The organism is Psychrobacter sp. CX90, from assembly GCF_057396305.2.
In genome coordinates, this window is sequence record NZ_CM182008.1 from 2,306,859 (window position 1) to 2,422,201 (window position 115,343).

At 40.0% G+C, this 115,343-nt stretch carries 86 protein-coding genes, 3 tRNA genes, 3 rRNA genes, 1 other RNA gene and 1 pseudogene (2 of these 94 cut by a window edge); 33 read left to right on the plus strand and 61 right to left on the minus strand.

Annotated elements, in window-relative coordinates:
- The 4 genes from rlmD to AC2SLN_RS09165 all read left to right on the plus strand — a co-directional run.
- On the plus strand, positions 1-1,289 hold the 3' portion of the coding sequence (gene rlmD, locus AC2SLN_RS09150; protein WP_486548163.1) for a 23S rRNA (uracil(1939)-C(5))-methyltransferase RlmD. It extends 256 nt beyond the left edge of the window; the window shows 1,289 of its 1,545 coding nt (coding positions 257-1,545); its start codon lies beyond the left edge, outside the window; its stop codon occupies positions 1,287-1,289.
- 544 nt (positions 1,290-1,833) lie between these two features.
- Positions 1,834-4,482, plus strand: a complete 2,649-nt coding sequence (locus AC2SLN_RS09155; RefSeq protein ID WP_486548162.1) for a RelA/SpoT family protein — start codon at positions 1,834-1,836, stop codon at positions 4,480-4,482.
- A gap of 3 nt (positions 4,483-4,485) precedes the next feature.
- Positions 4,486-5,481 (plus strand): bifunctional DNA-formamidopyrimidine glycosylase/DNA-(apurinic or apyrimidinic site) lyase, encoded by a 996-nt coding sequence (gene mutM / locus AC2SLN_RS09160; protein ID WP_486548161.1) that lies wholly within the window; start codon positions 4,486-4,488, stop codon positions 5,479-5,481.
- Positions 5,482-5,624: 143 nt separating this feature from the next.
- The gene (locus tag AC2SLN_RS09165; protein WP_486548160.1) at positions 5,625-6,038 is read left to right on the plus strand and encodes a hypothetical protein; all 414 of its coding nucleotides are present in this window, start codon (positions 5,625-5,627) and stop codon (positions 6,036-6,038) included.
- A gap of 105 nt (positions 6,039-6,143) precedes the next feature.
- Here AC2SLN_RS09165 and mscL read toward each other — a convergent pair whose 3' ends face one another.
- From mscL to AC2SLN_RS09180, 3 genes are all read right to left on the minus strand, one after another.
- Positions 6,144-6,566 (minus strand): large conductance mechanosensitive channel protein MscL, encoded by a 423-nt coding sequence (gene mscL / locus AC2SLN_RS09170; RefSeq protein ID WP_486548159.1) that lies wholly within the window; start codon positions 6,564-6,566, stop codon positions 6,144-6,146.
- 267 nt (positions 6,567-6,833) lie between these two features.
- Positions 6,834-8,684 carry a translational GTPase TypA gene (gene typA, locus AC2SLN_RS09175; protein WP_486548158.1) on the minus strand — a complete coding sequence of 617 codons (1,851 nt, stop codon included), beginning with the start codon at positions 8,682-8,684 and terminating at the stop codon, positions 6,834-6,836.
- A gap of 290 nt (positions 8,685-8,974) precedes the next feature.
- A complete protein-coding gene (locus tag AC2SLN_RS09180) occupies positions 8,975-10,282 on the minus strand; it encodes an OmpA family protein (protein WP_486548157.1) in 1,308 nt (435 codons plus the stop codon).
- A 573-nt stretch (positions 10,283-10,855) separates the two neighbouring features.
- On the opposite strand from AC2SLN_RS09180, the gene AC2SLN_RS09185 reads away from it, so the two are divergent.
- Complete coding sequence (locus AC2SLN_RS09185; protein WP_486548156.1) at positions 10,856-11,446, plus strand: GspH/FimT family pseudopilin; 591 nt, start codon at positions 10,856-10,858, stop codon at positions 11,444-11,446.
- A 194-nt stretch (positions 11,447-11,640) separates the two neighbouring features.
- Here the strand turns inward: AC2SLN_RS09185 and pdxJ are convergent, their stop codons facing one another.
- The 19 genes and pseudogenes from pdxJ to nhaA form a co-directional block, all read right to left on the minus strand.
- Positions 11,641-12,405, minus strand: coding sequence for a pyridoxine 5'-phosphate synthase (gene pdxJ / locus AC2SLN_RS09190; protein ID WP_486548155.1), 765 nt, complete (start codon positions 12,403-12,405; stop codon positions 11,641-11,643).
- 77 nt (positions 12,406-12,482) lie between these two features.
- Positions 12,483-13,217, minus strand: coding sequence for a DNA repair protein RecO (gene recO, locus AC2SLN_RS09195; RefSeq protein ID WP_486548154.1), 735 nt, complete (start codon positions 13,215-13,217; stop codon positions 12,483-12,485).
- Between the two features lie 208 nt (positions 13,218-13,425).
- Positions 13,426-14,478 (minus strand): GTPase Era, encoded by a 1,053-nt coding sequence (era, locus tag AC2SLN_RS09200; protein ID WP_486548153.1) that lies wholly within the window; start codon positions 14,476-14,478, stop codon positions 13,426-13,428.
- Between the two features lie 188 nt (positions 14,479-14,666).
- The gene (rnc, locus tag AC2SLN_RS09205) at positions 14,667-15,473 is read right to left on the minus strand and encodes a ribonuclease III (RefSeq protein ID WP_486548152.1); all 807 of its coding nucleotides are present in this window, start codon (positions 15,471-15,473) and stop codon (positions 14,667-14,669) included.
- Complete coding sequence (locus AC2SLN_RS09210; RefSeq protein ID WP_486548151.1) at positions 15,460-15,882, minus strand: DUF4845 domain-containing protein; 423 nt, start codon at positions 15,880-15,882, stop codon at positions 15,460-15,462. Before AC2SLN_RS09210 ends, rnc begins: the two co-directional genes overlap by 14 nt.
- 344 nt (positions 15,883-16,226) lie before the next feature.
- Positions 16,227-17,054 (minus strand): signal peptidase I, encoded by an 828-nt coding sequence (lepB, locus tag AC2SLN_RS09215; RefSeq protein ID WP_486548323.1) that lies wholly within the window; start codon positions 17,052-17,054, stop codon positions 16,227-16,229.
- A 180-nt stretch (positions 17,055-17,234) separates the two neighbouring features.
- Positions 17,235-17,354: pseudogene (locus tag AC2SLN_RS09220) on the minus strand (signal peptidase I); the annotation flags it as partial.
- Between the two features lie 427 nt (positions 17,355-17,781).
- Positions 17,782-19,584 carry a translation elongation factor 4 gene (gene lepA / locus AC2SLN_RS09225; protein ID WP_486548150.1) on the minus strand — a complete coding sequence of 601 codons (1,803 nt, stop codon included), beginning with the start codon at positions 19,582-19,584 and terminating at the stop codon, positions 17,782-17,784.
- Between the two features lie 171 nt (positions 19,585-19,755).
- Complete coding sequence (locus AC2SLN_RS09230; RefSeq protein ID WP_486548149.1) at positions 19,756-20,958, minus strand: capsule polysaccharide biogenesis protein; 1,203 nt, start codon at positions 20,956-20,958, stop codon at positions 19,756-19,758.
- A 434-nt stretch (positions 20,959-21,392) separates the two neighbouring features.
- Positions 21,393-23,972 carry a capsule polysaccharide biogenesis protein gene (locus AC2SLN_RS09235; RefSeq protein WP_486548148.1) on the minus strand — a complete coding sequence of 860 codons (2,580 nt, stop codon included), beginning with the start codon at positions 23,970-23,972 and terminating at the stop codon, positions 21,393-21,395.
- 32 nt (positions 23,973-24,004) lie between these two features.
- Positions 24,005-25,762 (minus strand): polysaccharide biosynthesis/export family protein, encoded by a 1,758-nt coding sequence (locus AC2SLN_RS09240; protein ID WP_486548147.1) that lies wholly within the window; start codon positions 25,760-25,762, stop codon positions 24,005-24,007.
- 71 nt (positions 25,763-25,833) lie between these two features.
- The gene (locus tag AC2SLN_RS09245) at positions 25,834-26,940 is read right to left on the minus strand and encodes a KpsE/RkpR family capsule polysaccharide export protein (RefSeq protein ID WP_486548146.1); all 1,107 of its coding nucleotides are present in this window, start codon (positions 26,938-26,940) and stop codon (positions 25,834-25,836) included.
- On the minus strand, positions 26,918-27,589 hold the full coding sequence (locus AC2SLN_RS09250; RefSeq protein ID WP_486548145.1) for an ABC transporter ATP-binding protein: 672 nt from the start codon (positions 27,587-27,589) through the stop codon (positions 26,918-26,920). The genes AC2SLN_RS09245 and AC2SLN_RS09250 overlap by 23 nt, the downstream gene beginning before the upstream one ends.
- Before the next feature lie 28 nt (positions 27,590-27,617).
- The gene (locus tag AC2SLN_RS09255; protein WP_486548144.1) at positions 27,618-28,430 is read right to left on the minus strand and encodes an ABC transporter permease; all 813 of its coding nucleotides are present in this window, start codon (positions 28,428-28,430) and stop codon (positions 27,618-27,620) included.
- A 363-nt stretch (positions 28,431-28,793) separates the two neighbouring features.
- Positions 28,794-28,870 (minus strand) — tRNA-Met (locus AC2SLN_RS09260).
- 331 nt (positions 28,871-29,201) lie between these two features.
- An RNA gene (gene rnpB, locus AC2SLN_RS09265) (RNase P RNA component class A) lies at positions 29,202-29,556 on the minus strand.
- A 147-nt stretch (positions 29,557-29,703) separates the two neighbouring features.
- The gene (locus AC2SLN_RS09270; protein WP_486548143.1) at positions 29,704-30,177 is read right to left on the minus strand and encodes an MliC family protein; all 474 of its coding nucleotides are present in this window, start codon (positions 30,175-30,177) and stop codon (positions 29,704-29,706) included.
- Between the two features lie 242 nt (positions 30,178-30,419).
- Positions 30,420-30,809 (minus strand): MliC family protein, encoded by a 390-nt coding sequence (locus AC2SLN_RS09275; RefSeq protein WP_486548142.1) that lies wholly within the window; start codon positions 30,807-30,809, stop codon positions 30,420-30,422.
- Between the two features lie 606 nt (positions 30,810-31,415).
- Complete coding sequence (gene nhaA / locus AC2SLN_RS09280; protein ID WP_486548141.1) at positions 31,416-32,615, minus strand: Na+/H+ antiporter NhaA; 1,200 nt, start codon at positions 32,613-32,615, stop codon at positions 31,416-31,418.
- 684 nt (positions 32,616-33,299) lie between these two features.
- Between nhaA and AC2SLN_RS09285 the strand changes: the two genes are divergently transcribed.
- Positions 33,300-34,238: a LysR family transcriptional regulator gene (locus tag AC2SLN_RS09285; RefSeq protein ID WP_486548140.1), complete on the plus strand. Its 939-nt coding sequence runs from the start codon at positions 33,300-33,302 to the stop codon at positions 34,236-34,238.
- Positions 34,239-34,488: 250 nt separating this feature from the next.
- Here AC2SLN_RS09285 and AC2SLN_RS09290 read toward each other — a convergent pair whose 3' ends face one another.
- From AC2SLN_RS09290 to AC2SLN_RS09300, 3 genes are all read right to left on the minus strand, one after another.
- Positions 34,489-34,860: a CrcB family protein gene (locus tag AC2SLN_RS09290; protein WP_486548139.1), complete on the minus strand. Its 372-nt coding sequence runs from the start codon at positions 34,858-34,860 to the stop codon at positions 34,489-34,491.
- A gap of 58 nt (positions 34,861-34,918) precedes the next feature.
- Complete coding sequence (tsaD, locus tag AC2SLN_RS09295) at positions 34,919-35,959, minus strand: tRNA (adenosine(37)-N6)-threonylcarbamoyltransferase complex transferase subunit TsaD (RefSeq protein ID WP_486548138.1); 1,041 nt, start codon at positions 35,957-35,959, stop codon at positions 34,919-34,921.
- 142 nt (positions 35,960-36,101) lie between these two features.
- Positions 36,102-36,740: a c-type cytochrome gene (locus tag AC2SLN_RS09300; RefSeq protein WP_486548137.1), complete on the minus strand. Its 639-nt coding sequence runs from the start codon at positions 36,738-36,740 to the stop codon at positions 36,102-36,104.
- Between the two features lie 463 nt (positions 36,741-37,203).
- Between AC2SLN_RS09300 and rpsU the strand changes: the two genes are divergently transcribed.
- Together rpsU and AC2SLN_RS09310 are read left to right on the plus strand one after the other, a co-directional pair.
- Positions 37,204-37,419: a 30S ribosomal protein S21 gene (gene rpsU, locus AC2SLN_RS09305; RefSeq protein ID WP_486530956.1), complete on the plus strand. Its 216-nt coding sequence runs from the start codon at positions 37,204-37,206 to the stop codon at positions 37,417-37,419.
- A gap of 357 nt (positions 37,420-37,776) precedes the next feature.
- Positions 37,777-38,226: a GatB/YqeY domain-containing protein gene (locus tag AC2SLN_RS09310; protein WP_486548136.1), complete on the plus strand. Its 450-nt coding sequence runs from the start codon at positions 37,777-37,779 to the stop codon at positions 38,224-38,226.
- A gap of 101 nt (positions 38,227-38,327) precedes the next feature.
- Here AC2SLN_RS09310 and AC2SLN_RS09315 read toward each other — a convergent pair whose 3' ends face one another.
- Complete coding sequence (locus AC2SLN_RS09315) at positions 38,328-40,046, minus strand: M48 family metalloprotease (RefSeq protein ID WP_486548135.1); 1,719 nt, start codon at positions 40,044-40,046, stop codon at positions 38,328-38,330.
- A 560-nt stretch (positions 40,047-40,606) separates the two neighbouring features.
- Here AC2SLN_RS09315 and AC2SLN_RS09320 point away from each other — a divergent pair.
- From AC2SLN_RS09320 to AC2SLN_RS09330, 3 genes are all read left to right on the plus strand, one after another.
- Positions 40,607-40,996, plus strand: coding sequence for a sulfurtransferase TusA family protein (locus tag AC2SLN_RS09320; RefSeq protein ID WP_486548134.1), 390 nt, complete (start codon positions 40,607-40,609; stop codon positions 40,994-40,996).
- Between the two features lie 203 nt (positions 40,997-41,199).
- Entirely contained in the window at positions 41,200-42,066 is an 867-nt protein-coding gene (rpoH, locus tag AC2SLN_RS09325) for an RNA polymerase sigma factor RpoH (protein WP_486531103.1), read from the plus strand.
- 12 nt (positions 42,067-42,078) lie between these two features.
- Positions 42,079-42,444 carry a DUF423 domain-containing protein gene (locus tag AC2SLN_RS09330; protein WP_486530952.1) on the plus strand — a complete coding sequence of 122 codons (366 nt, stop codon included), beginning with the start codon at positions 42,079-42,081 and terminating at the stop codon, positions 42,442-42,444.
- A 122-nt stretch (positions 42,445-42,566) separates the two neighbouring features.
- Here the strand turns inward: AC2SLN_RS09330 and hpf are convergent, their stop codons facing one another.
- A complete protein-coding gene (hpf, locus tag AC2SLN_RS09335) occupies positions 42,567-42,947 on the minus strand; it encodes a ribosome hibernation-promoting factor, HPF/YfiA family (RefSeq protein ID WP_486548133.1) in 381 nt (126 codons plus the stop codon).
- 578 nt (positions 42,948-43,525) lie between these two features.
- Positions 43,526-45,430, minus strand: a complete 1,905-nt coding sequence (gene rpoN, locus AC2SLN_RS09340; RefSeq protein ID WP_486548132.1) for an RNA polymerase factor sigma-54 — start codon at positions 45,428-45,430, stop codon at positions 43,526-43,528.
- A 650-nt stretch (positions 45,431-46,080) separates the two neighbouring features.
- Between rpoN and AC2SLN_RS09345 the strand changes: the two genes are divergently transcribed.
- On the plus strand, positions 46,081-46,968 hold the full coding sequence (locus AC2SLN_RS09345) for a nitrilase-related carbon-nitrogen hydrolase (protein WP_486548131.1): 888 nt from the start codon (positions 46,081-46,083) through the stop codon (positions 46,966-46,968).
- 45 nt (positions 46,969-47,013) lie between these two features.
- Here AC2SLN_RS09345 and AC2SLN_RS09350 read toward each other — a convergent pair whose 3' ends face one another.
- The 4 genes from AC2SLN_RS09350 to lptM form a co-directional block, all read right to left on the minus strand.
- Entirely contained in the window at positions 47,014-47,982 is a 969-nt protein-coding gene (locus AC2SLN_RS09350; RefSeq protein ID WP_486548130.1) for a tyrosine recombinase XerC, read from the minus strand.
- Between the two features lie 84 nt (positions 47,983-48,066).
- Positions 48,067-48,948, minus strand: coding sequence for a diaminopimelate epimerase (gene dapF, locus AC2SLN_RS09355; RefSeq protein WP_486531744.1), 882 nt, complete (start codon positions 48,946-48,948; stop codon positions 48,067-48,069).
- 380 nt (positions 48,949-49,328) lie between these two features.
- Entirely contained in the window at positions 49,329-50,681 is a 1,353-nt protein-coding gene (gene lysA / locus AC2SLN_RS09360) for a diaminopimelate decarboxylase (protein WP_486548129.1), read from the minus strand.
- Positions 50,682-50,969: 288 nt separating this feature from the next.
- Positions 50,970-51,224, minus strand: coding sequence for an LPS translocon maturation chaperone LptM (lptM, locus tag AC2SLN_RS09365; protein ID WP_486548128.1), 255 nt, complete (start codon positions 51,222-51,224; stop codon positions 50,970-50,972).
- Positions 51,225-52,112: 888 nt separating this feature from the next.
- On the opposite strand from lptM, the gene AC2SLN_RS09370 reads away from it, so the two are divergent.
- From AC2SLN_RS09370 to AC2SLN_RS09390, 5 genes are all read left to right on the plus strand, one after another.
- On the plus strand, positions 52,113-53,318 hold the full coding sequence (locus AC2SLN_RS09370; RefSeq protein ID WP_486548127.1) for an acetate/propionate family kinase: 1,206 nt from the start codon (positions 52,113-52,115) through the stop codon (positions 53,316-53,318).
- A 319-nt stretch (positions 53,319-53,637) separates the two neighbouring features.
- Complete coding sequence (pta, locus tag AC2SLN_RS09375) at positions 53,638-55,863, plus strand: phosphate acetyltransferase (RefSeq protein WP_486548126.1); 2,226 nt, start codon at positions 53,638-53,640, stop codon at positions 55,861-55,863.
- Between the two features lie 508 nt (positions 55,864-56,371).
- A complete protein-coding gene (locus AC2SLN_RS09380) occupies positions 56,372-57,115 on the plus strand; it encodes a nicotinate-nicotinamide nucleotide adenylyltransferase (protein ID WP_486548125.1) in 744 nt (247 codons plus the stop codon).
- A gap of 161 nt (positions 57,116-57,276) precedes the next feature.
- Positions 57,277-57,651: a ribosome silencing factor gene (gene rsfS / locus AC2SLN_RS09385; protein WP_486531777.1), complete on the plus strand. Its 375-nt coding sequence runs from the start codon at positions 57,277-57,279 to the stop codon at positions 57,649-57,651.
- 446 nt (positions 57,652-58,097) lie between these two features.
- Positions 58,098-58,820: a pantothenate kinase gene (locus tag AC2SLN_RS09390; protein ID WP_486548124.1), complete on the plus strand. Its 723-nt coding sequence runs from the start codon at positions 58,098-58,100 to the stop codon at positions 58,818-58,820.
- Between the two features lie 314 nt (positions 58,821-59,134).
- Here the strand turns inward: AC2SLN_RS09390 and AC2SLN_RS09395 are convergent, their stop codons facing one another.
- Positions 59,135-60,238, minus strand: a complete 1,104-nt coding sequence (locus AC2SLN_RS09395) for an alkene reductase (protein ID WP_486548123.1) — start codon at positions 60,236-60,238, stop codon at positions 59,135-59,137.
- 369 nt (positions 60,239-60,607) lie between these two features.
- On the minus strand, positions 60,608-62,761 hold the full coding sequence (locus AC2SLN_RS09400; RefSeq protein WP_486548122.1) for a 2,4-dienoyl-CoA reductase FMN-binding domain-containing protein: 2,154 nt from the start codon (positions 62,759-62,761) through the stop codon (positions 60,608-60,610).
- Between the two features lie 423 nt (positions 62,762-63,184).
- Here AC2SLN_RS09400 and AC2SLN_RS09405 point away from each other — a divergent pair, with 423 nt between their 5' ends.
- The gene (locus AC2SLN_RS09405; protein WP_486548121.1) at positions 63,185-64,867 is read left to right on the plus strand and encodes an AMP-binding protein; all 1,683 of its coding nucleotides are present in this window, start codon (positions 63,185-63,187) and stop codon (positions 64,865-64,867) included.
- A gap of 189 nt (positions 64,868-65,056) precedes the next feature.
- Here AC2SLN_RS09405 and AC2SLN_RS09410 read toward each other — a convergent pair whose 3' ends face one another.
- Complete coding sequence (locus AC2SLN_RS09410; RefSeq protein ID WP_486548120.1) at positions 65,057-66,199, minus strand: aminotransferase class V-fold PLP-dependent enzyme; 1,143 nt, start codon at positions 66,197-66,199, stop codon at positions 65,057-65,059.
- A 424-nt stretch (positions 66,200-66,623) separates the two neighbouring features.
- Complete coding sequence (locus tag AC2SLN_RS09415; protein ID WP_486548119.1) at positions 66,624-67,265, minus strand: thiol:disulfide interchange protein DsbA/DsbL; 642 nt, start codon at positions 67,263-67,265, stop codon at positions 66,624-66,626.
- An 821-nt stretch (positions 67,266-68,086) separates the two neighbouring features.
- Here AC2SLN_RS09415 and ubiG point away from each other — a divergent pair.
- The 4 genes from ubiG (at position 68,087) to AC2SLN_RS09435 (ending at position 71,010) form a co-directional block, all read left to right on the plus strand.
- Positions 68,087-68,812 carry a bifunctional 2-polyprenyl-6-hydroxyphenol methylase/3-demethylubiquinol 3-O-methyltransferase UbiG gene (gene ubiG / locus AC2SLN_RS09420; protein WP_486548322.1) on the plus strand — a complete coding sequence of 242 codons (726 nt, stop codon included), beginning with the start codon at positions 68,087-68,089 and terminating at the stop codon, positions 68,810-68,812.
- Between the two features lie 132 nt (positions 68,813-68,944).
- On the plus strand, positions 68,945-69,652 hold the full coding sequence (locus AC2SLN_RS09425; protein ID WP_486548118.1) for an HAD family hydrolase: 708 nt from the start codon (positions 68,945-68,947) through the stop codon (positions 69,650-69,652).
- Positions 69,653-69,877: 225 nt separating this feature from the next.
- Positions 69,878-70,657, plus strand: a complete 780-nt coding sequence (locus AC2SLN_RS09430) for a YciK family oxidoreductase (protein WP_486548117.1) — start codon at positions 69,878-69,880, stop codon at positions 70,655-70,657.
- An 86-nt stretch (positions 70,658-70,743) separates the two neighbouring features.
- Positions 70,744-71,010 carry a DksA/TraR family C4-type zinc finger protein gene (locus tag AC2SLN_RS09435; RefSeq protein ID WP_486548116.1) on the plus strand — a complete coding sequence of 89 codons (267 nt, stop codon included), beginning with the start codon at positions 70,744-70,746 and terminating at the stop codon, positions 71,008-71,010.
- Between the two features lie 263 nt (positions 71,011-71,273).
- Here AC2SLN_RS09435 and ompR read toward each other — a convergent pair whose 3' ends face one another.
- Complete coding sequence (ompR, locus tag AC2SLN_RS09440) at positions 71,274-72,023, minus strand: osmolarity response regulator transcription factor OmpR (RefSeq protein ID WP_486531759.1); 750 nt, start codon at positions 72,021-72,023, stop codon at positions 71,274-71,276.
- Positions 72,024-72,542: 519 nt separating this feature from the next.
- On the opposite strand from ompR, the gene AC2SLN_RS09445 reads away from it, so the two are divergent.
- Positions 72,543-75,083, plus strand: coding sequence for a Tex family protein (locus tag AC2SLN_RS09445; protein WP_486548115.1), 2,541 nt, complete (start codon positions 72,543-72,545; stop codon positions 75,081-75,083).
- A 360-nt stretch (positions 75,084-75,443) separates the two neighbouring features.
- On the opposite strand, the gene AC2SLN_RS09450 is transcribed toward AC2SLN_RS09445, so the two are convergent.
- On the minus strand, positions 75,444-76,730 hold the full coding sequence (locus tag AC2SLN_RS09450) for a saccharopine dehydrogenase family protein (protein WP_486548114.1): 1,287 nt from the start codon (positions 76,728-76,730) through the stop codon (positions 75,444-75,446).
- Positions 76,731-77,448: 718 nt separating this feature from the next.
- On the opposite strand from AC2SLN_RS09450, the gene AC2SLN_RS09455 reads away from it, so the two are divergent.
- From AC2SLN_RS09455 to cutA, 5 genes are all read left to right on the plus strand, one after another.
- Positions 77,449-78,456 carry a hypothetical protein gene (locus AC2SLN_RS09455; RefSeq protein WP_486548113.1) on the plus strand — a complete coding sequence of 336 codons (1,008 nt, stop codon included), beginning with the start codon at positions 77,449-77,451 and terminating at the stop codon, positions 78,454-78,456.
- A 282-nt stretch (positions 78,457-78,738) separates the two neighbouring features.
- The gene (dapA, locus tag AC2SLN_RS09460; protein WP_486548112.1) at positions 78,739-79,647 is read left to right on the plus strand and encodes a 4-hydroxy-tetrahydrodipicolinate synthase; all 909 of its coding nucleotides are present in this window, start codon (positions 78,739-78,741) and stop codon (positions 79,645-79,647) included.
- Between the two features lie 150 nt (positions 79,648-79,797).
- Positions 79,798-80,136 carry a hypothetical protein gene (locus AC2SLN_RS09465; protein WP_486548111.1) on the plus strand — a complete coding sequence of 113 codons (339 nt, stop codon included), beginning with the start codon at positions 79,798-79,800 and terminating at the stop codon, positions 80,134-80,136.
- A 293-nt stretch (positions 80,137-80,429) separates the two neighbouring features.
- The gene (gene purC / locus AC2SLN_RS09470) at positions 80,430-81,143 is read left to right on the plus strand and encodes a phosphoribosylaminoimidazolesuccinocarboxamide synthase (RefSeq protein WP_486531779.1); all 714 of its coding nucleotides are present in this window, start codon (positions 80,430-80,432) and stop codon (positions 81,141-81,143) included.
- Positions 81,144-81,265: 122 nt separating this feature from the next.
- Positions 81,266-81,577, plus strand: coding sequence for a divalent cation tolerance protein CutA (gene cutA, locus AC2SLN_RS09475; protein ID WP_486548110.1), 312 nt, complete (start codon positions 81,266-81,268; stop codon positions 81,575-81,577).
- A 46-nt stretch (positions 81,578-81,623) separates the two neighbouring features.
- Here cutA and yjgA read toward each other — a convergent pair whose 3' ends face one another.
- From yjgA to AC2SLN_RS09555, 16 genes are all read right to left on the minus strand, one after another.
- Complete coding sequence (yjgA, locus tag AC2SLN_RS09480) at positions 81,624-82,133, minus strand: ribosome biogenesis factor YjgA (RefSeq protein WP_486548109.1); 510 nt, start codon at positions 82,131-82,133, stop codon at positions 81,624-81,626.
- A 169-nt stretch (positions 82,134-82,302) separates the two neighbouring features.
- Entirely contained in the window at positions 82,303-83,241 is a 939-nt protein-coding gene (gene rapZ / locus AC2SLN_RS09485) for an RNase adapter RapZ (RefSeq protein WP_486548108.1), read from the minus strand.
- Positions 83,242-83,384: 143 nt separating this feature from the next.
- Positions 83,385-84,290, minus strand: coding sequence for a pantoate--beta-alanine ligase (gene panC, locus AC2SLN_RS09490; protein ID WP_486548107.1), 906 nt, complete (start codon positions 84,288-84,290; stop codon positions 83,385-83,387).
- Positions 84,291-84,454: 164 nt separating this feature from the next.
- The gene (gene panB, locus AC2SLN_RS09495; RefSeq protein WP_486548106.1) at positions 84,455-85,267 is read right to left on the minus strand and encodes a 3-methyl-2-oxobutanoate hydroxymethyltransferase; all 813 of its coding nucleotides are present in this window, start codon (positions 85,265-85,267) and stop codon (positions 84,455-84,457) included.
- A 149-nt stretch (positions 85,268-85,416) separates the two neighbouring features.
- The gene (gene folK / locus AC2SLN_RS09500) at positions 85,417-85,908 is read right to left on the minus strand and encodes a 2-amino-4-hydroxy-6-hydroxymethyldihydropteridine diphosphokinase (protein ID WP_486548105.1); all 492 of its coding nucleotides are present in this window, start codon (positions 85,906-85,908) and stop codon (positions 85,417-85,419) included.
- 3 nt (positions 85,909-85,911) lie between these two features.
- Positions 85,912-88,092 (minus strand): polynucleotide adenylyltransferase PcnB, encoded by a 2,181-nt coding sequence (gene pcnB / locus AC2SLN_RS09505; RefSeq protein ID WP_486548104.1) that lies wholly within the window; start codon positions 88,090-88,092, stop codon positions 85,912-85,914.
- Between the two features lie 125 nt (positions 88,093-88,217).
- Positions 88,218-88,823: a rhomboid family intramembrane serine protease gene (locus AC2SLN_RS09510; protein ID WP_486548103.1), complete on the minus strand. Its 606-nt coding sequence runs from the start codon at positions 88,821-88,823 to the stop codon at positions 88,218-88,220.
- Positions 88,824-88,891: 68 nt separating this feature from the next.
- Positions 88,892-89,887 (minus strand): 5'-nucleotidase, encoded by a 996-nt coding sequence (locus tag AC2SLN_RS09515; RefSeq protein WP_486548102.1) that lies wholly within the window; start codon positions 89,885-89,887, stop codon positions 88,892-88,894.
- 209 nt (positions 89,888-90,096) lie between these two features.
- A complete protein-coding gene (locus AC2SLN_RS09520) occupies positions 90,097-91,386 on the minus strand; it encodes a TRAP transporter large permease (RefSeq protein ID WP_486548101.1) in 1,290 nt (429 codons plus the stop codon).
- Entirely contained in the window at positions 91,383-91,910 is a 528-nt protein-coding gene (locus tag AC2SLN_RS09525; protein WP_486548100.1) for a TRAP transporter small permease, read from the minus strand. Before AC2SLN_RS09525 ends, AC2SLN_RS09520 begins: the two co-directional genes overlap by 4 nt.
- 21 nt (positions 91,911-91,931) lie before the next feature.
- Positions 91,932-93,014 carry a TRAP transporter substrate-binding protein gene (locus AC2SLN_RS09530; RefSeq protein WP_486548099.1) on the minus strand — a complete coding sequence of 361 codons (1,083 nt, stop codon included), beginning with the start codon at positions 93,012-93,014 and terminating at the stop codon, positions 91,932-91,934.
- A gap of 299 nt (positions 93,015-93,313) precedes the next feature.
- Positions 93,314-93,428, minus strand: a 5S ribosomal RNA gene (gene rrf, locus AC2SLN_RS09535).
- 179 nt (positions 93,429-93,607) lie between these two features.
- Positions 93,608-96,460 (minus strand): 23S ribosomal RNA (locus AC2SLN_RS09540).
- A gap of 436 nt (positions 96,461-96,896) precedes the next feature.
- Positions 96,897-96,972, minus strand: a tRNA-Ala gene (locus AC2SLN_RS09545).
- 6 nt (positions 96,973-96,978) lie between these two features.
- Positions 96,979-97,055 (minus strand) — tRNA-Ile (locus AC2SLN_RS09550).
- Positions 97,056-97,225: 170 nt separating this feature from the next.
- Positions 97,226-98,762: ribosomal RNA gene (locus AC2SLN_RS09555) — 16S ribosomal RNA — on the minus strand.
- The 16S, 23S and 5S rRNA genes sit together here with 2 tRNA genes alongside, the layout of an rRNA operon.
- A gap of 750 nt (positions 98,763-99,512) precedes the next feature.
- Here AC2SLN_RS09555 and AC2SLN_RS09560 point away from each other — a divergent pair.
- Positions 99,513-100,979, plus strand: coding sequence for a DASS family sodium-coupled anion symporter (locus AC2SLN_RS09560; RefSeq protein WP_486550934.1), 1,467 nt, complete (start codon positions 99,513-99,515; stop codon positions 100,977-100,979).
- Positions 100,980-101,248: 269 nt separating this feature from the next.
- On the opposite strand, the gene AC2SLN_RS09565 is transcribed toward AC2SLN_RS09560, so the two are convergent.
- The gene (locus AC2SLN_RS09565) at positions 101,249-102,253 is read right to left on the minus strand and encodes an IS110 family RNA-guided transposase (protein ID WP_495057330.1); all 1,005 of its coding nucleotides are present in this window, start codon (positions 102,251-102,253) and stop codon (positions 101,249-101,251) included.
- A 373-nt stretch (positions 102,254-102,626) separates the two neighbouring features.
- On the opposite strand from AC2SLN_RS09565, the gene thrS reads away from it, so the two are divergent.
- The 3 genes from thrS to AC2SLN_RS09580 all read left to right on the plus strand — a co-directional run bounded on the left by thrS (position 102,627) and on the right by AC2SLN_RS09580 (position 107,018).
- A complete protein-coding gene (gene thrS, locus AC2SLN_RS09570; RefSeq protein WP_486550495.1) occupies positions 102,627-104,573 on the plus strand; it encodes a threonine--tRNA ligase in 1,947 nt (648 codons plus the stop codon).
- Between the two features lie 64 nt (positions 104,574-104,637).
- Positions 104,638-105,141 (plus strand): translation initiation factor IF-3, encoded by a 504-nt coding sequence (gene infC, locus AC2SLN_RS09575; RefSeq protein ID WP_486531914.1) that lies wholly within the window; start codon positions 104,638-104,640, stop codon positions 105,139-105,141.
- Positions 105,142-105,761: 620 nt separating this feature from the next.
- Positions 105,762-107,018 (plus strand): toxic anion resistance protein, encoded by a 1,257-nt coding sequence (locus tag AC2SLN_RS09580; RefSeq protein WP_486550494.1) that lies wholly within the window; start codon positions 105,762-105,764, stop codon positions 107,016-107,018.
- A gap of 165 nt (positions 107,019-107,183) precedes the next feature.
- Here AC2SLN_RS09580 and ahpC read toward each other — a convergent pair whose 3' ends face one another.
- A complete protein-coding gene (ahpC, locus tag AC2SLN_RS09585; RefSeq protein WP_486531916.1) occupies positions 107,184-107,750 on the minus strand; it encodes an alkyl hydroperoxide reductase subunit C in 567 nt (188 codons plus the stop codon).
- Positions 107,751-108,337: 587 nt separating this feature from the next.
- Here ahpC and AC2SLN_RS09590 point away from each other — a divergent pair.
- Complete coding sequence (locus tag AC2SLN_RS09590; RefSeq protein ID WP_486550492.1) at positions 108,338-109,246, plus strand: hydrogen peroxide-inducible genes activator; 909 nt, start codon at positions 108,338-108,340, stop codon at positions 109,244-109,246.
- Between the two features lie 61 nt (positions 109,247-109,307).
- Here the strand turns inward: AC2SLN_RS09590 and AC2SLN_RS09595 are convergent, their stop codons facing one another.
- The 5 genes from AC2SLN_RS09595 to AC2SLN_RS09615 all read right to left on the minus strand — a co-directional run.
- Positions 109,308-109,979: a M48 family metallopeptidase gene (locus tag AC2SLN_RS09595; protein ID WP_486550491.1), complete on the minus strand. Its 672-nt coding sequence runs from the start codon at positions 109,977-109,979 to the stop codon at positions 109,308-109,310.
- 170 nt (positions 109,980-110,149) lie between these two features.
- Complete coding sequence (locus tag AC2SLN_RS09600) at positions 110,150-111,562, minus strand: DUF1513 domain-containing protein (RefSeq protein ID WP_486550489.1); 1,413 nt, start codon at positions 111,560-111,562, stop codon at positions 110,150-110,152.
- Positions 111,562-112,716, minus strand: a complete 1,155-nt coding sequence (locus AC2SLN_RS09605) for an imelysin family protein (RefSeq protein WP_486550488.1) — start codon at positions 112,714-112,716, stop codon at positions 111,562-111,564. The genes AC2SLN_RS09600 and AC2SLN_RS09605 overlap by 1 nt, the downstream gene beginning before the upstream one ends.
- Before the next feature lie 87 nt (positions 112,717-112,803).
- On the minus strand, positions 112,804-114,375 hold the full coding sequence (locus AC2SLN_RS09610; RefSeq protein WP_486550487.1) for a di-heme oxidoreductase family protein: 1,572 nt from the start codon (positions 114,373-114,375) through the stop codon (positions 112,804-112,806).
- 298 nt (positions 114,376-114,673) lie between these two features.
- Positions 114,674-115,343 carry the end of an imelysin family protein gene (locus tag AC2SLN_RS09615; RefSeq protein WP_486550486.1) on the minus strand. It continues 761 nt past the right edge of the window, so only the last 670 of its 1,431 coding nucleotides appear in the window; its start codon lies off the right edge, out of view — the gene reads right to left on this strand; it ends in the stop codon at positions 114,674-114,676.

Below are 115,343 nucleotides of genomic sequence, written 5' to 3' on the forward strand. Positions count from 1 at the left end.
CCTTACCAAATGAAACGGTTAACGTTCGTTTGACCAATAGCCGTAAAAGTTTTGAAGAAGGAGATGCGATTGCGCTGATTGATAATGCTCATCCTGAACGTCAAACGCCGCCTTGCCCACATTTTGGTGTTTGTGGGGGTTGCAGCTTGCAGCATTGGCAGCCTGATGGGCAAATTGCTTTTAAACAGACTGTGCTTGCTGAATTATTAGAACATCAAGCAGGTGTACAGCCAGAAAATTGGCTAGAACCTTTAGTAGCTGATCGTTTAGCCTATCGCACTAAGGCTCGCATGGGCGTTCGTTATGTTGCCAAAAAAGAGACCGCACTGGTTGGTTTTAGAGAACGTAATAGCAATTTTTTAGCTGAATTAAATGAGTGTCATATTTTAGATAAGCGCATTGGTTTTGAGCTTGAAAACCTAAAGTCACTTATTAGTACACTCGATGCTAGAAGCAGTATTGCTCAAATAGAGTTGGCGATGGGAGAAGAAATCCCTGAGCTTGCTGATGGCAATCAGGCGGTTGCCCTTATCATACGAAACCTAGAACCGCTATCAACCCATGATATTAATAAACTAAAGGCATTTTTTTCGGTTCGCAATTGGCAATTATACATACAGCCAAAAGGGCCTGATAGCATTAAGCGTATTGCCCTACATGAGAGCGACGATATGAGTCAGCAGTTTGGCCGCTTATATTATCAGCTTCCTGAGTATGATTTAACTTACGAATTTATTCCTACAGATTTCACTCAAGTCAACCTATCTGTTAATCGCAAAATGACCAAGCTAGCTTGCGATTTACTCGACCTAAAAACAGGGGAGCGAGTGCTCGACTTATTCAGCGGTTTGGGAAATTTCAGCCTTCCTCTAGCTCGCTTGGTTGGCGGTACCAACGGCACTGAGGGTGTCGCCATTGGCGTCGAAGGTTCAGACGCTATGACTGCACGAGCATCAGACAATGCAAAACGTAATAGTATTACCAATACTGAATTCTATACGCAAGACTTGACCCAAGACTTTAGCGATCAGCCTTGGGCTCAGCAAGGCTTTGATGCTATTTTGATTGACCCGCCTCGCTCAGGTGCGTGGGAGGTTATGCACTATTTGCCTCGCTTTGATGCTTCTAGGATAGTTTATGTCTCATGCAACCCTGCAACACTAGCCCGAGACACTAAAGCACTTATTGAATATGGCTATCACCTGACACACGCAGGTGTAATGGATATGTTTAGCCATACAGGCCATGTTGAATCAATAGCTCGTTTTGAGAAAATTCAGTCAGTCTAAGGCCTGATATTTCATTTATTACCATTAGTTTCGCTAAAGAGTTATAAGTCTAAAAGACAAGACACAAGCCTGCACGATAGCGGAACTAATGATAATGACACCCTTCTTATTTGTTTAATAGGTTTAGATAATCCTGCTGCAACGTTTTATATCTGTCTGACAAATGCGTGTTTCCCAAACAAATTGGTATTACTAATTCATGGTATAACTAATTTATACGCTAAAATAGTATAACTGTCTATAATGTTTCTCCAGCTCACAACTGTTCACAAGTCTCGTCTTGAAATTATATTTGTAAATAAGATAATGCTATTAGCAAATAATGCCAAATAAACAATATCAACATAGGCAGGAAACAGATGACTCCAGAGCGTACGTTTTATAACATCCATGATTAAGCTGAAAGCGTTCTTAAGTTGAAAGCGTTCTTAAGTTGAAAGCGCTTATTAGTTTTCGGCTTTATACATCAGAATACATAAGACAGTTTGAAGACGCAGTTTGTTAAAATAATAACTGTATTGATAGATAGCTGAGGGAGGAAGTTGTGGTAAAAGTTCGTGAAGGATTGCCCCTAATTGACGGTCGTAAAACGACGGAAGACAGTGCTTCACTCGCTGCACAAATGGTAGCACAACATCAGCATGGCTATTATAATCCTGCCCGCCCAACTTTTGTGATGCTCAATGAAGACTTAAAAAAACACCTAGCCGCTTCAAAGCTGGCATCTGCAATGGAAGACTCGATTCATGCTAAAAGCAACTCAAGTGCAAACAAGCTAGGTCTAAATACATTAATCTACTCCCAGTATCCTACGCACACTAGCAGCGCCGATGACGAAAACTCGGAATATCATTCCTCTAATAAAAAGCACAGCGCGGTTTGGACTGCTCAATCAAACCAACTTCAATTTTCTGATGAATCTGGTAATAAGCTGGCTGACAACACCCTCATTGATTTACCAGCATGGCTTAAAACAGTTGCGAATCGGGTCAACCTTGATGAGCTTCCCAATCTAGCCAAAGCGTGTGAGCTGATCGGCACTCAGTCCGTATTAAGCGAGAACAATCGCTCTAGTGCCTACATGACCGGAATTGGTATGGCCGATATCTTAACGTATCTTTATCAAGATGAAGATGCGTTAACTGCTGCGATGTTATATCGTGCTGCACGTATTAAGCTGATTTCACTTGAACAAATTAAAGAGCATTTTGGGCAGAATGTCGCCAAACTAGTGATTGACACTCTGGCAATGGGACAGCTATCTGATACTATAGAAAGTAATAAGCGCCTAGAGGACCATCTGGCTAATAACCAGCGTGAGCAGCTGTCAAACATCTATAGTATGCTTATCTCAATGACTAATGATGTTCGCGTTGTGCTGATTAAGCTTGCTGAACGTACCTTTGCTATGCGTGAATTATCCTACGCTTCCGAAGAGCGTCAAAAGCGTGTTTCGCGTGAAGTCATGACCATCTATGCTCCTTTGGCACACCGTTTAGGCATCGCTCAAATAAAATGGGAACTTGAGGATTTAGCGTTCCGTTATCTTGCCCCCGATCGCTACAAAGAAATTGCCAAACTACTTTCAGAGAAGCGAAGTGAACGTGAAGAGTACATTGAACGAGTACAATTAAGGCTTGAGGAAGTTTTAGCAGAAGCGGGCATACAGGCTGAGGTCACTGGCCGCGTCAAGCATATTTACTCTATTTACCGCAAAATGAAGCTTAAAGGGCTCTCCTTTGATCAACTCTATGATATTCGTGCATTGCGTGTTTTAGTTAATACCCCCTCAGAGTGTTATCACACTCTTGGCCTAGTGCATGGCATTTGGCGACATATTCCTGACCAATTCGATGACTATATAACCAACCCAAAGTCCAACGGTTATCGCTCCTTACACACCGCTGTAATCGCAGAAAATAAGTCGCTGGAAATTCAAATCCGTACACACCAGATGCACTTTGAAGCCGAACTTGGCATGTGCGCACATGTTCAGTATAAAGAAGGGGGGAAAAACAAACAAGACTCTTATCTGCGTCAGAAAATAAGTTCAATACGCCAGATTTTGCTGGCTAGATCTGATAATAAAACGAGTTCTCCTAATCCAAACCTTTTTAACTTAGATGGACAAAATGACTTACCTTATGAGCTGGATGAAGAAGAACAGCTTGTAGATTATGAAGAGTTTGAGCGAATTTATGTTTTCAGCCGTGATGGAGATATTACCGAGTTACCAAAAGGGGCAACCGTACTTGATTTCGCCTATTACGTTCACACTCAGGTTGGTAACCGTGCTCAAGCGGCTAGAGTAAACCAGCGCTATGTTCCGCTAACTTATCAGTTAAAAACCGGCGAGCAGGTAGAGATCATTACTAAATCATCTCGCGAGCCTAACCGAGACTGGCTCGTTCCTTCTTTAGGCTATATCCATACCAGTCGCGCTCGCTCTAAACTACGCCAGTGGTTTAATAAGCAAGACCGTGAAAAGAACTTAGAAATTGGTAAGCAGATGCTGGCTAAAGAGCTTGGTCGTCTATCCTTACACCCAAATAGTATTGATTTAAAAGACTACGTAAAGCATTTCAATGCGAAAAGCCCAGACGATATTTTAGTCGGTTTAGTCACAGGTGAGATTGGTTTACATCAGCTAACAGGGCATATCTCACGTGAACTAGATCTAGCACCAGAAAAAGAACATCTAGACTATACTCCAAGCGTCCATCCACGAGCTACTGGAAAACTCGATGCTTATAAGATCAATATTGATGGACTTGATAATATAGAAACACGCTTTGCAAATTGCTGCAAACCTATTTACGGGGAACCCATTGCTGGCTTTATTACCCAAAGTAGCGGCGTATCAATCCATAATCGTGGATGTGCTGAATATGCTCGTCTCATTGAAAAAGAGCCTGAGCGCCAAATCTCAGCAGCTTGGGTATCACAACATACAAGCTATCAACCGGTTGAAATACTCATTGAAGCCTATGATAGACGGGGATTACTACGAGACTTAACTCAAGTTATTGATAAAGAAGATGTCAATATTCGTGGTGTTGGCACACAAACTGATAACGATAACGTGGCTCATCTTAAATTCAACATCGAGGTTACTGGTCTCTCCCAGTTGTCGAAACTACTGGCTAAACTAGAGCAGCAGCCAGGCATTTTACATGCCAGACGGGCGGTCTAAACCATGCCAGAATTACCTGAAGTAGAAACCACCAAAGCTAGCCTAAATCCATTATTGGGTAAGGTGGTTAATAAAGTCTCAGTTTATGAGAGAAGATTGCGTTGGCCGGTTCCAGAAAATATTAGTCGACTTGAAGGGTATGTGTTAACTCACGTTAATCGACGTGCAAAATATCTTATATTAACTTTTTTAAAGGTGTCAAATAACGACTTGACAAGTGAAACGCCTGCCAACTATCCTAAGACTGATACAGCGCATAGCCAATCAGTCATTATTCATCTAGGGATGTCTGGAAGTTTGCAACAGTTTCCAATTGGCACCGCTAAAAGAAAACACGATCATTTAATTTTAGCGTTTAATAACTCAGACAAATCAACTGGGGATATTACACAGCTGCATTATCATGATCCTAGACGCTTTGGTTCCGTACTTTGGTATGAGGATTATTCAGACAAACTATTCAACCATCTTGGCCCTGAGCCTCTTGATGAAGAGTTTACTGGCCTGTACCTGTATAACCGTATCCATAAAATTACTGGAAATATAGACACGCCAAACCCTGTGTCCAACATGAATAGAAAGTCCAAAGTATCCTCTATTGCTAGTATTGCCAAACCCATTAAGTCGCTTATAATGGATCAAGTTTTTGTAGTGGGAGTGGGTAATATTTATGCTACTGAGAGTTTATTTTTATCAGGTATCCACCCTAGCACGCCATCACACTACCTGAGTTTAGAGCAACTCGAAACGCTAGTAGAGCATATTAAAGCTATCTTAAAACGAGCTATTCAGCAAGGTGGTTCTACGTTGCGTGACTTTACGGTGGCCAGTGGGAAGACTGGGTACTTTCAGCAAACTTTATTGGTTTATGGAAAATATAAAGCCCCTTGCCCAACTTGTGGGACATTTATTGAAAAAGTCTCTATTACTGGACGGGCAAGCACATATTGCCCTAACTGTCAGCCATTAATTACGCGTTATCCAAACTCGCTTGATTAACTTTGCATATCTTGATTTAATGCAAGCAGTTAATGCTTAATAATTTACCCATGCTTGTAAATAGCTCTAACATTAAAAAGCTCTAACGTTTATTATAATATTAAACCTCAACCTATCCTCAACCTATAATGAAGGATTATAAAATGAGTTCTAAACTAATGCGTGTTGTCGTATCGTTAGGTTTATCTATCATGCTTGTAACGCCTAGTATGGCCGCTATTGAGATTGATGAAGACGATTTTGGTCCATCCTATGAAACTATGGTTGTAGATACTGTTGTGGGCAAACCATTTCAATTAGTCTCGGCTATTACTGGTACGGCTGCTTATCTTATTAGCCTTCCATTTTCAATTATTGGTGGGAACACGGCAGATGCACAGCAAAAGCTGGTAGTTGAACCTTGGCAAGCGTTAGGACGATGTTTAGGGTGTTCTGTCGCAGAAAATAACTTCTATAAGTCCCAAAGTATGACCAATAATCACGTTCGCATTATAGTCGATCAACCTTCAGAAATTTTGATTAATACAAATGATAATGTGGTTGTAATACCTCAATAATTATTGTTACCTTATACTTAATAATACATACAAAAAAGGCTAACCTTAGGTTAGCCTTTTACATATCACATGGATTGTTCATTGTAAAATATTGCTTAATAAAAGCTACTTACTTAACTTCTGACTAATTTCACGTAACAATACCACTTCTTCTGATGGCGCCTCTACCACTGCGTCATCATTGCGACGCATATTATTCATACCTTTTACCATCATAAAGATAATAAAAGCCAAAATAATGAAGTTAATAAGGACAGTAATGAAACTACCATAAGCAAGAATAGGAACTCCTGCTTCCTTTAAAGCTTCATAAGTCATAGCGACACCTTCTGGAACATCGCCTAAGACAAAGAACATATTTTTGAAATTTAGCTCGCCGCCAAAAATCATGGCAACGATAGGCATAATAATATCTTCAACTAAAGATGTTGTAATAGTAGCAAAGGCGCCACCAATAATAACACCCACTGCTAAATCCATTACATTGCCTTTTAAAGCAAACTCTTTAAATTCAGATACCATACTCATAAAAACTTCCTATTTTAAAAATATTTAAATATACAACATTAGGTTATTAACCATACTAGTATCCATCTAAATGAATAAAAATCTCATTTAAGCCGTCTACTTAAGTTTATGGGTTTCAGGAACACGTGATGATTGACATAAAAGATTAAACATAAAAAAGGATTAATATAGTAATTTATATCAATCCTAATTTAAAGTAATTATTTGTCAGCTGTTAATGACTAACTAATAATAGATTCAAGCTAAGAGGCCCTTCAAACACAAGGGTTAGCTATCTTTTTTGCTACGGCCGTGACGCTTACGTTCACTTTCTGTTAAAAACTTTTTGCGTAAACGAATAGACTTAGGCGTTACTTCAACTAGCTCGTCATCTTCGATGAACTCAAGTGCCTGTTCAAGTGTGAATTTGATAGCGGGTGTTAGTGTTAACGCTTCGTCAGTACCACTAGCACGAACGTTTGTTAACTGCTTCGCTGTTGTTGGATTGACTACCATATCATCGCTACGAGAGTTTAAGCCGACAATCATACCTTCATATACTTCAAGCTGCGGTTCAGCAAATAACTTTCCGCGCTTTTGTAGGTTAAATAAAGCGTATCCTAGGCAAACACCATTGGCCATAGAGACTAAAACACCATTAGTACGACCGCCCACTTCACCTATTTTTTGCGGACCATAGTGTGAAAAGCTAGAAGTCAAAATACCTGAACCTGAGGTAAGCGTCAAAAACTCTGAACGGAAGCCGATAAGGCCACGAGCAGGCATTACCGCTTCAATTCGCATACGACCTTTACCATCAAGTTGCATATCGGTCATTTCGCCTTTACGCAGTCCCACTTGCTCCATAATGGCACCTTGATGCACCTCTTCAACATCAAAAATAACATTTTCATAGGGTTCTTGGAGCTTACCATCAACTTCTTTAACAATAACCTCTGGTCGAGAAACACCCAACTCGAAACCTTCACGACGCATATTCTCAATTAATACCGATAAATGTAGCTCTCCACGACCAGAAACTTTGAATTTCTCAGGAGAGTCTGTATCTTCAACACGTAGTGCCACGTTATGAATTAACTCACGCTCTAAACGTTCACGAATATTACGTGATGTCACAAACTTACCCTCACGACCAGCAAACGGAGAGTTATTAACTTGGAATGTCATAGAAACGGTAGGTTCATCAACCGTTAAAGGAGGTAACGCTTCAACGTTATTGGGGTCACAAATTGTGTCAGAAATATGAAGCGCATCTATACCAGTAATACATACAATATCACCAGCTTGAGCATCATCTACTTCAATACGGTCTAAGCCATGATAGCCCATGATCTTTAAAATTCTGCCGTTGCGTGTGTTACCCTCTTTATCGATAACAGTGACTTGTGTATTCGTCTTAATTCTACCGCGCTCAATACGACCAATACCGATGACACCCACAAAACTATTGTAATCAAGGCTTGAAATTTGCATACGGAAAGGAGCATCAGGATCAACCTGCGGCGCTTCAACAACGTCAACAATAGTTTCAAAAAGCGGTGTCATATCCTCTGCAAGATCATCAGCGCTCATACCCGCAACACCATTTAGAGCTGAAGCGTAAACAATAGGAAAGTCCAGCTGCTCATCAGTAGCACCTAGATTATCAAATAAATCAAAAATCTGATCCATTACCCAATCAGGACGCGAGCCAGGACGATCGATTTTGTTGATTACCAAAATTGGCTTAAGTCCTTGTTCGAATGCTTTTTGAGTAACAAAACGGGTTTGAGGCATTGGGCCATCAACAGCATCTACCACAAGCAGAACACAATCTACCATAGACATAACCCGCTCCACTTCTCCGCCGAAGTCAGCGTGACCTGGTGTGTCCACAATATTGATTCGATATTCAATATCTTTCTTAGGGTGTTGCCATTTAATAGCGGTATTTTTAGCAAGAATAGTAATACCACGTTCTTGCTCAATGGCTCCAGAATCCATGGCGCGTTCTGCAACATTTGCCCGTTCATCAAACGTACCGGATTGATGCAATAACTTATCAACTAAAGTAGTTTTACCATGATCAACGTGGGCTATAATGGCGATATTGCGTAAATTTTGTATTTCGTTAGACATATTTTAAAGACTCAAAAATTTTAGATATAGTCGCAGCAATTTAACTCGGTATAAGGTAACCGTCTGCAACCCTTAGATTAAACAAGCTCATTGATTTGCAAATGCTTTAACTATAATTATTAACAGATATGGGTTAGCCAGTTTAAGGGCGTTAGTATAACATTTTAATATTACAAGTTATGCAGTTATTTGATAAATGCTATTACATAATTAGAGACAATTTAAAGGAAAATAAAAAAAGCTGCCAATTGGCAGCTTTTTTGTATAACTAAGTTTTATTTGAATGAGTATTATTGAACATTCATATCTTTAGTTTGTTCAACAGTCATAGATTTGTTACCAGTGATCACTGCATAAACACGACGGTTCATTGCACGACCTTCTTCTGTATCGTTAGGAGCGATAGGACGATCATAACCATAACCAACTGTACTTAAACGGTTAGGAGCAACACCAAACTCGCTAGTCAGCATGTTTTTAACTGCGATTGCACGAGCTTCAGATAAGCGTTGGTTATAACGTGCTGATGGACCAGTTTTTGAAGCATGACCTTCGATGCTTGCAGTTGAGTTAGGATATTCGCCCATTTTCTCTGCAACTTTAGCAATTTCTGGCTTGTATTGATCTTTGATGTTTGATTTATCGTTATCAAAGAATACACGCAACTCCATTTTAAGCTCATCATCAACAATAACTTCTTTCGCACAGCCATTTTCATCGACTACTACGTTAGGCTTAGTATTAGGACATTGATCAAGTTTATCAATTACGCCATCGCCGTCAGAATCTTGATCAGTTTCAACAAGAATAACAGGGGTAGGTTCTACATCAACAGGGGCTGGAGCAGCAACTGCTGGGCTTAAGTGACCACCTAAAACAACTTCTAAACCAGCAAGAGCCATGCCTTCCCACCAGTTGTTGTCAAAGTTATGGATAGCACGTGCTTCACCACGTAGGCTCAGTGCATCGTTAACACGATACATAGCACCCAAACCTAAGTTACCGATGGTATCGGTAGATTCTGCAACTTCCGTACCTGCTTTTACAACTTCACCTGCAGTAGTATTGTTTGAAGTTGACTCAGCTGTGTAAGATTCTTGGTTTTCAACTTTAATCTTAGATTGACCCGCACCAATTAAACCATATGGGCGTAGACGGCCATCTTGACTATTGAAGCGCTCAGAACCGATCAAGAAGTTACCCGTGATCATTTCTTGCTCAACATCAAAGCGATTTACGCCTGCTGTAGCAGAATCTTCTGAAGCTTCACCGTTTGCGTCTGCAACACCGTATTCAACTTGGAACTGTGCGTTTGGTGTTAATTCAATACCTAACGCAGCACCTGTGTACAAGCCAGATTCTTTAGCAACGCCACCATTTAGGTTGCCGCGACTGCCATCACCAATCACTTGACCGTCTTTATTTTTATAAAGATCTTTACCAGTGCGAAGAATTTCACGTTGCTTATCTGCAGTATCTTCGATATCTTCAGTAACATGGTAACCAAGTAAAAGTGGGCTGACAGTAACACCAGCGTTAGCGGCCATAGGAACAGCAGCTGCAGCAATCAATGCCAAAGTAATTTTGTTAAGTTTCATAAACTTCCTCCAAAGGACGGTTTGTGTGCAATTCAATAAATAACACGCTATTTTTCTATTATTAATGTCATGAGCAATAAAAAAAGCAAAGTTATGACACTAACTTATACTATCACACGTTAGCTTATCTATAATTAACAAAAGTTTCAACACTTTTTTATATACCTTAAGCTTAATAGTGGATAAGTATAAAACAGTACTAAGAAAAAATACCCCTAGTAAATATTTAGGGGTTTAAATTCATAGTATTAATTATTACCGCTTAACAACTATTTATTACCGCTCACGTACAATTAATTAATATCTATATATTAGTACATATTTAATGTTAATTCTATTTATAGAAACTTATATTCACTGAAAGTAACAAAATTTGACATTAGCAAATATATACTTTTAAATGAACTGTTCAAGATCACTTTAAATCAGTGTCTAACAGTATATGCTAGATATCAATTGAATGTAACTATTCCATTTAATATCTTTACCCATACTTGCTAGAACTGCTCTAATTATTTTTTATAACAGTTGATTTGATATTTATAGAAATAGTATCTAAAAAGGCTTTTATGTATGCCTCTCATGTCTGATCGGAAATATAAGACCCTAATTAAAAAGAATAGATACTGCCATTCTAAAAATGGTTTTACCCTTGTTGAACTTATTATAACCCTATGTATTATTACGATAATTTTACTTATTGCCACGCCCTCTTTTATCAATCAGTTAAAACATTGGGAGTCTCGACAAACTCGTAAAAATATCGAAAACACAGTCAGAATTGCAAAGGCTGAAAGTCTCATTCACCACCAGAATGTCATCATGTGTCCAGCCAACAAACAATTAATATGCCACAAAGAAGCTACGGATTTATTATTGGTATTTATTGATCAGGATAAAAACAACCTTTTTGATTCAGAAACTAATAAGTTGTTATTGCGGTTATCTTTAGACCTCGATTACGGTAAAATCCATTTGAGAGCATCACAGCGCAACCACTTTAAGTTTTTCGGCGATACAGGGTTACCTCGTGGTCATTTTGGACATATTAAATACTGCCCAACCGATAAAGAGGCAAAATTCACTTATTTAGTATCATTGAACAGTCAGGGAATTACTCGATTTAAACCTAAAGAGTCCTACCCTACCGACTGCCCTTCTTAACCGATGGACCTTTCTAATAGTTAGCCTAAATACCAGACTAACTGTAAACCAATAACCGTCATTATAAGTGCTGGACATCGAGTTATTAATAACTGTTAGCCATTAGGTTTTGCTATAAGGAATTACGACATACCTAATAATAAATTAAACCTCAATCACTCAACCTACATACAACCTAGCTAGATAACCGTGTATTAATAACCTTGCATTGCTTTTCTCATTGCTTTGACAGCAGCTTCTAATCCCATAAAAACACTATCTGCAATCAATGCATGACCAATATTTAGCTCATGTATCCCTTCAATACAGGCAATGGCATATACATTGTCTCGTGTTAAACCATGACCTGCATTCACAAGTAAACCTTCTTTAGCCTCCAATGTGTATTGAGTTGCCTGTTTAATTCTATCAAGCTCTTTTTGTATGCTATCAGAATCCTGCTGCAATGTGGCTTGAGCATATTGACCAGTATGAATTTCAATGGCATCTGCACCACTTAAAATAGCCGCATCAATTTGTTTGCGTTCAGGGTCTATAAATAAAGATACATTAATATCCATTTCCTTTAATGATGCGATGAATATAGCTAAACTATCAGTCTGACTGGCAACATCTAATCCGCCTTCCGTGGTTACTTCCTGACGCTTTTCGGGCACAAGGCATACCCATTCTGGCTTTACGTCTCGGGCTATAGACAACATCTCATCTGTTACAGCCATCTCTAAATTCATTCGAGTAGACAACCTTGGTTTCATACGATAAACATCGTCATCTAAAATATGACGCCTGTCTTCTCGCAAATGCAGGGTGATACCATCAGCGCCCGCCTTTTCACAAAGTATAGCCGCTTCTACAGGATCTGGATAAGCGACTCCTCGTGCTTGACGGAGAGTAGCAATATGATCAATATTTACTCCCAGTAAAGGTCTACTTATATTATCTTTGGTAATTTGAGTCATAAAAAGATGGCCTACAATATGCACTAATTATGTGGTTTTAATCTTATAGTTGGATTAGGTTGATATATTATCAATATTTATTGATATCGATGGTACTGTTGCCATAATATTCGACTTTGTAATGGCTGATACTCGAATAAATGATCAACGATTTCACGATGAATAATTGACCAGTTTTTTAAAGTTTGTAAATGAATGCCTGTGCGCATTTCAATAATATCATGACCTGTCATTGGCTCTAATTGCATAAAGTTACGTGCTTTGTTAACCGTTTTTGATGTTCTCATATCCTGATATGTATCTTCGTCATTTACTGGCATCCACCCACTATTTGCACTAAAGCGATACCCGAGATCTGGATCAATTGGGTTCTGCCCACTGTCTTGGTCTAAATCAACTGCAACGCCCAGCTCATTAAAAAGTGTATGTTCATAAAAACGCAAAGCCAATCTCAAGCTATTATTATCGAGCTTGTGCTGTAGCTGCGTTACTACCTCACTATAGTGCGCATAGATTGAAGGAACACTATCTTCAACTGGCAGTAGCTTTAGCGTAATTTCATTGATATATAACGCTGCATATTGTTGCTGTCCCAGTAAGCGCTCATAGGAATGGGCTATGTTTACTTGTTGAAATGTTTTAAGGGGTTTTTTGCCATTTGCAAATAAATTCAAAGGTACAAATTGCGGAATGCCTTTTTTCGCAATACCATGCACAATTCCATGCTCAAGGGTTAACAAATAATAAATCGCTTGTTTATCTTTAAAGGGACGTTGATGCAAACTATAAGCATTCAGCGCTTCATTACGCATTATTATCCTACACAGCTTATGAAATTAGTTGATAAGTTGGGGCGTATCTTCATTTAGATTATAAGAGTAAAAATGAGATAAATTTTTATTAAACACGCATGCCTATCTAAAATAATAGTGAACTATCAGCTAGAAATCAGACACAGGTTAGCAAAAATCTATCCGTTTTTACCCATAAAATTAATTTACTGGCCAATGAGGCGACGCCCTAGTAACCAAGACTACTCAAAGCTCTTGCATCGTCTGACCAGCCCTGTTTTACTTTGACCCATAGATTCAACATGATTTTACGCTCAAATAAAGCTTCCATATTTTCACGAGCTTCAATGCCCACTTGTTTAATTCGGCTTCCTCTCTCGCCAATAATAATTGCTTTTTGGCCATCCCGCTCAACATAAATAGTGGCATCAATAAAGGTTACCGCCTTACGCTTACGTCCAGTTTTTGGATCTTTGTGCGCAGGCTCATCTTTAAACTCATCAATTTGTACCGTTAAATCATAAGGAACTTCATCACCAACCTGACGCATAATTTTTTCGCGAATAATTTCACTTGCTAAAAAGCGCTCACTACGGTCTGTTATTTGTTCTGTATCATAAATCGGGGCACCTTGCGGTAAGTGAGAATAGATCACTGATTTAAGTGTATCCAAGTTCTGACTCTTTAACGCTGAGACAGGCACAATATCGGCAAATTTGAAGTTGTCATGATACTGTTCTATCAATGGCAGAATAGCCCCTTTATCTTCGAGGGTATCTGCTTTATTTATAACCAATACCACTGGCGTTTTTGTTTCGCCTATTTTTTCTAATGTCAGTAAGTCATCATCTCGCCATTGATCACTATCAACAACAAACAAAACCAAATCCACATCTACTAAAGCAGATATCGCTGCTCTATTCATACGTTCATTAATTAAACGCACTTCATTACTGTGAATGCCTGGTGTATCAACAAAAACAGCCTGCATATCATCATTTGATAATATACCATGAATACGATGACGTGTTGTTTGCGGCTTACGTGACGTAATCGATAACTTTTGACCTAAGATATGATTCATCAAAGTGGATTTACCCACATTTGGACGACCCACTATGGCAACATATCCCGCATGATAATTATCCGAGACTGTTGCGGCGCCATCAAAGAAGTCATCAACCAAATTATTCAATGAACCATTTAACGAGCTATTCACTAAATTCTCATTATTTTGATTGCTGTGTTTATTTTGATTGTTGTCTTTAGGGGTGTTTGTCATATTTATATTTATCCAGTTTTGGTATTTTAAAATTTTGGCGGTACATTAGCTATTTGGCTGACTATTAAAAAAACTGGTCAAAAAATCTGGCTATCTGAGTAACGCGTAACGCTAGGAATCTGTTTAAAAATAATGGAGATTAATGATGGCTTTACTTTTATAACCTGATTTCTATAACCTGACTTCAATTAGAGTAGTTTAATAGTTTTGTCACTAACAAGTTTGTTGAGTTGATTAATCATTTTTTCTGCCGTTTTCTGTTCAGCTATACGGCGACTCTCTCCTGACTCTATAATTGCACAGCTGTGAGGAACTTCTACTTGACAGCGTACGACAAATATTTGATTGGGTGCGTTACCCTGAGTCTCGAGCAAGTCGTATGAGGGTAAATCAAATTTATGACCCTGTAGCCACTCTTGTAGTCGGCTTTTAGCATCTTTTAGTACACGCTGGTCATTCACATTATTGATAAGTTCATCGAACCAATCAAGCACACATTCTTTTATCGTATCGATATTCTGACTGTCTAAATAGATCGCTCCAATCAAAGACTCTACCGTATCTGCAAGTATTGAAGCACGTTCTCTACCGCCACCCTTGCGCTCTCCGATACCTAAAATTAAATGGGATGATAGCCCAAGTTTTTGCGCAACCTCAACCAAAGATTCTTGGCGAACTAATGTCGCACGCATCCTTGTCAGTCGGCCTTCATCTTGGTTAGGGTATTGATAATATAGTGCCTCGCCAATAATCATGCCCAACAATGCATCGCCCAAAAACTCCAACCGTTCATAGTTGATTTTTCCATTATAAGAGCGGTGCGTTAAGGCAAGCTCAGCCAAACTGGTATCAACAAACTGATATCCAATACTACTTTGTAACCTGCTTAACCCTTGTTGAAAATTAGTATAGCGCTGCTTAGGAGGATACACGTCTTTTTTTTGCCTCTTTAGTTTAATGTCTTCTACTCTCTTTATTGTATTATTTGGCGGCATTTTCTGCTGTTATATTACCTTCAAAACGATTCACGATATCAATGTTACCAAACAAGTTATTAACCACATTATATTTTTTATAAACCTTCAGCCTGCCTGGAGAATTATCCGTAAATTCAATAACTTCTTCAGGGTTTATATCATAATAAGCATTGATAGACAGCTGATGATCTAAGCTTCTCATAAATTGTTGAGCCGAGTCTTGATTGGCATTAGCAATACTAAGTTCATGGGCAATTAACTTTGATAAGTGACGGTCGCTTATTTGAGCGGGAATAATAGCAATGCCAATTTTTATAAAAAAACCAATTACTAAAATAAAAAACATAACACCCGTGACACTAGCGCCATGTTGCGAATATGAAACGCTATGGGGTAACAACGGGCTCAACCTTGTCATTTTTGGCATGATAACCTTCCAGACATAATAACCTTAAATAATAACCTTAAATAATAACCGCCTAAGATGCACCAAAATCCATTAAAAGCTTAAACCACTCTAAATAATAGAAACAAAGCGTTTATCAAGTGAAAAGATAACCTTGAGGCATAAGTCCATTACCTCGAATACACCCGCCATCTCTAATCATAAGTTTCGCATCATTGGTAAGAATATCAGGGACAAAAATAAATTGGTATTGACTGGTTACTATTAGGGTCTGTTGAACATTCTGATATTAATACGACATTATAGAGTTTAAATATATATTATGCTTTTAGGGTAGATAGTTGCTACATCCACATCTGTACAGTTTAATCTATATTTCGATTGTATGAAAAAGTCGGCAAATTCTTAAGTCCCGGTTGTTTATGCATCCAAACGTAAAATGCTTTACCCGCTAGATATTCATCAGAGACAAAGCCCCAATAGCGACTGTCTTTACTACGATCCGTGTTATCACCCATGGCAAAATAAGCATCGTCAGGTACAGTCACACTCCAGTTATCCTCGCCTGACAGCTGTTTATCAAATAGCATTGAGTAGTCACTCATACGTAAGCTTGGGTTCAAATGACGGCGTAGGTAGGTGTGTTCACCCAACTGCTCTTCATAATATCTAGCACCACTTTCCTCATTACGGGCGGTAAGAGCGGCATCCTCAGGCGACAACCGCCATTCCCTATTTGGGTTAGGGTCTTTAACTGGGGTATACATATGTTCTGTCATCATCTCATCAGCAACAAAATTTGCTCGCTCCGTTGGCACTAACTGTCCATTAATGGACAATTTGCCGCTCTCATAGCTAACCGTGTCACCTGGCAGACCAATAATACGCTTAATGTAATAAATTTTTGGCTCAACTGGATATCGAAACACTGCCACATCCCCACGTTCAGGGCTTCCAGTGTCAATTACTTTATCATACGTCAATGGGAGTCTAATGCCGTAAGCGTACTTATTAACAGCGACAAAATCGCCTGTATATAAAGCAGGTACCATAGATGATGAGGGAATATTAAATGGTTCAATGATAAACGATCGCACAATTAAAACTACCGCTAGCACTGGAAAATAGTCATGTGCCCAGCGAATTAAAAAGTGTGCTTGCGAAGACTGTGGCTGATGTACGGTAGTTACTATATTAGCTTGACGTTTGGCTTCGCGATATTCACGTTCTGCCTGTTTGACAGGCATTGGCGCCTCATCCGTCTCAATCGACTCCAAATCCTCATTACTTGAGATATCGAACATATTGTGCTGAGACAGTGACTCAATATAAGCGATTTTTTTAGTCGCTAAATAATCTTGAGCAGCCTGTATTTCTTTAGAACTACCTGATTTAGCTCGCTTATATTGTTTCAGCCATAATTTATCAAGTAGCCATACCAATCCAAGTAATAACGTTACTGGTACTAAAATTATATTAAAATCAAAATCCATACAACTGCCCTAGTCATCTAAAATAGCACGTTATTCAATTTATTATTTATTCTGGTTAGCAGAATAATGAAGTATTTAACGTTTGAATATACCCTAACTTAACGTCATTCAACACCCATTGATTATAGAGGCGTAAATATAAGGTGCATAAATATGATATCCGTTAATGTAGGTCGAATAACTTGAGATTCAATAAAACACAACTTTCAGCTCAGATTAAACCCATATCATTCGCTAAATATATAGTCAAAGAAGTCTAAAATGGTTACAAGGCAACCGAGTGCAAGTACTACTGGAGTAGGCTTAACGAGGTTAACGCCGTAACCGTTTAGTAGTTCGCTGACTATACATCAAATCAATATACATTAAAAAAGGTATCTTGTATAAAAAGATACCTTCACAAGTGAGCGAGGTAAACATTAAAGAGTTACTGATTGTCTACTTTTAAAACTGCTAAAAATGCTTCTTGAGGTATTTCCACGCTACCTACTTGCTTCATACGTTTCTTACCTTCTTTTTGCTTAGATAATAGCTTTTTCTTACGCGATACATCGCCACCATAACATTTAGCAAGCACATCTTTACGCATCGCTTTAACGGTACTTCGAGCAATAATCTGACTACCAATTGCCGCTTGAATAGCGACATCAAACATTTGACGGGGTATAAGCTCCTTCATTTTTTCAACCAATTGCCCACCACGATATCGGGCTTGGTCTTGATGGCAGATCATTGCCAACGCATCTACTTTATCGCCATTAATTAGGACATCCACTTTTACAAGTTTATCAACTTCATAGCGATCAAACTCATAATCTAACGAGGCAAAGCCACGCGACACTGATTTTAAACGATCAAAGAAGTCCATTACCACTTCGCCTAATGGAATATCGAAAACAAGCTGCACCTGCTTTCCTAAGAAACGCATGTCAACCTGTGTTCCACGTCGTTCCATGCAAAGTGTCATTACGTTTCCTAGATAATCTTGTGGTACTAGAATATGACAACGCGCAATCGGTTCACGAAACTCTTCAACAAACCCTGGGTCAGGCAATTTAGAGGGGTTATCAACTAATGACACTTCACCATTTTTACGCTTAATTTCATAAATCACAGAGGGTGCAGTAGTAATCAAATCAAGATCGTACTCTCTCTCTAGGCGTTCTTGGATGATCTCCATATGTAACATGCCCAAGAAGCCGCAACGGAAACCAAAACCTAATGCATCAGAAGTATCTGGCTCAAAGAACAGGGCTGAATCATTAATCTGTAATTTTTGCAGTGCTTCTCGAAACTTTTCAAAATCACTCGAATCAACTGGAAATAAACCAGCATACACCTGAGGTGTAATTTGCTTAAACCCAGGAATTAAGTCGACATCTGGTGTCTTAGCATGGGTGATCGTATCACCTACTGGCGCCCCATGAATATCTTTAATACCCGCAATAATAAACCCAACTTCCCCTGCCTCAAGCTTACCCGTTTCCAATGGCTTGGGCGTAAACACACCAATAGAGGTTACTAGATGCGAGTCCATGGTTGATTTAAGTAGTATTTTATCGCCTATACTTAGACTGCCTTGGCGAACTCTTACCAAGGAAACTACGCCTAAATAGTTATCAAACCATGAGTCGATAATCAATGCCTGCAATGGTGCTTCCCTATCACCCGTGGGAGCGGGAATTTGTTCTACAAGGGCAACTAATAGTTCATCGACACCTAGACCCGATTTAGCAGAAACCCGAGGCGCATCCATGGCTTCTATACCAATAATATCTTCAATTTCTTGAATAACCCGCTCTGGCTCAACCTGTGGTAAGTCAATTTTATTTAGCACAGGCAATACTTCAAGACCTAAGTCGACTGCGGTATAGCAGTTAGCGACAGACTGTGCTTCAACCCCTTGTGCGGCATCTACTACCAGAAGCGCCCCTTCACAAGCAGCAAGAGAACGTGACACCTCGTAGGAGAAATCCACATGGCCTGGTGTATCAATAAAATTTAGCTGGTAGCGCTCTCCATTAGGATGATCATAATATAACGTTACAGACTGAGCTTTAATCGTAATCCCACGCTCACGTTCAATATCCATTGAGTCGAGCACCTGCGCCTGCATCTCACGATCTTGTAAGGCACCACACATTTGAATAAAGCGATCAGCCAAGGTTGATTTGCCATGATCAATGTGGGCGATGATTGAAAAGTTTCTAATATTTGCTAATGCAGTCACGTCTTGCGGCTACCTACGTTATTAAGAGTTATTGAGCTCGTTATTTTAAAAACCCATTATTTTAAAATAGAGTTCGTTAAGAAAGCGATAATTATAACCGAGTATTCTAACAGCTTTCTGCCAGCTTGTAAGTGGAAGATATAAATGCATAGCGATAGAGACAAAAAACAATTATCTAACATCTGATGGCAGATATTTCGACATCCAAGGCGAGCTCCCGTAAAAAGAGCCATTAAGCTGAGTCTGCTCAATAAGGTATTCACGAAATTTACCATAGAACTCATTATCAGGACATCTAGGACTCTGCCAAAACTCATTAAGCGGCTTAGGATCGGCAAGTTGCGGAATATTATAAATAGCCCTACCCATGACTTTGGTGGGTTTTTTATGATAAATAGACTGTAAACCAGTTGTGCTATTAATGGTTATCATCCCAATACTATGTTTGATCAAAGTAGGTAGATGCATATCACAGCCATAAAACACTCGACCCTCTACACCAAAATTTTCAGCCAATTGAGCAATCAAGATTTTATAGTCACGATGACCTCTATCTAAAGGATGATGCTTAAAAACCAAACGATGCTCAACATTAGCATGTGCCGAGAAGCTTGCAATAACCTCTTCAATAAATTGAATCACATCGGCATAGGAACTATGGTGAGTAATCTGTGAATCATTATGAACTTGCAAACTGACTAAAAAATATTGTTCATCATACTCATTAGCCAATTGATATTGCAGCCGTTTGTCAATGGAATAACTTTTATACTTACGCCATGGGGCTCTAAGCCATGCCGTCGCTTCTTGCCAAGCAGTCATCCCTCGGTAATGCTTATAATTTGGATACTTATGCCGTAACATTCGTGTCACAACGTAGTAAATAACAGCCGCAAAGCTTAAGCGATAGAAACGATTATGGGTATATTGGGGTTTATCATTCGCTTTTGGAAGGGATTGAATATTTTGAAGATCTAAACGCGAGTATCCATTAATTCCAAACTCTTGCAAGGTAATATAGTCTGGTCTCAAATAACCCTCTTCGAATACAAAGAATGAGATACCTAACTTTTGACATAATTTTGCGGCAATTTGATGGTGGGGTCGACAATCCCCAAAGCACACCACAGCATCAATTCGATTGCTATTTAGATAGTCTTTCAGCCAAGGTAAAAATTCACTCAAATTACCCGTATAATCGGTTGCATTGGTATGTTTATAAAAGAAATCATCACCAGCGGTAAAATTAACCTTATTGACCTGAATATTAAATGTCTTCAAAAAACCTGCAAAACGACTAAAAAAACTGCCCATTTTTCCTTGCAGTAACAATACACGTCTATGTGTCAATAAATGCTGCATTGATGCTGTCATAATGGAATACCTAATGGCTATAAATATGAATATCTAATGGCTATAAATATAAAGCGGACATAAATTCAAAAAATAGCCTTAACAGTGACTTCAGTCTGCTCACTAAGGCAACTTAACTGATTAATCCAGCAAATACTTAGACTACACTCGTCACTTGTTTTCTCAAAAAAATAATGATTGGCTATTTTAGCAGTTTAATAGGTTTTGTTTACCCAAAGCTTCGTCATAACCTACAGGCCGCGGCATAGTATAAAATATTTTGATTTATCAACCGGCTGAAGAAGTGTCGTCTGCATATCCGTACCTAATACCTAGCCTAACAGATATAATGTAAATAAAATAATCAAAAAATTAAATACTAAACCACTTAACTCAGACATTAAGAATAATAGCCGTAACTAGGGTAAGAAACTAAAGGCTTGATCCAAACGGACTCATTTCTTAGAAAACTTCTGTAATACATTATGGCGTATTTTCATGAATTTTGTTTTTGCCAGTCTAATCGTATTTTGATAACCCATTGCAACTGCATTCAGATCTGTAACTATTTCTCTAAAAGCATCAGGACGAATTATATTTATTTGACTTTCCTTTTTGTCAGAGTTTAGCTGAACGAATGGTTTTATATAGCCTGTTGGATTAGGTATGCCTTTAGCGTTACTGTATAAGTAATCAATGACCTGCTCAACTTGAGCCAACCCATAACCGCCCGGTAAACGATACATGGGGTAGCAGATTAGCGTGCAATAAATAAGCTGCTCTATTGATAGACCAAATTGCTCTCTGGGTAAACCGTCAACCTGAGTTTCTAAGAACTCATAGCGCTTTTGTTGACGCCGTTTTAAAAAATCTAATTTTGGTCGTAAGGAGGTATCCATATCGTTAGTGAGCCCCCAACCTGCATAAAATGGCAAGCCATAACAGGATACTTTCTTGTGGCGCAGTAGTGCTTCAAACCCAGTTAGCGAACTTATGGTATGCACTTCATCAACCACATCTAGACAATCTGGCATTGCAACATCACGAGCCACATCATCAACAAGCTCGAGTGTTTTGCTACTTACCATACCTGCTCTAAGCCCTGCTTCAACATCAGGATGTGGTTTGAAGATTAGATAGGCTTCAGGGTTATCACGACGAACACGTTCGATGAGTTCACTATTGGTTCTTATTAAAGAACCACAGTATTGCACTGATAAATCATCTTCAACCTGTCCTACAACTAGAATAATTGAAGAGGCATTACCTTGTACCTCTGTAGGAATCTTTATTTTGGCAGATTGCCCGACATGGTATTTACTGACACGCTCAACCAATAACTTTTCATGTAACGTACGTACTCGTTCTAGCTGCAGTTGATTTAACTCGGGGCATGTAGCAATTAGACATTCTAGATCCGATATTTGTGTTGCATCATAGTAAATACCCAAATCATCTATAACCACGGATAAAGGTTCTAATAAAGTAGCTCCAAGTCCATTTGAACGGATAAATCCATCTTCCATGCACCAAATATTTGGAAGATTTACAGTTGATTCGGGTAATTTTTGAATGTTGCGCTCTATTTTTTGCCTGGTTGCTAATCCCCAAACTAAAATATCATGAGTAAGATCAACTTTAATACGATTGGTTCGCTGAAAAAGTGGAAATCTGGGCTTGGGCTTTAGCTGAATACTTGCATTATCACGACTATTAATAAGGTGTAAAAAATGAGTAACAAAAGGGGTTTTCCAGCGACTAAATTGATAAACAGTCATTTTGGAAGGCAGTCTTAGATACCAATAACGGTTGGTACTTAGCCATTCAATCACTTGTTCTAATTGACATGGCTGACCACTTGCAGGATCAGCATAACGACTATAGTCAATGTAAGCGGCGTAAAAAACTGGTAATACGCTTGCTTCTACTATCGAAGATTTGTGATTAGATTTTTTATCATGTTTATTGCTTATTACAGAGCTACTTTGCTTAATCTCACTTGATTTAAACAGACATTCACGACGTTTTATGACTCTTTTAAGCAGCTTTTTAGGGGCATACTTATCATCAGTCAAGCCCCACCCTGAATACCATGATACTCCAAAACAGTGCACCGTTTTATTAAGCAGTAAGGCTTCAAAGCCCATATGCGAGCTAACCGTGTAGACATGGTCAACTTGTTTAATAAGGCTAATAGGGTTCACAGCAGATTGCAGAATATGAATACGTTTTTGATCAAATATGCTAAATTTTCTCAGAATTTTAGGGTCGTTTAAATAGCCCAACTTACTCGCTGGATGCGCCTTAATCCAGATATGTGACTTAGGATGGTTTTTAAGCGCCCTATTAAGCATTGCTTGAAACTGTGAGTTGCCCGCCCCTGCCCCTTTAATCGAGGCATCACCTTTAACTTGATCTACCACTAAAACATGATTAAAAGTGCATTTTCTTTGATAAGACTCTTTTAACAAATCTGACAAGTTAGGGCATTCTAGGACTGAGTTATACTTTGAAAGACGATAGTCAATAATCTGATTTATCGCTCGTTCAGCACGCTCCTGATGCCCCTTATTCCAGTCCAGAAGTCGGCTTACGATGTCATGTTCTAGCTTCGATGGTTCAAACGAATCAAAATATATCCCTACATCATCTATGACAATACTACAACCGTAACGACTTTTAATACCCGAAGTAATGGAGCGTAAAAAGCCATCTTCCACACTTAACACAGGACGATTTAACTTGTTTGCTATTTTTTTTGCTCGGCTAAAGCTTTTCTTTTTACCCCAGCCTGCAAACTCACTAGGCAGTTGTGGTAAATATGTGTCAGTCAAGACACTTTTACAGGGTATAAATTTGTTGTGCTTGGTTACCCTGTACCAAGGATACCAGCGCTTAACCGGTTTATTCAATAAGGCAGGCAACAATATATTATTACGCAGCATGCCATTACCGAGCACTGCAGTATAAGCCTTTTCTGTATCATCTACTGATGCTAACCGTTTAGAATTTAGACAGCTGCGATGTCGGTTCAAATGGATTTATCCTTCTCACTATTGTGCTCTACTTAAAGGTCTAGAATCACTTTTGCAGCAATAGCAAGCTGATAAACAATTTGGCTGATACCGCGAGTAATTTCAATACGTTTTGTCTTGACTTTAGGCAGTACCATAATCTCATCCCCTTGCTTTATACGATAGGCTGTATTCACAATCTCGTTCTCACCATTTTGGTGTACGACTAAGATCTCTTGGGTATCTGCATTATCGTGGAAACCACCAGATTTAGCGATATAATCTCCTACCGTTAAGTCTGGATTGAAAGTTAACGCCCCTTGAGCACGCACTTGACCGTTTACTGTAATAACTGAGGTATCTGCAGGAATTTCAATGATATCGCCTTGCTGCAATATAACATCCTGCCAAGAGTTCGGTACGACGACAATCTGTCCATTAGTTTCGATATTTCGTGCTTTTGCAATAAACTGTTTAATAAGATTAGCATCATCTTGTCGCAAAGCAGCTTCTTCACGTGTACTCGATTGAGAGGCTAATGTCATCTCTTCTAATCGATCAAGTGACGCATTAATCATTTTTTTCTGTTGCTCAGCTACGGACTCGCGATAGATGGTCAAGTGACTCAAATTCGCCAATTCATTAGGCTGTAGCTGTGCAACCACATCCTTCAGACGAGCACCATTAGGTAAGACAACCGCGCCATTACCTTTATGTGCACCCTTAACTTGTACCGCAATCGTACCAGCGTATCTGTCTGAAGTAACTACCAACTGATCACCATTATAAACAGGCACGTTTTGAGCATCGGCTAGAGTATAGTATTCCGCAGTTTGGGCACGCCCAGCACTACGAGTAATACTCACATTTGTGGCGTCAGCTTCGGGCTTAGACAAAAATAGAACATCGCCAACCGTTAGGTTTGAAGCGCCAAATTCAAAGGTATATTCATTACGTACTGCCCCACTAATACTAAATGTTTTATTCTGTGGCGATACTCTAATCACATCTCCATCTCTAAAAGCAAAGGGTTGCAGTTGACCAGCAAGCAAAAAGTCATACAGGTTAACCTGTTGTTGTAAGCGACCATTTCTTATAATCTGGATGTCAATATAGCTACCGCGCGCTGGGTCGACTCCGCCCGCTCTATCAAGATAGGATAATATAGAGTCAGCTGCTAGCCCCCCGTAATAACCAGGCTGATTAACAAAGCCAGTAACAAACACCTTGACAGGTTGCGCTTCTTCTAAAGACGCATAAACACCAACATTAGAGCGATAAATTTGACTGACTTTATTACGTACTACATTTTGTAAATCGCCATTTTTTACACCTGCCACGCTAAGTGGACCAATATTTGGCAAGAATATATTGCCTTGTGGGTCAACTGTCATAGTAGCGGCATATTGATAGGCACCCCACATTCTTACTTGAATATTGTCACCTGGGTTTATGGCATAACTGTCGTTAAAAGTTGATCCAGAAGTTGTTGAAAATGCCCCGCGAAATAGTTGGGCACCAAACATCTTGCTACTATCGTCAATATCTTGATATTGTCCAGTAGCTTTAATGACAGAACTAGAGGGCAAACTGGCAGCAGTAACTGCTTCTTGGGTAGTTGCTTCAGCTGGCACCTTTGAATTAAAAGCTTGCGATGCGCCATTAAACTGAGTACCGAACCCTTCGTTACTTAATTGTGACTTAGAGTCTGCATATGTAGCGGCTAATACTGTAGAGCTTAGACTAAGCCCACTGATTACAGCGCCTAAAGATACTGTAAGCAAACGTTTTTGAATTCTCATGATACTCATTCCTATCTCTTTATACTTGTATTATCTAATGGGCGCTTAACTATTACGCTGACTCATTTGTACCGTATTAACTAGCTTTTATGATCTTTAACAACAGCAAGGACTAACCGTACAAACCCATAAAAAATCATCAGTAAAATCAATGATGTCCAAATGATATAGTTGCGACGCGGATAAAGCGATTCTTCCGCTTCATAAGGCGTAGAAATCACGATGAGATTTTTCATCTTTTTGAATGCTTCTAATCGTGACTTTTCAAGCGAGGTTAAAGACAGCTTGTATAGTTCAGTGGCAAATTCCACATCCGCTTTTAAGGTTTCAAACTGCACAGCCTGACGGTTTAGTTTGGTGGTATTAGGCGATGTCAGTTTCTTCTGTTCATCTTTTATCTGACTTTCTACAGCCCTAATTTGACTACGCAAAGACACCACCTGAGGTGCGTCAGGATTTAAATAGCTCAGTAATTGCCGTTCTTCAGTACGTAATGACGACAATTGAGACTGCAGATTACCAATTAACTGATTAACGAGTTGCGCGTTTGTCTGCGGATCAAATATTTCATTTTTGTTTTGGTAATTGAGTAATGCCTCTTTTGATTGGTTAAGACGAGCTTCTGCTTCGTCAAGCTGCTTCTCAGCAAATACCAATTGATCTTGTGCTACTTCTTGGGAGATACGGTTTACAAAGGCTTCGGACTCACCCAAAATCGCTTTGTTCAGCTTCAAGGCATAGTCAGGTTCGAAGCCCTCTGTGGTTACGGTTAACACATGCGTTTTTTCATTTAAGTCAATATGAACACGATCCTTAAAGTACTTTTGCAGCTCCTCTTGTGTGGCATCAGCTGCGATTTCATAAATTGGATCTGAACCATCAACATAATATGCTTCACGAAACTTAAATTGTTGATCTAGTTTTTTGATCATATCATTTGACAAGATATATTCTGTCAAATAATTAGCATCTTCAATACTGGTATTGTTTACGCCAAGAAGTGCGCCCAAACCGCTTCCAGAACCAACTTCTGCTTGACTGACCTGCTTTACTACCACATCGGATTGTGAGATGTAGCGAGGATGCGCTAAGATCAAGACATATAACACAATCAAGATCCACGGAACAATAACCAGACCGACTAAAAGCGAATAATTAACAATTTTATTTTTTTGCTTTGTGGACATGTTCTTTATATACCTCGATTGCTTCTTTAGTATCATCAAACACATGAGCAGTTTGATCCATTAATACAATACCAATATCACAGTTACGTTCAATATCGCCCAAGTTGTGTGATACCACTAAAAACCCAGCTTGCTCGCGTCGTGCCGCTAGAATCTCCTCACTACGTTTACGAAAGGCAGCATCACCGACTGCCCCAGCCTCATCGAGCATGTAGTAATCAAAATCAAACGCCAAACTTAATCCAAATGTTAATCGTGCTTTCATCCCTGATGAGTAACTCTTAACTGGCATATCAAAGTAGTTGCCTATGTCAGCAAACTCCTCTACAAAACGAATTTTTTCATCTATATAAGCACCACTAGAATATAACCGACACACAAACCGAACATTTTGTCGACCAGTCAAGCTACCTTGAAACCCACCCGCAACGCCAACTGGCCATGAAATGGTTGAATTAGTAATGATCTCACCACTATCTGGTTCATCAAGACCACAGATTATACGTAATAATGTTGATTTTCCAGCACCATTTCTGCCAAGCAAGCCAACACTTTGTTTATCGTCAATCGTTAGATTAAGATCACGAAATAAATAGTGGCGACCTTTTTTTGTCATAAATGACTTAGTAATATTCTTAATTTCAATCATACGTTATTAGCTTATCTCCTACTTACACCTATCGTGATCGAATCATATCTCTTTCTGTGAACTTGTATAACAATAACCCTAAGAAATTAACCCCGACCATCCACTGTAAGAAGTAGGCCATATTAATATGATAATCGGGATAATTTGGCGCAAATGCATGTCTGATTAATTCGATATTATGTATGAACGGGTTGTACAATAAATAGCTGAAGTAAGGCTCTGGAATGATATGGATGGGATAAATAATACCAGATACAAAATACAAAATAGTAAATACAATTGAAATAACTTTACTAATCTCGCCACCATAAAAACCGATGACCATCATTATTAATGCTATTCCGAAACTAAATAAGAATAACGTAATCCAGCAAAATATAATTACATGTAAGTTTGATAGGCTAATATAAATATCAAAAAATGCGAGACCCACGAGTAAAACAATGGATGTAAAAAAATATATAATTAACTCCAATACTGAACGAGCAATAATCACGTCGAGATGACGAATTGAACGATACATCAGTAGTCCCTTATTTGCTTCTACAGCACTCAAAGCTCTGATTGCAATACGTTGAAACATACGAAAAGGCACCATACCGGCAATTAAGAACAGAGCATAGTCCATACCAGGTACAAGCCTCTCTCGAAATGTTGAAAAAATTACCAAATAGATCATAACTTGGAACAACACTTCTAAGGGCGCCCATAGATACCCCAAACGATACCCACCAAAACGAGTTTGCAACTCACGCATCAGTAATGCATGAAAAGCAGCACCCATAACTTTAAGACCACTACGGTGACGAACGGGACGATAAGGAGGTAACTTTACTGACATATCATGCTTATTATATTTCGATAAAATTTATCATTAGAAGTATGAATTGCGCTCCTAGCATAAGCAAACTATTGATTACAATTTTTTAACTTTAATGAGTTAATTTAAATTAAAAAGTATATGAAATTTATCATAGCCCTTTGAGTAGGCTATATAATAAGATGGCGATGGGTAACTTACAAGAAATAATGTTATTGAGTACAGAGTTGAATAATTATGGCAATATATCTGGAACAAATGGTCTATTCTAGATTAAATGATGAGTGCGGTGTAAATTTAAATCTAAAAAAGCCAGCTTCCTGCATCTTTATAGTGCAGTAACTGGCTTTTAAAGTCTGGCTTTTAAATTATAAGTACTGAATATGGTGGCGATGAAGAGACTTGAACTCTTGACCTCACGATTATGAGTCGTGCGCTCTAACCAGCTGAGCTACATCGCCATTTAAGGGCGGTATTATCCCCAAATTATAGGGGTTCGTCAACCCCTAACCTAAAATAATTTTAGAGTTTCGGAGCAAACGGCAACCTAATATTTGATATCTTAAAAATTTTATACTTTGAAACTTAGAACCTGTACACACAACCTATCATGGGCTATTCTCGCCTAAAACAATTCACTACCTGATTAAAATTAGGATTAAATAGCATAATGACTATTCAACCTGCGCTTTTAATTTGACGGTGCCTCGCCTCGTATTGACCTATTTTACTCTGAAAATTTGCTAACTTTAGCTTATAAATACAGGTTCTTAAATAAATTTGATACATTAAAAGTTTGGTAAACCGATAAGCCGGGTTCTGTCGTGGACGATCATTCATCTAGGCGCACCGTTGCCAGTACGCTCGAGCAACCTACCCGTGTCCCCTGCAGGCGACAAGTAATGGACACCTATTTGGTCTTGCTACGCGTGGAGTTTACCTTGCCATGAGTTGTTACCAACCATGCGGTGTGCTCTTACCACACCCTTTCACCCTTACCGATTAACCCTAAAGCTAAAAGGCGGTCTTCTCTCTGCTGCACTTGTCGTCGAGTTACCCCGCCCAGCCGTTAGCTGGCACGCTGCCTTATGTAGCCCGGACTTTCCTCCCTTATGCTATTCATAACGGCGATCGTCTGGTTTACCAAGCCGCGTATTATAACAGAGTATCTCAAAATTGATAGCCTATATATTTATTTGCGCATACAAAAAACAGCCGCTGAAACTAGTGACTGCTTTTAAAAGTTAATGCTAAATAAGATTACTAATAATCACTGTGCGTTAAACTACTTGAGTTACCGGACAGCTTCACAATTCACGCTATACGTTTTACCATTAACCCACGTTGAGCTTAATACGCCGATATCACCTTTAGTATGCCATTCATACACGACACTTTTATCATCGTTATTAATATAGCGTACACCAGAACCCGCTACATCTTGTGTAAGTATACGAGTTTCACTATTCCAGTTTGCTTTTGGCGCATTACCCTCAACAGTAGCCTGCTCGCCGTTATTAGAATACTTAACATGCACACTTGCACCATGTTCACACTGAAAATCCTCTGGAATATCTCCTGAATACATCTCATCCGCTTCAACGGCAACTTCTGCTTCTATCGTTGATTCACTTGATGCATCAACGACTTCTTCACTTGCTTCATTTAACATTGTCTCATTTGCTACTTCTGCTGATGTAACAGGAGTGTTAGTAGCACAAGCTGCCAGTACGAAGCTAAATGAAATTATAGTTAATAACTTATTCATAATACTTTCCTAGATTCGATGTTGATTAGTTTAAATATAAAGCCCATAGTTTACTAAAAGATTATAGATGAGTAAAAGAAATCCAAATGTAACCACTTGTTAATATGTTTACTAGATAACTGGATAGGAAAAGCTATGAATCAAAACTCTTACTGGATATATAACAAAACAGCCGCTAAAATTAGCGACTGTTTTAAGCTTAAAATCTTACGGTTAATATTAATTAGGCATCCTAACAAATCTTATGAAGCTCGTTCACAGTTTACACTATAGGAAGTTTTTCCATCTTTCCACATCATACTGAAAATGCCCATATTATCTTTAGAATGCCATTCATATTCGACATTGTCACTATCGCTGTTTACATAGCGACTACCTGAAGCAGCTACAGCTTCATCTAAGATAATTGTTTGATTATTCCATTTGGCCTTGGGTACATTAGCGTTAATCGTAGATTGTGAACCATCAATCGAGTACTTAACTTGCAAAGTTGCATTATCTTGACATACAAATTGTTCTGGCATCATTCTATCGTACGCTTTATCAGTAGTGTTCTGAACGGTTTCGACAGGACCAGTAGCACAGGCTGCAAGCATAAGGCTGAGAGGAAGAACAGATAGGAACTTTTTCATAAATTTATTCCAAATTATGTTGAAAGAAAATTGAAATTTTGAATTTTTCTCAAAATTGTGAAATACAAACCGTGGTATCTCCCTTATTTTTTACTGACATACGTAAGAGTATTCATTGACTTTTTATATTTATAAAATGTTAAGTCATTTGAGTAAAAATAAAGGTTATATTTAATGAAACACCAACAGTTTTATAAGTATATTTAACCTGTGAAATAGATGCTGTAATCACTTGTTATCTACATCATTCTTTTGTTTATCAAACTTATATAAGTGTAACTAAATAATTCAATAAAAAAGTAGATATCAGTACTTCCTTTTATTTTTTTAAGATAATTTACCTATATTGATGGATTATAGACAGGATTACTTGCTATCTAATTAAGATTTAAATTTATGATAGTGAGCATAGACGGAATTTATTGACGAGTGGGATCAACAATTGTCTATTTCGTCAGTATTATTTGGTTTTTCCTACATTTAAAAAATCGTCTTAAATAAGTTATGACAAAGCATGACCTATAACAGGCTATAAAAAAAGTAGCAAGGGAATTATTGTTCCATTGCTACCTTTCTAACTAAGACCACTCTGTAATCAAACTTTAATTAGGCCTTTGTTAAGTCAATAGTTATGTCATCATCTTCATCTTTTAGCACAGATTTTAATACTAAATAACCAGCTATGCCCGATATAATTGACCCCATGATAATACCAAGCCGCTCATCGAATCCTGCTGTCGCACCGCCAAATGCAAGACCCCCAATAAATAAACTCATGGTAAATCCGACACCGCAAAGGAGAGACACTCCATAAAGTTGTTTAAAACTAGTGCCCATTGGTAATTTAGCCATACCAGACTTTATAATAGCCCAGCACATCAGCATAATGCCAACCTGCTTACCAACAAATAAGCCTGCGGCAATACCAAGTGGTACTGAATGAAACAACTGATCTATACCTGCACCTTGCAAAGAGATGCCCGCGTTCGCAAAAGCAAACAGCGGTAAGATTGCGAAAGCAACCGTACCATGTAGATCGTGCTCGAGCTCTTCAAGTGGGGAATGTTCAGGGTCATCACGATCACTCATCGGGATAAACAAAGATAGCACTACACCAGCGAGCGTAGCATGCACTCCTGATTTAAGAACGGCTACCCACATAATAATGCCAAAAAACAGATACGCAGTAATAGAGCTAACATTACGGCGATTCAGCAAGAATAAGAATGGCAAACAGGCCCCCGCTACTAACAATGAGTTAAGGGATAAATCGCTGGTATAAAATAAAGCAATAATCAAAATTGCCCCAATATCATCAAAAATTGCGATTGATACTAGGAAAATTTTTAAAGAATTTGGTACGCGATTCCCTAGTAAACTTAAAATACCAATAGCAAAGGCAATATCGGTGGCGGCAGGGATAGCCCACCCTTTTAAGTAGTCTGAACTTTGATAGTTGAAAGCAACATACACTATGGCCGGTACAATCATACCGCCAACCGCCGCCGCCGCTGGTAAGATAATCTGCTTTATATTAGATAGTTCACCCACTAATACTTCACGCTTTAATTCTAAACCAACTAAAAAGAAAAATACTGCCATCAAACCGTCATTAATCCAGTGATGAGCATCTTTATTAATAACCAGATCGCCCACTTGCACTGCGACTGGCGCATGAATAAATGACTCATACCAATTATGCAATGGTGAATTTGCAATGACCATAGCTGCAAATGCAGCAAAAGCAAGAACAATACCACCTGCTGCCTCAGACGAGAAAAAATGTTTTATCTTTTGTATCCCCATTTATCCTTTCTCACTTTTTATTCAGTTAGCATGATGGCTAGCCAACGTGTTAACATTTATTGAGTATAAAATCTCTAAATATGGTAGCAGAAAAATGTTGTAAGGCGCTATAAATCGTTTGTTAATAACATTGTTTGCTTATAATAATGACTTAAGTTATCTGGCTTTATACAAATACAATATAAATATGTTTCGAGCGACGAACAATAAAATGCTCTATCAGTGCCTCAATTTTAATCAGTGTCTCAAACTTATTTGCATACTGCCTGAAAATGCTCAGTCCAAAATGGCTAAGTAACTCGTGCTATAATCATTGTTTATACAAAAAATTAAAAGATATTTGCTTAAATACTTTTGCTTAAATACTAAGGATATAAAGCCAATTTAAATTGATACATTCCCTAATAGAGGCTGAGCCTATCCACTTCAGGTTTTATACTATAATCAGTTCATTTTAGACTGGCATAGAATCCGAACTTATATATAAATAAGCCAAATCGCAGTAACTTATGCTGATTACGAACTATGATGTTAACTGCGCTAATGTTGATATTTTTTTCAACAGATACTGTGAAGGCTCTATTCGATAGCTATATCATGATTGAATAAACTGTACAACAACCAACGTCAGAATTTATAAACCAATAACGCCTACACGCTTCATGACATAAAACGACTTAAAATATGCTCGAACTTCGACATTTACAAACATTAACTTCGCTTCGCGCTCACGGCTCTCTGGCTGCTGCTGCAGATGAGTTACACGTTACTGCCTCTGCAGTGTCGCATCAACTTAAAGAGTTAGAGAATTATTATGGTGTGCGATTGGTCAATCGGAGAACTCGCCCATTAACCTTTACCCCAGCAGGTACATTAGTACTAAAGCTGGCTGATAATATTCTACCGCAAGTGATAAAAACCAAAAACAATCTAAAACGTTTGGCACATGGTCAAGCGGGACGTTTGCGCTTAGCTTCTGAATGCCACAGTTGCTTCGACTGGCTTATGCCAATACTCAATCAGTTCCGCCGAGAGTGGTCTGATGTAGAGCTTGACTTTGCCACAGGTTTTGAGCCTGAGCCCCATCATTTATTACTAGAAGGGGATATTGATTTATTAATAACCACGAGTAATTTAGATATTGAGGGCCTCAGTTATCAACTATTATTTAATTACGAAAGCCGTTTAGTACTTTCTCCAACACACCCGCTCGCCATCAAAGACGAAATTGTGCCAACAGATTTAGTCGACCAAACCCTCATCGCTTACCCGGTAGAAGCTGAAAGGCTGGATGTGATTCAAAAATTTATGACTCCTGCAAATGTCAGCTTTGCCAATATTCGAACCACTGAATTAACAGCAATGTTAATCCAGTTGGTTGCGAGTGAACGCGGTGTTGCTGCTCTTCCAGATTGGGTGGGAGCAGAATATGAGAAAAAAGGATGGGTAGTAACCAGACCTTTAATAGCGCCAAAAACGAAGTCTGAAAGAACGAGGCAACATGATGATAACAAAAGAGGCGGGGTCTATTGCCAACTTTTTGCGGCCACTCGTCAGGCTAGCCAAGAAGTTGCATTCATGCAGGGGTTTGCAGAACTTTTAGAAGGCTTAGTCAAACCTTAACTAGGCAGAGCAGTAAACAGATCAGGGCACTTATGACAATGCGAATGCCTCAAACTATCTAGTGAAGCACTTTTTTAAATGCCCACTTTCTAGACGGTCACTTTCTAGTCGGTCACTTTCTAGTCGGTCACTTTCTAGTCGGTCACTTTCTAGGCAGGCATCTTCTAGACAGGCGCTATTAAAAATAACCGCTGACTAAACAGCCGCTTTCTATCTTGTTTGCTATGAATGACTCATAGCTGTGACTCAACTAGAGTAGCAGGCGAATGCTATAATAGCCCACTGCCGTAGCAATCAGTGTTAACCCAACATGAAGCCCTATTAAGATTAGACCGGGTATTACTTTACCCTCAGTAAGTAAGCCAAACACTTCACTACTAAAGCTGCTAAATGTGGTCAGCCCGCCGAGAAAACCAGTGATTATAAAAAGTTTAATATTAGGGTGCCATGTTTCACCCATTTTAATAAACACAACCATCGCCATACCAATAAGCAGGCCACCCAAAACGTTTGCGCCAAGCGTACCAAAGGGTACCCAACCGTGTACTAAATTAAACTTTGCCAACCATGCTCGCAAACACGCCCCAATCGCTGCACCCAACCCAACTGCTATCCATTGCATCGACATTTCTCTTTGATAGTTAGACTGAGCGCTAAGTGCTCTGTCTCAACTAAGGTTTTTAGGTTAATGATGGCAATTCGCTGATATCCCATCTCGGCACACATTTTACCGTTAAATCATCTGATTGACCGGCTTTGAGGCGTTGATACCCTGCATAAGCAATCATTGCTCCGTTGTCTGTACATAATTCTAACGGGGCATAATGAACTGTTGCATTTATCTTAGCCAGCTCAGCTTCCAACGTTTCACGAAGATGCAGGTTAGCACTCACACCACCGGCAATAACCAACTGCTTCATACCTGTTTGCTTTAATGCTTTTATGCACTTTTTGACCAAGGTATCCACCACCGCATGCTGAAAACTGGCAGCAATATTGGCACGCACTGTTTCATCCGATTCAGATCCCTTGGTATCTTTGATTAAATTGTGAACAGCAGTTTTCATACCACTAAAAGAAAAATCTAATCCTTTATGTAGCATTGGTCTTGGCAAATCATATGCCATCTGATTACCTGATTCTGCAAGCTTAGCAACATTCGGCCCGCCAGGGTAAGGCAACCCTAACATTTTAGCCATTTTATCAAAACATTCACCGGCCGCATCATCAATACTTTCGCCTAATATCTCATATTCGCCAATCGCATGCGCTGATACAAGCAAGGTATGTCCGCCTGACACAAGTAACGACACAAAAGGAAATTTAGGGGGCTTAGGACCTAATAGAGGGGACAACAGATGACCTTCCATATGATGTATGCCAATTGCGGGGATATCCAAAGCATAAGCCAAGCTACGCCCAAATAAAGCACCCGTCATAAGAGCACCGATAAGCCCAGGACCTTTAGTGAAGGCAATAGCATCAATTTCATGCTTACTAATCTGACACTGCACCAATAGCTCATTAAAAAGTGGCACAAGTTTGCGAATATGATCACGACTGGCAAGCTCTGGCACCACACCCCCATAGGTAGCGTGCAGTTCGATTTGGGAATACAGTACCTGCCCCAGTAAGCCATTACCGTCATGGTTCACTCTCTCGCTGTCAAATATAGCCAGACCTGTTTCGTCACACGATGTCTCTAAACCTAAAACTTTCAAGCATCACCTTTGAATATAATAAAAAAATATCGCCATTAAAAAAACCATCAAAACAAGACTGTAATGATGGTAGTTTAGCAGAATAAGCCTACTATTTTTAGGTCAATAATCAGTCCATCACACCAACGTATGCGAAATGATATCAGCTAGATTGTTGAATCATATAATCTACAGCTGCGGCTACTTGTTCAACTGTAACGCCATTAACTGCTTGAGCTGGCATTTGATTAAACCCTTCAGCAGAGTGTTTTACTAAAGTTGCTTTATCATTAGCTGCTGTACGAGTCGCCCAAGCTTCTTTATCACCAAGTTTAGGTGCATTTAATAAGCCAGTTGCGTGGCAGGCTTTACAAGCCTTTTCATAAAGCTGTTTCCCTGCATCAGCAGATAATGTAGAGTCCGCTGCAGTTGCTGGTTGCGCATTTGTTGTATTACTATCTTCGGTCTGCTGGGCACCATCAGTTGACTCGCCCTCTCCATTACCCACTCCAGTATTGGTACCCTCAGTATCAGTAGCATCGGTATTATTAGGAGTATCACCACCCTCACTGCCAGCGTCAATATTGACGTTATCCAGCTCTAATTTGACTGGTTCTGGCGCATTCTTTTTGGCCATTTCAGCTGCTTCTTCAACTTTATCGACAGCGCTGGCTTCATGGTGTTCCTCCCCACTACTACAGGCTGTCAAAGCTAAACTGGTACTGAGCATTACTGATAATAATGTCAAGGTGCGACCAGAAGACTGACCAAGCTTTTTATTTAACTGAGCGATAACTGACATACCTATCTCCTAAAAGGCTAGCCTATCAGCGTTAACCCTATTAATTGCATTTCTACGGTGCAACCAATAAAACTCTTTCTATCCGTTAATCACTGACAAGCGGGCTAAAAACAATGGTTTTGTTAGTTTATTTTGTAGATTTATAATACCACATACCTATTTAAACACCTATAAAAATTAAGGGATTTTTTATAGGCTGTGTTTGGTCACAATGTCTTGATAATGAGGACGAGCCCATCAACCTAAAATTTTACCCATTGACCTTTATATTGCTTTTATAGTATAATCTCGCCCTTGCTAAAAAATTTATGAGTCTAGCACTTATTTTAGTTTTTGAAAGTTTGATTCTAGCAAGAGCTGATGCCACAACTTATTGAGACCATGTGGCTATATTTCAACTATTACAGCATTGCTAATGTAACCTGTCTCTAAAACCCAATTATGACTAATCCAAGGAGTCTGCATGCCTTCAGTTAAGGTTAAAGAAAACGAACCTGTTGATATCGCTATTCGTCGTTTCAAACGTGCTTGTGAAAAAGCAGGTGTTTTAGGCGATGTACGTAAGCGTGAATTTTATGAAAAACCAACGCAAGTGCGTAAGCGTAAGAAGGCAGCAGCCGTTAAGCGTTACGCTAAAAAGCTGCAACGTGAGTCCATTCGTACTACACGTATGTACTAATCAAATTTACTAATCAGTTTCGTCTGATTAGATGTTGATTACAAACCACCTTATTTTGTCGTTGCTGTCACTGAATATGTGATTATGACGTCATAATAAAGGTGGTTTTTTTATGCTAAAATTTTATCAACATGATCCATTTATTTTAAACACGACATAGCCGAATTAGTCTAAAATATCTATCAAGGAACTGAGTATTTATACTGAACTGATTGAGTGCTAATAGCTGATGAATTAAAGCAGGTAAGATTAACCCAATAACCGTTAATAATTACATTGACTATAACATCTATCTATACGGTACTGCCTTCTAGCGTTTCGATTACCATAAAAGTTAATGACAATAAAGGATTCACAATGAGCCAATTAAAAAATGAGATTACTGAGCAAGTTAAAACGTCTATGAAAGCTCGTGAGCTTGAAAAGGTCAAAGTACTTCGCAATGTTCAGTCCGTTATCAAACAAATTGAAATTGATCGAAAAATCGAACTGGATGATGCAGGTGTATTAGAAATTTTACAAAAGCAGCTTAAACAGCGTCAAGAATCATTAACTGTCTTTAAAGACAATGGGCGTGATGATTTGGCTCAAAAAGAACAGTTTGAAATTGATATTATTAATGAATTTATGCCGCAACAAATCACAGAAGAAGAGCTAAACGTTTTGGTGTCAGAAGAAATTGCGTCTCAAGGAGCCGCCTCTATGCAAGATATGGGCAAAGTCATGGGTGCGTTGAAAGCTAAAACTGCGGGCCGAGCGGATCCTGCCTTGATTTCTCAATTAGTTAAAAAAGCACTTATGAATTAACGAATACTGTCTTGTCGTTCTATCCAATAATTCTCTAACGTTTGCCTAATAGATAACTAACTAATAGATAACTAAGTAGTTAGATAACTGTCTAATAATGGTTAGGGCCGAAAATCTCTAGCCATTTTTACGGCTTCAATCTCACTATCAATATTTGCTAACAAGGGTAGTAAATTATAAGCGCCACTGTTACTCATGATTTTACTATCTGTACTCTTGTTTATACTACCCTCACTCAAAGTCTTTGCCTGTTTTAAAGACACTAAGGCATCATTATATTTTCCTTTCCATAACTCCCCTTGCGCTCGATAGCGCAAGGCATTAATAGTGGCAATTCTTGCCATCATTGTATCTGAGTTAGAGTTCTGTGCAGCCATCACTTCATACGCATGCTGCATTCTAGAGAGTATGGCCACATCAGGGGGCCGATTGTGCATCATAGGTTTCAAACTTGCTAACACTTCTCTAGGTTTTCCGAGTTGCAACCAAATATCAGCTAAGTATAAGCGCAGGTCTTGACGCTCAGGATATAATTGATAATAAGGTTTCAAAATCATTTCAGCCTGCTGCCACTCTCCTCGCATACCAGAAACTTGTGCCCTAGTGATAGCAAGTAGTATCTCAACACTTGATTGATGAATAGCTTTACTATCTAAGCTTGAGTTAGCCAAACTTTTCTTTAATTTATTAAGAATACGCTCACAATCTGAATAACGTCCCTGCGTGCCATACCAATAAGCCAAAGCAAGCTGCGCACCTTTACTTGATTGAGCAGCTGAAAACAGCTCTGCTTCGTTAGTTTGTTTGGTTAAAACTTTTATGCGCCATTTAAGCAACTCAAAATCATCTTGCCCATATAGCTTGCTAAAATGTGTTGTTTTATAGCGATTTGCTCGGCTCTGGGCCTCGCTTAAACGCTCAGAGCTCAGCGGATGGGTCATAATAAAACTCGGTAAGAACGCCTGCTTACTCATATTGAGATGCGATTTTTTATTCAATGTGGAAAAAAATCTAGGCATTGCTCTAGGGTCATATCCAGACTTTGCCATTAGTTGCATACCAATGCGGTCCGCTTCACGCTCATTACTGCGACTAAAAGACATTTGACTATCCATCGCTGCCGTTTGACTTCCCATCATAATAGCAGCGGCAGCATCGCCATCAGCCATTGAAGCAGCTATAGCAGCCAATAGTCCACCAACCTGTAACAACAGTGCTTTTCTATTAGCCTCATCTCGATGCTCATAATGACGCTGGCTCAAGTGAGCAACCTCATGAGCAATGACGCTAGCTACTTCATCAATGCTATTAGCAGCCAAAACTGTACCTGTATTAATCCCCATAACACCACCAGGAATGGCAAAGGCATTTATCGATGGATTGTTGACCACCACTAAAGCCAACGGTGCATGCTGTCGAGCTTGTGCATTAATTTGCCACGCTAAAGACTCAAGCATACTTTGCGACCAAGGATCGTCTAACATGCGCGCATTCGCATTTAGTTGTCGCAAAGACCATTCGCCCAACGCTTTGTGTCTATTTTGCTCAATAAATCGACCACCCTCGCTAAGCTCTGGTAACTCAAAGCTTGGTCCCTGTGGATTGCCATTAGCCTCCACTGAATAATCACTAAACGATATTGATTGAGTATAGGTTGTTTGCGGTTGCACGCCTGCATAACTGTTGCTGGCTAAAAACGGCAGTACAATCAGAAGCACAGCTTGAAGCTTATTAGAGTTCGTATATTTCAAGCACATATGATGGACTTCACTGTTAAGCGCTTCATTATTCACAGGTCCAAATTTATTAATATTTTTCATCATAGAGCCCTGTATTTGTATACGTTAAGGCGTATCAGATATTTTTTCATTGGTAAACTTTTATATATTTTATTATTTAATCACTCTAAAAAGTTACCGCTAGTTTATTGAAAACTTTGGAAATCATTGAAGCTAAAATAACTATCTGAACTCAGACGATCCGCTAAACTCAAACGAGGATCTAAACCTAAACAAAGACCCAACCTCAAACAGTCATCATAGCGATAAAACCTTATACAACCCTATCACGTATGTAACTTTATATGATTCCCTGCCTTTTAGGATTAAGTAATAGATCTCAGAAATACGACCTACTACTATAATGAACCGCAACGATCAGACTCACGCCAAAACCTAGTATCTCTCTTTTACCTAAAATTTAAAACCTTACTAATTTAGAATGTTCACACTTTAAAAGTTCACTTTAGGTCATAGTAATTTTTAAAACTAGCAGGCTGCTCAAAAATACGTCATTTTGTATATAATTTCACTTTTACATAAATCAACTGTTAAAATACTCATTGCTATACGTCTTGAGTAAACCATTAATGATTCCCCTTATGATACATATAGAACTATCCGAGACTAAGCAACACGCTCTTGTAAGCCGATGTATTGAGTCTCTTGAGCACTCTGATAAACTCACTCTTGATAGGCTGCAAAAACCCTGCTATATCACTGCATTAGTGGATGGCTTAGGGCTTGCCTGCCCCCTACCGTTACTTAAAACAAAAATCGCTTTACGATCTATGTCTGTAGGCGAAAGTGTATATGTTCTGGCTACTGACCCAAATTCTCAGCTTGATCTTGCTGCATTTTGTCATCAAACCGGGCTTGATATCCTATTGAGCACTCAATCAAGTATCGCCAGTGTAGATACCTTTGATAATAGATTGGAAAAACTCGATACAATCTTTCACGTCATCATTACCAAAACAGATGGTAACTAGGGGTAACTATCCTTTACAATAGACATTAATTAGGTTAATAGTCGCAAGGTCATTTCATGACAACTCATACAAAAAACAATGCAACGCAGTCAAATACTACAGCTAATACTGAAGCATCGCTGGCTGATGTGGTATCGGAAGATACTGAAAATAATTGGGTAAGTGAACATCCCAATACTAGCACTCGTGATCTTGTTCCTGCAATGCCTGTCAATTTAACCGCCCCAGGTGTTAACTTAGGTGCTTATATTAATACCGTTCACCAAATTCCAATTTTAACCACCGAACAAGAACAAGAGCTAGCACACCGCTATTATAATGAGGGCGATGTTGATGCTGCCCGAATTTTGGTTATGTCTCACTTGCGTTTCGTTATACACATTGCCAGAAGCTATTCGGGTTATGGCTTACCTCAGGCCGACCTGATTCAAGAGGGCAATCTTGGCCTTATGAAGGCAGTAAAACGATTCGATCCTAATAAAGGGGTACGATTGGTATCTTTTGCGGTACATTGGATTAAAGCTGAAATACATGAATTTGTGATTCGCAATTGGCGCATTGTAAAAGTAGCGACTACTAAAGCACATCGTAAGCTTTTCTTTAACCTAAGGAGTCTTAAAAAAACCAATAATCGCTTGACCCTTGAAGAAGCAGATGCCATTGCTAAAGACTTAAACGTTACTCGTAAACAGGTTTTAGAGATGGAGTCTAGGTTAACTTCTTATGATGCCTCATTCGAAGCCCAATCCAGTGATGAAGATGATGGACATTATGCACCGCAGTTGTTCTTAGAAGATGGTGTGGATCCTGCTGAGATGGTTGAAGATGCCGATTGGGAAGAAAATAATACCAATGCACTGATGAATGCAATGAATACTTTAGATGAGCGCTCACGTGATATTGTTGAGCAGCGATGGCTGTCTGAGCAAAAGTCCACACTGCATGAGCTAGCAGCGGTTTACGATATTTCAGCTGAGCGCGTGCGTCAGATTGAAAAAAATGCAATGGAAAAAATCAAAGAAGCAATGACTATTGACAGTGTCATTATGCCGAACGAAGATTTTGACTAATATGGTGGAGTTATGAATTGGGTTGGTATAGCCTCAGTCAATCTCGCTATTTCAGTAGCGCTTGGTGCTTTTGGTGCTCATGGTATTAAAAGTAGCGCTACTGCTGAGCAATTTGCTTGGTGGCAAACTGGCTCCCAATACTTTTTTTATCATGCGCTTGGTCTTTTAATCGTTGGGCTTCTTATAAAGCTTAATTACACTACTCAAGCTACTGCATGGCTGATACAAATTGGTATAATCATTTTTTCAGGCAGTCTATTTGTAATGGCCCTAGGCGCACCTAGATGGTTTGGAGCGATTACCCCTATTGGTGGTACGTTAATGATATTGGGCTGGGTTTGGCTTGCAGTAACCAGCTTTCGATTAAGTTCTATATAGTTAGACTTTCAAATCTCGGTTATTGATTGAAAAAAGACTTTAATCTAAACAATTAAAGTCTTTTTCTGATTATTAGCTTTTAGTATTTGGTACTATTAAGGTACCTATCAATTAACTTTAGATCAGGCAACTTCAGAATCAGAACCTGTGTCAGAGTCGGTAGAAGATTGCCCATACGCTAATTCTCTTTTAGATGAGCGGTTGCCCCTCTCCATTCTAGTCTTATACTTTCTTACTTGACGATCTAATTTGTCAGCCATAACATTGATGGCCTTGTACATATCATCTTCCTGCGCTTGCACAAACATTTCTTGACCTGAGACGCGCATTATTGCCTCTGCTTTGTGGTTATTTAAATCACTATTACTATTTTCTATAGATAAAATAACCTTAATGGTCTGAATTTGGTCAAAGTGGCGTTCAACTTTAGATAATTTATCCATTACCGCCTCTTTTAAGGCCTCAGTTACACTAATATGATGACCACTAACTGAAATATTCATACGCTTAAATCCTTATGTTGTTTGTAGAGGTTATAAATACCTCAAGCAACTTATTAACAGACAGTTTAATGAACAAAACCAAATAAATATAAAGACTCAAAATCAATGTAATTTTGGAGGTGTTCATTAATATACCGTCATATTAATTTCTTTATTGCTTCTAATACATGACGGTACGTTAGAAATCACTCAACTTAATATCCTTATTAAGCCAGCTTACCTATTTATATTATATTTATAGAACAATATTTATATCAGGTAAGCATCTTTAATTTGTCATGAATTTACAAAACAAACAAGCGTATTTAGTGTAAATATTTGTAAATATAACTGTTAATATTTCTATAAGTCGATATAATCGAAAAATTTTGTCTTTATGCTACGGCTTGGCAACCGTATATAGGTTTATTATTGTCCACATAATAGGAGACGACAATAGCTTGCACCCGCCGCTTGGCACTTTCAAGATATGGGCAAGGTATTCGAATCGATCAAAGCGATTAACTTAACTAATTAATGCGTATAATAGGTTAATATAGAGGGTTTTGAGTAACGAGAAGGCAATTGATAAAATGGATTTAGAATTTTATCTTACGCTGGGTTGATGAACCAATATTCATAGCCTCGCGATACTTAGATACCGTGCGCCGAGCAATGTCTATACCTTCGTTTTCGAGATGCTCTTGAATCGCCCTGTCTGAAAGAGGTTTCTTTGGATCTTCGCTATCGATTAAGTGTTGGATCATGGCACAAATTGCAGTAGAGGATACATCACCCTCACTACTGGATACGTGCGATGAGAAAAAGTATTTTAACGGAAATAAACCTTTTGGCGTTAATATACTTTTACTGGTTGTTAACCGTGAAACAGTAGACTCATGGAGGTCGACCGCCTCAGCTATGTCTTTTAAAATCAGAGGCTTCATGGCGGTAGGACCTTGGAGCAAAAAATCTTGCTGACGTTCAACAATCCGAGTGGCTACTTTCAGTAAGTTTTGGTTTCGCTCTTCAATACTACGAAGAAATAATCGTGCATCAGTCAGATTATCACGTAAATAAACATTGTCTGGACTGTCATCACCCCGCTTTACCAAATTAGCATACTCTTTATTTATTTTGAGCTTAGGTAAGGTATCAGGGTTTAGCTTAACCTGCCAAATAGGAGCACTATTATCATCTTGTTGAACCATACTAACCAACACATCAGGAACGTCATAGCCGGCAAGAATTGTGCCATAACTTGATTGGGTATTTAAAAACGCGGTACCTGGCGAAGGGTTCAGTTTGCGTATCAAAGCTAAGCAGTCACTTATTTCATTTCTTTTGACACCGGTCTCTTTAATTAAGGCCTTAATGTTATTACTGACTAGATACTCATACTTATCTAATAGATTAATGGCTAGATTTCGATAGGGTGTTTTTTCAGGAAGCTTTCTCAATTGAATCTGTAAGCATTCGGCTAGATTTCGAGCACCAACCCCTAGCGGCTCACAAGATTGAATGACATGGAACATCATCTCTATTTGTTCATAGTCTATCGTCTCATCCCATTGATAAAAGCTAGACATGGTATCAAAGTTTTGTTTAAGCTCATCAATTTCAATCCGAATAAAACCAGACTCATCCATTGCATCAATTAAGTAGTTAGCAATTAAAATATCGATATTTGACAAATGCTTAAAGTTTAGTTGCCAACGGATGTGATCTTGAAGATTAGCAGAGGTAGCACCTTGGTAATCATCTATGTCATCAAAGTCTCGACTGGCTAGGCCGGTTGGCGCATGCGTGTACACTTCGTCCCAGTTTGTATCAATTTCATACTCACCAAGCGTGTTTTCTGCCATATTTTCGCTAGTGTCTTTGACATCTTGCTGGTTACTCTCTTGCTTGTCATTATATTGCTTGTCATTATATTGAAAGTCACTTTCTAGATAATTACTTTCTAAAGAATCACTATCTTGATTAGATTGGACTTTATCGCTTGATGACTTTAGATCCGACAACTCCATTAGGGGGTCTGTATCAAAATTATAATCCGCGCTTAAATCTGTTAAATCACTATTTAGGGGCTCACTATTCTCTGAGCCATTAAGCTCTGTATTATGACCCTGAGCATCATCACGAGATAAAGCAGTGGATGACGCATAGATATCTATGTCAGCGTTAGTCTCAAATGGTTCATCATAAGCATGTTCGTACTTATCATTATCGTATTTATCATTGTAACTATCATCATGTACAAAATCTGAATCTGACTCCAAACGCGTTAACTCTTCAATGCTATCAAAGTCATCGGCATTTATAGTCTCCTCTTCCACACGCTCAAGTAGTGGATTACTATCCAGCTTCATTTGCACTTCTTGTTCCAGCTCAACACTTGACATCTGCAACAGCTTGATAGCTTGTTGCATCTGGGGGGTCAGCTTTTGAGAGGTTGATAGCGACGTGGTTAAATTGCTACCCAAACCAAATGAAATACTCATGATAGGTTTACTTGTTATTTAGAGTTGTTTTTAATATAGACGAAAGGATTACTTGATATGTTAAAGTAAAAGCTTTTATAAGCCACAAGTTAGTGATAAAACTCTATTTGTAAAATTGCCCTGCATATATCGTGTCATGCCTAGGTATCGTTTTTTGTTGCTTTTGTTTATTGCATAAGTATCGTTTATAGCTGTTGTAAATTAAATATAGCACGCTAGTATAGTAATATGACATGCTACAGATAGAGCATCAAAAAGCATAATCTGCTAACTTACAATGAACAAAAAAACCGATAAAACATAAGCTTTAAAGGCGTAAACGGTTACCAAAATTTTGTTGATTTTAAGGAACCAGTGTTAAAAATGACATAGACTAATTGAATACAATTTGTTAATTTATTTCGAAAATGGCTGTCAATTGGTTACCGTTTTCAGAGTTCAAATAATTTCAAAGACAATATCACCTAATTCTATGCTAGCCTAACTAGGCTAATAATAGTATCGCAGTTATGCAGCAGTGCTATTGCTCCGTCGAATTGCATACCACAACCCAAGTCTATTACTGACACCCAGTTAAAAGATAAGATTAACAAAAAACGGTCTATTAATTTTCATTTAGCTAGCTTACTTATAAAGAGTGATAATTTTCTATGAATCAACCCATAATCGGATGTGTTCAGCTTAATAGCCAAAAAGTGATTGATGATAATCTATCTATTATAAGCAATGCAACCAAAAAAGCTGAGCTTGAAAGTGTACACTTACTAGTTTTGCCTGAAAATGCTTGTAAGATGGGCGGACAAAAAGAACTTGGCGAAAGATTTGATGAAATATCAACATGGTATGCCAATCTGGCTGCTAAGCATCAAATGTTCATTTTGGCCGGTACGCTACCATGTCCCTACCGTCCTGATGGCACGCTTGTACCAAATGATAAACTAAGACAAGTAAGCCAGATGTTTGCACCTGACGGCAAACGCATCGCCCGTTATGATAAAATACATTTGTTCAAAGCCGAGGTAGCTGACAGTACGGGTAGCTATGACGAAGGTCGCACATTTGAAGCCGGTAATACAACGGTCGTTGCCACATGCGATATGGCCAATTTACTTGGCAGTACAAACACCACTATAAATACACGACAACTATCTGTAGGGATGATGGTCTGTTTTGATCTACGCTTTCCAGCATTAGCACAGCGGTTACATCAAGCAGGAGCAGATATTTTGACTGCGCCCTCTGCATTTACCTATCAGACGGGTAAGGCACATTGGGAGCTACTACTTAAGGCTCGAGCTTTAGATGCGCAGTGTATGTTAGTCGGTTCTGCTCAAGGGGGTACTCATTATGGTAATAACTCGAGCCGAGATACTTGGGGTCATAGTGCTATTGCCAACGCAAATGGCGAGCTGATTGCTAAGATTGATCAAACCAAACTATCGACAGAATATGCTTTAATTACCACACCCTTTGACAAGCAGGCACAGCAAATCTGGCGGCAAAATATGCCAATTCATCATTGTCATCGTTTGTGTTAAATGGTTACCGCTTATGGTAGGCAAGATAAGCTAGGCTCATTTAAATTATTGCTTACTACCATAAATGACCTTATTGTGTACGGCTCTAGGATGCGCTTTATCATATACCTGAGTTAGCTTAGCGAAGTCAACATGGGTATATATTTGCGTGGTACTAATATTGCTGTGTCCTAACATCTCTTGTACCGCTCGCAAATCGCCACTGCCAGAAAGCATATGCGATGCAAAACAATGGCGCAATAAATGTGGATACATATTTTGCGCAATGCCTGCTCTCGTTGCGACTACTTTTAAACGCTGCTGTACAGCACGAGTGGTAAGCCGTGTTCCTAACTTTTCACTAATAAATAAAGCGGTATCACCTTGCTCTTCCCACAAATACCGATGTGGCAAATAAGTGGTAATTGCCTGTAGTGCCTTTTGACCCACAGGCACTAAACGAGTTTTATTTCCTTTTCCGGTTACCCTTATCTGCCCTCGTTCGCCGCTTGCATCTACTCTCAAATCAGAAACATCTAAACTTACCAACTCGCCAACACGTAGGCCACTACTGTATAGAAGTTCAAACATGGCTTTATCACGTATCCACAACCTCGCTTGCTCAGGCGTATCGGGCATTGGTTGCTCTAATAGCTGAGTGATAAGGTCGCCATCAGCGATAGACGGTAGAGGTCTAGGCGAGCGTTTAAGCTTATAACCCGTCGTTGGATTGATACGTGCCAGCCCTTGCTCAATCATCCAACTATAAAAATGACGAATGGCAGACAGCTCTTGCTGTAAGCTGGATATGGCTAATGCATCTCTCTCCAACCGATTGCCAATATGCTTCGCTAATTGTCGTTTATCACAGCGTGTCCACGTCAGCCCTGCTTGCTCAACATAACATGCCAATTGGTATAAAGCAGCATAATAGGCATCAATGGTATGCGGAGATAAACTGCGTACAGACAGCTCGTTTAACCATCGTTCCACTGGCTCTAACAGTGCTACCATATGTGGCGACATATCACTCATAATATCGATATCCTCACTATTGATATCCACACTATCGATATTATGAGTGTCTTGCTATTGCTACTGTCGCTGGCCTCTTCTACCTTAATCATCTATCTTGACACCAGCCTGTGCCATCAGTCCATCGGGACTAAATACACCCTCATACACAAAGGCTGTCGGTCCCGTCATCATTACTGAATAACCAGGTGACCAACTGATAAGCAAACTGCCACCATATAACTGGGCGCGAACGTCTTCAGCTTCATCTAACCAACCTTCACGAATACCTATAGCAACAGCTGCACAAGCACCTGTACCACACGCTTGGGTCTCGCCAACCCCTCGCTCATACACACGCAGACGAATATGACGCTGATTCATAATCTGCATAAAACCCACATTAACCTTTTCAGGAAATGCTGGGTGCGATTCAATGGCTTTACCTAATTTTTCCACATCCGCCTCTAAAATATCATCGACTTTAATAACAGCATGTGGGTTTCCCATACTTGCCACATACAACTGTACAGGCGTACCCTCAACATTCAGATGATATGCATTTTGAATCTTTGTAATGGCTTTTGGTTTAAAAGGTATCTCTGATGGCTCAAACCTTGGCTTACCCATATCAACTTGTACCCATCCATAACTGTCGGTACTTAACGTTAAAATTCCTGACTTAGTCTCTACACGAATGCGCTGTTTAAACGAAAGTTTACGGGCTTGTACAAATCGCGCAAAACAGCGAGCACCATTGCCGCACTGTCCTACCTCAGTACCGTCTGCGTTATATATACGATAACGAAAATCAACATCTGGACGCATGGGTGGCTCAACCACTAACAACTGATCAAAGCCGATGCCGCGATGGCGATCGCCTAAAAGCTGTATCATTTGTGGGGTCAAATCTAAACGCTGCGTTACAAGGTCAATGACCATAAAATCGTTGCCCAGACCGTGCATTTTAGTAAATTCAATAAGCATAGTTTGTCCTTAACTTTGATATTTATTCTATCTTAACATGCAGATTATGACATTGATAATATTGAACTGTTGGAATTGGTTTAGCTTAATTAAGTGAACCTGTGTGTAGCTACATTCAATTAAATCTGACTAAATCGCAATGGTTAAGGTCTATCCACTATAGTCAAAGAACTTTAAAGTAGTCACAAGGCAACCGAGTGCAAGTACTACTGAAGTAGGCTTAACGAGGTTAACACCGTGACTCTTTATAAGTTCGCCGACTATAAAGGTCTATCCACTAAAAAACCCCGTATCAATTATGATACAGGGCCTAGGTAATCTGTTACCTTTTATTCAATATCTTAGGAACGCCTTAATTATAATCTAATAACAAATAAGCACTAATCGAATTGCCACTGGCTCTCGCCTACAAATAACTGCTCAATTGTCTCACGCTTACGCACCAACTGGTGCTGATTGCCCTCTACCATAACTTCAGCACAGCGAGGGCGAGAGTTATAATTACTGCTCATCACAAAGCCATACGCTCCAGCCCCTGTTACTGCTAAAACATCATTTACCGTTAAAGCTAACATACGGTTCTTAGCTAAAAAATCGCCTGTTTCACATACCGCACCGACAATATCCCAACTTCTTTCATCGTTAAGATTATTGAGTTTTGCGGGTATGATGGCCATCTCAGCTTGATATAGTGAAGGTCGAATTAAATCATTCATTGCTGCGTCAACAATAGCAAAATTCTTATGTGCTGTGGGTTTTAATACGTCAACCGATGTAAGTAGCACACCGGCATTGGCAACAATACTGCGACCTGGCTCAAAAAATACTTTTAACCCTAATTCCTGTAATTTTGGGAGTAATGCCTCAGCAAAAGTATTGACCTCAGCCACCACCTCATCAAGATAAGTAACCCCTAGCCCTCCGCCAAGGTCAATGTGAGTAAGCTCAATACCTACTTGTTTTAATGAATCAATAAGCTCACATAATTTATCAAGTGCTGCTACAAAGGGGGTAATCTCAGTGAGCTGCGAACCGATATGGCAGTCAATTCCCACAACATTTAGATGCTCAAGTTTATCAGCATATTGATAGGCTTCGATGGCAACGTCATGGCTAATTCCAAACTTATTATCTTTAAGTCCAGTGGAGATATAAGGATGCGTTTTTGCATCTACATCAGGATTTACTCGCAAGGAGATGGGGGCAACTACGCCAAGATTACCTGCAATTGTATTAATCGTATCAAGCTCACTTAAAGATTCAACGTTAAAACAGCCAATGCCTGCTGCTAATGCTGCTTTAATATCAGCATGGCTTTTCCCCACCCCAGAAAAAACAATTTTACTGGGGTCAGCGCCAACAGCCAGTACGCGCGCCAACTCTCCACCGGATACTAAATCAAAACCTGAGCCTGCTCTCGCCAAAATCCCTAAAACCGCTAAATTTGAATTGGCTTTTACTGCATAACAGACCTGATGGTCAATAGCTGCAAAGCTGGTAGTATAAGCTGTGTAGGCATCCAGTATGGCAGTTTTTGAATAAACGTATAATGGGGTTTCATATTTTTCTACTAGAGCGTCAACACTTATCCCCTCAATATGCAGCACGTTTTGCTTATAATCCAGTGCAGGTATTTTATCCACAAAAGCTTCTGGATGAATACGTAGGCCCATATCGTTTTTCTCAGTAGCAGGGTATGCATGGGTGTCTTGACAGGGGTCGTTTTTTATCATTTCCGAGGGTATCCATTTTGAATATATGTTATCAGTTTGAGAGTCAATCAAAATCATTATAAGAGGGGGCAATACGGTAAAAATCTAAATTATAGACGACCACATAAGCCAACAAACGAGCATGGTAAGCTAGGGCGACAACAAAAGCCAATCGTATCCTTTTATATAGACTCACGTCCTCACATTATCTTGGGTTTGCGCTTAGTCTGCAATGCAGTTTAGATAAAGGATTAGTAATTAATAGTGCTAATTTGCGAATATTTGATATGCCCAAATTATTATAAGTTATTAATAATCGTTTGGGTCATTAGTAATACTATCTATATCCACACTTCCCTCAGACTCATCTGAATTCAAACTTTTGATATCAGTTTTATCTTTATTGTTCTTATAAAGAATAAAGTTAGTATTACTATTGGCTTCCTCTGGCATATATAAGTCGCCCTTTTGGCCACATCCCGTTAACGATATCAAGATTGCGATAACGCTATAAGCACCTATAGCAAAAGGTTTGTTAGTATTTTTGACAGATTGTAAAGTCATATTATCAACCAAATTTTTGTATTGTTTGTTACAGCCAAAGCCCACATTTAGCCACTTATAATAAACTAAAAAGCATAACAAACTTAAATATAAAGCTTTTCATGGTAGCAAAAATTTCGATGCTTGCCTAAAACTATTATCTCTATTGACAACTTATAGAAAACATCTTAAAACCCTTATATTTTTATCATTGATCTTTATTACTCCTTTACAGACGTCCTTAAAATAGGTAATCTCAACGAGATAAATATAGTTATACTTATTTATATAGTATTATATCGCTAGGCATGATAACTCAAGTAAATATATGAGTCATATTTGCTGAATAATAAATACGCCTTCCTTTGATTAACCAACTGCTTAGTTAGCCTTTATAGGCATAATATCTTTATATACAGATAGTTAATATAGAGACACTTATTCTGTTTGTTAATGCCAAACACCTTGTATATTAGCGTCTTTATGATGCTGATGTTTTTTATGCCTAATTTTAACGACTCAGTTTTGATACCATAGTAACCCATTATTACAAGCTGACAATTTGAACATATAAATAATAATTATATGGATTTAATAGACACCTTGATCAACACTTTAAAGCCACCCTCTTTTATTTTATTCATTCGTTAATGCTCAAATGCCGAGAATGTTCCAAATTTTATATAAACCATGAGTTGTATCATGGAGTTTATTCCACTCACATAAAAGTAAATTAGATAAGAACATAGAGTAAATAATAAAATAAATAGTTACTCCGCTTAAAAATAAACCTATTATGCACCGTAACCAGTAGCCCTTTTTATCTTGCTGGGCCTGAATCTTAACCAATAGCTATTTTAGCAGTCAACACCCTGTTTTTTATGTCAAATATTCTTGCAAGGACACTTTATGAGCCATACCTCCATTACTAAACCTACCCTAGTTGTCAACTGTGGGTCATCATCTATCAAATACGCCTTAATTAGTCAGGATAATCAACACCGCATTACCGGCCTTGCGGAAAACTTGGGACTTGACCATGCTCGTATTGTTCATAAAGAATTAGATGGTACGAAAACTGAAATTCGTATTCCAGGTGCCAACCACAAAGCCGCCCTTGTAAAAATCATGGAGGTACTGGGCAATCAACAACCTATTGCGGTTGGTCATCGCGGCGTTCATGGTGGACGCGAATTTAGTAATGCTCAGGCAATAACGCCACACGTATTAAGTGAAATTAAACGTCTTAAAGAGTTAGCACCATTACACAATCCAGCCAACGCAGCTGGTATTGAAGCTGTTCAAGCCATTTACCCCGACCTTCCTCAAGTGGTGGTTTTTGATACCGCTTTTCACCAAACGATGCCACCTAAAGCATTTCGTTATGCCATTCCAAAAGATTTATACGAAAGTCATTATATCCGTCGATATGGCTTTCATGGCACGTCACACGCTTATGTATCAAATCGTGCTAGCCAAATTACCGAAACTGAAGGCCCTCATGGCTGGTTAGTAGCTCACTTGGGTAATGGTAGCTCAGCGTCTGCTGTTTATGACGGGAAAAGCCTAGACACCAGTATGGGCTTAACGCCTCTAGAAGGTTTAATGATGGGTACACGCAGTGGCGATGTCGATCCTGGCCTACATTTATACCTGAAACGCAAATTAAACTTAAACATTGAAGAGATTGATACGCTACTCAATAAAGAAAGTGGACTTTTGGGTGTTTCCGGTGTGTCAAATGATATGCGTACCATTGAAGAGATTGCCAATGATGACTCTCATCCTGGTCAAAAAGATGCCGCACTTGCCTATGAGATGTTCTGCTACCGAGTCGGAAAATACTTAGCCTCTATCTCATGCGCTTTACCTGAAATTACTGGCATCGCCTTTACGGGTGGAATTGGCGAAAATGCTGCTGGCATTCGAGCTCGCATTGTTGACGTTATGCGTCATTTTGGCTTAGCAGTAGATGCGGACAAAAATAAAGCATTATTTGGTGGTAAAGAAGGGAGTTTCCATTCTGAATCAAGCCGTTACGAGCTTTGGGTCATTCCGACGGATGAAGAGTACCAAATTGCGCAAGAAACCCGCGAAGTTCTGGGGCTTTTATAACATAAATAATGGATGATAACCTGATTAGCACATAATCATATTTGTGTATTAATAGTGGCTTATAATTATTTTTAATCGGGTTTGAAACATCTTATAACTAGCGACGTTGTCAATTGGGCTTTACAAAAGACTGTAAGTATTTTCTATTGTTAGACTTAGCATGAAGGTCAACACTTATCGCTATCACTCATGACTATGTATGGCTTAACAAAAATATAGCTAGGTAAAAATATAGCTCGGGAACATGAGGCAAAGCTTTCTAGCCCCTCTTTCAACAATAAAAATAATAGCCACGTTTAAAACAAATAAGGATTCGTTTATGCAAACAATATTACTTGTGCCCACCGGCCGAGGCATTGGCCTGACTTCTTCTGCATTAGGCCTAATTAGAACGCTACAACATGCAGGAATAAAAGCTGGCTTTATGAAGCCCTTCTCCCAAGATGACTCATTCGATACTCAGCATACTCTCGATAGCTCAAGTGAGCTCGCAAGACGCACTTTCGGTTTAAACCCTCCCTCATCAATCCCTCGTAATCGTGTAGAGCGTACCTTAAGTAACGGTACCTTAGACGATATAATGGAAGAAGTGGTTGTCAAACAGCAGCAGCTGGCTAAAGACTATGATGTCGCTATTTGTGAAGGCCTACAACCGACTGAAGAGGTAAACTACGCAACCGATGTTAACCATGCTCTATCAAATGCGCTAGATGCTAAAGTTATCTTAGTCAGTAAAGCGGATCTTAATAAGCCTGAGCTTCTTGCTGATAAGTTGGATGTTCATGCTAGAGAATATGGGGGTATCGCTGGTCTTCGTACTATAGGCTGCATTTTAATGCGCGCCAAAAATGTACCTGTATCTCCAAGTGCCGTCTCTTCAGGCCATGCTTCGACAGACGATGCTTCGACAAAAGGTGCTTCAACAAACTTAAGCGCTACAGACTCAGGCTCTGCCCCGCTGCCGGGTAGCGCTAAGCTAGATTTAGAAGATACGTTTGTGGCGGCAATGAAAGCCCATGCTCCTGCGTTCGCCACCGAGAAGTTTCATTTAATTGGCGTGGTACCTTTTAGCGATATTTTATCAGTGCCTCGCACTTGGGATATTGCCCAAAACTTAGGGGCTACTTGGTTAAATGAAGGTAACGCCAAATCCCGTCGGGTATTAAATACCAGCCTAACGGCACGAACTATTTCACGTATAGGGGAAGTATTTAAACCCGGCACACTGATCGTTACGCCTGGCGACCGTGAAGATCTACTATTAGCAACGGCAATGGCTGAAGTGAACAACATTCTCATGGCAGGTATCGTATTGACAGGCGATATTATCCCTAACAAAACAGTATTAGACCTTTGTAAGCCAGCACTCAGCGCCGGCCTACCTGTTATGAGTGTTAAAACAAACAGTTTAGAGACCGTTCACAACCTATCGAATATTACCAATGAAATTCCACAAGATGATGTAGAACGCGCTAAAAAAGTTACCGAATTTGTGGCCGCCCATTTAGATATCGACTGGATTAACGATTATTTTAAACGAGACTACAAAGTACGTATGTCTCCTTCTGCTTTCCGTCATCAAATTGTCAGTAAATCGCAAAAGGCAAAAATGCGAATTGTTTTGCCTGAAGGTTCTGAACCACGGACGGTTGAAGCGGCGGCCATTTGTCAAAGTCGTGGTATTGCAAACTGTGTGCTTATCGCTCGCCGTAAGGATGTTGAAAAGGTGGCAAATGAGCGTGGCGTGACGCTACCTAACGATATAGAAATTATTGATCCCGATACAATCGATATCAACAAATATATCGCTGCGTTTGTTGAGCGACGTAAAGGTAAAGCAACACCTGAGCAAGCAGCTGAACAACTAAAAGATACTGTGGTACTTGGCACCACTATGCTTCATTTAGATGAAGTTGACGGCTTAGTATCTGGTGCCATTCATACGACTGCCAATACAGTGCGCCCCGCATTCCAGCTTATTAAAACAGCGCCAGAATACTCTTTAGTGTCTTCAATCTTTTTTATGCTATTGCCTGAGCAAGTGGTTGTGTACGGCGATTGTGCCATCAATCCAGATCCTAACGCTCAAGAGCTTGCGGAGATTGCCATTCAATCTGCTGCTTCTGCGAAAGCGTTTGGTATCGAGCCAAAAGTGGCGATGATTAGTTATTCAACAGGGTCATCTGGAACCGGTGCAGATGTAGAAAAAGTCATTGAAGCCACTCGTATCGTTAAAGAACGTGCCCCAGACTTAGTCATTGACGGTCCGCTTCAATACGATGCAGCTTTTGTTAGCAGCGTTGGTAAATCTAAAGCACCAGATTCTCCGGTAGCAGGTCAGGCTAATGTATTTATCTTCCCAGATTTAAATACAGGTAACACCACTTACAAAGCCGTGCAACGTAGTGCAAATGTTGTGAGTGTTGGTCCAATGCTGCAAGGCTTAAACAAACCCGTTAATGATCTGTCTCGTGGTGCATTAGTCGATGATATCGTTTATACCATTGCCTTAACTGCTATCCAAGCCAGTAGTGATGAGGTTTAAAGCGATCAGTACAATTGAGTATTTTAACTGATCATTTACTCCATTAAGCTCGTCGGTTAATTGGTTTGGTAAATATTCGAAAGGTTTAAGTCTGACTTTTTTTGAAATTATTAACAAGGCCGGCGGGTATTCCAAGCCGGCCTTTAGATTATGCATGACGTCGTCTGGTAATCCGTAAAAATTCTAGTAACCCTTATACCATTCTGGTAATCCTTATACCATTCTGGTAATCCTTATAAAATTATTACTACTTAGACTTAAGTTTGCCAACTTTTATGCCCTATTAAATTGAGTAATAATATACGCAACTCATATTGACCACTGTCATATTAAATAACCGCAAATGGTTAAAGTAGTCTAAAATGCTGACAAGGCAATCAAGCTTAGAGGATAGCTGTTTATTTAACTCTGTACTGCAAGCAAAGTGCACACTTTAACCGCTTCAAATTAATTTGACTAAAAACTCATGCAAAAACACCTATGCTAAAAAACTCATGCTAAAACACCTATGCTAAAAAACTTACCTATCCATATCTATCTAGGCGGCTCTTTTGATCCCGTTCATAATAGTCATGTGGCAATGTTGACTCATGTCTATAGGACTTTATCTGCCACATCAAACATTCAGCTCCCTGATGAATGGCAAAGTATCCAAGCCAGTTTTTTACCTACCTCCCGCTCGCCTTTGAAAACAGCAAGTACAGATCCCCAACATCGCCTGAATATGCTTCGCTTAGTTTGCGACGCTTTACAAGCACAGGCTAAACCAGAAGCTACTTCATCTGTAGCAACGCTGGAAACTCAGTACCATGTTAGTGAGCATGAAATTTGGCAAACCCCGCCAACTTATACCATAGACACCTTAACTAAGCTTAGAAAAGAATACCCTCATGCCAGTATCATTTTTGTACTTGGCGCAGACAGTATTGCCAGTTTAGATAGGTGGAAAAAAGGAGCACAACTAACCCAGTATGCCCATCTCTGGGTTATACCCCGAGATAACCCACAGTCAAACAGCGATATTGTGGAATCTTTACCTATACACCTGCAACTTCAAGTTACGACCGATCATAATAGCTTGAAAACCAGCACTCATGGACGCATATATATTGATTCCCATAGCGTAGCACCGATTTCAAGTAGCCTGATAAGAGCAGCAATTGCTTATAATGATTTTAAAACCGCAAAATCTACTTTGCCAGCTGAAGTTTATTCGTATATTATGCAAAATAACTTATATCGTTCTGAATGAATTGATAGTTCAGATACTATTCATTTTTAAGAACTGGCTCTTTAATACTCTTAGATCACGTTTAAACCTGCTGTTTGGATATTTTAAAACGATCGTTATCAAGTACATACAGCAAAACCGATAGGAAAAATATGACAGTTACAATGAAACAAAATGCACCAATGAGCGATGAAAAGCTACAAGAATGCCTAACTATGGTCCAAAGTGCATTGGATGAGGTGAAAGCTCAAAATATTACCGTACTCAATGTGCGGGAACTAACTGATGTTATGGAATACATGGTTATTGCCGAAGGTACATCAAAACGTCATGTTAGTGCTTTAGCGGACAAAGTTGGCGAGATATCCAAGAAAAATGGTTTTATGCCACTTGGCCGTGAAGGCGAAAAAGACAGTGATTGGACATTGGTTGATTTAGGAGGTGTCGTCGTTCATATTATGACATCGCAAGCCCGAGGTTTTTATGATCTTGAAGGTCTATGGTCGTCTCCAGAAGAATTGCGCAAGTTAACCGCACGGGCTCTAGAAGATAGATAACGTTGTAACAGGCATAACCTTTATACTAGGCAACACCCGTCAACATTTTATTTGTCGTTGACGCTAAAATCGTATAATTAATAAAAAAAGGCGCTGTATAGCGCCTTTTTTTATAGCAGCTTTTTACAATACTTTTTTTAACGACCTATTTGAAAGAATTACCATATGATGAAATAATAACGGCCTGATTTAGAGCGTACCTCATTTATAGTTGAACTCAAATAATTTCGCTATCAGGCGATCAGCCCCTTGTAATACAGCTGATACATTCAGGGAGGTCAACACTGTAGTCAATTTTATTGAGACAGGCTATACAATAAACTAACCTTCTTTGTGTCAATAATCTAAATGAGAACACGCTCTCATACGGTTACGTTAAATTTATATAGAGTAAAAAAATATCATCAGTTTTACTGATTTTCACGCTAGCATTTTAAGGATGATTTATGGCGAAGCTGTGGCTAGATCTAGGCAACACAAGACTGAAATACTGGCTGACTGATGATATTGGTCAAGTGATTACTAGCAAAGCAAGACAGCATCTGCAAGCCCCCGCTGAACTACTTATTGGCTTAACAGACCGCTTTGCCAATTTTGCACCGGATTTTATTGGCATCTCTTCAGTACTCGGTCAACAAATCAACACTCAGGTTGCTAAATCCTTGGCCGTGCTAGACATTCCCTTTGAGTTTGTCCATGTTGACGCAAAACATCCACTCTTAATGAGTGATTACGACCCCACACTGTTGGGTGTTGACCGCTGGCTCCAAATCCTTGGCGCTGTAGACCGCAAAAAATGTCAGTGCATCATCGGCTGTGGTACTGCATTAACCATAGATCTAGTCGATCATGCCCATCACATCGGTGGTTATATTTTCCCCAGTATCTATTTACAGAGAGAGGCCTTATTTTCAGGCACCAAACAAATAACCATTGCGAATGGGATATTTGACAGTATTGACCCAGGCATAAATACCTCCGACGCTGTTCATCGAGGTATATTACTGTCAATTGTTGGCGCCGTTAATGAGGTATCAAATAGTCATATTAATTATGAATTAACAATTACTGGCGGTGATGCGCCTATTCTTGCTCAACACCTTAAGCATCCTGTACGTATTCGTGATGATTTATTATTAAATGGCTTAATGCGTTTTTTTGACGAGTGAAACGTAAATTTACTGTTGTAACAAACATAGCTAGCGCTTCTGCCAATGAAAAAGTCATGCAAATTTTGCATGACTTTTTAGGGTTATATCTTTTCCGTTTGTCCCCCTCTCTTTAGAACAAAATCCTGTTAGATAAAAACCATCTTAAAATAAAACTATATTATAAAAGTTATCACACTAAAATAAGAGAGACGATTTAAAAGAGTGAGGTGTTATCTTATGAATAAAATGTAAAAACAACCTGCGACAATGATCATTGATAAGAATACTACTTTGCCATCCATAATTACTTATCAATCACTACTTATCAATCACTACTTTTCATCCATAAAGGGATAATCAGTATATCCCTCTTCAGCACCGCCATAAAAAGTTTTAGGATCCTGCTCATTTAATTCAGCACCCGTCTTTATACGTTCAGCCAGGTCGGGATTAGCAATATAATCTCGCCCAAACGCAACCGCATCAATTAAACCAGCTTCAATAAGCATCACTGCTTTTTCTGGCGTATACCCACCCGCAGCGATTATCATGTTATCAAAGCTGTCACGAACTGCTTTGCGAAACTCATCTGTATATGGTATCCCCCCTGCCCAATCCGGTTCAGACAAATGTAGATACATAATCCCGCGTTTATTAATCTGCTCAATTAACCAAATGCTGTCTTCTTCATTATAACCCACATCAATGTTGTTAAAAGAACCCAGAGGCGAAATTCGGATACCAATATGATCAGCATCCCAAGCCTCAACACACGCATCGATTACTTCCAACATTAAGCGGGCTCGATTCTCTTTAATACCACCATACTCATCATCACGCTGGTTGGTTTGCTCTGCCCAAAATTGATGCAGTAAATAACCATGTGCACCGTGTATCTCTACCCCATCAAACCCTGCTTGTTTAGCACAGCGAGTGGCATGACCAAAGTCGCTAATGACTTGATGAATCTCATCCAAAGTTGCTGGGCGTGGCGGCGTAGCTTCAGCTCGAATGGAATTTCCATGACTATCTCGCAACGAGGTACGCACTCCAACATCAATATCAGATGCAGATATCGGCGGTTTACCGTCTGGCTGAACGCTCTTATGAGAAACCAAACCTGTGTGCCATAGCTGAACCACAATTTTGCCGCCTTTGGCATGAACCGCGTCGACGATTTTTCTCCACGCCTCTATTTGTGCATCAGTGTGTATGCCCGGTGCTCCAGAATAGCCTTTGGATTGAAAAGAGACTTGAGTCGCTTCACTAATGATTAATCCTGAACCTGCTCGCTGACTATAATAAGTCTGAGCAAGTGGCGTTGGAATATCACCTGGTTCAATTGCTCTTAAACGAGTAAGCGGTGCCATAAGCACTCTATTTTTAAGCGTTTGCGTGCCCATTTTCACAGGGTCAAATAATTTTTCGTAGCCCATCATCTGTCCTTACTGTTATTCGTTATAACGTTATCATACGCCATCATGCGACAATATTATACTTAGTGACTGATTATGCATCGTTATAATTGCCTTGTATATTTTGCTTAAAAATACCTATAATAAACACCTACTAAACCATATCATATATGGGTTTCACGCTTATAAATCTAAACTTAAATTAACGTTGTATCCTATACGCTATATAAATTTTTGAAGAGTTAACCCTCAGGGATATAAATATAAAAACTTCCCTTATAAAGTGAATTATTAGCTATTTGAGCAATTAGCTATTTACCCAATCCGCTAAACGATTTATCACTATTTAAAGGTTAGAGCGTGTGAACTCTTTAACTCTTTTCTCCAACTTCAAAGTCTAGCAGCAAGCTCTGCCCCATCACGGATGGCACGTTTGGCATCTAATTCGGCAGCAAGCTTTGCACCACCAATAATATGATATTGCGCCTTACTTTTTTTCATAGATATATTATGCGCATTTGTTGTAGCAGGCATCAAATCATTAACCGACTCTTGCCCAGCACAAACAATGATATTATCTACCCGCAGAAGCTGACTATGCCCCTGAGCAGTCGTAATCCAGATACCTTCATTAGTCACTTTTTCGTACTGAACGCCAGCCAATTGTTTAACACCATGCGCTTTAATATGAGCGCGATGTACCCAGCCTGTGGTTTTGTTAAGACTCTTGCCTAGGCGACCTTTACTCCTTTGCATGAGATATACTTGACGCATTGGCGCGATAGTCTCGGGATTTTTAAGCCCGCCCTCAGTTTGATAGTTTGCGTCATCGTTGACCCCCCATTCCTCTTTCCAATCTTCTACTGATTGTGGCTCTGGGCGATAGCTTGGGTCTTTTAACGTCTCAGGACCAAGCTCATGAAGTGGCTGACCATGACGAGCCGTCAAATACTCACTAACATCAAAACCAATACCGCCAGCACCAATCACGGCAACGGTATCGCCAACGGCTTTCTCACCGGCTAGAAGCTGCGCATAACTAATCACTTTAGGATGGTCTGCCCCGTCTAGCTTCCCAACCAAACTACGTGGAACTACGCCAGTTGCAATAATGACATGATCATAATCTTCCTTCTCTATCATTTCATGCGTTACTTTGGTGTTAAGCTGAACGGTAACACCTTGATGGTCTAACTCATTTATATAATAGCGAATGGTTTCAAAGAACTCTTCTTTACCCGGAATCACTTTAGCGTAATTAAACTGTCCGCCTAAAATATCTTTAGCTTCATATAAAGTGACCTTATGGCCCCGTTTGGCGGCAATGGTTGCGGCTGACATTCCTGCAACTCCACCACCAACGACGGCTATCTTTTTCGGCGATTTTGCGGGCTCATATTTAAGCTCAGTCTCATAACAAGCACGTGGATTAACTAAACACGTCGAGCGTTTATTTTCAAAAGTATGATCAAGACACGCCTGATTACAAGCAATGCAGGTATTGATAAGATCCGCTTGGCCCTTTTGAGCTTTGTTAACCCAGTCAGGATCTGCCAAGAATGGGCGTGCCATTTGAATGAGATCTGCTTGACCCTTTGTCAGTATTTGCTCAGCGGTATCTGGCATATTAATACGATTTGCCGCCATCACTGGGATAGTGACATGTTTTTTAAGCTCAGCGGTATAATCCACAAAGGTGGCTCGAGGTACACTGGTAACAATAGTAGGCACACGTGCTTCATGCCAGCCAATACCAGTATTAAATATGGTTACGCCTGCTGCTTCTAATGCCTTTGCCACGGTAATTACTTCATCCATCACATTGCCATCTGGCACCAAATCAATCATAGACAATCGGAAAATGATGATAAAATCATTATCAACGGCTTGACGCACTGCACGTACCACCTCAACAGCAAACTTCATGCGGCCATGAATATCTCCTCCATACTCATCAGTACGCTGATTGACATGACTCGATAGAAATTGATTGAGCAGATAACCCTCTGAACCCATAATCTCCACACCATCATAGCCCGCTTCTTTGGCTAATTTAGCAGCACGAGCATAGTCATCAACAGTATTCTGAATATTCTTAATACTCATCTGACGCGGTTTAAAAGGAGAAATTGGCGATTTAATGGGGCTTGCTGATACCACAAAAGGATGATAACCATAACGACCGCTGTGCAAGATTTGCATAATGATTTTACTGTCGTAACGATGCACGGCACGAGTCACTCGTTGATGATTAATGACATCAGCTTTATTATTCATGGTGCCACCTGCAGGCAATAGCCATCCCTCTCGGTTGGGAGAAATGCCACCCGTTATCATCATCGCTACCCCACCCTTGGCTCGCTCGGCAAAGTAGGCCGCTAATTTGCCATAGTTATAAAATCGATCCTCAAGCCCTGTGTGCATTGAACCCATAACTATACGGTTTTTAAGTGTGGTATAGCCTAAATCAAGAGGCTCAAATATGTGGGGGTACGGTATGGTATTAGATTGAATAGAGTCATTCAAGGTAGCGTTGGCTGCCATAGTATATCCTTATGCTTTTATAAGTACGGGGGAGATTGAGTGCATTACATACTAACGTAACTTTTTAATTAATAAAGAAAACATTCAACAAAATCTAAGTTAAACAACCCGTGGTTGTACAAAATTTTTTGAGTTAATACGCACGCACTGATATATTAAATGTCATGACTATGCTAGCACATGCTTATTTATATAGGTCATGATAAGTATGTCGTATCCGTCTAAAGTTTTATTTTTTATCATTGAGCCACTACACTATAAATCTACCGCCTACTATAATATTTATAAATATTCACAGGCAACCCCATAAATTTATCCACTAAACACACGAATTTGAATGCGTAATCATCACTATTTAAAGAAATAAAGTATATACCTCCTAACACATACCCTTAAACCTCACAGATAAAGGATTATCAGAATATGACCGACTACAGTACTGGGCTGACAAAAACACCAGCCAACCACCAACCTTTAACGCCTTTGCAATTTCTTTCGCGTACCGCCGCTGTCTACCCTGACAGCCCCTCTATTATTTATGACAATCTAGTAGATGACCCTATTGTTTATACTTGGTCAGAAACACAAAGGCGTTGTCGCCAGCTTGCTCATGCTTTAAAAAATCTGGGCGTTAGCAAAGACGATACCGTGGCGGTTATGATGCCAAACACGCCTGCTATGGTAGAAGTCGCCTATGGTGTGCCCATGTCACAAGGCGTTTTATGCACACTCAATACTCGCCTCGATATCAACGCCCTGACCTTTTGCTTACAACATTCAGAATCAAAAGTGCTTATTATAGATAGCGAATTTGCTCATTTCATTGAGCTTATCGAAGAAACCTTCCCCAATATTATTATTATCCATGCCACAGATGCAGCGCTACCAAATGTAGAGCCGTTTGGCACAATGACTTATGAGGAGCTAGTTGCATCAGGCGAGTTTGCAGATGAAAAGGCAATAGAAGCCTTTGATCAGATGATTTATCCCAGTGATGAGTGGGATGCCATCTCACTCAATTATACCTCTGGCACAACAGGAGTGCCAAAAGGCGTTGTATATCATCACCGAGGTGCGGCTTTGAATGCAGTATCTAATGTTCTAGATTGGGATATGCCAAAGCATGCCGTTTATTTATGGACACTGCCTATGTTCCATTGTAACGGCTGGTGCTTCCCTTGGACCATTGGCGAACGGGCAGGTGTTAATGTTTGTCTACGTCAAATTGATGCAGAGCTTATCTTAAAGCTAATCGCCAAATACAAGATCACACATTATAGCGCTGCACCCATTGTACATAATATGATTGCCGCTGGTAGCGAGTCGCTTAAACAGGCGATTGACCATGAAGTAAAAGGCTTTGTCGCAGGGGCACCACCGTCAGAGGCTATGTTAGAGAAGATGGAAGCAATGGGTTTCAATATTACTCATGTCTATGGCTTAACCGAAGTATATGGTCCCGTTACTATTTGTGCCGAACATCAATCTTGGGAGGCATTAACCGTTTCGGAACGTGCGGCAAAAAAATCTTGCCAAGGTGTTGCCTCCCATCTTATGACCGGTTTTGACGTATTTAAACAGGGTACCACAGAGCCTGTCTCCCCTAATGGAGAAGAAATGGGCGAGCTGGCGTTAAAAGGTAATATGGTCATGAAAGGCTACTTAAAAAGTGCGAAAGCAACTGCAAAGGCCTTTGAAGGAGGCTGGTTCCGCACTGGTGATTTAGGGGTAAAATACCCAGATGGCTATATCAAAATTATGGACAGATTAAAAGATATTATCATCTCTGGTGGCGAGAATATCTCAAGTATTGAGATTGAAAATGTGCTGTATAAGCTTCCAGAAGTCAGTAGCTGCGGCGTAGTGGCGGCATCTAATGAAAAATGGGGCGAAGTGCCCGTCGCCTTTATCGAAATTACCGAAGGTTCAACCTTAACCCGTGACCAAGTGATTGAGCATTGCCATCAAAATTTAGCTAAGTTTAAGGTACCTAAGCATATTATATTTGCCGAAATCCCTAAAACCAGTACTGGTAAAGTGCAAAAGTATGAGCTACGTAATGCGGCACGCTCTATGGCGCATGAAGAACCTAAAGTGGGGCATTAACATTCATAGACGGCTACAGTCGAAGTAATCTAAGATATTATCTGTATCAAATAACTTTAAAATCGATACAAGGCGAGTGTTTACAGTTATTGTGACTATCATTGACTAACGTTTGCCATAGCCTAAATAGCCAAACAAAAAACCAACTCAATGAGTTGGTTTTTGTTATCACCTTGAAATCTACCAAAGTTAAGCCGGTTTTACCTTATCCAGCACTGCCTTAAAGCGACTTACCGCCCCATCTACATCTTTTAGTTTATCAAGACCAAATAGACCTAAGCGGAATGTCTTAAAGTTCTCAGGCTCGCCTACTTTAAGTGGCACACCCGCAGCAATCTGCATACCGAGTTCAGCAAAGGCACTGCCTTTGTGCATGCCATCATCTTCGGTATAGCAAACCACAACACCTGGTGCTTGATAGCCTTCGGCAGCAACACTTTGAATACCGCGGTCTTCAAGCAAATCACGAATGCGATTGCCAAGCTCCCACTGAGCTTCTTTTAAGGTATCGAAACCGATGTCTTTAGCTTCTAGCATCACATCTCTAAATATTCGTAGCCCGTCTGTTGGCATCGTGGCATGATAAGCATGGCCACCATTTTCAAAGGCACGCATGATATTTAGCCACTGTTTTAAATCAATACTGAAGCTATCTGATTCAGTTGTCTCCACCTGAGCCACTGCTTTTTCACTAAGCATGACAAGGCCAGCACAAGGGGTACTACTCCAGCCTTTTTGCGGTGCAGAAATAATAACATCGATGCCAAGCGCTCTCATATCTAGCCAGATACATCCTGATGCGATACAGTCAATTACTAACAGGCCATTAACGCTATGCACCGCATCTGCTAATTGCTTAATGTAATCCTCTGACAAAATCATGCCTGATGCCGTTTCAACATGCGGCGCAAAGACGATGGCAGGTTTTTGCTCCTTAATCGCAGCAACAGCCTGATCAATAGCAATGGGAGCGAATGGATTTGGTGCGCCTTCAACACCTTCATCAACTTGAGTGGCTTTTAAAACGGTGGATGACTTAGCGATTTTGCCTTTTTCTAAAATTTGTGTCCAACGATAGCTAAACCAACCATTACGCACTACCAAACAGTCTTTATCATTTGCTAGTTGACGGGCCACTGCTTCCATCGCAAATGTACCCGAACCTGGTACGATAGCAACCGCATCAGCAGCATATACGTCCTTTAAATTGCTTGATAAGTCTCTCATCACTTGCTGGAACACCTGCGACATATGGTTTAAAGCTCGATCAGTGTAAACCACTGAGTACTCTAATAAACCATCTGGATCTACATCTTGGCGTAATGCTGGCATAACGGCTCCTATTGTTTCAATTATTGTTTGGGTAAAGGGTCAATGTTTTACCTTACCTATCTTTCTCTATCTTTCTCTATCTTTCTCTATCTTTCTCTATCTTTCTCTATCTTTCTCTAAGTATAGCCATAACCACTTAAAGAGTAAAACCGCAAAAAAGCCAGCTTAATGATTAAGCTGGCTTTTTATTTACCGCGTTTTATCAGAGGCCTTTTTATTAAAGACCGATTAACGATAATATCAGCATCTTCATGACATATATCGAATGATAAATGATATATAACAATAAAAAATACCGCACGACTTTCAGACAGAGTTAAAGCAAAACTAAAAGCAGGTTATTTATAAAAACTGACTTATCAAAAGCTAACTTGTAAAAGCTAACCTATAAATAAGGATAATAATAAGAGGTTATAATAAACAGCTACTTACCTGCTTTTAAGTCCATGCGTACTTTATTGACCAGATAATCAACTACCTTTGGTACTTCAGCAGGATCGCCTTGAACCACATATTTGCCCTGTACCACAACAGCGGGCACACCTGTTAATTGGTAGCGCTTAGCACCAGCTTTAGAACGAGCAATCTTGGTACTTACCGCAAATGAATTATAAAGGCTATTAAATTTTTTCTGATCAACGCCTTGACTAGCGTACCATTTTGCCAGCGAGTTTTGATCAAACAACGTTTTATTCTGTTTATGAATGGCATCAAATAGCTTGTTATGCGTCTTGCTTTGATACCCCATGAGCTGAGCGGCATAAAAACCTCGAGCATTAGCTTCCCATTTAGGGTTCAGCGCAGCGGGTGTTTCAAAGAAAATCACATCATCTGCTTTGGTTTTTTCCCATTTTTGCATATGTGGATTCAAAGTGTAGCAATGCGGGCAACCATACCAAAAAAACTCTCGAACAATAATATTATCGCCACTAATTTTTTCAGGATTATTGAGGACTTTAAAATCTTTACCTGCGCTATATTCTGCTGCAGATGCTGGCAATGATGCTAAACCGACAGCAGCTGCTAGGGTGGCTATAGCAAAGCCACGTTTGGTATCAAATTTCATTATTAATCCTTAAAAAACTTTTTGAAAAATTAGTATAAAGTAGTAAAGCTATATATAAATAAAACATTTTGCGCACGTACTCATTAATAACACATACTCATTAATAAATAGGCTCAGTTTAAAATGATCAGTAAGTTAACTGTTTTATAAATATAACGTCTAGTAGAATGACGACTTTAAATAAAACTGCTTCTAAAAACACTGATTATCTATATTGATCAGACATTTAAATTGATAATTAACTCACTGAAGATATTTAATTAACTTATAAATTAAATTATAACTGGCAAATAATCATAATTAACTATTATAGAATATGATAACGTATTTACTACTACCATGTGAACCAGATACACCCGAATAATCTTAATGAAAGGTTAATTAAACGTTGTGACATTGTTAGCCATATTTCACGTTAGTTATATTTTACGATTTGTTCAACGGCTTATTCTCGTGCAGAGTATGTGGGTAAAATGATGTGGATAAAATAAGATAGATTTTAGCGCTAAAAACATTTAAACAAACTGTTTTACAACCATTTATAATCCCGCTTTCATTTCTCATGCACGCTAATAATGATAATATAGGGTAACAACTAAAATACGTTATCATACCTTCTATTGTATAATCTCAATCATAATAATGCTCTAAACTCATATTCTAAATCAGGATAGCTCATGACACAATCTAATACGAGTGCCCCCTCATCCACTTCTGAAACAGAAACTATTGTAGCAGCAACTGGCACAGCAGAAAGTACCACAACACCTCAATATAAAACCTTTGAGGAACGTTATGACAATCAGGAGAGCTCTCTAGATATGGGTAATAATGTTGATTTGAGTGAGGTGGGTAAATTTACTCAACTGGCTGACGAGTGGTGGGATAAACATGGCGCTTTTTCTACCCTACACGATATTAACCCACTACGTTTAAACTGGATTGAGCAAAATGTTACTCAGTATATGGGAGAAGGCCTAGCTGGCAAAAATGTTTTAGATGTTGGCTGTGGCGGTGGCATTTTGACTGAAGCTATGGCGCGCCGTGGAGCAGATGCTACTGGTGTTGATTTAGGTATTGAAAATCTAAAAGCTGCCACTGTTCATGCTAAGAAGAGCTGCTTAAATGAGCGTTTGCGTTATCAGCATATTGCTATCGAAAAGTTAGCTCAGCAGCAGCCCGAAAGCTATGATGTTGTGACTTGTATGGAGATGCTAGAGCATGTGCCAGATCCCAAACAAATCGTGCAAGCTTGTTATGATTTATTAAAACCCGGCGGCGTTTGTGTCCTATCTACAATTAACCGCAATCCTAAATCTTATCTATTCGCCATTATCGGTGCCGAATATGTATTGGGTTTATTGGACCGCGGCACCCACGATTACGCAAAATTCATTACTCCAGCAGAGTTGGATAAAATGGCCATTCACTCAGGGTTTCATCGTCAAGATCTTATTGGCCTACATTACAACCCTATTACTAAGCGTTACTGGTTAGCACAAAACGTTGATGTTAATTATATGATGGCGGTGGTTAAACCAGATTAAGTAGACTTAGTTTGGTAACTTATCAGGTTTTGTGACTTATGATTCGAGCCTTTATCCTATTAAAGCGATTAAACCTTATCAAACTCATACTTATTTATTATTACTCACTTAAATTAAGATTATATGCCCTTTATGTCAACTCACTATATTAAAGCTGTTTTATTCGATTTAGACGGTACTCTAATCGATACCGCAACCGACTTTATACGTATCATTACACGCATGTCTGAACAAAATAATTGGCAAGCTCCACCAAGTACTGCCATACGCGAACAAGTTTCAGCCGGTGCTGCCGCTATGGTAAAGTTAATGCTGACTTACAATAATCAGCCTATCTCAGATGAGAGAGTACAGCAATTTCGTCAACAGTTTTTGGATGAATACGAAGCAGCCATTTGTGTTGAGAGTCGTATATTTCCAGGACTCGAGCAAATCTTACGTCATCTAGAAAACATAGATACGCCTTGGGGCATCGTTACTAATAAGCCTCGTGGTCTTGCCAGCAAATTGCTTGAGACACTTAAACTTGAAGAACGGTGCGAAGTCTTGGTTTGCCCTGAGGATGTGCGAAAAACAAAACCCGACCCTGAACCTATGTATTTAGCATTAGAGAAACTTGGTCTACCGCGCGGTGTTGCTAATAGTGTGATATATGTCGGCGATCATATTAGAGATATTCATGCTGGTAACAATGCTGGCATGATAACTGTGCTTGCTGCTTACGGATACATTCCCCCTGAAGATCAAGATGATTTAGAGGCGTGGGGAGCAGACTATATTAGCCAAACACCAGAAGCATTAGTCGAACTGCTTAAGTCCAAAAAATTTGATTATCTGTAAACCAGCTTTTTTATGGTTAACCCCTATTTGCTAATTTCCATTATATATAATGTTTAAACGACCCTATACCTAGCGCAAAAGTCGCCTAACTGATTATATGCTGATTTAACTAGTAGTATGATTAGACAAGCAATCCTAACGCTACAACCTTTAGGATCTAGCTCGGTTTGAAAAGCCTAGACCGTTTCCGAAAGGTATTATATTTGACTAATAATAAGTGACCTTATGACAACTAATCTAATATCGCACGAGCAAATTCGCAATTTCAACCCGGCGCCGCAGTGCTTAGCCGATAAAACTATTTTAGTCACTGGGGCAGGGGATGGCATCGGCAGAGTGGCTGCCCTAACCTATGCAAAATACGGTGCTACCGTATTACTACTGGGCAAAACAGCCAGTAAACTAGAAGCCGTTTATGATGAAATCGAAGCAGAGGGCGGTAAGCAACCCGCTATGATGCCTTTAGATTTAGAAATGGCAAATTATAGCGAGATGCAGCAATTGGCAAATTTAATTCAAACTGAAATTGGCACACTTGATGGCGTGTTACACAATGCTGGCGTATTGGGTGCCTTAACCCCACTTGAGATGTATGATGTGATGACGTTTGAGAAGGTAATGCGCATTAACTTGACGGCAACCTTTATGCTCAACCAAGTCTTTATGCCACTGCTTAAAGAGTCTGACAATGGCTCTATCGTCTTTACTACCAGCTCAGTAGGCAGCAAACCTCGTGCTTTTTGGGGGGCCTATGCTCTATCAAAACAAGCTATTGAAGGGATGTGTGATATCCTGACCCAAGAAACTCAAAACACAACCTCTTTAAGATTTAATTGTATCAACCCAGGCGCTACGCGTACCAACATGCGTGCTCATGCCTATCCTGGCGAAAACCCTATGTCGCTTAAAACACCTGAAGCATTAATGCCAGCTTACGTATTTCTGATGAGTGATGATAGCATTGGTGTTCGGGGTCAAGTCATTAACTTGCAGCCAAAAGATTGAGTCTCAGCGGTTTTGTATGATGAAAATCATTCTAAATGATTGCCGTGTGAATGAGGAGCTCATATACCTTTAGGAGGTAATCCATAATGGCAGGAGGATGGGCAAAAGACGGTGCAGAACATGAACAAATGGATGCAACCGTTAATGATGCCTTAGCAAGGGCAAGAGCTTCTTTACCAAAGGGTATCAGTCTTGAGTTTTGTGACGAATGCGGTCAGCCAATTCCTGAAGCAAGAAGACTGGCTCTATCTGGTGTTGAGCATTGTGTCACGTGTCAAAGCGAGATTGAAGCTCACATTAAAACACGCGAATTATTTAATCGCCGAGGCAGTAAAGATAGCCAACTGCGTTAAGCTTATTAAATCTTAGCACCCTATAATTATTCGCAGAGCTATCTCTCAAAACGCTGCTGACAATCAAGAAGGCTGTCGACTGTTATAGCAATCGACAACCCTTTACTTTCTAGCATTAGCTCTTAACTAAAGTCTGTTAAACATGCAAAATTTCACGACATATTGACTAAAAAATAGTTACGGTCAGCTACATCTGCTACATGTCTTAAGGATCAAAGAGGCCCTAATAATTTTATGACTTATAAATAAATCATAGAATAGGTCTAATGGCTTTCTTCTTCGTCTGGCACAAACACATAACCAACACCCCATACCGTTTGAATATAACGGGCTTGAGACGGGTTGTCTTCAATTAAACGACGCAGACGTGAGACTTGCACATCGATTGAACGCTCCATCGCTCCCCACTCGCGACCTCGGGCTAAGTTCATTAATTTATCACGGGTTAAGGGCTCACGTGGATGCTGTACTAAAGCTTTTAATACAGAAAACTCGCCAGTCGTTAGGGTTACTACGTTGCCATCACGTTTAAGCGTGCGGGTTGATAAATCAAGCGCCCAAGGGCCAAACTGAACCACTTCTACTTGCTGAGAAGGTGCACCTGGTAACTCACGGCTGTGGCGACGAAGAACTGCTTTAATACGTGCCAAGAGCTCTTTGGGATTGAATGGCTTCGGCAAATAATCATCGGCACCTGCTTCTAAACCAGCAATTCTATCACTATCAGAACCCTTGGCGGTTAGCATAATAATCGGTACATCGGCATTTTCTTCGCGCAAGCGCTTACAGATACTGATGCCGTCTTCACCTGGCAACATTAAATCCAGTACGATAAGCGAAAACAATTCACGCTGCATTAACTTATCCATCTGACCACCATCGTGGGCAGTACGCACGACAAAACCATCATCTTCTAAAAAACGCTGTAATAGCGAGCGCAATCTGGCATCGTCATCCACCACTAAAATACGATGGGTTAACGTATCAGAGTTATTAACGTTGCTGTCTGTCATGATTCCTTCCTTTACTGTTACTTATTAATTTTAAAGTATGGATTTGTACTTATGTCTATTAAAAACAGGCGTAGAATAATTCAGTTAAGGTTTTTATAGGTGTACATTCCTTTTTATAAAGCTAACCTTTCTGGAAACCTAATAACGGATAATGATTTGATCTTAATTTAGTGTATAAGATTCTCAGCAGAATTACACGTCTATTAAACAATAAAGCTGTATCGATTTGGTTTTCTCAGTTAACAAGTGTATACCATATCAAATTAAGGTCAACTAAAGCTAAACATAACCGAACTTTTATCTTTAAATACCTCTTAATGATCTAGTGACTGGTCAAAAAACCCTTAATATCTATTTGATACTAATGGGATGCCTGACTAATAACTATATAAAATAAGGGGTTTTATCGGATAATTAGGGGTTAACACCCTGTTTAATAAACATTAATGGGCAAAATCGTTTCTATTCAGTCAGCATTTGTTATAATGCCTGTCACATTTATCAACTTTGATGCTGGCTATGATCCAAACCAATACCCAAAACACGAGCTTAAATAATAACTCAAGCCAAAATACATCGACGCTATCGACTGATGTTATGACCCATATTCATAATAAACTTGCAAAAGAGCTTGGTATTAGACCTGCTCAAGTTAATGCCTTTGTAGCGCTATATGATGACGGTGCTACCATACCGTTTATCGCCCGCTATCGTAAAGAAAAAACGCAGGGGTTAGACGATAGCCAATTACGAGCGCTTGAAAAAGGTCTTAATTACGAGCGCGATATGGCAACCCGCCGTGCTAAGATTCTTGATTTACTGCAAAACCAAGGAAACCTAACTGAGGACTTGCGAAAACGTATCGAAAATGCGACCTCTAAGCTTGAGCTTGAGGATATCTACCTACCCTACCGCCCCCGTCGACGCTCTTTAGCTGCCAAAGCACGTGCTGCTGGTTTAGAGACTATTGCCGAGCAAGTATTAAATCAGGAAGTTATCCCTGTTGAAGCGCTTGAAGGCTACACTCAACCCACAACTATCACAGATGATAGCGGTAATGAGGTTGACGTCGATTTTTCAGATACCGAGAAACAGCTCGCGGGTATCGAAGCCATCATTATTGACAACTGGACCCAAGATCTTGAACTGCTCGACACGTTACGTAATGGCTTTGCTAAAACTGCGACTATCAATTCTGTACTAGCGAATGAAGAAAAACGTGACGTTGGTGAGAAGTTTAGTGACTATTTTGAGCATAGCGAAAGTTTAGCTCGACTGCCCAATCATCGTTTACTTGCTATGTTGCGTGGTCGTCAAGAAAATGTATTGGTCCTAAAGGTCGATGGCGAAGATACCCCATTTATCGAGAAGATACTTAATAAATTTGAACTAGACGCTAAACAGCCTGAAGCCCGTCGCCAATTCTTACAGCAAGCAGCAAACAGCTTGTGGCAAGACAAATGGCGTCCACATATTGAGCATCGTTTATTAACCGAAAAACGTTTGGCTGCTGAGGCCGATGCAATTAATGTATTTGCCGGTAACCTGCAACACTTGTTAATGGCAGCACCAGCAGGCAATAAAGTTATACTTGGTGTAGACCCTGGCATACGACATGGTGTCAAAATGGCAGTTATTGATGCTCAAGGTCATGTTGCACATGACGCTGAAGGTAACCTTGCTATTGCCACTGTCTATCCGTTTGCACCAGATAATAAAATGGACGAGGCAAAAGCCACTATATCCGAGCTTTTAAAATCCAATAATGTGGAATTGGTAGCGATTGGCAATGGTACAGCTAGCCGCGAAACCGATGCCATGATTAAACAAGTCATTGATGCAGATAGTGATATTACAGCAACCGCTGTTGTAGTCAATGAGTCTGGTGCTTCTGTTTATTCCGCCAGTGAACTTGCCAGTGATGAGCTTGCGGATTTAGATGTTTCAATCCGTGGCGCGGTGTCTATAGCTCGTCGCCTACAAGATCCGTTATCAGAGCTGGTTAAAGTTGAACCAAAGGCGATTGGTGTCGGCCAATATCAACATGATGTCAACCAAACTCAGCTGTCTGATAGTTTGGATAAAGTCACACAGGATTGTGTGAATGCGGTTGGTGTTGATGTTAATACCGCCAGTCCAGCTATCTTGGCTCATATCGCAGGTTTAAACCGTAATGTTGCTCAGCAAATTGTTAACTACCGTAAAGAGCATGGTGCTTTTCAAAACCGTGAACAATTAAAAGATGTACCAAGACTTGGGGTTAAAACATTTGAACAAGCGGCTGGCTTCTTGCGTATTCGTAATGGCGAAAACCCTTTAGATGCAACAGGTGTGCATCCTGAAAGCTATACCTTAGTGTCCCAAATGTTAGAAAAATCTGGTAAATCTATATCAGAGATATTGGGTAACGAGAGTATTATTAATACATTAGATGTTGACGGCTTAGAAGCTGCAAATGATGACAATATTAGTATCGCTTCTATTAAGCAAGAGCTTGCCAAGCCAGCACATGATCCACGTCCTGAGTTTAAAACGGCTCAATTTAGAGAAGACGTCAATAGTATTAGTGACTTAGAAGAAGGTATGCAACTTGAAGGGGTTGTCACTAACGTAACAGGCTTTGGCTGCTTTGTGGATGTGGGTGTACACCAAGACGGTTTGGTTCATATATCACAAATGGCCAATGACTTTGTTGAAGACCCTATCAATTTGGTCAAACCGGGTGATATCGTCAACGTTCGGGTCTTATCTGTTGATGAGAAACGTAATCGCATAGGCTTTAGTATGAAATCTGAAGCCTCTGGTAATACTGGTACTGCTAAACGTTCTGATACTGAAAAACGCAGTCTAGAAGCTAAAACAGATAGAGCCGATACTACGGATAAGGGCAAGCCCATAAAATCGAAACGCCGCACAGCTAATCGATCAGCCAAAGATCGTACTACAACGGGCAAAAATGAACGTTCAAATCGGGGTCAACCTAGCAAACCAAGCCCGAAAGCCCCTGAAAAGATCGGTTCTCTGGGTGCGTTATTAAAACAAGCTGGACTTAAGAAATGACGTTCAGAGTATGTGCAGTTCCAGAGCTGGTAAATCAACTGGCATAGTCAAAGAACCTTAAATGGATACTAGGTAAACGAGTGAAAGTGCGACAATTATAGGCTACGCTAGCTTAACACCTTAGTGATTTATAATTTAGCCGACTACATTGAATTATAGTCAAAGAAGTCTAAAATGGTTACAAGGCAACCGAGTGCAAGTAGCTAGTAATACGGGAGCAGTCTTAACGAGGTTAACGCCGTAACCGTTTAGTAGTTCGCTGACTATAAATGTACCCATCAAGCTTATAAAAGAGAGGGCAACCACATAGGTTGCCCTCTCTTTATTCATATCATAAAATAAACACTGGATTGAAGTAGGTTAAGGGGTAGCCACTTCTTCAAATGTTATACCCGCATATTTTTGAAGTCGTTCAATAAGCTTATCCCCCATTGCAGAAGCTGGAGTCCAAAACCCTCCCTTGATATTGCTCTTCGGTACGTCCTGTAATAAGCAAATTGCACTTTGAGCCAACATTCGACAAGTACTGCCATAACCTGGATCTCTTTTACCAGTGACTTTAGTGCGTATCTGATGATGCTCCGTTGTAAATCCAATAAAGCGAATGTCAAAATACCCCTTCTCACGTTCTGTTTTAGAAGGCCCCGATCCAGATTTCGGCAGCACATACTCGTTCAATAACTCTCTGCTTGGTTTAAACGCCATACTACCTGCAAATCCCGCTAGGCCAGCAGTCATCCCATAGCTCATTATTCGGCCTTTCATACCTGAGGGCATCCACATGGCCTCATCATATTTAAAGTCACGCCCATATTCATATCCAAGTAGTTGGTTACTACGATGTACAATACGTGTATTAATAGACGCCATAACAAAGGGGGCTAACCAACGCTCATTTTGAAAATCCCACTTTGGCCTTTTTATATCAGTTTGCTGAATTTTGGGCGGATTAGCATCATCATTTAGCAGGTATGGGTTCGCCAACTGCTTACGACGTGACTTGTCCTTTCCTACCTCTTCAAAGATTGTCGCCATAGACGCAATCGTGCCACCTGATAACCCACCTTTAGCCGCCTTGACACGCATATTAATTGTATCGCACCTATCACCCCAATTTATAAAAGCACAGTCTTGAGTAAATAAGACACCTAAATCGGATGGTATAGAATCAAACCCGCACGAATTTACAATACGCGCTCCGCTCTTTTTTGCTGTTTCTTGATACTTATCCATCATGTCTTTAATAAAAAGGGTCTCACCAGTTAAATCAACGTAATCGGTTCCATTATTCACACAGTATTTAATTAAAGACTCTCCAAATTTAAGATAAGGCCCAACTGTTGATATAATTACCTTTGTCTTAGAAGTCATGGCATCAAGGCTATCACTATCTGTGCTATCAGCGATGATGATAGGCAAACTTTCATTGCCTATTTCTTTTTTTAATTCATCTAATTTGTTAGAATTTCGACCGGCTATTGCCCATCTTATTTTAGCACCGCCTTCAGAGCAGTTAATTTCTGACACAAACTCATTAATATACAGAGCTGTGAGTTTGCCTACGAAGCTAGTAGCGCCATAAACGACAATATCAAGCTCACGCTTATTTTCATTAATATGCGGTGCTTCACTACTCATATTAGGCATGTGTTTTATCCTTATTGTATATGTCACTTTTTATATGTTGTGTTTATAAGTTATCTTTTTAATATCAGCAACTCAAAACTAAATAATAAATAAAGCCTAAAAGAGAGTGATGTTAGCAAGGTTCATAAGGTACGTTTTCTGATAGCATTTCTTTTTAATTTTTTAATAGAGGTATTTAATTAAAATGGCTTCAAAAACATTACTGTGGAAATATCACGTTAACAGCACTCTAGTTTAAATTAATACATTTAGCTTATTAGTATACCAACTTTATATACCAACGCATAAACGTCTTAACTTGTTTATCGGGATTGACTTATTTAGATAGTTATAATTTTAGATAGTTATAATTTGAACCCAAGATAGGATAGTCAGAAACGATACATCATATTGTAAGGTAACGTTAAACTGTTGTAATGCTGTGTATAGGTCGTATAATGTGTGTTTAGATTTTAGTATGGCAGTTTTTTTCTAGATGATGCTCTAATCTAACGTTTGTGGAGTAGAAGTATCCTCTAACATTGTAAACCGTTTACATTAGGTATGATGTCATGCAATCTAAAAAATGCTCCTAACCTCTGACAATGCAACCTTTAAGAGTACCGCTTTATTGCTAAGTTTAGCTAACACAGCCTCATTGAGTAATGGATTAATGATACCTACTATAATAACGACAATAAGCATTGTCGTTATTATAGGTGTCATTCTATGGTCTCTAATGCAAGCCTATAATCATAATCCTCCTGCACATTTTGTAAGGGTTTGGGGTCAATTGGTTTTATATTATCTTGCACCTACGATGCCATGGTGGGCATTATTAGTGGTTATGTTGACTATCAACAATGTTCTATCTATTTTTATTAGTGCTACATTATTGGCCATTATTGTTCTATATTTCTACAGCGCTTATTATATCCCTCGACAAATGACCGTTCACTATGCTTCCTACCACAATTCTCCAGCTACAAATGAGACGTCACAACCTCTAAATATTGCCGTCATTGCAAATCTAAGGCTAGGTTTATTTAGTCATCCCAACCAATTTGTAAAATTGGTGGATAGGTTAAATCAATTAAACGTCGAAGCTGTCATTATTGTAGGAGAGTGGCTATACAATCCTCCAGCTGACTTGGTGGGTAACTTGATGCTACTTAAAGGCATCAATAAACCTATTTATGCGATTCAAGGTGAACACGATCATCGTTATTACCCTGAAAATGCTGACCAATTTTTGCACGAAGATGACCTAAACCACGTCTTTGAATCTTTGGGTATTACGGAGGTCATTGGCACGACTCCCACAAACTTTGGTGTTTCCTTAATCGCTAAAATAATACGAGATCAATCGGGTTTTGATCAAGCAATAGCAAATCAAGCAATAGAAAGCCAACCCCATATCCTTTTAACTAATACAGTAAATGGTATTAAGCCCTATCTCTCTATCCAAGATACTTCTAGTCAAGTAGAGGCAAGTGATGCCAGTAATAACAATAAAGTAGAAGCAGACCTAAACTTATCAACATTAAAATCGTCTTTATTACTTTTAATAGCACCAGATGAGTCTGTTGTATCTAAGGCGTATTACAAAGCCTACAAAACAACCCAAAACAAGTTAACGGCTAAATGGGTTAAAGTGATACAAATTATTCCCTCATTTGGGCAGCGAGGTGCTCCCTTTCGCTTATCTAAACCAAGTATCACTGTCATTAATATAAACGATAAATAGCTTGATGATTGGTTAAGGTTGAATGTGCTAAACTTAAATGCCAATATAATAATGATTAGCCGAAAGGGCGATTCAAAGATCTATGCAATAAGCTATGCAAAATAACGGTATGACAATACGCTCGTCTATTAAGCTTGATTATGAACTCTTTTATCTATATAACGTATAAGTATTACCCCACTATTTAAGCATTCTATATTGAGTTGAGTTAATGCTCTATCAGGATTAAAAACTTACACAAGCGTATAAACACGAAAATTAGTAAGACAATAAGGCAAAAATATGAGTAACCTATATTCTGACATTCAAAACCAACTGCAAGGCTCCATGGTTGCCTTAATTACCCCAATGCTTGAAAATGGCGAAGTTGATTATGCTCGCTTAGCGTCATTGATCGACTGGCAAATTGAGCAAGGTACTCATTGTTTAGTTGCCGTTGGTACAACTGGCGAATCAGCCACTTTATCTATGCAAGAGCATAGTGAGGTTATCCGCTATTTTGTCAAACATGTGAATGGACGAGTTCCTGTTATCGCTGGTACAGGTGCTAATAATACTAAAGAGGCGGTTCATTTGACGTCTGAGGCAAAAAAAGCAGGCGCTGACTGTGCTTTATTGGTGGCGCCTTATTACAATAAACCAACCCAAGAAGGTCTTTATCAGCATTATAAAATGATTGCAGAAGCTGTTGATATGCCGCAAATGCTTTATAATGTACCTGGTCGAACTGTGGTCGATATTGCTCAAGAAACCGTTGAACGATTGGCCGACTTTGATAACATTGTCGCTATTAAAGATGCCACAGGTTCGGTTGAGCGCGGTAAGCTTCTCATTGACACACTGGGCGATCGTATGTCAGTGCTATCAGGTGATGATGGCACCGCGTTGGCGTTAATGGGACATGGTGGCAAAGGTAATATTTCCGTTACTGCCAATATTGTGCCAGGGGCTATGAGTAAAATATTCACAGCGGCATTAAACGGCGATTTTGCAGCAGCCAAACAGATTCATGATAGTATCGAGCCATTACACGCCCTTATGTTTGTTGAGTCTAGCCCTATCCCAGCAAAATATGCACTGCATAAAATGGGGAAAATTGAGCAGGGTATTCGCCTACCATTAACATGGCTTGACCCTAAGTTTCATGATCAGGTAGATCAAGGACTACGTAATGCTGGACTAATTGACTAAAATTGACTTAATAATCATATACTTAATGCTGTTATGGCATAACGATTGATTATACTTTATATTTTGCCTTTATTTACTTGCCTCACATTATTTATTTTTTCCTCATACTTTTAACACTGGCAAATCTCTGCGACTTATTAAGGTTGACCAATGCACTTATTAAAAAACATCTATTCCTTAAAAAACAGCCTATTCCGTACTATTTTGAAAACATCGCTTTTAATAGTTACTAGTTTGAGTGTTATAGCTGGATGTCAAACCAGTAGAGGTTTATTTAACAAGATAGATGATGGTAGTTTAGAATATCAGCAGGCAGAGCAATTGCCACCCCTTAAGCTACCTGCTGAACAAAAGACAGCACCATTTATACCTCTATACCCCACCCCAGATGTCGGTGTGAATACTTTAGAATTAGCAAACGAAAGTGGTAAACGTTATAAATTACCTAAGCCCTACCGCCAAGTACCAACAACATCAGCTAATCAATAGCGGATGATTACTTTTCGACTACAACAACAAATAACCACTTGGTAGGTAATACCAAAACCAAAAAGCTAATTAGCAAGCAACAGAATCTCCAACTTTACCAGCAGTAGGCGTGGCAAATTTGGTACTGTTGATTGGTTTTTGGGACAGGTATAAATTTTTCATTCATCAAATAGCTTTTTTTCGTTACGTATTCTATAGAAGCGTCCCAAATACAATCGTGTCGTTCATACGCTTTAATATTTATTCACTTTAATATAATGCTTAGCAACCTGTATAGGACAGTCATCATGCAAATCCAAAAACAAGAACTACTGTATAAAGGCAAAGCCAAATCTGTTTATGAAACAGACAATCCAGACTTTCTGATTCTGCATTTTCGTGATGATACCTCTGCGTTTAATGGTGAACGAGTTGAGCAGTTGGGTCGTAAAGGACAGGTAAATAACCGATTCAATGCATTTATCATGCAAAAGCTCGCTGAAGCAGGTATTGAAACGCACTTTGAGAAGCAACTATCCCATGATGAGGTACTAGTCAAACGTTTGCATATGATTCCTGTTGAATGCGTCATTCGTAACTTCGCAGCAGGGAGCTTAGTGCGTCGTCTAGGTCTAGAGGAAGGTCAACCGCTAACCCCGCCTACCTACGAATTATTTTTTAAAGATGATGCATTAGGCGATCCTATGGTTAATGAATCTTTGTCAGTATCTTTGGGATGGGCTACACCTGAACAGTTAACAGAAATGAAAGCGCTTACTTATAAAGTTAACGATGTATTAAAAGAGTTGTTTGATGATGGTGGATTAATGCTAGTGGATTTTAAACTAGAATTTGGGGTCTTCCATGACCGAGTTGTATTAGGTGACGAATTCTCGCCTGATGGATGCCGTATTTGGGACAAGAAAACCAAAAAGAAACTTGATAAAGATCGTTTTCGTCAAAGCTTAGGGGACGTTATTGAGTCTTATGAAGAGGTTGCAGAACGTATCGGTGTGCCTCTGCCTTGATTACACAGATTGTATAAAATCCCCACAACAGCTGAATGTGATTGTTATCATATTCAGCTTTTTAACTTAACATTTTATGATCATCTCTTTCCTAAGATTCTAGTAGAAAACAGGTTTGCGGCATGTATAAATTAACTGTATTTATCCCATCCAAAGCTCTAGAGAAGGTCAAGAACGCTTTGTTTGAGGCTGGTGCGGGTCATATTGGTAATTATTCACATTGCTGTTGGCAAGTACAAGGGACGGGGCAGTTTAAACCACTTGCAGGCAGTACCCCGCATATTGGAGAACAAGACAATATTGAGCAGGTGGAAGAGTGGCGTGTTGAAATGGTAATTGACGATGATCACATCCATCAGGTCATTAGAGCATTGAAACAGGCGCATCCATATGAAACGCCGGCGTATGATGTGATACGGATATTAAACCTTTAAATTAAGCAGGTATGGAATAGTGCTTATACCTCTTATTAGTGCCAGATCACATTAGCTGTGTCAGAATAGCAACTTCTTTAATATAGCTAACTAAATCTGCCTGTGATTCAGAAAGTAGCTCATCATCATCCATATGCTTAGCATACTCAATCCATAGTAGAAGCTGATAAACACTATTACGCTCGGCAGCTTTAAATTGAGTACAAAATTGCTTAAGTGTACCTTCATCATTAATGTTCAACCGCGTATACCAGCCTTCCACTTTAGCTGCTTGCTCTGGGCTAAAGCGAGTTTGGAATAGAGCGTTGACCACAGCATGGCGATCCTCTTCACTAATGAGCTTACCTACCCGCTTGATCTGACGATTACGGGCATTTGCACTAGTGATATCAGCTAATGCCGTTAATTCAGCCAAAAAATAATCACTGGCTGGTAATTTTTTCATCTGCTTTTTGGATAATTCAGCCAATGGTGCAGCTAATGCTTGTAAACGCTCATGCGCTTTTTTAAGCTCGGTACGAGAAACTCGCATGTCATGTTCTGACCAATCAATCATAAAACTCTCAAATAGTTGTTAATATCATATAAAAATGTTCGGTTTATTAATTTAATACCCATAAGGTTTTATACCCACCTAAAAGCACATTCGATAAGATAATGACAAATGCTAAGAGTATTGGATCTAGAGTTAATAAACGCGCGGTACCATCAAAAGCAAAAGGACTTTATACGCCCCAATTTAGTTTTTCTCGGTGTTTAGCGACTACCTTTAACTCTGCAGGCAGGCTGTTTGAAAGCTTAGTGCATACTCCTTCAGTGATAAACACTGAGCGATGTTTCCCACCTGTACAGCCAATGGCCACCGTTACGGTGTGGCGATTGTTGTGCAAAAAATCAGGAAGCCAACGATTCAAAAATTCAAATATATCTTCTTTCATCTCGTCTACTTCTGGGTACTCGGAAAAAAACTGTTTAACCTCATCGTCTTTGCCCGTTTTTGAACGTAACTCAGGTTTCCAATGGGGATTAGGTAGAATTCGAACGTCAAAGACGAAATCGGCATCGATAGGGATACCATGTTTAAACCCAAAGGATAGCAAATTTACTGTCACTTTATTATCCACGCCAATATGTTCACGTACCCGTTCTTTCAATTGATGAATGTTTAATTGGCTGGTGTCAATTTTAATATCCGCTCGACTTGAAATCGGCTTTAATATATCGATTTCCTTCCGAATAGCATTTGGTAGATTAAAGACAGGGCCGTCCTGTGTAACCATTAGCGGATGTACACGACGGGTTGCATCAAAGCGGGCAACCAATACAGGCTCTTGCGCTGTAACATATATAATTTTTACATTATTTTTTCCGTAACGACTAACCAGACTATCTTGAATATTTTGGAAGTTACTTAAGTCGGCTTTAGGGGTACGTACATCGACACCCAATGCTACCTTTCTAATTGAGCCATCTTCTATCAGTTTAGTTGCGGCATCTGGCACCAAAGATAATGGCATATTATCAATAGCATAATAACCAAAGTCTTCTAAAATCTGCAATACAGAGGATTTCCCAGAACCCGAACGTCCAGAAACAATAAGCACAAGCACATCATCTTTATTCTGTACTAACACTTGCTTAACATCACTATTCGCAACATCCATGATAATTTACTCATTTTAGGTGTGTTTATTGATATCACTCATGCCTACTTACTGATATTTATAGTTATTATATAAGATAACGAATAACTGGTTGGATATTAAGCTGAATTCAGCTTAGAAATTACTCTTTTTCAGGAATTAACTTATCGTATATTGTGGTCATTGACTACTACCTCTTGATTATCAAGTAAGCGCGCTTTACCTAACCAAGCTGCCGTTACAATAACAAGATGTCGGTCTTGAATGACATCATAAATATCCGTCAAGTCCTGATTCAAAACCTCTAAATAGTCAATTTCGAAACCTGCTTTTTCGATGCGTTCCATACTTTCATTTATTAAACGATTTAACTCTATTAAACTATTTGGTTGCATAGGATTAATATGTCGAGCCTCGGTCAGCATCGCCGCTAACCGAGTGATCTCTTGATTGAGCATAGGCGCAATCTTTCGCTCAGACTCAGTCAAATATTGATTACGTGAAGATAATGCTAGGCCATCTGGTGCCCTTATTATAGGAGAGCCAATCACGTCTATGTCGTAACTTAAATCTCTTACTAACTGCCTTATAATCGCAAGTTGCTGATAGTCTTTTTGACCAAATACTGCAACGTTAGGTTTCACAATATTGAACAACTTAGCAACCACCAGCCCGACGCCATCAAAATGAGTGGGACGTGATACACCACATAGTTTTTGACTAATACCCCCACCTAAAACACGAGTTGGTGGCGGCATGACAGGATACATATCAGCTACCGTTGGTGTAAAAATATAATCAGCGCCTATATCCGTTAATTTTTGAGTATCTGCTTCAATAGTGCGTGGGTAACTGTCTAAATCTTCACCAACCCCAAACTGAGTTGGATTAACAAAAATACTGACGATAACCAAATCTGCATGCTTTTGAGCAAGCTCCACCAATGATATATGACCTGCATGCAAACTACCCATTGTGGGAACAAGAGCAATTTTGGCAGGATTTTGCTGATTGCGTAATGGTTCAAGTGCATTACGCATAGATTCAATGGAAGTTAGGGTTATTGTCATGCGATGCATCCATAAGCAAAAAATACTGAATCCACAAATCTTGTGACTATCCTTAAGTAAGCATTCTTAAGTAAGCATTGTCAAATAAGTGTTGAGACAACTATATCATTAACAATTAAGGTAATATAAATAGGCTAAAGTCTTCTTAGAAAACTATCCAATCCCTAATTAAACTGATGCTCAATTTTAGGATAACTTCCTTCGATGACGGACTGATGAAATAAGGCAAAAGCACCTTCAACACTGCCTTTGTTGTGACCATTTTGATTACGCTCATCTGTCAAAAAGTCATGGACAAATCTAGCGACCCTGCCATGTGTCACACCCAACATATCATGCATAACCAAGACTTGACCGTCCGTATCGGCGCCTGCCCCTATTCCTATGACAGGAACGTCTACAGAGTCTGTTACTTTTTTAGCAAGTAGTGCAGGTACACATTCCAATAACAACAAAGCAGCACCAGCTTCCACCACTGCTTTTGCATCATCTAATAGCTGAATGGCACTGTCTTCTGATTTGCCCTGCACTTTGTATCCCCCAAACACATTTACGGATTGGGGGGTTAGTCCAAGATGCACACATGTCGGCGTACCAGCATTCGCTAGTATTGTCACTATATCGCATAGCTCAGAGCCACCTTCCACTTTAATCACATGTGCACCCGCTTGCATAACTTGCCTAGCATTGGTAATGGCATCTTCATGCGTTGCATAGCTCATAAACGGCAGGTCTGCCATAATTAGTGCATGCTTGTTTGCCCTTGCCACATTAGCAGTATGATAAGCAATATCATCAACCGTTACTGGTAAGGTAGAATCGTGCCCTTGCACCACCATACCCAAGCTATCACCAATTAATATCGTATCGACTTGTGCAGCTTCCATCATTTTGCCAAATAATGCGTCATAACAAGTCAAACAACTAAATTTCCGACCTTCTTTTTTGAATTCTCTAAGTGTAGATAAGGTAATCATAAGGGTAACTCGTTAAGATAACATGGCATAAAAAATCGTAACAAACGCTACGAAAAATATTATTTACAGTTAAAGTTCAGTTAAAGTAGATAGAGACTTAATATTAATTTATAACTATTTGAGGTCACTTCTGATTCACACAGTAAGGATTAACATAATTTTTTCAAACCCGTCCAATCTTGACTCATTGGTAGATCGCTAACTAATTTGCCATTCATTCTTAATGAAGGATTAAGCTCCAATAAGGGCACCAGAACGAAATTGCGTGAAGAAATACCTTGATGCGGTATGGTCAGAGTCTTTGATGTTACCTGTTCGTCGCCATACAGTAAAATATCAACATCTAAACTACGTTCGCCCCAGTGGCGCTTACGCACTCGTTGTGCATCCTGTTCCAACTTTTGACATAAAGCCAATAACTGATAGGGTAATAAATCCGTATCGATCTCAGCCACAGCATTAATAAAATCAGGCTGGTCCTGCGGGCCCATAGGTTGCGAAGCGTACAGTGATGACAACCTTACATTATCCACATTTATATGAGAGGACAAGCTATCAACAGCTTTATAAATATGCTCGCTTGGGGTACCTAATTCATTCGTTAAGTTTCCACCCAGACCAAGATAACAACGATACTTCATCGATTACGAACTCAACCGCTCTTTTACTGTTTGCGTTGAGCTAGGTTGACGTCTACGCCGTGTTTGAGGCACTCGCTCATTTTTAGGTATCATGTCTTTACTTATAAGTTGTTCTTTATTCATCGAGTCAACCGATTTTGCGACAACTACCTCACTCTGCTGACTAGGATACGTTTGATTACTGCCCTTTAAGGTAGCTTTTGAGGATGACTTAGATGTTGAAGTAGCACGAACTACTTTAGCTTTAGAATCAACTTGGGCTTCAGCCGTTGCTTTGGGCTTATTCGTAGGGCTACTCTTAACGACTCTTTCAGTGACGCTCTTAGTCGTTTTATCGACCGCATTGTTAGTAGCTGTTTCCGTGCTTCCATCGGTATTATCTGCCCTCAAACGTGCCCTCTCAATTTGGGTTAAAGTTTGGCTAGGTAGTCGACGACGGCGCTTACTCGGTACGCTACCATTTTTATAACGCTGAGCATTTTCAGCCTCTAAATGAGAGTCAGCCAGCTCTTTGGTAGGGTTGTTATCTTTATCGGTTGCATTCTTTTGTAAACGTCCATGAGACTGCTGTGCCGGCTTAGAGCTTGCACTCTTTATTGCTGACTGTGCATCCACCTCTAGCTGCTTCGGCACTTGCTTCGCTAATTTATCGGCATTGATAGTAAATAGAGGACTAGGCTGATGACTAAGCTGAGCTTGCTCACCTGCCACCTTACCCAAAGATAGTTTTTGTAGCTGTGCTCGCTCTTGAGAATATAGTTTATCTCGAGTTGTATCATGCGATGTTTTGCTATGCTTCTTTGTAGTTCGCTTATTGCGTGGCTGCTTATTATCTATAGCATCGTTTTGATATGGCTCGGTTAATGACATATCATCATTAGAGAGTTGTTGCTCAACATCTCTATTTTGGTTGCGCGCTCGGCTACGATTACGACTTGACTTGTTACTACCGCGTCGGGTATCGCTAGCAAAATCATCCATCGCTTTCTGTTTTTGCTTTTCAGAAAGAGTCTGATAGGTTTGCCACCATTCTCCCATACCATTAGTTGATTCTGACAACGGATTTGCCTCATCATTACATTGTTCACGTAATAATAAAAAGTCAAAAGCCGCACGAAAGCGAGAATGCTCAGCAAGCTGGGCAATTTGTTTTACGCGAGGATTAGCCAGTTTTGGTTGCATTAACCAAATATCACGAATGAACTGTTCAGCAAACTTGGGGATTGCTGTTTTGATACGCTGACGGTCAATTACCTTACTTGCCGCTTGCATTTGTGCATCATGAAACGGCATATTCTTTTTCTTAAACTTTGTCAGCTGATATAAATAGTTATCCCATAATAGAGCGGCATAAAAAAATGCAGGGTTAATACTTTTACCCATTGCAATGCGTTTATCCGTGTTAATGGCAACCTGATTTACCAATGCTGTCGGCTGTTTAGGTGGATATATGATTAGATGTTCTATGGCCCCGTATTCAAATAATAATGGCAATAACGGAACAAGATAACCGCCAGTAAACATTTTTTGTGATTCGTCATACAGCCTATGTGGAGAAACTTGATCCAATAATGCCCAGTTCTCATCTTTAAATTGCTCTGCCAAGGCTGAATCAAACTCAAAGCCCAACTTAGCTTTAAATCGAAGTGCTCGTAAAAGCCTAACTGGATCCTCCTCAATGCGAGTAGGTGCATGACCTAGCAGTCTCAAAGTCTTGCTTTGTATATCATCATATGCATTACAATAATCATATACCACCCCTTTTAGAGGCTCATAGTACATTGCATTAATTGAAAAATCGCGACGTTCAAAGTCTTGGTGTATATCACCCCATACATTATCTCTGACAATCATTCCATCACTGGTCGTATTCTCACTGCCAGTAGGTGGAGCGCGAAACGTGGCTACCTCGATCATGTCACGACCAGAATAAACATGGGCCAACTGAAAGCGACGTCCAATGATACGACATCTCTTACCAAATAAATCTTTGATTTCATGGGGCTTGGCATCAGTCACCGCATCAAAATCTTTCGGATTTAACCCTAAAAGCGTATCTCGGACGCCACCCCCCACAATAAATGCTTCAAAACCACTCTTGGTAAGAGTTGCAATGACTTCTATAATGGAATTTGGCAAATCTGCCTTACTTAACCCTAACTGCTTGGCTGAACGCTCTGCCATGCATCTACTCCCTACAAACTGACAAAAGCCTAGCATCACTCAAATGACTCTCTCATTAGCAATGCTAGGTATATATATGCGCTAGTTTAACAAATTTTAAACTCTGTTGCCCGATATACTCAAAGTTAACGGTCTAAATAAGCAGTATTTTGCCTATATTGTGAATTTGACCCAATTAATAACCCAATACAGAGACCGCCAAAATGCGCTGCAAACGAAATACCCAACTGCGGCACCAACCCTTGCTTCAAAACAAACCAATAGCTCGTTCCCATTATCATACAAGCAACAAGATACCCCCATCGTCTTGCAAAAATCGCCCCACCAATCATATAACCTAGCATAGCAAAGATTAGCCCTGATGCGCCAATGTGCAATGAAAAAGGAGACCCTAGGCCCCAAGTCATTAAGCCGGAGCCAATAATCAGCTTAACAACTGTGCTATAAGCATCACGCTCAAATAATCCAAACAAAAAAAGTATTTGAACTAGGGTTAACGTATTTCCCATTAAATGAGAAAAACTACCGTGCATGGTCCATGACGCCACAATACCCACTATACTAGTAACCTCTAAGGTACGAGGAACAATACCAAAAGCATTCCAAATATTAAAAAGTACTGTACGATTCAAAAAGTACATAACCCACATGGGTATCAGGATGAATACGTACAAACCGATAACCTGAGTTCCTCGATGCTTTATGACTGTGAAAATTTTTTGCCAGTTCATAATATCGCTTATTAATGTATGGTTGTATTGCAAACTCACGTTAGGAAGCTCTCATGCAGCTAATCTTTCTATTCTGACGCATCTGCTAAGTGCCAAGTTTGCGTATTAAGCTCTGATGTAGAATGATAGGGTACTAACCCTGTTGGAACAAACTGCTTTACCGCATCAATATGCTTGATCGAATCATCAAAGAAAATATGCGGTGCAAAAGTCTTTAATACCGACGTTTTTTCGAGTCCTCCTAAAAAAAATGCCATATCAACATTAACACCCCACTGGCGTAACGTTTTAATAGCACGTAAATCTGCCGGCGCATTACGAGCAGTGACTAATGCAATTTGAATAGGCTGCTTTTCTTGATCTAATTGCAAACTTTTTTGCAAATGTGACAGTTTGATCAATAACTCAGCGTAAGGACCCTTGTCGATAGGTAAGTCTGTCATTTCTGCTTCTCTAGCATGAAAAGCTTGCAGACCCTGTTTTTTATAAAGTAGCTCACCTGAATCATCAAATAATACCGCATCTCCATCAAAAGCAATTCTCAATTGATGTGTATCGAGTGTATAGGTATTCACAGGGGTAGCATCGAGTATAGCGCATGCACATATCTGTCTATCAGCCACACTTTGCGCATCATCCCTGTTAGTCGTTAAAAACAAATCCACTTTAAAGTCTTCAATATAGTCTGCCACCTGAGCTCCAGAGATAAATGCTGAACGAGTAATTGACATACCGCGCTTACGAATCGCATTTAAAACTCTAATACCCGTTTCAGGGCAGCTTTTTGAGACAATAACAACTTCTACCAATGGGGTTTCATTTTCGTAACTGTTAGTATGGTTTATACACGTATTTAAGTTTAAAATGGCTTGAATAAGTGGGAATCCTGCGCCAATATTTAAAGGCTCATTTTCTCGCTTTTGCATATACTCACGAAACTGCCAAACTGCATCATGTGGGTTGTTCTTTAATAACTCTTCTCTATAGGCTTCGGACTCAGATAAGTCAAAAAGTGCGGTAGCAGAAATTGCCACAATAAGTGTATTAGATAAATCAACAGCCATAAGTACTCACTATCGTCCTATAGTTTATCGCAATATTATTCGTATAGTATCATTTCGCATTCTAAAAGGCTGACCTTTTGGAAGCCTAATACTGATAACTGTATAACCTAATAATCTTATCCCTATAATAACACTGTATTTACCCTATAAAAAAGCCACCCTGTTAACTTAACAGAGTGGCTTTTGATTATAAAATATTTAGGCTTACTTTAGTTCAAGAGAATCAGTGATATAGCAGGGAATGAAACTAAAATAATCAGTCTTAAAACATCCGAAACAATGAATGGAGTTACCCCTTTAAACATATCACCAAGTTTTATGTGGGGTGCCATAGCTTTAATCACAAAGATGTTCATACCCATTGGCGGTGTAATTAAACCAAGTTCAACGGTTAAAACGGCAATAATACCGAACCATACAGGATCAAATCCTAATGCAAGAATAATAGGATAAACAACTGGGATGGTAATGACTAACATAGCCAGTGCATCCATAAACAACCCAAGCAAAAAGTACATGATTAAAATACAAATCATTACCGTCATTGGACTAACCGCTAAACCGCCAATCCAAGTAGCTAACGAATAAGACAATCTAGATACTGAAATGAAATAACCTAACGCTTCTGCACCTAATAACATAAAGAAAACAACTGCAGAAAGCGCAAGTGTTTCAATCAAAGACTGCTTTAAGCCCTTAATGCGCATACCTTTGAACACAGCATAAAGCCATGATGCAAAGGCACCTACGGCTGCTCCTTCGGTTGGGGTAAATAAACCAAAGAAAATACCAAAGATAATGACCACAAATATAAATCCAAACGGTATAAGACCCGTTAAAGACAGAAATTTCTCTTTCCAACTTGTTGGTTCACCACGCTTTGCAAGATGCGGCTTCCAACGCACCATAATCATTACGGTAATCGAGTACATGACCATGCCCAAAATACCTGGTAGGAAGCCAGCTATAAACATGTCGCCAACAGATTGCTCAGTTAGAATCGCATAGACAAGCAAAGCAATACTCGGTGGTATCATAATACCAAGAGTACCACCTGCGGCTAAAATACCGCATGCAAAGCCAGGCTGATATCCGTATTTCTCCATTTCTGGTAGAGCGACGCGCGTCATTGTAGATGCTGTCGCTAGAGACGAACCAGAAATAGAAGCAAAAATACCAGACGAGCCTATACCTGCAATACCTAAACTACCTCTTACACCACCAAATATAGTTCTAGTAGCATCAAAGAGTTTACCCGCCATTCCTGAGTGAGCTGCAAACACACCCATTAAAATAAACAAAGGAATGGCGCTAAAATCATACTTAGCCAAAACATCTGTTGGAATATCACGAAGCATTTGTAAAGCACTATCAGGACTGGTCACTGCGCCAAAGCCAACCAAGCCAACACCTAACATAGCTAAAGCAACAGGTACTCTCAAACATACCAATAAAATCATGCACACTAAACCAATCGCACCAATAATTTCTGGACTCATGAGCCTGTCTCCTCGGCGTCATAAAACTCGCCCGTTCTAAAAATATTGATAGATTCAATCAGTGCTCTAACCGCTAGGATGACACTTATAAAAGCGCTAAAACCATAAATAGGTGTCATTGAAATTCTAAGATCTTGTGTTACCTTGCCGAACTCTGCTGCATCAAGAGCACTTTCATATAGGCCCCACACGAAAATAACACCTAGGGCAAAAAAACCAATCATGAAAACACCCATAAAATAACCTTTGACGTTTTGTGGCATTTTTTGAGTGAAAACATCCACGACTACTTGTGATCGTTCGACATATCCCGCAAAAGCAGCCAGTAAGGCAAATAGCATCATATAAGATACAATTTCAACTGTACCTTTTATGGTAAAACCAAAGCCCCCTGCAGTGAGCTTAAATATATATCGAGTGATTACATCTGTTATAGTTACTAGAACAATAATAACTAAACTTATGCCTCCAATAGCCTCACATATTTTTTTCAAAAAATTACTAATACTAGCCAAAACTGGCATAATTCATTCCACCTTATTCAATTATACTTTACAGGCAGCACTAGCAGCTTTGGCTTTTTCATAAACACCCTGTGCATCAAGACCAAGCTTTTCTACATCACTTAGGTATTTATTGGTACCTTTTTCTAGTGGACCTTTCCATGCCGGATCATTCAAAGGATCTGGAATTTCAACAACTTCGTGACCTAAATCTTTAGCATTTTGCAGCGCTGTCTTGTCATGCTTGTCAAATACCTCACCAACTTTTTTAGCGAGAGCCATACCTGAGTTATCATCTATTACTATTTTCAAATCATCCGGTAACTTTTCATAGGTATCCTTGTTCATTGCTACCATTAGGCCTGAGCTGTAGAATGGGATATTAGTGTGATACTTAGTGACTTCGTCAATTTTAAAAGTAGTAACGGCCTCCCAAGGGAAGCTTAAACCATCAACAACACCACGTTGTAGAGAGGTATACATATCATTTGCCGGTAGCCCAACTGGAGAGGCACCCATACTTTCGATAATATCACCAGCTACGGCTGAAGGACGACGAATACGCATACCTTTCATATCTTCTGGGGTTTTGATTAATTTATTGGTTGTGTGCAAAGCACCTGGACCAGCACCGTACATGAATAAAATATGTGAATCTTCATATTCGCTTGCTATGGTGCCATCTTCATACAATGTTTGTAAAATACAGCCCATTTGAGTTGCCGAGCTAGACAAACCAGGAAGCTCAGCAATTTGTGTCAGTGGGAATCGACCATTGGTGTATCCATGCGCCTGTGAACCGATATCAACTGTACCTTTCACAGCAGCTTCATAGGTAACCTGTGGTTTGCTTAACGTGGCAGATGGGTACAATTCCACTTTTAAACGCCCATCAGATTCGGCTTCAATTTTTTTAGCCCATGGTTCTAACACCTCTTTACTAAATGAAGAGGTAGCTGGCCAAAAATGAGAGAGACGTAGGGTAGTTGATTCGCTTGAGGCGGCGGTAGTGGTAGCAGAAGTGTTAGCTTTTTCTTCAGGTGTTTCTGTAGTAGCTTCTTTAGAGCAACCAGATATGCTAAGTGTGATTAACGCAGCTAGCGATAGTGAAGTGCGTAATTTCATTACCAATTCCTTTTGATAATTGAGGTTAATGCTTGCTAAGATTAACAAACATATTGTTGCATATTTTATTTAGAGCTAACAAGCATATTAGACAAAAAACTTTAGTAACAATTTGCACTAAACATTAATATCGAATACTCTTAACTCCTTTTAAGAATATTTACCAAAATTAACAGCTAAAACGATATATGTCAAATCATTTTGTCACTAAAATCATAATGATACTTAGTATTAATGAAGGAAACTAACGCAAAGGAAAAAGCCCCCCTTCGAATGAAGGGGGGCTTTTAGGTATAGGGAGCTGACGATGACCTACTCTCACATGGGCGGACCCACACTACCATTGGCGCTACGATGTTTCACTTCTGAGTTCGAGAAGGGATCAGGTGGTTCCATCGTGCTATTGTCGTCAGCAAAGGGGGTATAGATATGAGTTGGTTAAGTTGTTGACTTAACTTTGATTTGACTATGTATTTATCAAGAACCTGAATCAAGGTTGCTATTAATAAGCAATCATCAGGATGATATCGAAATAATTAGCTTGCTCTACTCTTTATTATAAAAAGAGAGCTACAAAACCACTTGGGTGTTGTATGGTCAAGCCAAACGAGCAATTAGTACAGGTTAGCTACACGCATCACTGCGCTTCCACACCCTGCCTATCAACGTTGTAGTCTTCAACGGCTCTTAAGGGAAATCTAATCTTGAGGTGGGCTTCCCGCTTAGATGCTTTCAGCGGTTATCCCATCCGAACGTAGCTACCGGGCAATGCCATTGGCATGACAACCCGAACACCAGCGGTTCGTCCACTCTGGTCCTCTCGTACTAGGAGCAGATCCTCTCAAATTTCCAACGCCCACGGTAGATAGGGACCGAACTGTCTCACGACGTTCTAAACCCAGCTCGCGTACCTCTTTAAATGGCGAACAGCCATACCCTTAGGACCTGCTTCAGCCCTAGGATGAGATGAGCCGACATCGAGGTGCCAAACACCGCCGTCGATATGAACTCTTGGGCGGTATCAGCCTGTTATCCCCAGAGTACCTTTTATCCGTTGAGCGATGGCCCTTCCATACAGAACCACCGGATCACTAAGACCTACTTTCGTACCTGCTCGACTTGTGGGTCTCGCAGTTAAGCGCGCTTTTGCCTTTATACTCTATGAACGATTTCCGACCGTTCTGAGCGCACCTTCGTACTCCTCCGTTACTCTTTAGGAGGAGACCGCCCCAGTCAAACTACCCACCATACATTGTCCTCGGTATTGTTATACCTGAGTTAGAACCCCAACATGACCAGGGTGGTATTTCAAGGTTGGCTCCACAAATACTGGCGTATCTGCTTCAAAGCCTCCCACCTATCCTGCACAAGTCAGGTCAAAGTTCAATGTAAAGCTGTAGTAAAGGTTCACGGGGTCTTTCCGTCTAGCCGCGGGTACACAGCATCTTCACTGCGATTTCGATTTCACTGAGTCTCTGCTGGAGACAGCGCTGCCATCATTATGCCATTCGTGCAGGTCGGAACTTACCCGACAAGGAATTTCGCTACCTTAGGACCGTTATAGTTACGGCCGCCGTTTACTGGGGCTTCGATCAAGACCTTCGCTTACGCTAAGCCCATCAATTAACCTTCCAGCACCGGGCAGGCATCACACCCTATACGTCCACTTTCGTGTTTGCAGAGTGCTGTGTTTTTAATAAACAGTTGCAGCAGCCTGGTATCTGCGACTGCTAGTAGCTTACGGAGCAAGTCCTTCACCACCAGCAGCGTACCTTCTCCCGAAGTTACGGTACCATTTTGCCTAGTTCCTTCAGCAGAGTTCTCTCAAGCGCCTTGGTATTCTCTACCTGATCACCTGTGTCGGTTTAGGGTACGATTCGTTTATGACTATCGCTTAGAAGCTTTTCCTGGAAGCATGGTATTTGCCACTTCGCTGTACAAGTACAGCTTGCTATCAGATCTCGGTATTAACAGCCCGGATTTACCTAAGCCATCTACCTACATCCTTCCACCTGGACAACCATCGCCAGGCTGGCATAACCTTCTCCGTCCCTCCATCGCATCATAAACAAGTATTGGAATATTAACCAATTTCCCATCGACTACGCCTTTCGGCCTCGCCTTAGGGGTCGACTCACCCAGCCCCGATTAACGTTGGACTGGAACCCTTGATCTTCCGGCGTGCGAGCTTTTCACTCGCATTATCGTTACTCACGTCAGCATTCGCTCTTGTGATACCTCCAGCATGCCTTACAGCACACCTTCACAGGCTTACACAACGCTCCCCTACCACTTGAAACAATTTTCAAATCCGCAGCTTCGGCTCCTAGTTTGAGCCCCGTTACATCTTCCGCGCGGGCCGACTCGACTAGTGAGCTATTACGCTTTCTTTAAAGGATGGCTGCTTCTAAGCCAACCTCCTAGCTGTCTATGCCTTCCCACTTCGTTTCCCACTTAACTAGGAATTTGGGGCCTTAGCTGGCGGTCTGGGTTGTTTCCCTCTCCACGACGGACGTTAGCACCCGCCGTGTGTCTCCCGGATATCACTCATCGGTATTCGGAGTTTGCATCGGTTTGGTAAGTCGGTATGACCCCCTAGCCGAAACAGTGCTCTACCCCCAATGGTGTTCGTCCGAGGCGCTACCTAAATAGCTTTCGGGGAGAACCAGCTATCACCGAGTTTGATTAGCCTTTCACCCCTATCCACAAGTCATCCCCTGGCTTTTCAACGACAGTGGGTTCGGTCCTCCGGTGCCTGTTACGGCACTTTCAACCTGCTCATGGATAGATCACTCGGTTTCGGGTCTATACCCTGCAACTATACGCCCTATTAAGACTCGGTTTCCCTACGGCTCCCCTAATGGTTAACCTTGCTACAGAATATAAGTCGCTGACCCATTATACAAAAGGTACGCGGTCACGGATCAAGTCCGCTCCCACTGCTTGTACGCACACGGTTTCAGGTTCTATTTCACTCCCCTCACAGGGGTTCTTTTCGCCTTTCCCTCACGGTACTGGTTCACTATCGGTCAGTCAGGAGTATTTAGCCTTGGAGGATGGTCCCCCCATCTTCATACAGAATTTCTCGTGTTCCGCACTACTTAATATGCTTCATTATATGTTTCGAATACGGGGCTATCACCCACTATGGCCAGATTTCCCACTCTGTTCTTCTACATATAAATCCGTCGGCTCCTCCCCGTTCGCTCGCCGCTACTAGGGGAATCTCTTTTGATGTCTTTTCCTAAGGGTACTGAGATGTTTCACTTCCCCTCGTTCGCTTCCTAATAAATTAGAATATCTAGCTTACACTAGATGGGTTTCCCCATTCAGAAATCTCCGGATCACAGGATATTGCCGCCTCCCCGAAGCTTATCGCAGGCTGTCACGTCTTTCATCGCCTCTGACTGCCAAGGCATCCACCATGTGCGCTTAATTACTTGACCATACAACCCCAAAGGGTCTTAATATTCGCATTTAATAGATTCAGTTTTATTATTGGCTAAAGACAACCTCGAAGTAATCCGAGGTGTTTTAACCAATTCATAATTCTGATTCTTGCAAATATGGTTAGTAATTATAACGATATCACCTTGATAATTTACGCTTGATTCAGTTCTCTTATTACCTTCGATAACTAACCTCTTGGGATAACAACTGATGTCGTTAAAAGGTTAGTCATCTGGTTAATATCCTACTCAGTGATGGGTAGGGTATTAACCGTATTACAACTCATATCTATGTTTTTAAATAGTAATAACGCTGTCATCCAGTCGTCATATTGTCTCTGTATAAAACAGAAGTAAGTAATTGCTTATGTACCTTATCGTTAAGTTACTAATCACTTAATTCTATTTTATTAGCTCTGGGTCTATTTATATATGGTGGAGCCAAGGAGAGTCGAACTCCTGACCTCCTGCGTGCAAGGCAGGCGCTCTACCAGCTGAGCTATGGCCCCATATAATGGTGGGTCTAGGTGGACTTGAACCACCGACCCCCGCGTTATCAACACGGTGCTCTAACCAGCTGAGCTATAGACCCTGAGAAGCGTTAAAAAATTGCATTGCAATTTTAGCTTCGCAAGGAAAATCCTTTAAATAGGATTTTCAAAAAGCTATGCTATTGCACAATCTTCTAAAGCTTTTTAAAGCTTTTATCTACTAAAATCAAAGAACAACTTGTTGTGAATTCTTGCTGACCGAATGCGTCAATAAGGAGGTGATCCAGCCGCAGGTTCCCCTACGGCTACCTTGTTACGACTTCACCCCAGTCATCGACCACACCGTGGTGAGCGCCTCCCCGAAGGTTAGGCTACCCACTTCTGGTGCAATCAACTCCCATGGTGTGACGGGCGGTGTGTACAAGGCCCGGGAACGTATTCACCGCGGCATTCTGATCCGCGATTACTAGCGATTCCGACTTCATGGAGTCGAGTTGCAGACTCCAATCTGGACTACGATAGGCTTTTTGAGATTCGCATCACATCGCTGTGTAGCTGCCCTCTGTACCTACCATTGTAGCACGTGTGTAGCCCTGGTCGTAAGGGCCATGATGACTTGACGTCGTCCCCGCCTTCCTCCAGTTTGTCACTGGCAGTATCCTTAGAGTCCCCGGCATAACCCGCTGGTAACTAAGGAAAAGGGTTGCGCTCGTTGCGGGACTTAACCCAACATCTCACGACACGAGCTGACGACAGCCATGCAGCACCTGTATTCTAATTCCCGAAGGCACTCTCGTATCTCTACAAGATTCTAGATATGTCAAGACCAGGTAAGGTTCTTCGCGTTGCATCGAATTAAACCACATGCTCCACCGCTTGTGCGGGCCCCCGTCAATTCATTTGAGTTTTAACCTTGCGGCCGTACTCCCCAGGCGGTCTACTTATTGCGTTAGCTGCGTCACTAAGAGATCAAGTCTCCCAACGACTAGTAGACATCGTTTACGGCGTGGACTACCAGGGTATCTAATCCTGTTTGCTACCCACGCTTTCGAACCTCAGTGTCAGTATGATGCCAGGAGGCTGCCTTCGCCATCGGTATTCCTTCAGATCTCTACGCATTTCACCGCTACACCTGAAATTCTACCTCCCTCTCACCTACTCTAGCTTAACAGTTTTAGATGCAGTTCCCAGGTTAAGCCCGGGGATTTCACATCTAACTTATTAAGCCACCTACGCTCGCTTTACGCCCAGTAATTCCGATTAACGCTTGCACCCTCTGTATTACCGCGGCTGCTGGCACAGAGTTAGCCGGTGCTTATTCTGCAGCTAATGTCATCGCATACGGGTATTAACCGTATGGTCTTCTTCACTGCTTAAAGTGCTTTACAACCAAAAGGCCTTCTTCACACACGCGGCATGGCTGGATCAGGGTTGCCCCCATTGTCCAATATTCCCCACTGCTGCCTCCCGTAGGAGTCCGGACCGTGTCTCAGTTCCGGTGTGGCTGATCATCCTCTCAGACCAGCTACAGATCGTCGCCTTGGTAGGCCTTTACCCCACCAACTAGCTAATCCGACTTAGGCTCATCCAATAGCGAGAGCGCAAGCGCCCCCTTTTCCCCGTAGGGTGTATGCGGTATTAATACGAGTTTCCCCGTGCTATCCCCCACTACTGGGCAGATTCCTAAGTATTACTCACCCGTCCGCCGCTCGACGCCTGATAGCAAGCTATCATCGTTTCCGCTCGACTTGCATGTGTTAAGCCTGCCGCCAGCGTTCAATCTGAGCCATGATCAAACTCTTCAGTTTAATCTTGCTATGTAACCCTTTAAAGAGGTTACTAAAACTTGGCTCATTCTTTCTGGCGTTCTTTCTTTCCGTTCTTTCATAAATGAATTAACTTCGAGTTTTCTTGCTGTTAAGAATGATAATTTTTATAGTTAGTCACTATCCCGATAAGAGATAATCCCAACTTTAATTTTTCAGCATTCTATGTCAACAAAAATCCACACAAGTTGTTCTTTGATTCTAGTTTTTAAATAGTTGACTTATCTCGTCGTCCGAGGTAAGTTATTCACTAATAATGTAATAATAAGCTATCTGCCGTTCTTACTTAGTGAGCCGTCTAGTATATGGTCTAACTATATATCTGTCAAGCTTTTATTTATTCTTCATTTAGGCTTCTAAAGCTCTAAACCCTCTCTCTCAAGTCAGGTTGTTTACTTCGTTTCCCTTAATGAGGTGCGTATTATAGACGCTTTTTTTACTAAGTCAAGAAGTTTTTTTAATCGGTTTAAGTGCTTCCTGCCTTCTGACAATTAACACCTAACCCTACTACTTCGCTTCCCTTTTCAACTGCCCTGATCCCTTCTCTTCAAAGTGATCAATACTGCTTGCTAGGTTCGCTTTCTTCTCAACAGGTGGCGTAGTATATACTCTTTTTTAATGCGGTCAAGCGGTTTTTATATCTCAATTAGTTTTTATATTAATTATCAAATTGTAGGTAATTTGACATCTTTAAAAGGTAGAATAATCCCACAACTTTAAAAAGGGTAGTAAATGAAATCTGATCACGTTAAATATACTAACCAAGTAAGCTGGCTACCTTTAATAATTATTATTGCACTCGCACTTTGTGTCTGGTTTCTTGTACCTCCGTTTCAAGGGCTGGCACTACCTGCATGGCAAACCTTAATTATATTTGTGTCTTGTATTGCCGCTATCGTTATGAACGTCTTGCCAATTGGTGCTATAGGTATGATTGCCATTACCGTGTACGCGGTTAGCCCTGCAACAGGCGCTGATTCGGCTGTAGGAGCAATGAAGGTGGCAATGAGTGAGCTAAATAGCACCTTAATATGGCTAATAGTTTGTGCGTTTATCATCGCACGTGGCTTTAGTAAGACAGGATTTGGCAAACGTATCGCGTATATGATGATTCGTTTATTTGGCAAACGCTCATTGGGTCTAGCTTACGGATTATCTATCGCAGATTTAATTTTGGCACCTGCTATGCCCAGTAACACAGCACGTTGCGGTGGAATCATTTACCCTATAGCAAACTCATTAGCTCACGCCTACGACTCGCACCCAAATGATCCTTCTAGCAAGCGCCTAGGCTCTTACTTAGTAACCAGTATTGGCAATGTTAACGATATTACTTCCGCTGTATTTTTGACAGCGTTTACGGGTAATTTACTGGTCGTATCCCTCGCTAAACAAATGGGAGTGGATATCACTTGGACATCTTGGTTTATAGCCGCTATCGCACCTTGCGCAGTGGCCTTTATATTAGTACCGCTGTTGGTTTATTTTATCAACCCCCCAGAGGTTAAGCACACACCTGAAGCGCCCGAGATGGCAAAAAAAGAATTGTTGGCAATGGGAAAGATGAGCTATGGCGAATGGATGATGCTGGCTACCGTCATATTACTACTGGTACTTTGGGTATTTGGTAAAGCGCTGGGTATTCACTCGACTGCTGCGGCTTTAATAGGTCTCTGTTTTTTAATTTTGTCCAATGTAATTACTTGGGAGGATGTTAAAGGTGAGAAAGGTGCTTGGGATACGTTGATTTGGTTTGCTGCACTATTAATGCTGGCTACCCAATTAAAAACCTTAGGATTTACCGATTGGTTTGGACTGACAATATCTGAACAATTAGCACCTTCTGTTCAAGGCATACATTGGATTTTTGTGTTATTGATTTTAAATGTTATATATCTTTATACCCATTATTTCTTTGCAAGTGGTAATGCACAAATAGCAGCACTATATACAGTCTTTGTTGGCGTCGCTTCCAGCTTAGGGGTTCCGCTACTCATTGCAGTATTTATGCTCGCATTTACCAGCAATTTGTACTCATCACTGACTCAATACACTCATGCCAGAGGTCCTATTTTATTTGGTTCAGGATATGTCACAACCAAAACTTGGTGGAAAACTGGGTTTATTGTTACCCTCCTCACTCAAACTATCTTTTTCAGTGTAGGATTATTTTGGTGGAAGATGATTGGTCTGTATTAAGACTAACCGGTTTCACTTTATAACTGTTAATGACTATAGATAACTCAAACTAAATAAGCAGAGTCCGTTTAGGCAAGTCGGTTATAAAAGTGCGATGTCTACAATAGCCCCGATTGTAGCGGATATACTGTGCGGTTGAGTGAGGTGTGAGGGCTTGGTTTGGCAAGGCTACGCGAAGCAAGAGACTTGCTAAACCTTAGCCATCGCCTCATTCAAACGGACAGATGGCAGCGCAAAGATACCATCTTATATGTCAACTCAAATTACTATTAAATAGCAACTTGAGGTTTGTATTTGCTTTGATGCTTTATCACACCATAGCAAATCTGTAATAACTTTCTCATACCTGCTATCAAAGCCACTTTTTTGCATTTTCCTCTCTTCAGCAGTCGCTCATATAGTTGCTTAACATCAGGATTGCAACTAATTGCAGATAAAGCACACATAAACAACTTCGATCGTAGGTTGCCATCCCCTTTTTTACTAATACGGCTTCTTCCTTTAAAGATTCCTGACTGTATATGTATAGGGGTTAATCCAACAAATGAGGCACATTGTGAAGCATCCTTAAAGTCTTTAGATAGGAGTAACGACAATACATTCGGTGCGACTGTCTTACCTATGCTTGGAATGCTAACTAGGTTGTCATAGCCTGACTTTAAGTCAGGATGATTATCTATGTGTTTATCTATTTTGGCTTGGATGATCTCTATTTGTTCGTTATAAGTGTCTATCACTTGTTGTATAGATTGGGCGATATCGTTGTCATAGCTTTTTCTAGATTCAACTTTTTCTAAACGGTTGCTTTCTCGCTTTTTATCCGCCTTGAGCGTGTCTAAACGGTCTAGCAGATACTTGAGCTTCCTGACGTGCTCAGGTTCTGGCTCCCATGCTTTAGGGTGCCTTGTATAGGCGTATTGCACGAGTACGTACGCGTCTTGTTTGTCGGTTTTATGATGACTGCCGATGGCACCTGCAAATTGTTTGGCATATGCCGGATTAATAACGGCTACTGTGTAGCCTTTACTATGTAAATCATAGGCTAGGTTCTCATAGTATATGCCTGTGGCTTCCATGACGATAAGACACTCATCCGGTTTCTTGTTTGTGCTTTGCTTTGCTAGCCATTTGGTAAAGATTGCAAAGCCTTTTTCGTCATTAGTAAAGGTTTTGCTGTGGGCTTTGTTTTTAACTTTTTTACCGTCTCTGTTTAGCCATGTTGCGTCAAATTTAGCTTTGGATATGTCAATTCCAACGTATACTTGATAGGTCATTTCTTTGCATTTCCCTTGTGAATACAGTGTCTCTTAGTTTCAATTTCTAAGGCACTTTGATACCATTCAATTTAAAGAAATACAGGTAGAGGGCTTTATCTTTGCGTCGAGCTCTTTGGCTATAGCGGGATCACTAGCTCACTCTACCTGCTACCATAGCTATGGTTAACTCTTATCTATGGTTTTTTTAACATACAAGCGGGTTTGGCTACTGCCATAAATATCATGACAAATGCAGATTAGTGACTAAAAATCGTTTATAATAGAAGTAATGATTTAATAATAACTGGCTTTGATGTCAGTTTTTCTGTTTTTATTGTTCTTCTACTTTTATATTAAGAATATAATTTAATACTATTTTGGATTTCAAATTATGGTTGCAATTACTTTGCCTGATGGCAGTGTCAAAGAGTTTGATGGGGCGACTTCGGTTATGCAAGTGGCTGAAAGTATTGGTCCTGGTCTGGCTAAAGCGACTATTGCTGGGCGTGTGGACGGTAAACTTGTTGATGCAAGCGATCCTATTACCTATGATGCTAAAGTTGAAATTGTGACCTCTAGAGATGCTGATGGTGTTGAAATTATTCGACATTCTTGCGCTCATTTATTAGGCCATGCCGTTAAGCAGTTATATCCTAATGTTAAGATGGTCATCGGTCCGGTGATTGAGGAAGGCTTTTATTACGATATCTTTAGCGAAACGCCTTTTACGCCTGATGATATGTCTGCCATTGAAAAACGTATGGCTGAGCTGATTAAGCAAAATTATGATGTGATTAAGAAAATGACACCTCGTGATGAGGCAATAAAGATTTTTGAAGAGCGTGGCGAAGATTATAAGTTAAAGCTTATTAATGATATGCCCGAAGAAAAAGAGTTTGGCTTATATTTCCATCAAGAATATGTGGATATGTGTCGTGGGCCTCATGTGCCTAATACCCGTTTTTTAAAGGTGTTTAAGCTCACTAAGATGAGTGGCGCTTATTGGCGCGGTGATGCCAAGAACGAACAGCTTCAACGTATTTACGGAACTGCTTGGGCGGATAAAAAAGATCTGAAAGCTTACATTGAACGTATTGAAGAGGCTGAAAAGCGGGATCACCGTAAGATTGGTAAGGCTTTGGACTTATTCCATATGCAAGAGCAGTCTCCTGGTATGGTGTTTTGGCATCCAAATGGTTGGACGATTTATCAAGTGCTTGAGCAATATATGCGTAAAGTACAACAGGATAACGGCTACCAAGAGATTAAAACCCCACAGATTGTTGATCGAAGTTTGTGGGAGAAGTCAGGACATTGGGGCAATTATGCGACAAATATGTTCACGACTTCCAGCGAAAACCGTGATTATGCGGTAAAGCCAATGAACTGCCCTTGCCATGTTCAAGTGTTTAATCAGGGTTTAAAGTCGTATCGTGATTTGCCTTTGCGTTTGGCCGAGTTTGGCTCTTGTCATCGTAATGAGCCATCTGGTTCGTTACATGGCTTGATGCGGGTTCGAGGTTTTACTCAAGATGATGCTCATATCTTCTGTACTCAGGCGCAAATCCAAGAAGAAGTGGCTAATTTCATTAAGCTGACATTGGACGTTTATAAAGACTTTGGCTTTGATAATATTGAAATGAAACTGTCTACCCGCCCTGAAAAGCGTGTGGGCAGTGATGAGTCTTGGGATATTGCTGAAAAAGCGTTAGCAGATGCGTTAGACAGCTCTGGGCTTGAATGGGAATATCTGCCTGGTGAAGGTGCTTTCTATGGCCCTAAAATTGAGTTTAGTTTAAAAGACAGCTTAGGTCGTGTTTGGCAGTGCGGGACCATTCAGGTTGATCCGAATATGCCGGAGCGCTTAGACGCTGATTTTGTGAATGAAAATAATGAACGTGAAACGCCAATTATGCTTCATCGAGCTATCTTAGGATCCTTTGAACGCTTCTTGGGTATGCTAATTGAGCACTATGCGGGTTGGATGCCAGTCTGGCTGTCACCGAAACAAGTAGTCGTTATGAACATTACTGACAAACAAGCAGAAGCCTGCGATAATGTGGTAAAAGAACTACAAAATGCAGGTCTGCGGGCTATTAGCGACTTGCGTAATGAAAAAATTGGATTTAAGATACGAGAAAGAACACTAGAACGTATCCCCTATATGCTAGTATTAGGCGATAAAGAAGTTGAGTCTGGACAAGTTGCTGTACGTACTCGTGAAGGCGAGAATCTTGGCACCATGTCTGTGACCGATTTTATTAAATTAATACAAAAAGCTATCTCTCAGAAGGGACGCGTATCAACGAGTGTTAATTCGAACGAACAATCAGTCTAATAATTGACTTGAATTGTTAAACATTAATTGAGAAGGAGTACTACCTATTAAACAGTCAAACCGTTTGAACATCAACGAAGAAATCCAACTTAAAGAAGTTCGCTTAGTGAAAGAAGATGGCGAGCAAATGGGTGTTGTTGATATTGAAACCGCTAGAGCTGCGGCTCGTGATGCTGGCCTAGATTTGGTTGAGTTGGTTCCTGATGCCCAGCCGCCTGTTTGTAAAGTAATGGATTATAAGCGTTACTTGTACGATCAGAAACAAAAGGCAAAAGAGGCAAAGAAAAATCAGAAGCAGACTCAGCTTAAAGAAATGAAGTTACGTCCTAGTACTGAGGATGCTGATTACCAAGTTAAATTGCGTAAAATTATCAGCTTCTTAGAAAACCAAGATAAGGTTAAGGTAACTATTCGTTTCCGTGGTCGTGAAATGGCACACCAAGATATCGGGCGTAAACAGCTTGAACGTATCATCGAAGATACGGCTGATATAGCAAACGTTGAACAGTTTCCTAAGATGGAAGGCCGTCAAATGGGTATGTTGCTTGGTCCGACTCGTAAGAAATAATGAGTAGTAGGTAACTGACACTATACACAAATCATGTATAATTATTCGTTACCTCAGCAAATATACGTACGACGCTTACTAAGTATTTTTATGCTAAAACCTCCAATTTGCCAATGCAGATTGGAGGTTTTTTAATCATATTTATTAAATTTTAAGCCACGACCAAGGTAATTACCCTTAATCCCCACTTTACAATCACATTAAAAACAGTCACATTAAAATGACTAGATAACCCTCCATATAACTCTACAAATAACTCTGAAAAAATTTTAGAACTGAGGCGAGAAGCGTAGAAGGCTATAAGAGTTAAGTATCAGTGGCAAGTACCGCAACTAGCCAAGGGATTAATATCGTCGTTAATTAGTGCTGTATTAAGTATAGATAAAGCAATGAAGTACAAAAATATATCAGCAAAATGCGCACTTTTAACACTTAAACTGGCCGTCGCTTAGTTTTTATTAAAGAGAGGCCTGTGCACCTACCTAAACTTGCTTACTATTTTTAAATACTATAGAAACTTACTTTCGAGTAGTATTAAAAAATAGATTACCTGTGCTAATACCTAAATTTAAGCCCCACTTGATTCAAACCCAACTAAGTCATAATAATAGGATGAACTCATGCAAGAACTTACTCCACCAGAAAACACCTCTACCCCATCGATTACCCTCACACCTCCTGAGCCGGTTAAAGAAATCCCTAAAAGTGAAGCGGATCAGATAGTTAAATTAGATGACAGTCAAATTCCTGAATTGGATGCAAAAGTAGATGCTTTTGTGGATCATGTGATTAATAGCCCAGTACAAAGCTCCGAGTTTAAAAATAACGTTCAGTCAATCCATAATTTGGGTAACAAAGAAATCCGTGAATCAGCTCAGGTATCTAATCGCATGCTTGACCTGCCCGCCAAGAGCTTAAATAAGAGCCTATTTGACAACTCGCCTATTGCTAAGTCTTTGACTGAACTGCGTGGCATTGTCGAAGATTTAGACCCCAGTAAAAAAGAGCTAACTAACTCGCGTAAGTTATTTGGTTTAATCCCTTTTGGTAATAAAGTTCAAGATTATTTCCGTGAATATGAGTCGGCTCAGTCACACATTAACGCTGTGGTTACCAGTTTATATAATGGTAAAGACGAGCTGATGAAAGACAATGCTATGATTGAACAAGAAAAAGTCAATATGTGGAATTTGATGCAGTCAATTCGACAATATATTTATGTTGGCAAAAAAATTGATGAGCAGTTGGAACAAAAAGTGTATGCGATTGAGGCGACTGATCCTGAAAAAGCGCGAATCATCAAAGAAGAAATGCTGTTTTATGTTCGTCAGAAAAATACCGACTTTTTGACCCAATTGGCTGTCAATGTGCAAGGGTACTTAGCACTAGACACTATTCGCAAAAATAATCTTGAGCTTATTAAAGGCGTTGATAGAGCCACCACCACAACCATCTCCGCCTTACGCACTGCGGTAGTAGTTGCCCAAGCCATGACCAATCAAAAACTGGTACTTGACCAAATATCAGCATTAAATAAAACCACCAGTAGCCTGATTGAATCAACCTCGGCAATGATGAAGCGTCAATCGACTGAAATTCATGAACAGGCAACCAGTAGTACTATTGAGCTGGACAAGCTACAAAATGCCTTTAATAACGTTTATGACACGATGGATATGATCAGCAATTATAAAGTTCAAGCACTCGATAATATGAAAACGACTGTTGATGCACTGACGACTGAGGTAGATAAAGCACAAAAATACCTCGATAAGACGAACCAAACAACGGTGCTTGAAGTTTCAAAAGAGATTGATACTAAAAAAATTGCCAATCAAGCTGGCCAATCAAGTAATTCGGTAGATATAGATATTTAAGTAACAGGCTTAGGGCGTATTCTCATTTAAATTATTTGGATACGCTCTAGCCCGTAGTAGCTATAACTGAAACCGGAATATTATGTCAAAAAAATCCCCACTAAATAGCGGGGATTTTTGTATACTATTTATAGCTTATAAAATATATAGGCTTTATAAGGCTAATTAGATTTTGCCAACTAGGTCTAGGCTTGGCTTAAGGGTATTTTGACCTTGTTCCCAAGCAGCTGGGCAAACTTCACCATCGTTATCACGAACATATTGAGCCGCCTTAACTTTACGTACCATATCTTTAGCACTGCGGCCGATGCCTAAGTCATGAATTTCAGCAACTTTGATTACGCCATCTGGATCAATTAAGAAAGTACCACGTAATGCAGCGTGCTCTTCTTCAATCATAACATTGAAACCACGTGCAATATTACCAGTACCATCGCCTAACATTGGATAGGTTACTTTGCTGATAGCGTCAGAAGCATCATGCCATGCTTTGTGTACGAAATGAGAGTCAGTAGATACAGAGTATACTTCTACACCTAAAGCTTTGAGCTCTTCATAATGATTTGCCATATCTTCTAACTCTGTTGGGCAAACGAAAGTAAAATCATGTGGATAGAACATGAAAATAGCCCATTTACCTTTAACGTCGTCAGAAGTAATGGTTTTAAACTCGCCATTTACAAAGGCTTCAGTTGAAAATTCTGGAATTGTTTGATTAATCATCGATGCCATCTCTTAGGCTCCTTTATTGGTTGGGTTAGTTAAAAAATAATTATTATATAAGGTCTTTAAACCTAACTTACTCCAGTTCAACCTATCATAATGCCATTACAGGTAAATGACGTAGGTTGATATGGTAGTTACTGAAACTTTTATGTAGTCTCATCATGAACAATACCACATTATAGACTATATAAAAGTTTAGTTTAATGATTCACTAACTGCTTGTTAAGAGCTGTTAATACTTAGCTACAATATAACGGCAACTTAACCACACGATGTATATTAACAAAATATAGAGTTTAATCTATTTTAAACGTTTTAACTTGATGTTTTGTTTTATAAATCATAAAATCTATTTATTCAAACTCATTTAGACGCCTATGAATAGACTGTTTAACTCATTCTAACTGAGTTATTATTCACTATTGGATCTATTAAAACCTATTAAGTTAGCACCTATTAAAAATCAAGGTAAAAAGACGAGTAGATCATGTTAACTATTTAATTCAGTTTTATATATCAACAGCCTTTTTTATGTAACAGGTTATTTGCTCATACTCTATTAAACCACTATCTATCAAGAGACTACTATACCAATGATTACTTTAAGACAATTAGAATTCGCCATTGCGGTTGCAAAACACAAACATTTTAAACGGGCTGCAGAGGAATGTAATATTTCTCAGTCCGCATTAAGCCTTGGTATTGCCGAATTAGAAAAGCAACTGGATACACAGATTTTTGAACGAAACAATAAGCAGGTACTGATTACTCCTATTGGCGAGGAGATATTAACATGTGCAAAAAGAGTCTTTTCTGAAATCAATGACCTTACGACACGCGCGCAAAGCCACCAAAGCTTATTAGCGTATCCAATGACAGTTGGCATGATTCCGACAATTGCACCTTATCTGTTACCCAAAGTACTGCCTCAACTCAAGGAAGAGTATCCTGATTTTCGATTAACTATTATAGAGCAACAAACTGAACGTTTATTAGAACAGGTTCGTTATGGCCATATTGATACTGCCATCATAGCACTGCCCTATCCAGTAGAGGGACTACATACGTTTACATTTTGGGAGGAGAATTTTTACGCCATCTTCCCGAATGATAACCCGTTATCTAAGCTTCAAAATATTAGTGCCGACCAACTTAGCAAAACTAATCTAATGCTATTAGGCGAGGGCCACTGCTTAACTGATCATGCCTTGTCAGTTTGTTCATTTGATCGTAGCGAATTTAAGTCTAATTTCTCAGATGCTAGCCTTAATACATTGATACAGATGGCACTTGCCGGCATGGGGACAACTTTGATTCCGGCAATGGCACTAGGCCAAGTACATCAGCAAAATAAGTCGGTTACGACAATCCCCCTAGCTGAAGAAGGGCCTCATCGCCGTATTGCTTTTGTGACTCGTTTAAACTATGCACGTGTGGATGATGTCAAACTACTGGGTGATATGTTCCATAAATTGCTGACTGAACAACAACTAGCGATATAAGCCTAAATTAAAGCACGGGTTAAACTGTGTGAATACCTCATTGTTTTTAATCAACGAGCTTTTAATCTAATTTTCCTGACTTGCCAGCCAATATGTTATGCCAGTGTTTATACTCTGGCATGACTCTTTTTACCTCATCCCAAAATGCAGCACTGTGATTAGGATGATGCAAATGGCACAGCTCATGTACGATGACATACTCTGTACATTCTATTGGATACACCGGTAAATAAACGGATAACCAAACTCTTTTGGCTTTAGTGTTACAGCTACCCCAGCGTGTTTTCATTTTCTTTATTCTTATTTCAGTCGCCGTTTTACCCACAATTGGCTGCCATTTATTAAAAAGTTTCGGCATGACTCTCTGTAGCTCTTGCCTATACCAATGAACTCTCTCATTCTCGCCCATAATAAAAGGTTGTTTCTTGCCCCAAAGCATTAAGTTTCCCAAACTTGCCTGCTGAAATGGGTTTTGTGAGGGTTCTACATGAGAGGAGATTCTTTTTAATAGAATAGCATGTTGATTAATCGCCCACTCTACTCGGCCACTTATTGCGATAACAATATCTTTATCAGTAGCATAATAGGGCACCGAAACTGACAAACGGCTTGGCTTTAGACGAAAGTTAATATTCTTAACTCGTTTGCGCGTAACAATCAGATTAATATTTGCCTGTTGCAACTCTTGCTCTATAGCACGATATAAATCTTGTATCTGTCTAGCGTTATACATAAGAGTCGCATTTTATAATATAGTCGAAGTAACCTAAACTAAAGAAGTAATCTAAAATAGTTTTAAGGCAAGCAAGCGCAGGGTAAGGAGTAAGCATTATAGTAAGCAAGAGTACCGCTTAGAATGACTTTGGGTATGATGACATCCAGCTTAATAGCATCAAGCATCTACTACACACGCTGCATATGGTTATCAAAGGCGTAAGGTAGATGTACTTTATCAACGTGCAGATTCTGATTATCTGTCATTGCGTAGTGTTTATCCATTATTGAAGTAGCATTTGGGTGAGTACCAGCATCTATCACACTCAATCGGCTAAGAAAGCCCTGTCCATCGCTAACGATAAAGCTAGGTACACTACTATCAGTCCTCTGCACATTATTACTTACCTGTTGTGTAAGAACAGCAACTCCAGCACAATCACGTAATTCAACGACACCTTTCATAACGCCTGTCGTTAAATCAAATACAGCAACACAGCCACCGATTGGACTGGTCACACAGAGCAAGTTATGTTCCGAATCAACGGCAACGCTAGCAATATAATGATGAAAGCGATGCCAACCTTTTGTGTCGTCTTCAGGCAGCTTTAGGGGCGTAAACCCTGAATTACCGCGTTTGTGAGTCAAAACTAGTGGTAGACTTAAATGTCGCGCACCCTGAAATTGAATACCGATTGCCACAGTGCCATCTTCATGCATGGATAGATGTCGCACGCTCATTTGATTGTGCTCTGGATAAACCTGCTGAAAAATCTGACCATCATGTCGATTAATATAGACTAGCGATGACTGCATGCTGTCAATATTCAGCTCTTCTCGAGAGGCCTTTTCGGTCTTAATACCTCCGTTAGCAATGACTAGGGTGTTACCATCAGGATGCATGACTAGCTCATGGGGACCAATACCTTTAGTCTCAAACTCTCTTATTTTTTTGTAACCTGATGCAACGTCATAAACCCCAATAATACCTGCAAACGTATTGGTATTATTTTCTGTTACATACAATAGACGGCCATCTAAACTATAACAGGCATGACCGTAAAAATGACGATTAATATCTGCCTTAATATTATAAATAACATTACCCGTTTCAACAGACAAAATCCAAAAAAACTCACTTGGCCTACGCCCCATCACTGCTACATGTGGAGTCGAGAGGTTTGAGTCTTGTGGAAGTGGCTGTATTAAAATATCATGAACACGCTCTGGCATAGGAGTGTGCCAGACAATTTCTAGGTTAGTATCAATACCAACCACAGCAAACTCATTTGATGTTAAATCAGCAACCCCGCTTATCCAACTCGCACACTTGACCGGTTGGCTAACCGTCTGTTTCCTAAGCTTGAGTAAGGTGCTTTCTATGGAATCGCTTTCTTCGGAATGCTGAAATCTTCTTTTATAAGCTTCAGCAGCACCGTTCAAGTAATCTTTTAACCGTGCATTAGGATTATACTGCCTGCGCCCTAGATGATGCGCGCCAACTAATGCCGCAGTGCCGAAGCCAGTAATCAATATCGTTTCCATACCTGACTTTATAATTTTTGGTAAGGCCATAGAGTTTATTAGGTCAAGCTTAGACATTAATCCCCATCCGTACTATTAAAGCCTACTTGTACGCCAAGTGTCGGCATCAACTGCCGTTTTATGGCCTGAGTCAAGGCAGTTAGCTTGTCATATAGCGATTGCTGCTGTTCTGGCGTTGCATCGGCGATGTCTTCAGGAAGCTGTGCTAGTAAAGTTGAAGTCTGTGCAAGGATGGTAGAAATTTCATCCGTTAAGGTATCTTTATCATTTTCTGCTAACATAGCAACGAGCTTGGGATCGGTCAGAGCTGTATTCAATGCCGCTACTTTAGCGGTAATGATGTCTCGACTTTGACCTGCTGTTGCAGCTGGTAAATGTCCTTTTTTACTGCCCGTTAAACCCAGCGGCTTATCCAGTGAACTACTTTTGGTAGTTTCGACTAAGGACAACAAAGAGTTAATCCAACGATTCATACCCAATACAACATCGCCCTCCTCGCCTGCCAATAGTTGAACGGGGACTGCTTCCCATGCTTTATCTACCTCACTTAGGCGCTGGGCCAAGGCAGAACTGGCACTGATTACGTATTGACATTGCCCAGCATCCAGCGTGTCATTTGCAAATAATACCTCTTCAAGTCCAGGTATACCTTGTACCACGGCACTTTCCTGTGCCAATTGCTCTGGTGTAAGCTTTGGGTTAGCGTCAATTAAATCTATCACGCCTTGATGCACCAAACCACGTTCATCGGGATAATAGTTAATATATAGATTACTCATACTGTCCATAGCTGGACCGAAATTAACTATTTCAGCGCTAGCCCATGCCTTGGCTAACTCTAACCATTGTTGTCTTAGCACGGTTAGAGTTTCTGAATTGACCAATCCCGTATGACAATGTTTGGTTGCTAATGTATTTAAACGAGCACTTTGTTCAGCCACACTTTTGTAAGATGGAACAATCTGATCATTAGCAACGCTTTGTAGATAATCTTTAAGGGTCTCTTCAGATAGCTTTATTGACTCAGTGGGTGTTACCGATCTATCTAGCGTGTTGGCTTGATCTTTAGTAGCTTCGTTATCAACGGCTTCTTCCACCTTTGAATCTGTATTTGTTGCTTCGTCATTTGTGTCGTTCGGTTTAGTGCAGCTAATTAATAACCCTGCACTAAGTGCAGATAACAACATAGCAGCCAGTTGATGTTTTTTCATAAGACACTCTACTTATTTAGTTTTTAATAACTTACTTGATAATGGGGCTTTTAAAAGAAACGAATTAAGTCAAACAATAAAGTTAAGTTATAAAGAATTTAAAAAAGCTTCTAACTCATTACGTCCTTTCTTATCCAGCTGTAATACCTGCTCTTTTTGTTGTTGAGCTTCGCCGCCATGCCAAAGTACTGCTTCCATTAATGTACGAGCCCGACCATCATGTAAAAATGTAGCTTGCGGATCAACGGCTTGGGCTAAGCCAACGCCCCATAAAGCTGGTGTACGCCACTCATAAGAAGTGGCTAAGAACTCAACTTGAGCATTATTTGGCGGTAGCTTACCCGCAATAGTACGATCTGCTAAATCTTCGCCCATGTCATGTAAAAGTAAGTCTGTATAAGGATAGATAATTTGACCCTGTTGTTCAATGTGATCATCTTTACCTTTTGGTAATTGATAGCGGGGTGTGTGGCAGTTTTGACATCCGATTGAATAAAAGCGCTGCTTACCTGCCAATACAATTGGGTCATCCGCATTGCGGCGATGTGGTACGGCTAAGTTGCGAGTATAGAACTCTACAAATTTTGCAACCTCATCATTCACTTCAACAGCTGGTTTTCCATTACCTTGCTCATCAGCTCCGCTCGCTGCTTGATTACACTGCTTTTCAGCTTTGGTACACGATTCAACAGGACGAATATTGGACGTAAGCCCCATATCCTCGTTAAAAGCACTCTGATTTTGGGTAATGAGTCGTGTTTGTCCTGCTTTCCAGCCAAACTTACCCAATGCTTTATTACCTGTTTCAGGATCTATAACCCAATTAAACTTACCGCTAATGCCGTTGCTATCTTTATCATCTACATCGGCTTGACGCTTAATAGCTTCTTCTGGGATATATTCAAGTAAGCCAAGCCCAATCATCGGTAGGGCAACCCTAGGTGATACCATAAGCTCATCATCAAACTTACCATAACCCGCATTTACGAGTTGGAAGTCAGGTCGACGCAAAGTAATAACATAACCATCAGCAAAGGTAACCGGCACATCCTGCCATTTTACAGCGATTTTAGCCTCGGCAGGAACACCCTGCACACCTCTATCTTGTAACTGTCCCCCATAAACAGAGTGAGGTACTTTCTCTATTTCTGAGTTTTGCAGTTGTTCAAGTTGCTCCGCCGTCACCGCGGGCATAGCAAGACGAATTAATAAGCTGTCTGCATTGTCGTCACTATTGACGGGCGCATGCCCACGTCCATCTTTAATATGACATGATTGACAAGCAGCAACATTAAACAAAGGGCCTAGACCGTCTCTGCTATCGGTACTCGCTGGGGCAATAACCCACGGCTGTTTAAAAAAAGCATTCCCAACAAAAAAGTTGCCTTTGCGCGATGCGGTAATATTAGATGAGGGCTTTGAGTAACTCTCAGATGAGGTAATGGTTATACCTGTATCACCACCTTGTTTTACCTCTTGAGGATCAAACTGGATTAACTGAGCTAAAGACACTCCAGCCAACGCCTCTATTGTTTGATTTCTGACATCAACCTCTTTATTGTGATCCTTTGTCTCTATCGGTTTAGATTTGTCGATCTCATTACCTTTATCCGCTTTCTTTTGCTCTGGATTTGGCTGACATGCCAACAATGATGACATGATTACTACTACAGTAAAAGCCGCTAAACCCTTTAGAGCGACGTAAGGTTTATTATAGGAGTTTGCACTCTTTAACCTGATAATTTGGCGAATCTCATTTGAAATTTGACCCAATAGCATACTCAGACCTTAGCAAGACAACCCTTGCTATATTAAATTAAGTTTCATAAGCAAAACACGCTACCAACTTACAGTTGATAGCGTGTTTATTGTACTACATAGATACCTTAATAAAAATTATTCTCATTTCAATTTCTTTCGATATTAAGCAGTCATTACTTCCAAATATTGCGAATAATTAAAATTGAGATCCTGTATCGGCGTCAAGATTTTCGATACCGATGCTCTTCGCAGACATTTCAATTGAATCAGTTAATGCCTGTAAGTCATTAATTGCAGATTCAACCCAGCCTCGGCGTTTGTTCTGCTCTTCAGCTGACACACCTACTTTACTGGCCTGACCCACAGTCGCAATCATTTGGTCAACTTTGATGCCATTCTTCTCGCCCTGTTCAACGATTGTTTCGAAGTCCTCTTCAACAGCATCGAATTTGGCTTCTAAATCTTCAGCAGCGCTTTCTTGACCGCTATCCTTGAGGTAGTCTTTAATACCATAACCCCCTACCTCACGATTTGATACGCTTTCGTATTGACCCTCAAAAATATTTGCAATTCCACGTGCATTGTTTGAATAGCTTAAGTGAGTTAAGTCACTAAAACATTCATGTTCATCTTCAGTAGAACCTGTAACAAACGCTACCTGCATACGCTCAGAAGCAAGCTCGCCTAAAGCCAAACTACCCATTTGATAAAATATTTGGCGCACTGCGTTATCATCTTTGCGTGACATTAAATCGCTGCGTAGGGTGTTTTCTGAATTTGGCTGCCATTCAGCAACCATGTCGGTTAAATCGTCAACCAGCAATTGTGCAGCAGCCTTTAAGTATTCTCCACGTTTTGTACAAATA

What these genes read in the sequence shown, in the direction of transcription:
- AC2SLN_RS09465 (WP_486548111.1), top strand. Translation starts at nt 79,798, where the DNA reads ATGCACTTATTAAAAAACATCTATTCCTTAAAAAACAGCCTATTCCGT.
- typA (WP_486548158.1), bottom strand. Translation starts at nt 8,684, where the DNA reads ATGTCTAACGAAATACAAAATTTACGCAATATCGCCATTATAGCCCAC.
- recO (WP_486548154.1), bottom strand. Translation starts at nt 13,217, where the DNA reads ATGCGTAATGAAGCGCTGAATGCTTATAGTTTGCATCAACGTCCCTTT.
- ahpC (WP_486531916.1), bottom strand. Translation starts at nt 107,750, where the DNA reads ATGGCATCGATGATTAATCAAACAATTCCAGAATTTTCAACTGAAGCC.
- rpoN (WP_486548132.1), bottom strand. Translation starts at nt 45,430, where the DNA reads ATGAGTATTTCATTTGGTTTGGGTAGCAATTTAACCACGTCGCTATCA.
- rpsU (WP_486530956.1), top strand. Translation starts at nt 37,204, where the DNA reads ATGCCTTCAGTTAAGGTTAAAGAAAACGAACCTGTTGATATCGCTATT.
- AC2SLN_RS09430 (WP_486548117.1), top strand. Translation starts at nt 69,878, where the DNA reads ATGACAACTAATCTAATATCGCACGAGCAAATTCGCAATTTCAACCCG.
- AC2SLN_RS09405 (WP_486548121.1), top strand. Translation starts at nt 63,185, where the DNA reads ATGACCGACTACAGTACTGGGCTGACAAAAACACCAGCCAACCACCAA.
- AC2SLN_RS09180 (WP_486548157.1), bottom strand. Translation starts at nt 10,282, where the DNA reads ATGAAACTTAACAAAATTACTTTGGCATTGATTGCTGCAGCTGCTGTT.
- pcnB (WP_486548104.1), bottom strand. Translation starts at nt 88,092, where the DNA reads ATGGCAGAGCGTTCAGCCAAGCAGTTAGGGTTAAGTAAGGCAGATTTG.
- lptM (WP_486548128.1), bottom strand. Translation starts at nt 51,224, where the DNA reads ATGACTTTACAATCTGTCAAAAATACTAACAAACCTTTTGCTATAGGT.
- AC2SLN_RS09245 (WP_486548146.1), bottom strand. Translation starts at nt 26,940, where the DNA reads ATGTCCACAAAGCAAAAAAATAAAATTGTTAATTATTCGCTTTTAGTC.
- mutM (WP_486548161.1), top strand. Translation starts at nt 4,486, where the DNA reads ATGCCAGAATTACCTGAAGTAGAAACCACCAAAGCTAGCCTAAATCCA.
- AC2SLN_RS09290 (WP_486548139.1), bottom strand. Translation starts at nt 34,860, where the DNA reads ATGCAATGGATAGCAGTTGGGTTGGGTGCAGCGATTGGGGCGTGTTTG.
- AC2SLN_RS09560 (WP_486550934.1), top strand. Translation starts at nt 99,513, where the DNA reads ATGAAATCTGATCACGTTAAATATACTAACCAAGTAAGCTGGCTACCT.
- AC2SLN_RS09350 (WP_486548130.1), bottom strand. Translation starts at nt 47,982, where the DNA reads ATGAGTGATATGTCGCCACATATGGTAGCACTGTTAGAGCCAGTGGAA.
- AC2SLN_RS09510 (WP_486548103.1), bottom strand. Translation starts at nt 88,823, where the DNA reads ATGAACTGGCAAAAAATTTTCACAGTCATAAAGCATCGAGGAACTCAG.
- rapZ (WP_486548108.1), bottom strand. Translation starts at nt 83,241, where the DNA reads ATGGATGTTGCGAATAGTGATGTTAAGCAAGTGTTAGTACAGAATAAA.
- pdxJ (WP_486548155.1), bottom strand. Translation starts at nt 12,405, where the DNA reads ATGACTCAAATTACCAAAGATAATATAAGTAGACCTTTACTGGGAGTA.
- AC2SLN_RS09525 (WP_486548100.1), bottom strand. Translation starts at nt 91,910, where the DNA reads ATGCCAGTTTTGGCTAGTATTAGTAATTTTTTGAAAAAAATATGTGAG.
- AC2SLN_RS09515 (WP_486548102.1), bottom strand. Translation starts at nt 89,887, where the DNA reads ATGGCTGTTGATTTATCTAATACACTTATTGTGGCAATTTCTGCTACC.
- AC2SLN_RS09330 (WP_486530952.1), top strand. Translation starts at nt 42,079, where the DNA reads ATGAATTGGGTTGGTATAGCCTCAGTCAATCTCGCTATTTCAGTAGCG.
- AC2SLN_RS09320 (WP_486548134.1), top strand. Translation starts at nt 40,607, where the DNA reads ATGATACATATAGAACTATCCGAGACTAAGCAACACGCTCTTGTAAGC.
- AC2SLN_RS09450 (WP_486548114.1), bottom strand. Translation starts at nt 76,730, where the DNA reads ATGCCTAATATGAGTAGTGAAGCACCGCATATTAATGAAAATAAGCGT.
- AC2SLN_RS09415 (WP_486548119.1), bottom strand. Translation starts at nt 67,265, where the DNA reads ATGAAATTTGATACCAAACGTGGCTTTGCTATAGCCACCCTAGCAGCT.
- AC2SLN_RS09310 (WP_486548136.1), top strand. Translation starts at nt 37,777, where the DNA reads ATGAGCCAATTAAAAAATGAGATTACTGAGCAAGTTAAAACGTCTATG.
- AC2SLN_RS09390 (WP_486548124.1), top strand. Translation starts at nt 58,098, where the DNA reads ATGGCGAAGCTGTGGCTAGATCTAGGCAACACAAGACTGAAATACTGG.
- AC2SLN_RS09605 (WP_486550488.1), bottom strand. Translation starts at nt 112,716, where the DNA reads ATGAAAAAACATCAACTGGCTGCTATGTTGTTATCTGCACTTAGTGCA.
- dapA (WP_486548112.1), top strand. Translation starts at nt 78,739, where the DNA reads ATGAGTAACCTATATTCTGACATTCAAAACCAACTGCAAGGCTCCATG.
- yjgA (WP_486548109.1), bottom strand. Translation starts at nt 82,133, where the DNA reads ATGATTGATTGGTCAGAACATGACATGCGAGTTTCTCGTACCGAGCTT.
- AC2SLN_RS09300 (WP_486548137.1), bottom strand. Translation starts at nt 36,740, where the DNA reads ATGTCAGTTATCGCTCAGTTAAATAAAAAGCTTGGTCAGTCTTCTGGT.
- AC2SLN_RS09595 (WP_486550491.1), bottom strand. Translation starts at nt 109,979, where the DNA reads ATGTATAACGCTAGACAGATACAAGATTTATATCGTGCTATAGAGCAA.
- AC2SLN_RS09520 (WP_486548101.1), bottom strand. Translation starts at nt 91,386, where the DNA reads ATGAGTCCAGAAATTATTGGTGCGATTGGTTTAGTGTGCATGATTTTA.
- ubiG (WP_486548322.1), top strand. Translation starts at nt 68,087, where the DNA reads ATGGGTAATAATGTTGATTTGAGTGAGGTGGGTAAATTTACTCAACTG.
- lysA (WP_486548129.1), bottom strand. Translation starts at nt 50,681, where the DNA reads ATGATAAAAAACGACCCCTGTCAAGACACCCATGCATACCCTGCTACT.
- AC2SLN_RS09445 (WP_486548115.1), top strand. Translation starts at nt 72,543, where the DNA reads ATGATCCAAACCAATACCCAAAACACGAGCTTAAATAATAACTCAAGC.
- AC2SLN_RS09230 (WP_486548149.1), bottom strand. Translation starts at nt 20,958, where the DNA reads ATGACAGCATCAATGCAGCATTTATTGACACATAGACGTGTATTGTTA.
- AC2SLN_RS09315 (WP_486548135.1), bottom strand. Translation starts at nt 40,046, where the DNA reads ATGAAAAATATTAATAAATTTGGACCTGTGAATAATGAAGCGCTTAAC.
- folK (WP_486548105.1), bottom strand. Translation starts at nt 85,908, where the DNA reads ATGAAGTATCGTTGTTATCTTGGTCTGGGTGGAAACTTAACGAATGAA.
- AC2SLN_RS09165 (WP_486548160.1), top strand. Translation starts at nt 5,625, where the DNA reads ATGAGTTCTAAACTAATGCGTGTTGTCGTATCGTTAGGTTTATCTATC.
- AC2SLN_RS09380 (WP_486548125.1), top strand. Translation starts at nt 56,372, where the DNA reads ATGCTAAAAAACTTACCTATCCATATCTATCTAGGCGGCTCTTTTGAT.
- rnc (WP_486548152.1), bottom strand. Translation starts at nt 15,473, where the DNA reads ATGCCGCCAAATAATACAATAAAGAGAGTAGAAGACATTAAACTAAAG.
- hpf (WP_486548133.1), bottom strand. Translation starts at nt 42,947, where the DNA reads ATGAATATTTCAGTTAGTGGTCATCATATTAGTGTAACTGAGGCCTTA.
- AC2SLN_RS09435 (WP_486548116.1), top strand. Translation starts at nt 70,744, where the DNA reads ATGGCAGGAGGATGGGCAAAAGACGGTGCAGAACATGAACAAATGGAT.
- rpoH (WP_486531103.1), top strand. Translation starts at nt 41,200, where the DNA reads ATGCCTGTCAATTTAACCGCCCCAGGTGTTAACTTAGGTGCTTATATT.
- AC2SLN_RS09275 (WP_486548142.1), bottom strand. Translation starts at nt 30,809, where the DNA reads ATGAAAAAGTTCCTATCTGTTCTTCCTCTCAGCCTTATGCTTGCAGCC.
- era (WP_486548153.1), bottom strand. Translation starts at nt 14,478, where the DNA reads ATGACAAACACCCCTAAAGACAACAATCAAAATAAACACAGCAATCAA.
- nhaA (WP_486548141.1), bottom strand. Translation starts at nt 32,615, where the DNA reads ATGGGGATACAAAAGATAAAACATTTTTTCTCGTCTGAGGCAGCAGGT.
- ompR (WP_486531759.1), bottom strand. Translation starts at nt 72,023, where the DNA reads ATGACAGACAGCAACGTTAATAACTCTGATACGTTAACCCATCGTATT.
- AC2SLN_RS09610 (WP_486550487.1), bottom strand. Translation starts at nt 114,375, where the DNA reads ATGTCATCATTGTTGGCATGTCAGCCAAATCCAGAGCAAAAGAAAGCG.
- panC (WP_486548107.1), bottom strand. Translation starts at nt 84,290, where the DNA reads ATGACAATAACCCTAACTTCCATTGAATCTATGCGTAATGCACTTGAA.
- AC2SLN_RS09580 (WP_486550494.1), top strand. Translation starts at nt 105,762, where the DNA reads ATGCAAGAACTTACTCCACCAGAAAACACCTCTACCCCATCGATTACC.
- thrS (WP_486550495.1), top strand. Translation starts at nt 102,627, where the DNA reads ATGGTTGCAATTACTTTGCCTGATGGCAGTGTCAAAGAGTTTGATGGG.
- AC2SLN_RS09600 (WP_486550489.1), bottom strand. Translation starts at nt 111,562, where the DNA reads ATGTCTAAGCTTGACCTAATAAACTCTATGGCCTTACCAAAAATTATA.
- AC2SLN_RS09240 (WP_486548147.1), bottom strand. Translation starts at nt 25,762, where the DNA reads ATGAGTATCATGAGAATTCAAAAACGTTTGCTTACAGTATCTTTAGGC.
- AC2SLN_RS09565 (WP_495057330.1), bottom strand. Translation starts at nt 102,253, where the DNA reads ATGACCTATCAAGTATACGTTGGAATTGACATATCCAAAGCTAAATTT.
- AC2SLN_RS09425 (WP_486548118.1), top strand. Translation starts at nt 68,945, where the DNA reads ATGTCAACTCACTATATTAAAGCTGTTTTATTCGATTTAGACGGTACT.
- AC2SLN_RS09590 (WP_486550492.1), top strand. Translation starts at nt 108,338, where the DNA reads ATGATTACTTTAAGACAATTAGAATTCGCCATTGCGGTTGCAAAACAC.
- AC2SLN_RS09455 (WP_486548113.1), top strand. Translation starts at nt 77,449, where the DNA reads ATGCAAGCCTATAATCATAATCCTCCTGCACATTTTGTAAGGGTTTGG.
- mscL (WP_486548159.1), bottom strand. Translation starts at nt 6,566, where the DNA reads ATGAGTATGGTATCTGAATTTAAAGAGTTTGCTTTAAAAGGCAATGTA.
- AC2SLN_RS09345 (WP_486548131.1), top strand. Translation starts at nt 46,081, where the DNA reads ATGAATCAACCCATAATCGGATGTGTTCAGCTTAATAGCCAAAAAGTG.
- AC2SLN_RS09185 (WP_486548156.1), top strand. Translation starts at nt 10,856, where the DNA reads ATGCCTCTCATGTCTGATCGGAAATATAAGACCCTAATTAAAAAGAAT.
- AC2SLN_RS09400 (WP_486548122.1), bottom strand. Translation starts at nt 62,761, where the DNA reads ATGGCAGCCAACGCTACCTTGAATGACTCTATTCAATCTAATACCATA.
- pta (WP_486548126.1), top strand. Translation starts at nt 53,638, where the DNA reads ATGCAAACAATATTACTTGTGCCCACCGGCCGAGGCATTGGCCTGACT.
- AC2SLN_RS09410 (WP_486548120.1), bottom strand. Translation starts at nt 66,199, where the DNA reads ATGCCAGCATTACGCCAAGATGTAGATCCAGATGGTTTATTAGAGTAC.
- panB (WP_486548106.1), bottom strand. Translation starts at nt 85,267, where the DNA reads ATGATTACCTTATCTACACTTAGAGAATTCAAAAAAGAAGGTCGGAAA.
- AC2SLN_RS09395 (WP_486548123.1), bottom strand. Translation starts at nt 60,238, where the DNA reads ATGGGCTACGAAAAATTATTTGACCCTGTGAAAATGGGCACGCAAACG.
- AC2SLN_RS09270 (WP_486548143.1), bottom strand. Translation starts at nt 30,177, where the DNA reads ATGAATAAGTTATTAACTATAATTTCATTTAGCTTCGTACTGGCAGCT.
- rsfS (WP_486531777.1), top strand. Translation starts at nt 57,277, where the DNA reads ATGAGCGATGAAAAGCTACAAGAATGCCTAACTATGGTCCAAAGTGCA.
- AC2SLN_RS09370 (WP_486548127.1), top strand. Translation starts at nt 52,113, where the DNA reads ATGAGCCATACCTCCATTACTAAACCTACCCTAGTTGTCAACTGTGGG.
- AC2SLN_RS09250 (WP_486548145.1), bottom strand. Translation starts at nt 27,589, where the DNA reads ATGATTGAAATTAAGAATATTACTAAGTCATTTATGACAAAAAAAGGT.
- AC2SLN_RS09285 (WP_486548140.1), top strand. Translation starts at nt 33,300, where the DNA reads ATGCTCGAACTTCGACATTTACAAACATTAACTTCGCTTCGCGCTCAC.
- AC2SLN_RS09210 (WP_486548151.1), bottom strand. Translation starts at nt 15,882, where the DNA reads ATGCCAAAAATGACAAGGTTGAGCCCGTTGTTACCCCATAGCGTTTCA.
- AC2SLN_RS09530 (WP_486548099.1), bottom strand. Translation starts at nt 93,014, where the DNA reads ATGAAATTACGCACTTCACTATCGCTAGCTGCGTTAATCACACTTAGC.
- dapF (WP_486531744.1), bottom strand. Translation starts at nt 48,948, where the DNA reads ATGCTTATTGAATTTACTAAAATGCACGGTCTGGGCAACGATTTTATG.
- cutA (WP_486548110.1), top strand. Translation starts at nt 81,266, where the DNA reads ATGTATAAATTAACTGTATTTATCCCATCCAAAGCTCTAGAGAAGGTC.
- AC2SLN_RS09255 (WP_486548144.1), bottom strand. Translation starts at nt 28,430, where the DNA reads ATGTCAGTAAAGTTACCTCCTTATCGTCCCGTTCGTCACCGTAGTGGT.